Below are 115,343 nucleotides of genomic sequence, written 5' to 3'. Positions count from 1 at the left end.
CGCCGGTAGCAATGCGAGCGGTGAAACGCCGAAGGCTGCAGAGTGAAGCCGGCGAATTTCTTCTTGAGCACAACAGTGCGGTTGCAGTCCGCACGCGCGGTCATGCGTGCCGCGCCCCTTGTTGCACCTCTTGGTATTTCTCTCGCCGCACTGATCGTCGCCGGCGTACTGGGCGGATGCGCCGTTGGCCCGGACTACGTGCGGCCGACGGCCACTACAGCCGCGACCTACAAGGAACTCGAAGGCTCCGGCTGGCAACCCGCACAACCCGCCGACACCACCCTGCGCGGCGCATGGTGGGAGATCTACGGCGACCCCGCGCTGAACGCTCTCGAACAGCAAGCCGGCAGTGCGAACCAGAACGTACAGGCCGCGCAAGCGCGTTTTCGCGCAGCTCGCGCGGCGGTCGCGCAGTTCCGCTCGAACTTCTTTCCGGTCGTAGGCGCGGGCGGCGATTTTTCGCGCACGCGTACGTCGGACAACGTGATGTACAAATCGACGGCCGGTTACACGATCAACGATTACGTCGTGCAGGGCGACGCGTCGTGGGAGCCCGATCTGTGGGGCCGGGTGTCGCGCAGCGTCGAAGGTGCAAAGGCCAATGCGCAAGCCAGCGCCGCCGACGTGCAGTCCGCGCTGCTGTCGATGCAGGCCGAACTCGCCACCGATTACTTCGAACTGCGCGGCATCGACAGCGAACGTCGTTTGCTCGACGACACGATCAAGGCGTATCGCGAAGCGCTCGATCTGACGCAGCATCGTCTGGCAGGTGGCATCGCCACCGACGCCGACGTCGCGCAGGCGCAAACGCAACTGCAAACCACCGAAGCCCAGGCCATCGATCTCGACGTGCAGCGCGCGCAGCTCGAACACGCGATCGCGATCCTCACCGGCCAGTCGCCATCCACGTTTGCGCTGCCGGTCGCGCCGCTCGCGGCGGTGCCGGTCGTCGCGCCCACCGGCGTGCCGTCGGCGCTGCTCGAGCGGCGGCCCGACATTGCATCGGCGGAACGTCATATCGTCGATATGAATGCGCAGATCGGCGTGGCGACTGCTGCGTTCTTTCCGAACCTGATCCTCTCGGTGACCGGTGGCCTTGAGGCGACCAACTACAGCCAGTGGCTGATGGCGCCCGCGCGGTTCTGGTCGCTCGGTCCGTCGCTGGCCGGCACGCTGCTCGACTTCGGCGGGCGCGCCGCGGTGAAAGCGCAAGCCGAAGCGCACTACGACGAAAGCGTCGCGCAGTATCGACAAACGGTACTGACCGCATTCGGTCAGGTCGAAGACAATCTCGCCGCGCTGCGCGTGCTCGAGCAGGAAGCGCGCGCGCAGGACCAGGCCGTCGCCGCGGCCGAGCGGGCACTCGCGATCGTCTCGGACCGCTACAAGAACGGCGCGATCACCTATCTCGACGTCGTCGTCGCGCAAACCACCGCGCTCACGAACGAGCGGCAAGCCGTATCGATCGCGCGGCGGCGGATGGCTGCGAGCGTCGCGTTGATCAAGGCGCTTGGGGGCGGGTGGGACGCGTCGCAGTTGCCTACCGGCGATCAGCTCGTTCATCCTGCTGCGGCAAACGGCTGAGCGCATACGTGCAACTGTTGCGCACCACGGCATCCCATACTTCCCGATCGGCGTATCGTTGAGACCTTTGCACCGCTCATCGCGCTGCTCATCTTCACCGCTCGGGAGACCGCTTCTTGACTGCATCGCCGGACCGTTACCGGACTGCTTCCACTGCCACTCCTTCATCCACCCCGCGACACGACGAGCCCTACCTCGAACGCGGCACACCGGCCTACTGGCGCGCGAGTGTCGCGCTGCTGTTCGCGGGCTATGCGACGTTCTCGTTGCTCTACTGCGTGCAACCGTTGCTGCCCGCGTTTTCCGAGGCGTTCGGCGTAAGTCCCGCGCAAAGCAGTCTGTCGCTATCGCTCACGACGGCCGCACTCGCAGTCGCCGTGTTCGTCGCGGGCTTCGTGTCGGAGGGTTGGAGTCGTCATCGACTGATGACCGCGTCGCTGACGTTGTCCGCCGTGCTGACGCTCGCCGTCGCCTTCACACCGCACTGGCATCCGCTGCTCGTGTTGCGCACGCTCGAAGGGCTCGCGCTAGGCGGCGTGCCAGCCGTCGCGATGGCGTACCTCGCGGAAGAAGTGCATCCCGATGGCCTCGGTCTTGCGATGGGTCTCTACGTCGGCGGCACGGCGATCGGCGGGATGGCCGGACGCGTGATCACGGGCATCGTCGCGGACCTGTTCTCGTGGCGCGTCGCGATCGGCACGATCGGTGTGCTCGGTCTGCTGTCGATGCTCGCGTTCCGCGCACTGCTGCCGCCGTCGCGTCACTTCGTCCCGCGGCGCGGGCTGGGTTTCGCGCAGCGCGGTCGCGCACTCGCAAAGCACCTCCGGCATCCGGGTCTGTGCAGACTGTTCACGATGGGTTTCGTCCTGATGGGCAGCTTCGTCACGCTCTACAACTACATCGGCTACCGGCTGCTTGCGCCACCGTACCGGATGAATCAGGCGACCATCGGCGCGATCTTCGTCGTGTATCTGACCGGCGTGGTGGCGTCGCCGTGGTCCGGGAGGCTCGCCGATTCGTTTGGCCGCGGCCGCGTGCTGATCGCGAGCCTCGTGCTCATGCTCGCCGGGCTCGGACTCACGATGCTGAATCCAGTCGCCGCGATCGCCGCCGGCATCGCGTGCGTGACGTTTGGCTTCTTTGCGGGCCATGCGGTGGCGAGCGGCTGGATTGGGCGGCTGGCAAAAGAGGCGAAAGGACAGGCCGCCGCGCTCTATCTGCTTGCCTACTATCTCGGCTCGAGCATCGTCGGTTCGTATGGTGGGCGGTTCTGGACCGCGCATGGCTGGAACGGCGTCGCGGGGCTCGTGTGCGTGCTGCTTTTGCTTGGCATCGCCGACGCCTGGTCGCTGCGCACGCACGAACGCAATGGCGAAGCCTGAAGCGCAGAAATGCGGGTGCGATCGCTATTTAGCCTCGAATCCGCATAATCGGAAAGCGAGTTGTAAGTATCCGCTACACATTTCCGCGGCCCTCGAAAATCGTGCAAAACCGCGCCCCGTCTAGCTCTTATCGCGTACGAAGCGTCGCTCTAACAGCATCTTGACGCGTAACGGCCAGTAAACCGTCGCCTATACTCGAAACAAGCCCGACGCCCGCCATAGAAAAATCAGACGCGGCGTATGCAGCGAGGATCCTATAAGGAGACGAGCATGACGACCTACTTTACGATCAGCGATTTCATCCTGGTGATTCCGATGGCGTTGGCTGGCGCGCTATTTCTTGGCGCGTTGCCATGTGCGACGGAATTCAAGCACAACATCCTGCGCGTGCTCGGTGCACTACTCGGTGTCGCGTTTGCGGTGGTGCTCGTCGAAGGTCTACCGGCGCTGATGTGACGCTCGAACGCGTCACCTGCAACCTGTCCGTTCAACGCACCCTGCCGAACCGCCCGAACTGTTTGAGCGCGGTACGGAAGTAGGGAGCGTGTGCGGTGTCCGATGCGTTTGAAGCGGTCGCCGCAATGTTGTGCGCGAGCGCGGGGAGCGCTGTCCACGGCAAGGTCGGGTGTCGATGATGCAACTGGTGCAGATGATGATTCATCAGCACGGGCTGCCAGAAGGACGGCACGCGGAAATTGCGCGCCCGTCCGGGTTCGTCGAGCCGGACATCGTAATGCGGCAGGTTGTCCGCCAGCGACAGCCACACGCCGCGCAAATACATCGTGACGAGCAGCACCGGCCACCACGCGCCGTATAGATAGAACGTGATCGCATGCAACCCGAGCGACAGCAGCCAGTCGCGCCGGATGCGTGCGCGTCGTGCCGGATCGACGGTAAATCCGACGAACAGTCGCTGCACATCGGCCCCAACCGGCCCTTCGCTGCCAACCGCGTACGCCACCAGTCGACGCGCATATCGCTGCGGCACGAAAGCGAGTAGCGGCATAACGAGTTCCCCTGCATACAGACCACCGAGAAGCCGCGCGGAATAGCGAACTCGTGCGCGCAGGTGCTGCGTCGTCCCGTCGTGCACATCGGGACGATCGAACGGTTCGCGTGTGAAGCGATGGTGCATCAGATGGCCGAAGCGCACGGCATCGAAAGGCAGCATGAAAGCGATGGCCAGCATGCGCGCTACTAATTCATTCATGCGACGTTGCGGCAGCAGCTGCCCATGAATCGCCTCGTGTATCAAACCCCAGTGCATCGGTGCGAGTATCACGAGCGGGATGACGAGCCATAACGCTACCGGGCTTGTATGTCGCAGCAGCAGCGGTAGTCCGACCAATTGCAGCAACACGGCCGACACCACGACGGCGAGCAATGCGAGGTTTGCGCGCACGTCGATGGCAACACGGCGGCGCGTGGGCGCCTCGCGATCGGCGGGATCCGCGCCCGCTGCCGGCGATCCGTCCGGTTTCCCCGCAGCCGCCTGTGCGTCCATCTTCGCTCCGTCGACACGATGTCGCCGGAGAACTTAGCAATGCCACATGACAACTGGAAGAATCGGCGTCGCGCCGGTGACAACTGGTAAGCAACGCAACAGCAGCGCAGCAAAAAGCCGCCTTACGGCGGCCCTTCGATTGCGTACGAACGAAAGCTTTGCGACGTCAGATAGCCTGATCCGTCGACGGCTTCTCCCACAGATTAACGCCGCCCTCAGTTGCATAACGGTCGATCTCCGCGAGTTCTTCCGTCGAAAACGCGAGGTTCTTCAGCGCACCGACGTTCTCGCGCACCTGCTCCGGCTTGCTCGCGCCGATCAGCGCCGACGTCACACGCGCATCGCGCAGCGTCCATGCAAGCGCCATCTGCGCGAGGCTCTGGCCGCGACGCTGCGCAATATCGTTCAGCTTGCGCACGTGTTCGATGTTTTCGGCGCTCAGGTGGTCCTGCTTCAGCGAGCCGCCACCCGGCTTGTTGACGCGCGCATCCGCGGGCACGCCGTTCAGATACTTGCTCGTCAGCAGACCCTGCGCGAGCGGCGTGAACGCGATGCTGCCTGCACCGACGTCATCGAGTGCGCCGAGCAGTTCCCGCTCCATCCACCGGTTCAACAGGTTGTACGCGGGCTGATGGATCAGCAGCGGCACCTTGTACTCACCAAGCAGCTTCGCGATTTCGCGGGTCTTCGTCGCCGAGTACGACGAGATGCCGATATACAGTGCCTTGCCCTGCTGCACCGCGCTGGCCAGCGCACCGGCCGTTTCCTCGAGCGGCGTATCGGCATCGAAGCGATGCGAGTAGAAGATGTCGACGTAATCGAGACCCATGCGTTGCAGGCTCTGGTCGAGACTCGCGAGTATGTACTTGCGCGAGCCGCCGCCCTGGCCGTACGGCCCCGGCCACATGTCCCAACCGGCCTTCGACGAGATCAGTAGTTCGTCGCGGTACGGTTTGAAATCGTCCTTGAACAGCCGGCCGAAATTCGTTTCGGCGCTGCCGTACGGCGGCCCGTAGTTGTTCGCGAGATCGAAGTGGGTGATGCCGAGATCGAACGACGTGCGCAGGATGTCGCGTTGCGTCGACAGCGGTGTCGTGTCGCCGAAGTTGTGCCACAGGCCCAGCGACAGCGCAGGCAGTTTGAGACCCGATTTGCCGCAAACGCGGTACTGCATTTCCGAATAGCGTGCCGAAGCTGCTTCGTAGGCCATGGGTGAAGTCCTTGGTGAGAAAGAGACAGGCTGAGAAAGAATGCCCGCCAACGCCATGCGGCGATGTGCGGTCAGAGCGGGGATGCCGAACGCATTATGTTAGCGAATCGTGACGCGCCTTGCAGGCCGACATGCGACGAGCGGAAACGGGCCGTTGCGTGAGCAACGGGATGGACGTTGCAGCGTGCGTCTTCTACACTGCGGCCCACGATTTCATCGACGAGGCGTTTCATGGGTAAGGTAATTTCGCTCGCATTGCTGGCGGGCGGTGTGGTGCTGCTGTATTTCGGTGGGCAATCGTTCCACTCGTTCAGCAACGAGGTGTCGCGGGTGTTCACCGGTGCGCCGACTAACCGCACGATGTATCTGATCGTGGGCGGTGTGGTCGCGACGCTCGCTGGATTGACCGGGCTCGTCGTGTCGGGCAAACGCTAGCGCTTGCGTTTGCGCTAGCCCGGCTTCCGGTACGCCCTAGAACGCGACTTCCGGTATCGACGCGGAACGCGAGCCCGGCAGCGGCACGTTGCTCGCGCCGTGATACGTGAACACCAGCGAAAACTTCACGTCGTCGGACACGTTCTTGCCCGCCGAATGCAGCGTGTTGCAGTGGAAGAACACGACGTCGCCGGCTTTCAGTTCGGGGGAGAACGCGGTCTGGATCAGCGCCTGATTTTCCGGCAGATCCGAGCGGAAGAATTTCGCGTTGTCGAAGCGGTCCGACGTGAAGGTCCTGCTGTGCGAACCCGGCACGAACCAGAGCCCGCCGTTATCGACCGTTTCCGGACCTAGCGCGAGCCACACCGACACCAAGTCGTCCCGTTCGAACGACCAGTAGCGCACATCGCGATGCCAGCCGGTCAGGCTGCCGTAGGTCGGATGCTTGGTCATCATGCAGTTGTGATGCGCGCGCGACAAACGCGGTTCCTCGCCGAAGTACAACGCCATCCAGCCGCGGATCTCCGGCGCAGTCGACCATTCGCGAAAGCTCGCGTGACGCCCGTAGGCATCGAGCAGGCGTCGCACGGTATGGCCACCGGGCGCGTGTTTCGATTCCGGTGCGCCCGGATAACGCAGATCCGCCTCGAATTCGGCTGGCATCGCGGCTTCCTGCAATTGCTGCTGTGCAACCTGCTTCAGTTGCGCGCAGCGCTCGGGCGACACCAGCCCCGAGACGACGACGAAACCCTGCTCCCGCAGCGTCTGGATCTGCTCTTTCTTCGAATGGCCTGACATGGGGTGTTCCGCTTCTTTGGACTGACTGTAGGCTCGATTGTAAATCGTGCGGGATCGCGCTGCCTCGGGATTCCTGCGTCAATGGGGCGCACTGCACGACGCGAGGGCAAGCGTGCACGGGCATCGGTCCCAAAGGGCATGATTGGGCGGACCGCCGCGAGGGTAAAAACCGACTTTCGACAGTCATGAATCGCGTGTAGCCTGCGTTCATGTCGTCTGTAATTTCCGCCTTCCCACTGTGTGTGCGGCCCTCAGAGGCCCGTGCCACAAGCGCCGATATACCTCGATCGCCCTCCCGGCTTTCCCGACGCGCCCGCCATGTTGCGATTGATATCGCACGTGGCGTTCCGGTTGGCATGCTTGCTGCGTGTTGCAGCATCATCTCCTGACGCGCGCGCCGCCGCCCATTTTCGAAGCCATGCACAATTTTTTTAGCACCCGACTCACCCACGCCGCGCTCACTGCGGCGCGTCCGGCGCGGCGCCATGTCATGCGCGCGCTGCGTCATCACTCCGCCCGCACCCGCGCACTCGCCGAGCAATTGCGCGATGCACGGCCCGTCGACGGCATTCGTACCTGGTTCTATGCGTTCTTCTCGACGCTGCGGTCCCGGCGCGCGTCGCATCGACTGTCGCTGCGCACGCTGCTGCGCAAACCGGCGCCGCTGCGTGCGCCATCCACGCTGCGCATTCCCGCGCCGCACAGCACGAGCCGTCGGCCGCGAAGGCTCGGTGCGAGTAGCGCCGGCTGGTTTGCGTTCGCGTTCGCTACGCGTTAAATCCTGCCGCGTGGCGGCGTTGCCCTCAGGGTTGTCAAAACCGCCGCGCATGAAAAACCCCCGTAAGGCAATGCCGTACGGGGTTTGATCGATACAGCCGTAACCGATGCTTGCTTACACGAGCGCGGCAACCGGCTCCGTGCCAGCAGCTTCGGCGAGCAACAGCGCCTTATCGGTGGCTTCCCACGAGAATTCCGGCTCTTCGCGGCCAAAGTGACCATACGCCGCGGTCTTTTCGTAGATCGGACGCAGCAGGTCGAGCATCTGGATGATGCCCTTCGGACGCAGATCGAAATGTTCCTGCACGAGGCGCGTGATCGTCGCATCCGATACGCGGCCGGTACCGAACGTGTTGACCATCACCGAAGTGGGTTGCGCCACGCCGATCGCATACGACACCTGGATCAGGCAACGCGACGCGAGGCCCGCGGCCACGATGTTCTTCGCGACATAACGGCCTGCATAAGCGGCCGAGCGATCCACCTTCGACGGATCCTTGCCCGAGAACGCACCGCCGCCGTGCGGCGCTGCGCCGCCGTACGTATCGACGATGATCTTGCGACCCGTCAGACCGCAATCGCCTTGCGGACCGCCGATCACGAACCGGCCCGTCGGGTTCACGAGGAACTTGATGTCGCCCTTGATGAGCTCGGCCGGCAGCGTCGGCTTGATGATCTCTTCGATCACGGCTTCGCGCAGGACGGACAGTTCGATGTCCGGAGAATGTTGCGTGGACAGCACGACGGTGTCGATTGCATGCGGCTTGCCGTCGACGTAGCGCACGGTGACCTGCGACTTCGCATCGGGACGCAGCCAGGGCAGGCGACCGTCGCGGCGCAGATTCGCCTGACGCTCGACGAGGCGGTGCGACAGGTGGATCGGCAACGGCATCAGCTCAGGCGTTTCTTCGCATGCGTAGCCGAACATCAGGCCCTGGTCGCCGGCACCCTGATCGAGATTGTTGTCGTGCGCACGGTCGACGCCTTGCGCGATGTCCGGCGACTGCTTGTCGTAGGCGACGAGCACGGCGCAGCCGCGGTAGTCGATGCCGAACTCAGTGTTGTCGTAGCCAATGCGCTTGATCGTTTCGCGTGCGACCTGGATGTAGTCGACGTTGGCGGTCGTGGTGATTTCACCTGCGAGCACGACGAGACCGGTGTTGCACAGCGTTTCCGCTGCGACACGCGAGTATTTGTCCTGCGTCAGGATGGCATCGAGAATCGCGTCCGAAATCTGGTCCGCGACTTTGTCGGGATGGCCTTCGGAAACGGATTCGGAAGTGAAGAGATAATCGTTTGCCACGTTACAGACTCCTGATGTGTGGTTACGGTTGAGTTTCACGTAGCCAGCCTCGGTGTCTGAAGCGGCGACGCTTTAGCGGATTTCCAGACCGGCCTCGACGCGTAATGCATGCATCGTTGTACCGGCTTCGCCCCGCAAGTTGTCTATTAACTCGGCGAAGCCTTTATTATAGCGACTTCTTCAATTTGTCGCAGAGTACCCACGCGTGCTGTATATCCATTCGTCTGCCGCATTTAGCGGCACCGCACCGCACAATGTCGCGCCCGGAGCATTTTCATGCTGAGCCGGATTGGCGTGAAGCTGGCCGTTGGCCTGCTGAAACTGTTCGCGCTGCTGCCGTACGGCTTCGTCGCGCGCCTCGGCGACGGGCTCGGCTGGCTGCTCTATCAGATCCCGAGCCGGCGCAGGCGCATCGTCCACATCAACCTGAAGCTGTGCTTCCCCGAATGGAGCGACGAGCGTCGCGAAGAGGTCGCGCAGAAGCACTTCCGCCATGCGATCCGCAGCTACGTCGAGCGTAGCGTGCAGTGGTTTGGCTCGGCGAAGAAGCTCGAAAAGCTGATCGAGGTGGTTAGCGACGTCGATCTTCTCGACCCCGATATGCCACCCACGCTGCTACTCGGCTTTCATTTTGTCGGCATCGAGGCGGGCTCGGTCTTCATCAACTATTCGCTGCATCGGCCCTGCGGTTCTCTATACCAGCCGATGTCGAACCCCGAACTCGAAGCCGTCGCCAAGGCGGCGCGCGGCCGCTTCGACGCGGAGCTGGCAAGTCGCGCGGACAGCGCGCGCATCGTGCTGCGCTGGCTGCGCGAGCGCAAGCCGGTGATGCTCGGCGCGGACATGGACTACGGCATGCGCAATTCGACCTTCGTGCCGTTCTTCGGCGTGCAGGCGTGCACGCTGACCGCGGTCGGCCGGTTCGCGAAGGTGGGGCGCGCGCAGGTGTTGCCGTTCATCGGCGAGGTACTGCCGAACTACAAGGGCTATCGTCTGCGCGTATTCAAGCCGTGGGAAAACTATCCGACCGGCGACGACGAGGCGGATGCGCGCTACATGAACGCGTTCCTCGAAGAGCAGATTCTGCGCATGCCGGAGCAGTACTACTGGGTGCACAAGCGCTTCAAGACACGCCCGCCGGGCGAGCCCGGTTTTTACTGAAGCGTTGCGGCGCGGCGCGCGATGCGCGACTAGCGCCTCGCTGCACCCCGACAACAAACGCATAAACGCCCCCGCGCGTCCCTTACAATAGCGGGATGAAACTGAAATTCACCAAAATGCACGGCGCGGGCAACGACTTCGTCGTGCTCGACGGCATCACGCAGCCGCTCGATCTCACGGCCACGCAGGTGCGCGCGCTCGCGGACCGGCATTTCGGCATCGGCGCGGACCAGTTGCTGCTGGTCGAGAAGCCGACCATCGACGGTGTCGATTTCAGATATCGCATCTATAACTGCGACGGCGGCGAAGTCGAACATTGCGGCAACGGTGCGCGCTGCTTCGTGAAGTTCGTGCGCGACGCGGGCCTGACCGATAAAAGCAGCGTGCGCGTCCAGGTGCAGAACGGCATCATCACGTTGACGATACAGGCCAATGGCGAAGTTGTCGTCGATATGGGCAGCCCGATCTTCGAACCGGCACGCGTGCCGTTCGATGCGAGCGGTCTCGAAGGGCGCCACGAAGGCGACGATACGCTCTGGCCGCTCGATGTGAACGGCACGACGCGCTGGATCTCGACGGTATCGATGGGTAATCCGCATGCGGTGCAGGTCGTCGACGACACCGAAGCCTTTGCCGTCGCCACCGACGGTCCGATCATCGAACAACATCCGCGCTTTCCTCAACGCGTCAACGCAGGCTTCATGGAGATCGTCGGGCGCCGCGAGATCAACCTGCGTGTGTATGAGCGCGGCGCAGGCGAGACGCTTGCATGCGGCACCGGCGCATGTGCCGCGGTCGCGGCCGGCATCCGGCGCGGGTTGCTCGATTCGCCGGTCACGGTGCACACGCACGGCGGCACATTGACCATTTCGTGGGACCGTACGCAGAACGGTGCGCCGCTCCTGATGGCGGGTCCCGCCGTCACCGTCTTCGCAGGCGAGATCGAGCTGGCCGACTGATTTTTCTCATTTAACGCAGCGTCCGGCAACGGGCGCCCATCCGCCGAAACCATGAACGATCGCGAAGTCGCCGAATACCTGCTAGCCAACCCCGAATTCTTCGCCGAACACGCGGAGATGCTCGCGACCATCCGGCTTGCGAACCCGCACGGCAAGGCTGCCGTGTCGCTGCAGGAGCGGCAGATGGACATGCTGCGCGACAAGAACAAGCACCTCGAACGCCGTCTCGCCGAGCTCGTGCGCTACGGGCACGAGAACGACAGCATCGCGTCGAAGTTCAACCGCTGGACCGAGCGCGTGATCGCCGAGCGCGACCCGTATGCGCTGCCGCGCGTGATCGCGCACGGCCTACGCGAGGTCTTCGATGTGCCGCAAGCCGCGCTGCGCGTATGGGATGTCGCCGAGCAATATGCGCACGCCGATTTCACGCGGCAGGTCGGCGAAGAAGTGCGGATCTTCGCGAACAGCCTTGCTACGCCGTATTGCGGCGCGAACTCCGGCTTCGAAGCCGCGCAGTGGCTCGCGCCGTCCGTCGCCGCGGTACCGGACGACTCGACAGGCGACGCTGCGGCGCCTGACACGATCGAATCGATTGCGTTGCTCGCACTGCGCGATCCCGAGGGCAACGAAGATGCCACCGCCTTCGGCCTGCTGGTGATGGGCTCGCCCGATGCGCGACGCTTCCACGACGGCATGGCCACCGACTTCCTCACGCACATCGGCGCGCTCGCCAGCGCGGCGCTGAGCCGTCTGCTGCCGCGCTAACGCGCGCCGCCATCGTGACCCTCGCCGATCCCGTCGCCGACTACCTCTCAAACCTCGAACACGAGCGGCGGCTGTCGGTGCATACGTTGCGCGGCTACACACACGAACTCGACGAACTGAAGAAGCTCGCAAACGGCAGGGCGCTCGAAAGCCTCACTGCCATCGATATCCGCGGCGCTGTCTCGCGGGCGCATGCGGGCGGACTGTCGGCGCGCTCGATCGCCCACCGGCTGTCCGCGTGGCGCGCGTTTTATCGCTGGTTCGCGGGACGTATCGATCTGCCGGCCAACCCGGTCGCGACCGTGCGTGCGCCGAAGCGCCCGAAGACGCTGCCAAAGGCGCTCTCCGTCGACGACACACACCGTCTGATGGAAGCGCCCGCCGCCGAGGGCACCGAAGGTGTCCGCGACCACGCGATTCTCGAGCTGTTCTATTCGTCGGGACTGCGGCTTGCCGAACTCGTCGGGCTCGATGCGCAGTACGCGAGCGGCGGCGGCTATCAATCGGCGGGCTGGCTCAAGCTCGACTCCGCTGAAGTCGAAGTGCTCGGCAAAGGCAACCGGCGACGCGTCGTGCCGGTGGGCAGCAAGGCAATCGATGCATTGCGCGCGTGGCTCGCGGTGCGCGGCGAATTCGTCAAACACGATCCGCATCCGCTGTTTCTGTCGGTGCGCGGCAACCGGATGTCGCCGAACGTCGTGCGCGATCGCGTGAAGCGCGCGGCGCTCGTGGCGGGTATTCCGGCCAACGTGCATCCCCACGTGTTGCGTCACTCGTTCGCGACGCACGTGCTGCAGTCGAGCGGCGACCTGCGCGCCGTACAGGAACTGCTCGGCCACGCCAGCATCACCGCTACGCAGGTCTATACGGGCCTCGATTTCCAGCATCTCGCGCGCATTTACGACCAGGCGCACCCGCGCGCAAAGAAGCGCGGCTGAAGTCTTCCGCATGCGTGCTCACGTGCTCACAGCCGGCGCACCGCCGTGCTGAATCCCTCTACGAAATGAAGTCATGAATATCGTTACGCTAAAACCGTCGAAAGAAAAATCGCTGCAGCGGCGCCATCCGTGGGTCTACGCGAATGCGATCGATCGCGTCGAGGGCAAGCCGGCGCAGGGCGCGACCGTGCTGGTACGCGCACACGACGGCCGCTTTCTCGCGCGCGCCGCCTATAGCCCGCATTCGCAGATCCGTGCGCGGGTGTGGAGCTTCGACGAAGCCGAACCGATCGATCACGCGTTCTTCAAGCGCCGCGTACAACGCGCGCTCGCGCACCGGCAAACGATGGTGCGCAATACCGGCGCCGTCCGGCTGATCTTCGGCGAGGCCGATGGGCTGCCCGGTCTGATCGTCGACCACTACACCGCCGACGATGGCCGCGGCCAGCTCGTGTGTCAGTTCATGGCGGCCGGCGTCGAAGCATGGAAAGCCGCGATCGTCGATGCGCTGACCGGCGTAACGGATTGCCCGAATGTCTACGAGCGCTCGGACGTGTCGATCCGCGAGAAGGAAGGCCTCGAGCAGATCACCGGCGTGCTGGCCGGCGACGAACCGCCCGAGACGCTGATCGCCAGCGAAAACGGCGTGCGTTATCACGTCGATGTGCGCAACGGCCACAAGACCGGCTTCTACGTCGACCAGCGCGATAACCGCGCGCTCGTGCAGCAGTTCGCCCAGGACCGCGACGTACTGAACTGCTTCTGCTACACCGGCGGTTTTTCGCTGGCTGCGCTCAAAGGCGGCGCAAAACGGGTCGTCTCGATCGATTCGTCGGGCGAAGCGCTGGCGCTCGCGCAGCAGAACGTTGCGGCCAATGCCTTCGATGCGGCGCGCGCCGAGTGGCTCGATGCGGATGCGTTCAAGACGCTGCGGCGCCTCCATGACGACGGCGAGCGCTTCGATCTCGTCGTGCTCGATCCGCCGAAGTTCGCCCCTTCGCGCGAGCACGTGGACCGCGCGGCACGCGCCTACAAGGACATCAACCTGACCGGCTGCCGGCTGCTGCGCCCGGGCGGCCTGCTGTTTACCTACTCGTGCTCGGGTGCGATCGACGCCGAGCTGTTCCAGAAAATCGTCGCCGGCGCGGCGGCCGATGCCCGGGTCGACGCGCGCATCCTGAAGCGTCTTGGCGCGGGCGTCGATCATCCGCTGCTGACCGCATTCCCGGAAGGCGAGTATCTGAAGGGCCTGCTGTTGCAAATCGCCTGATCGCCCTCATTTGCGGCGGATCGCCCCGCGGGCGGCCGTCCTGTGTGGGCTAGCCGCCAAGCAGGGGCTTGACAGGTATGTTTCAATATCTGACCAGGCCGACGCGCATAAGCGCTTTGCGCCCCCGATTCACCGATTTACGTATCCAGACAGGCGACCACATGATTCCCGTCACCATCCTGACCGGCTTTCTGGGCAGCGGCAAAACGACGCTGCTCAAACGCATCCTGAACGAGAAACACGGCATGAAGATCGCCGTGATCGAGAACGAGTTCGGCGAAGAAAACATCGATAACGAGATCCTCGTGCAGGACACGAACGAGCAGATCATCCAGATGAGCAACGGCTGCATCTGTTGCACGATTCGTGGCGATCTGGCCCGTGTGCTCGCCGACCTCGCCGCGCAGAAGCGCGACGGCAAGCTCGATTTCGAGCGCATCGTGATCGAAACGACCGGCCTCGCGAATCCGGGCCCGGTCGCGCAGACGTTCTTCATGGATAACGACATCGCCGACGAATTCCTGCTCGACGCGATCATCACGCTGGTCGATGCCAAGCACGCGAACCACCAGCTCGACGAGCATGAAGTCGTGCAACGCCAGGTGGGCTTTGCCGACCGGCTGTTCATCACGAAGGCCGATCTCGTCGACGAAACCACGCTGGGCGACCTGCGCCACCGGCTACTGCACATGAACCCGAAGGCCGCGATCAAGCTCGTCAACTTCGGCGAAGCGGACATCAAGGAAATCTTCGATCTGCGCGGCTTCAACCTGAACGCGAAGCTCGAGATCGATCCGGATTTCCTCGCCGAAGACGATCACGACCATGATCACGGCCACGATCACGCGCATCACGATCACGATCATGATCATGACCATGGCCACGACCACGACCACGCGAACTGCGACCACGATCATGGCCAATGCGATCATGAAGGCCACGACCACGCGCACGGCCATCACCATCACGCGCACCACGACGACAAGATCAAGTCGTTCGTCTACCGCAGCGATCGCCCGTTCGACGCGAACAAGCTCGAAGATTTCCTCGGCGGCATCCTGCAGATCTACGGCGAGCGGCTGCTGCGCTACAAGGGCGTGCTGTATATGAAGGGCGTCGACCGCAAGGTCGTGTTCCAGGGCGTCCACCAGATGATGGGCAGCGATCTGGCCTCGAAATGGCAACCGGTCGAAAAGAAGACCAACAAGATGGTCTTCATCGGAATCGAGCTGCCACAGGATCTGATCACCGACGGTCTCGACGCCTGCCTCGCCTGAGCGACCGGGTTTCCGCCGCTGTATGCCGGGCCGATGGTCCGGCATACAGTCTGGTGCGTGACGCCCACGAAAACCCTGCAACCGGAAACCTCGCACGCCCATCGCTTTTTGATGGTTGGCGCGTTATATTTCGAGAAATCGGGGCAGGAGGCTCAGATTCCTCCTAGTTGCGGTGCCGCATTGTGATTCAGTTACAATACGTGCCCACTGGAGAATGACAACGAATTGCCCGGCCAGCGCGCATCTTGTGCCAGGCCCGAAAACGGCACCGGAAAATCTCGTCCGGAAAGTATGCCGACATGACCGGCTAGCCAGGCGGCCTGGTAAGCGCGCAACCGGTCAGCATCACCTCGGGAGGATCCGAATCGGTTTCCAGAGGGAGTTCGGCCCCGCATCGGCGCTTCGGCGTCACGACAGCCCACCGTCCGTGTTCGCCAGCGCTCCGTGAGCGTCATCGAAACGCCGTTGCGGGCTACACGAAAGTGCGGGCAATATGTATGAGTTTTGCCTCACATTGAAGAAGCAAGCCAGATGACGACGAAACGACTCTTGACCGAAGCCGAAATCCTGAAGATGAGCGACAAGGATTACATGAATGAGGCTCAGCTCGCTTTCTTCAAGGACCGGCTCGAACAGTTGCAGGCGGACATCCTCCGCAATGCCGGCCAGACGACCGAAAACCTGCGCGAAACCGTGATCGTGCCGGACCCGGCCGACCGCGCGACGATCGAGGAAGAGCATGCGCTCGAACTGCGCACGCGCGACCGCGAACGCAAGCTGCTGAAGAAGGTTCAGCAGTCGCTGGCGCGCATCGAATCGGGCGACTACGGCTGGTGCGAGGAAACCGGCGAACCGATCGGCGTGCCGCGTCTGCTCGCGCGCCCGACGGCGACGCTGTCGCTCGAGGCGCAGGAGCGCCGCGAACTGCGCCAGAAGCTGTTCGGCGACTGACCGCCACGGCGCGGTCGCTCCCGCGCCCCGCTACATTGCTTCGTCGAAAGGCGCACGGTGTTCCGTGCGCTTTTTTCTTTGGGCGCCGGATCGTCGCAGGTGCCAGCAGCAGGTTTTACCGGCTGCCCGCTCCGGTGCCCGTATGTACAAGGCCAGGCCTGGCATGCCGTGCTGCGCCACCGCTGCCTCCGCGGGCTTTTTCCGCCCGATCCGCATCGCCAGCCCTTGATATGGCGGCGCACGCCCTAAAATTGATTCGACATGCGTCGCACGTGCGCGCGCCCTGCGCCGCGCCGTCCGCTCTCCCGCATTTCGCGGTGGCGCAGTGCGCCACCCGTTTTCCCCGTTTTGCAAAAGGAACGCATATGGAGCAATTTCACGGCACGACGATCGTCTCCGTGCGCCGCGGCAACAAGGTCGCGCTCGGCGGCGATGGCCAGGTGACGCTCGGCAACATCGTCATGAAAGGCGGCGCGAAAAAGGTCCGGCGCATCTATAACGGCCAGGTGCTGGTCGGCTTTGCCGGCGGCACGGCGGATGCCTTCTCGCTGCTCGACCGTTTCGAAGGCAAGCTCGAAAAGCATCAGGGCAACCTCACGCGCGCCGCCGTCGAACTCGCCAAGGACTGGCGCACCGACCGCATGCTGCGCCGGCTCGAAGCGATGCTGATTGCCGCCGACGCGCAAACCACGCTCGTCATCACCGGCAACGGCGACGTGCTCGATCCCGAAGGCGGCATCTGCGCGATCGGTTCGGGCGGCGCTTACGCGCAGGCCGCGGCGCAGGCGCTCACCGACAACACCGCGCTCGATCCGCGCGAGATCGTCGAGAAATCGCTCGAGATCGCCGGCAACATGTGCATCTACACGAATCACAACCGCGTCATCGAGACGATCGAGTAAGGACCCACGATGAGCACCATGACCCCTGCCGAGATCGTCTCGGAACTCGACAAGCACATCATCGGCCAAGGCCGCGCGAAGAAGGCCGTGGCGGTGGCGCTGCGCAACCGCTGGCGCCGTCAGCAGGTCGGCGACCCGCTGCGTCAGGAAATCACGCCGAAGAACATTCTGATGATCGGACCGACCGGCGTCGGCAAGACCGAAATCGCCAGGCGGCTCGCACGGCTCGCCGATGCGCCGTTCATCAAGATCGAAGCGACGAAGTTCACCGAAGTCGGTTATGTGGGCCGCGATGTCGACAGTATCGTGCGCGACCTGATCGAGATCTCGGTGAAGCAGACCCGCGAAACCGAAATGCGCAAGGTCCGTACGAAAGCGCAGGATCAGGCTGAAGACCGCATCCTCGACATCCTGTTGCCGGGTGCGCGTCCGGTCGGTTTCGGCTCGGGTTCGCAGGAATCCGCCGGCAGCGAAGACAACGCCACACGCCAGACCTTCCGTAAACGCCTGCGCGAAGGCCAGCTCGACGACAAGGAAGTCGAACTCGACATCGAGATGCCGCAACCGGGCATGGACATCATGGGGCCGCCGGGCATGGAAGACATGACCGAGCAGATCCGCACGATGTTCGCGAATATCGGTGGTGGCAAGAAGGCACGTCGCAAGCTGAAGGTGAAGGAAGCGCTGAAGCTGCTTAGCGACGAAGAAGCGTCGAAGATGCTCAACGACGAGGAAGTGAAGACGAAGGCCGTGCAGAACGTCGAGCAGAACGGCATCGTGTTTCTCGACGAAATCGACAAGATCGCATCGCGCAACGAAGCGGGCGGTGGCGAAGTGTCGCGCCAGGGCGTGCAGCGCGATCTGCTGCCGCTCGTCGAAGGGACGACGATCAATACGAAGTACGGGATGGTGAAGACCGATCACATCCTGTTTATCGCGAGCGGTGCGTTTCATCTTGCGAAGCCCAGCGATCTGATTCCCGAGTTGCAGGGCCGCTTTCCGATTCGCGTCGAACTCGATTCGCTGTCGGTGGGCGATTTCGAATCGATCCTCGTGGCCACCGATGCGAGCCTCGTCAAGCAGTATCAGGCGCTGCTCGCCACCGAAGACGTTCACCTCGAATTCGCCGACGACGGCATCCGTCGTCTCGCGGAAATCGCGTTCTCGGTCAACGAGAAAACGGAAAACATCGGGGCGCGGCGGCTCTATACGGTGATCGAGAAGCTGCTCGAAGAAGTGTCGTTTTCGGCGGGCAATCATGCAGGCACGAGCGTCATGATCGATGCGGCTTATGTGGATCGTGCGCTGAACGAGGTTGCCGGAGACGAAGACCTGTCGCGTTACGTGCTTTAAGGCGCTGCGGTCGCGTTTGATTGCGCACGTAGGTCGCGCGTCGGGCGCATAAACAGAACGGGCGGTCCTGCGAAATTCGCGGGACCGCCCGTTTTTTATTCGGCGGCCTTATCGCAAAGCGGCCGCATCCACAACGTTCACTGCTTGACCGGCCGCTTCGCAAGCTTGCGCTGCAGCGTGCGCCGATGCATGTTCAGCGCACGCGCGGTCGCCGAAACATTGTTGCCGTTCTCAGCAAGCACCCGCTGAATGTGCTCCCACTCGAGCCGCGCCACCGACAGCGGCACCGGATTCTCAATCGCCTCTTCCGCCTGCAACGCACTCGCTTCGCTTTGCAGCGCCGCCAGAATCGTCTCGACATTGGCCGGCTTCGCGAGATAGTTGTCCGCGCCGTCCTTCACCGCCTGCACCGCGGTCGCGATGCTCGCGTAGCCGGTCAGCACCAGCATCCGCGCATCGGGCTGCAACTCGCGCAGCGGCGCGACCAGATTGAGACCGGAATCGTCGCCGAGATGCAGGTCGACGGTGATCTGGCCGAACTTCTGCTGGTTCGCGAGCCGGATCGCTTCGTCGGCGCTATGCGCTTCGGCAACGATGAAACCGCGCCGCGTCAACCCGCGCGCGAGGATGCCGGAAAACACCTCGTCGTCATCGATCACCAGGAAATTGTTGTCGCTCATACTTCTTTCTCCACAGGGGTCGGCGCAGAGCCCGTTCGGCTCGCGTCCAATGAATCGCGTGCCGCCACCGGCAGCCGCAGCACCGCGCGCGTGCCGCGCGGCTTCGTATCGCGGACGTCGGTCAACTCGATCGATCCGCCGAGCCGCACCGCCGCCGAAAACGCCAGATAAAGACCGACGCCATGTCCGCCTTGCGTGCTGTCGACCGGTATCGCACCAAGCGACCCACGCAGCGACGACGGAATGCCTGGTCCCTTGTCGCACACTTCGAATTCGACGAAATCGCCGCGCACCGTCGTCACCGCGGCCAGCGTCACGCTGTCGCGACTTGCGCGCGCTGCGTTGTCGAGCAGGATCGTCAGGATCTGGCCGACAGCGACAATGTCGCCTAGTGTGGCGTCGTCGGGCAGCGTGCCGAGCAGCTGAAACTTCACATGGGGATGGCGCAGCCGCCATTGCTCCGCGAACGAATCGAGCCATTCGGCGACGGTCTGCCGGCTGCCCGGCAACTCGCTGGTGGCCGCGCGGCTGCGCAGGCGCGCGAGCGCCGAGGTGCACAGCGTCAGTTGCTGCTCGAGCAGGTCGAGGTCGGTGGCGTAGGGCGCGAGACCGTCGTCGGTGCGTGCGGCGTCGCGCAGTTCTTCGGTGAGCATTGCAATCGTCGACAGCGGTGTGCCGATCTCGTGTGCGACGGTGGCGGCCTGCACACCGAGCGCCACTGCACGCTCGTCGCGCAACAGGCGCTGCTGCGCGTCGCCGAGCGCCGCTTCGCGCTGCCGCAGCGCACGCGACATGCGCGCGACGAACCACGCGATCAACCCGACGCTCACCATGAAGTTCACCCACATGCCGGCGCGGTAGTAATCGAACAGGTTGGCCGGATTGTCGAGATTCAACGGCACCGAGTCGAAGCCGAGCACCGCGTAACAGGCAGCGGCGAACACCGCGAGCCAGATCATCAGATGCCACGGCAGCACAGCCGCCGCGATCGCCAGCGACGGCAGATACAGCGACACGAATGGATTCGTCGTGCCGCCCGACAGGAACAGCAGCGCCGACAGCGCACCGAGGTCGACCCAGATCTGGCCGAACAGCTCGAGATTCGATTCGGGCCGCGCGCGCGCGACGCGCAGCCAGGTCAGCGCGTTGAAGGCCGCCTCGAGGCCGATGACGAGCAGCATCGCCGGCAACGGCAGATGCACGCCGATGAAGATCTGCACGAAGGCGATGGTGCCGAGCTGCCCGATGATGGCAAAGCAGCGCAGCCAGAAGAGGTGGCCGAGATTGACGCGGCCGGTGTTGGTGAAGCGATGCATGCAGTCAGTCTGTCTACGTAGTGGCGCCGCGCGGGCAGCCGTTCATTGCGCCTCGGGCGCCTCGGGCACCACCCGGGCGCGCGCGATTTCGTCGGCGAGACACTCGGGGCACAGGCAGGCGCGCCCGGCCTTGAGCCGGTTGGCCGGCAGCGCGGGCATCGAGCGGCACCAGCAGTCGGGTGCGCCGGCGGCCGGCTCGGCCCGCATGCCGCAATCGAATGCACGGCCGCAGCGCGGACAGCGGCCGCTGGCGGCACTGCGCGGACGATGGGCCGACGCATTCATAAGAAGTCGAAAATATGACACCGACGAGGGCGACCCGGACATGATGCCACGTCCGCCCGCCGCCCACATGCCCTCCGCCAGCGACAAAACAGCGCTCCGGCGCCGTCCGGCCCGGTAAAAGGGGCGACTGGCGGCAGCCGCAAACGCCGCGCGTGGCGCAGTGCGGAAAAAGACTGCAGCGCGCCGCCAACACCCGCGTGGAAAAGGCTGTTGCAGCGCGCCAGTCCTGTACAATTCGCGCTTGTTTCAACTGTTCCGTGCCTGAGCCAGCCGCCATGTCCGAACTTCCCGACCTTTCGCAGATCGCGCCCCGCCTGAAGGCTGAAATCCTCGCCGAGGCACTACCCTATATCCGCCAGTATCACGGCAAGACCGTGGTCATCAAATACGGCGGCAACGCCATGACCGAAGAGCGTCTCAAGCAGGGCTTCGCGCGCGACGTGATCCTGCTGAAACTCGTCGGCATCAATCCGGTCATCGTGCACGGCGGCGGTCCGCAGATCGACCAGGCGTTAAAGAAGATCGGCAAGCAGGGCACCTTCATCCAGGGCATGCGCGTCACGGACGAAGAGACGATGGAAGTCGTCGAATGGGTGCTCGGCGGCGAAGTGCAGCAGGACATCGTCACGCTGATCAACCACTTCGGCGGCCACGCGGTGGGGCTCACGGGCAAGGACGGCGGCCTGATTCACGCGCGCAAGCTGCTGATGCCGGATCGCGACAACCCCGGTCAGTACGTCGACATCGGCCAGGTCGGCGAAGTCGAGGCGATCAACCCAGCGGTGGTGAAAGCGCTGCAGGACGATGCATTCATTCCGGTCATCTCGCCGATCGGATTCGGCGAAGACGGCCTGTCGTACAACATCAACGCCGATCTGGTCGCGGGCAAGCTCGCGGTCGTGCTGAACGCCGAGAAGCTGGTCATGATGACCAACATCCCCGGCGTGATGGACAAGGAAGGCAACCTGCTCACCGACCTGTCGGCGCGCGAAATCGACGCGCTGTTTGCCGACGGCACGATTTCCGGCGGCATGCTGCCGAAAATCTCGTCGGCACTCGACGCCGCGAAGAGCGGCGTGCGCTCGGTGCACATCATCGACGGCCGCATCGAACACTCGGTGCTGCTCGAAATTCTCACCGAACAGCCGTTCGGCACGATGATCCGCTCGCATTGAGCCGGCAACTGAGCGACAAACTGGATCGGCCCCGGCAATCGATGCGCATTTCCCGCCCACGACGCCGGCGCCCCCGCATTGAATCGGGCAAGCCCGTCTGGCTGTTCGACCTCGACAACACACTGCATCACGCGTCGCACGCGATCTTCCCCGTTATCAATCAGGGAATGACGCAGTACATCATCGACACGCTGCAGGTCGACCTCGACGAAGCAAACCGTCTGCGCACCGGCTACACGAAGCGCTACGGCGCAACGTTGCTCGGTCTGACACGCCATCACCCAATCGACCCGCACGACTTCCTGAAGGTCGTGCACACGTTCCACGACCTGCCTTCGATGGTGCGCAGCGAGCGCGGCCTCGCGCGGCTCGTCGCCGCGCTGCCCGGCCGCAAGATCATCATCACGAACGCGCCCGAAGCGTATGCGCACGCGGTCTTGCAGGAGCTCGGCATCGAGCGGCTGTTCGAACGCGTGATCGCCATCGAACACATGCAGCACGGCGGTGTCTGGCGTGCCAAACCCGATGCTTCGATGCTGCGCCGTGCGATGCGCGACGCGCATGTGTCGCTTGCCGACGCGATCCTCGTCGAAGATACGCGCAGTCATCTGAAAAACTACCGGCACCTCGGTATCCGCACGATCTGGATCACCGGTCACCTGCCGAAGCAGTCGCGCCGCGACGGCGTAGCCGCGCCGCTACCGGGCACGGGCCGGCCGCACTATATCGACTGGCGCATCCGTTCGCTAAAATCGTTACGATGGGGCACCCGCCACGGGCGATTGAGGGGCGACACACATGCAACCGACTCACAAGCATGACGAAGCCGTAACCGAAGACCCGACAGGAACAACCGGAGCAACCGCCGCCGCGGCCGCGGCGGCCAGCGGCGGGCGCGCCGTGCGCCTGAAACCGGGCGAGCGGCGGGTCCACATCCTGCAGATGCTCGCCACGATGCTCGAGGCGCCGAAAAGCGAAAAAATCACCACGGCGGCGCTCGCCGCACGGCTCGGCGTATCGGAAGCGGCGTTGTACCGGCATTTCGCCAGCAAGGCGCAAATGTTCGAAGGACTGATCGAATTCATCGAGCAGACCATCTTCGGACTGATCAACCAGATCGTCGCGAAAGAGCAGAACGGTGTGTTGCAGGCCCGTTCGATCGCCCTGATGTTGCTCAATTTCTCCGCGAAGAACCCCGGCATGACCCGCGTGCTGACCGGCGAGGCGCTGGTCGGCGAACACGAACGGCTCACCGAACGCGTCAACCAGATGCTCGAGCGTGTCGAGGCGTCGCTCAAGCAATGTCTGCGGCTCGGACTGATGGACTCGAACGCGCGGGCCGACAGCGCTGCGGCCGTCCCGCTGCCCGCGGACTACGATCCTGCGGTACGGGCGAGCCTGCTCGTCAGCTATATCGTCGGGCGCTGGCATCGCTATGCGCGCAGCGGCTTCGTGCGGATGCCGGACGAACATGCCGATGCCCAGCTGCGGCTGATCCTGCAGTAGCCGGCGCTGTCGCGCGGATTTTTCCGCTATACTTTGCGCTCCTTTGCTGTTCGCCGGCCCTGTCGGTGTCATACAGCAGCGCGCCGATTTGCTGACTCGATTGCGGGCGCGCGAACCTCCCGGCCTGTGTTGCTTGCCTGGCCCTGCGGTTCACTATAAATGCGGCTAAAGAGGTCGTCAGCCGCGCATCCCGCTTCCTTCCCGCGCATCGCCGACGCCGTTTAGCCGCCCCTGTCAGAAGGCGGATTGAATGGAATCGATCGGAATCGTCGTTCCCCAGAAAATGCATTTCTCCGAGCCGCTGCTCATGCAGAACGGCAGCTCGCTAGCCGGCTTCGACCTGATGGTCGAAACCTACGGCACGCTCAACGCTGCGCGCAGCAATGCCGTGCTCGTCTGTCATGCGCTCAACGCGTCGCATCATGTGGCGGGGGTGTATGAGGGCGAGCCGAAGGAAGTCGGCTGGTGGGACAACATGGTCGGCCCCGGCAAGCCGCTCGACACCAACCGCTTCTTCGTCATCGGTGTGAACAACCTCGGTTCGTGCTTCGGCTCGACCGGTCCGATGAGTATCGATCCTGCAACCGGCGAGCCGTACGGCGCGCGCTTTCCGGTCGTCACCGTCGAAGACTGGGTCAACGCGCAGGCGCGCGTCGCCGACACGTTCGGCATCGAGCGCTTTGCCGCGGTGATGGGTGGCAGTCTGGGCGGCATGCAGGCGCTTGCGTGGAGCTTGATGTATCCGGAGCGCGTCGCGCACTGCGTCGTGGTCGCGTCGACGCCGAAGCTGTCCGCGCAGAACATCGCATTCAACGAAGTCGCGCGCTCGGCGATCCTGTCGGACCCCGACTTCCACGGCGGCAACTACTACGCGCATAACGTGAAGCCGAAGCGCGGCCTGCGCGTCGCGCGGATGATCGGCCACATCACCTATCTGTCCGACGACGACATGGCCGCCAAATTCGGCCGCGCGCTGCGTCGCGCAGAAGGCGCCGAAGACGCGTACAACTTCAACTTCGACGTCGAATTCGAAGTGGAATCGTATCTGCGCTATCAGGGCGACAAGTTCGCCGACTACTTCGACGCGAACACCTACCTGCTGATCACGCGCGCGCTCGATTACTTCGATCCGGCCAAAGCGTTCGACGGCGACCTGACCGCCGCGCTCGCGCACACCACCGCCAAGTATCTTATTGCGAGCTTCTCGACCGACTGGCGCTTCGCGCCCACACGCTCGCGCGAACTGGCCAAAGCGCTGCTCGATCACAAACGCCAGATCACCTATGCCGAGATCGACGCGCCGCACGGCCACGACGCGTTCCTGCTCGACGACGCCCGCTATCACAACCTGATGCGCGCCTACTACGAACGGATTGCCACCGAGGTGAACGCATGAACCAGCGCGCACTCGATTATCTTGCGACACGCCCCGACTTCCGCGCCATCGCCCGCTGGGTCGAACCGCGCTCGACGGTACTCGATCTCGGTTGCGGCGACGGCTCGCTGCTGTCGCTGCTCACCGAAGAGCTCGAAGTGTCCGGCTACGGCATCGAGATCAACGACGCCGGTGTGCTGGCGTCGACAAAGAACGGCGTGAACGTGATCCAGCAGAATCTCGAAGACGGACTACGTCTCTTCGAAGACGGCAGCTTCGATTTCGCGATCCTCTCGCAAACGCTGCAGACCATCCACCAGACCGCCGCGATCCTGCGCGAAACGGTGCGGGTCGGTCGCGAATGCATCGTGTCGTTTCCGAATTTCGGCTACTGGGCGCACCGCCTGTCGGTCTTGCGCGGCCGCATGCCGGTGTCGAAAACGCTGCCGTTCCAGTGGCACAACACGCCGAACGTGCGCGTGCTGACGATCCGCGATTTCGAGGCGCTGGCGCCCGAAGTCGGCATCGAAATTCTCGACCGGGCGGTGCTGCACGGCGGCCAGGCGGTACGTTGGGGGGTGAACTGGCGTGGTAGTCTTGCGGTCTATCGCGTCAAGAAAAGCTCACGCTGAACATTTTCATGTCGAACCCGCCGCACGAGGCGCGCGCACTTACCGCACACGAAGAACATCCTGGCTGGCGCGCGTTCCTGAACACGCGCATGCTGATTTGCGTCTTTCTCGGCTTCACGTCGGGATTGCCGCTCTTCACACTCGTCTATCTGGTGCAGGCCTGGTTGCGCTCCGAAGGCGTGAACCTGAAGGAAATCGGCCTCTTCGCGCTGATCCAGTTTCCGTACACCTGGAAGTTCGTCTGGGCGCCGCTGATGGACCGCTACCTGCCGCGGTTGCCCGGCTGGCGGCCAGGCCGGCGACGCGGCTGGATGCTCGTCACGCAGATTCTCGTGGCCGGCGCGATCGGCACGCTTGGGTTCGTCTCGCCACGCGAATCGATCTGGACCGTCGCCGCGCTGACCGCATTGGTCGCATTCTTCGGTGCAAGTCAGGACATCGCCGTCGATGCGTACCGGCGCGAACTGCTGAAGGACACGGAGCAGGGGCTCGGCAACGCCGTACACGTGAACGCTTACAAGATCGCGGCGCTCGTGCCCGGTTCGCTTGCACTCATCCTCTCCGATCACCTGCCGTGGACCACGGTGTTCGCCGTGACGGCCGCGTTCATGCTGCCGGGCATGATCATGACGCTCGTCGTGCGCGAACCCGAAGTGCATGGCGTGCCGCCGAAGAACCTGCGCGCGGCGATCGTCGAGCCGTTCCAGGAATTCGTGCGACGTGACGGCTGGCGCGGCGCGCTGTTCGTGCTGGGCTTCATCTTTCTGTACAAGCTCGGCGATACGATGGCGACCACGCTGTCGACGTCGTTCTTTCTCGACATCGGTTTCACGCGTACGCAGATCGGTGTGATCGCGAAGACGACCGCGTTCGGTGCGAGCCTCGCGGGTGGGATCATCGGCGGGATCTGGCTGATGCGCATCGGCATCGGTCGCGGGCTGTGGATTTTCGGCGTGCTGCAGATGGTGTCGACGCTCGGCTTTGCGTGGCTCGCGCATGTCGGACCGGCGTCGCCGGTGCTCGCTTCGCTCTATGGGTTTGCTTCGGCGGGCGGACAGGGGCTGACGAAGCTGCTGTCGTTCTTCGGTATCGGCTGGACCGTGCAGTTCGATCCGATGTCGGTTGCGCTCGCGCTCGTCTACGGCTTCGAAACCTTCTCGACCGGTCTTACGCTGGCAGCCTTCACCGCCTATATCGCCAGCACGACCGACCCGCGTTACACCGCTACCCAGTTCGCGCTCTTCACGAGCCTTGCTTCGGTGCCGCGCACGCTCGCTTCGGCGGCGAGCGGCTATGTGGTCGCGCAGATCGGCTGGTTCGACTATTTCATCGCGTGTACCGCGCTTGCACTGCCCGGCATGCTGCTGCTGTTTCGCATCGCTCCGTGGAGAGCGCGGTCGTGAGCGGGATCGTTTCGTTGCGCCGTCTGCTACCGCGTTTGCTGTGCATCGCGCTTGCGCTGAGCGGATTGGGGCTCGTCCCGGCCGCCGTTGCCTTCGCTGCGGACGCAGCATCTGCCACCGCCGCGACACCTCTTGCACGGGGCGTACCGAACGCTGCGACCACCGCAAGCGCCGCTCCCTCGTCTTCCGCGGCGACAAGCAGCAGCGCATCCGCGCCACAAGCCGCTTCGACGGTTCCGGCCGCATCGTCACCAGTCAGCGCCGCGAAGCCACCCACACCGACATCGAGTCCAACCGCCGCTGCCTCTCCGTCGTACCAGAGCAGCCCGCAGATCCGCTACGGCGACAGCGCCGTGTTTCGCAACCTGATTCCATCGCAGGTACTCGAGAACCAGGCCGCCGAAGAATTCGAGCAAATCGTCCACGGCGCCGATCACGCGAACCGTCTGTACCCGAACAACGATGTGCGCGTGCAGCGCGTGCGCGACATCGCAAACCGGCTGATTCCGTACTCGCTGAAATGGAACGAGCGCGCGAAGAACTGGAAATGGGAAGTGGCCGTCGTGCAGTCGCCCGATATCCGCATGTATTGCCTGCCCGGCGGCAAGATCGTCGTCTATAGCGGACTACTCGATCGCGTGCGGTTGAACAACAACGAACTCGGCATGCTGATCGGTCACGAGATCGCACACGCACTGCGCGAACATGCACGCGAGCGGCTCGGCGAGCAGCAGGCGGCGCAGTTCACGTCGGGTTCGATTCCGCAGCTGTTCGGTCTTGCGGATCTCGGTGCGGCGCCGCTCGGCATCGGCTCGCAGCTGCTGGAAATGAAATACGGACGCGCCGACGAAACCGAAGCCGACGTGATGGGCAGCGAAATCGCATCGCGCGCGGGCTACGATCCGCGCGCGGCCGTCACGCTGTGGGACAAGCTCGCGGCCGCGACGCACAGCAACCGCAATGGCGGCTACATCTATGTGCATCCGTATAGCGCCACGCGCCGCCAGGACATCATCAAGCGTTTGCCGGACATGTTGCCGCTGTACGCGAAGGCGCTCGGCAAGGACGTCGACGGGTCGCCCGGTTATGCGGCTACCGACCGCTCGCGGCAGGCCGCGGCGCGCAAATAGCAGCGGCGGGCGGCCCGTTTAGAGCCGCGCGCAGCATCAGTCAGCCTGCGAGCTTGTGTGCGTAATCGACGGTGACCGGCGCGTGATCGCTGAACTTGATATCGCGAAACACATCGCAGCGCTTCGCCTTGCCGGCAATTTCCGCCGTCGCGATCTGATAGTCGATCCGCCACCCGACGTTGTTCGCATACGCCTGCCCGCGGTTGCTCCACCACGTGTACTGCTCGGGCCGCTGGTCAAGCGTGCGGAACACGTCCACATAACCGACCTCGTCGAACAGCTGCGTGAGCCACGCCCGCTCTTCCGGCAGGCAACCCGAATTCTTCTGGTTGCCCTTCCAGTTCTTGATGTCGATTTCCTTGTGGACGATGTTCACGTCGCCGCACACGATCACTTCGCGCTTCTTGCTGAGCGCGGCGAGATGCGGCATGAACTCATCCATGAAGCGGAACTTGGCCTGCTGCCGTTCTTCACCGCTCGACCCCGACGGCACATACACCGAGATCACCGACAGCTTGCCGAAGCGCAGTTCGACGTAGCGCCCTTCGGGATCGAACTCCTCGCTGCCGAACCCGATGATGACCTTGTCCGGCTTATGACGCGTGTAGACGCCCGCGCCGCTGTAGCCCTTCTTGACCGCGTGCTGGAAGTAGCCGGTATAACCGTGCGGCGCGAGGAATTCGGGTGTCATATCGTCCTGCGAGCACTTGATTTCCTGCACGCAGATGACGTCGGCATCCTGCGTGCCGAACCATTCGAAGAAGCCCTTTTTGGCTGCGGAGCGGATGCCGTTCAGATTGGCGGTGATCACGCGCAACATGGTGTTCCTTTCTAGGCAATGGATGGGATAACGAAGCGCAACACGAGCAAACCGATGCTGCGTCAGTCCTCAGTCGACCTTCAAACCCTTCAGCGATGCTTTCGCCGGGGGATACTCGAGCTTCATGCCATCGAGCGCACGCAGCAGCAACTCGGCGATCATGACGTTGCGATGCGTCTTCGAATCGGCGGGAATCACGTACCACGGCGCGATCTCCGTCGAAGTCGCCGCGAGCGCATCGCGATACGCAGTCTGGTATTTGCCCCACAGCTTGCGCGCTTCGAGATCGGAGACGTCGAACTTCCAGTGTTTGTCCGGATCGTCGATGCGTGCCTGCAGACGCGCACGCTGCTCGTCCTTCGAAATGTGCAGCATGCATTTGACGATAGTCGTGCCGCTCTCCGCAAGCAACGCCTCGAACTGGCGAATGTGCCGGTAGCGCAGTTCGCGCGCGGCATCGTCGAGCGTGCCGAGCACGACCGGTACCAGTACGTCTTCGTAGTGGCTGCGATTGAAGACGGTCAGTTCGCCGGCCGCGGGTGCCTGCGCATGTACACGCCAGAGAAAATCGTGTGCGGCTTCGACGGGCGTCGGTGCCTTGAACGACACGATACGCAGGCCGAGCAGGTCGACTTCGTGAAAGACCGCGCGGACCGTACCGTCCTTGCCGCTCGTGTCCATACCCTGCAGCACGAGCAGCACACGTTGGCGGGTTTGCGTGTGCAGACGCTCCTGTAACGCGTCGAGCTGCGAGCCGATTTCGGCGAGGCGCGCGCGATCCGACTCCTTGCTGCCAGTCGAAAATGGCTTTACCGCCGGATCGAAACTGTCGAGCGCGAATTGTTCCGCCTTCTTGCCGTCGTTGAAGAACGGCACGCGGAAATCGTCCAGCTCGGGTTTCTTTGCCATGCAATGTCTCCTTTTTTGCCCAGCCTTCAACCCGGCAACGGCCCGTCATCGCAGCGACAGGCGCGAACCACGCGCCCGCTAACCCGTTCGCACCGCATCGTTCAGGACAGTTTCTTCTTCAGCAGTTCGTTGACCTGCTGCGGGTTGGCCTTACCTTTCGTCGCCTTCATCGCCTGTCCGATCAGCGCGTTGAATGCCTTTTCCTTGCCGGCGCGGAATTCTTCCACCGACTTCGCATTCGCGGCGAGCACCTCGTCGATGATCGCTTCGAGCTCGCCGCTATCCGAGATCTGCTTGAGGCCCTTCGCTTCGATGATGCGATCGGCGGCGGCTTCGTCGGTGGCTTTCTCTTCCCAGATCGCCTGGAAAATTTCCTTCGCGATCTTGTTCGAGATCGTGCCGTCGGCGATCCGCTGCAACACGAGCGCGAGTTGCGCGGCCGACACCGGGCATGCGCCGATGTCGAGGTCTTCGCGATTCAGTTGCGACGATACCTCACCCATCAGCCAGTTCGCGGCAACCTTCGCCTGCGCGGCGCCGGCTTTGTCGACCACCGCTTCGTAGTACGCGGCCATCGCCTTGCTCGACGTCAACACGCTGGCGTCGTAAGGCGTCAGGCCGTATTGCTCGACGAAACGCTTCTGCATGCCAGCGGGCAGCTCAGGCATCTCGCTGCGCACGCGCTCGACCCACGCCGCGTCGATCACGAGCGGCATCAGGTCGGGGTCGGGGAAATAGCGGTAATCGTGCGCGTCTTCCTTGCTGCGCATCGAGCGCGTTTCGCGCTTGTCCGGATCGTACAGACGCGTTTCCTGCACGACGGTACCGCCGTCCTCGATCAGCTCGATCTGGCGACGCACTTCGTACTGGATCGCTTCTTCAAGAAAGCGGAACGAGTTCAGGTTCTTGATCTCGGCGCGCGTGCCGAATTCCTTCTGCCCAACCGGCCGCACCGACACGTTCGCATCGCAACGGAACGAACCTTCCTGCATATTGCCGTCGCAGATGCCGAGCCACACGACGAGCGCATGCAGCGTCTTCGCGTACGCGACGGCTTCGGCCGCGCTGCGCATCTCCGGCTCGGTGACGATTTCGAGCAGTGGCGTGCCGGCACGATTCAGATCGATGCCGGTCATGCCTGCGAAGTCTTCGTGCAGCGATTTACCCGCGTCTTCTTCAAGATGCGCGCGCGTCAGGTTGACGGTCTTTTCGTAGGTGGTGCTGTTGCCGTCCTTGTCCTTGCCGGGCACCTGGATCGTGACCTGTCCGCCCTGCACGACCGGAATCTCGTACTGGCTGATCTGATAGCCCTTCGGCAGATCGGGGTAGAAATAATTCTTGCGCGCGAAGATGCTGCGCGGCGCGATCGTCGCGCCGATCGAGAGACCGAAGGTGATCGCGCGTTCGACGGCGCCGCGGTTCATCACCGGCAGCACGCCCGGCAACGCGAGATCGATCGGGCTTGCCTGAGTGTTCGGCGCCGCGCCGAACTGCGTCGCGGTGCCGGAGAAAATTTTCGATACCGTCGAGAGCTGTGTGTGCGTCTCGAGACCGATGACGACTTCCCATTGCATAGTCATGCCTCCCACCGGGCGGAGCCGGCCGGTGTCCTGCGATGCCAGTCGGTGGCGCGCTGGAACGCGTCCGCCACCTGCAACATCCTGGCTTCGTTAAAGTAGTTACCGATGATCTGCAGACCTACCGGGCGCTGCGCATTCGCGCCCGCGCCGAAGCCGCACGGCACGCTCATGCCGGGCAGACCGGCCAGGCTCACTGACAACGTGTAGATATCGGCGAGATACATCTGCACCGGATCGTCGCCCTTCGCACCGAGGTCCCATGCCACCGAAGGCGACACCGGTCCCATGATCACATCGCACTGATGGAACGCTTCCTGGAAATCCTGCGCGATGATGCGGCGGATTTTCTGCGCCTGCAGGTAGTACGCATCGTAGTAGCCATGCGAGAGCACATACGCCCCAACCAGAATGCGTCGCTTCACCTCGGGGCCGAAGCCTTCTGCGCGCGTTTTCTTGTACATGTCGAGCAGATCGCGATATTCGGCGGCGCGATGGCCGTAGCGCACGCCGTCGAAACGCGACAGGTTGGACGACGCCTCCGCGGGGGCGATCACGTAGTACACGGGGATCGATAGCTCGGTTTTCGGCAGCGAGACGTCGACGAGCGTTGCGCCGAGTGCTTCGTACTGCTTCAGCGCGGTATCGATGGCGGCGCGCACGTCGTCGGCGAGGCCCGCGCCGAAGTATTCCTTCGGCAGACCGATGCGCAGCCCGGCGAGCGGCTTCGCAGCGTCGCCGCCGCTTTGCCATGTCTCGCCCAGATGGCGCGTGTAGTCCTCGTCATCGCGCACGAGGCTCGTCGAATCGCGTTCGTCGAAGCCGGCCATGGCGTTGAGCAGCGTCGCGCAATCGGCGGCGTTCTGCGCGAACGGACCGGCCTGATCGAGCGACGATGCGAACGCGATCATCCCGTAGCGCGACACGCGGCCGTACGTCGGCTTGATACCCGTGACGCCGGTGAACGATGCGGGCTGGCGGATCGAGCCGCCGGTGTCGGTGCCGGTCGCGACCGGTGCGAGACGCGCGGCCACCGCTGCCGCCGAGCCACCCGACGACCCGCCCGGCACAGCCTTGCGATCCCACGGGTTCTGCACCGGGCCAAAGTGCGAGTTCTCATTCGACGAACCCATCGCGAACTCGTCCATATTCGTCTTGCCGACGCACACCATGCCCACCTGCGCCAGGCGCTCGACGACCGTTGCATCGAAGGGGCTCGTGTAGTGCTCGAGCATCTTCGAGCCGGCGGTTGCGCGCCAGTCGCGCGTGACGAACACGTCCTTGTGCGCGATCGGCAGGCCTGTCAGCGGGCCCGCATTGCCGGCGGCAAGCCGCGCATCGGCGGCTTTCGCCTGGGCGAGCGTGAGGTCGGCATCGACGTGCAGGAACGCGTTCAGGCCGCGTGCCTCGTCGATCCGCTTCAGGTACAGCTGCGCCAGTTCGACCGCGGAGCATTCCTTCGCGTCGAGCGCTGCGCGCAGTTCGGTCAAGCTCTTTTCATGCATTGCATTGTTTCCGGAGAACGCCGCGGCGTCGTGCGCCGTGGCGGATGTGTGTCCTGTTGCGTGGCTGGCCGGCAAACCGCGCAGCTCGCGCGGCCCGCACAGCTATACCCGATTCAAACGGCTATTCGAGCACTCTCGGCACCAGATACAGACCGTCCTGCACAGCCGGCGCGGACTGCTGGAAGTCGTCGCGGCGCACGGTTTCCGTCACTGCGTCGTTACGCAGACGCAGCGCGACGTCTTCGATCTGCTCGATCGGATGGGCGAGCGGCGCAATGCCGGTCGTGTCGACTGCCTGCATCTGCTCGACGAGACCGAAGAAGTCGTTGAGCTGGGCAAGCGTATGCCCAGCCTCGTCCTCGGCCAGTTCGAGCCGCGCGAGGTGGGCAATGCGTTTAACATCGGTCAGGGTCAGAGCCATGCAGTCACCGGAGAGGAAGGTGGACTGCCGCAGTGCGGAAAAACAATGCTGCGACAGCGGGTTACGTCACTGGAGGCGACCCTCGAAAGCGGGCCGTCAGAGGCAAAAAGTGCGCTCCGTTTCCTTCAAAACAAGCAAAATTATAAGGTATCATTACGCGTTCGACCCAAACCCGGACCGAGCTGGCAAGGCCCTGCTGGAACATTTTCCAGCTTGCACCCAGAAAACGCTGAGCGGCCCTGCCCCGGCCTCCGGTAGATTCCCCCCGCAGTTTCGTGCTCTCGTGGCCGCTCCCGCCAGCCTGAAACTGCTATTTTTTCCGCTGCCGCCCTACGCATACAGTGCGAGGCCCGGCCCCCAGCGAGACAGGATTTTGAATGTTCGGTTTTTTGCGCAGCTACTTCTCCAACGATCTGGCGATTGACCTCGGCACTGCCAACACGCTTATCTACATGCGTGGCAAAGGTATCGTCCTCGATGAACCGTCGGTGGTTTCCATCCGCCAGGAAGGCGGCCCGAACGGCAAGAAGACGATTCAGGCAGTCGGCAAGGAAGCAAAGCAGATGCTCGGCAAGGTGCCGGGCAACATCGAGGCGATCCGCCCGATGAAAGACGGCGTGATCGCCGACTTCACCGTCACCGAGCAGATGATCAAGCAGTTCATCAAGACCGCTCACGAATCCCGCATGTTCTCGCCGTCGCCGCGCATCATCATTTGCGTGCCGTGCGGCTCGACCCAGGTTGAGCGTCGCGCGATCAAGGAAGCCGCGCACGGCGCGGGCGCCTCGCAGGTCTATCTGATCGAAGAACCAATGGCAGCTGCAATCGGTGCCGGCCTGCCGGTATCGGAAGCGACGGGCTCGATGGTCGTCGATATCGGCGGCGGCACGACGGAAGTCGGCGTGATCTCGCTGGGCGGTATCGTGTACAAGGGTTCGGTGCGTGTCGGTGGCGACAAGTTCGACGAGGCAATCGTCAACTATATCCGCCGCAATTACGGCATGCTGATCGGCGAGCAAACTGCCGAAGCGATCAAGAAGGAAATCGGTTCCGCGTTCCCGGGTTCCGAAGTGAAGGAAATGGAAGTGAAGGGCCGCAACCTGTCGGAAGGCATTCCGCGCAGCTTCACAATCTCCAGCAACGAAATCCTCGAAGCCCTGACCGATCCGCTCAACCAGATCGTGTCCTCGGTCAAGATCGCACTCGAGCAAACCCCGCCGGAACTGGGCGCCGACATCGCCGAACGCGGCATGATGCTGACGGGCGGCGGTGCACTGCTGCGCGACCTCGACCGCCTGCTCGCGGAAGAAACCGGCCTGCCGGTGCTGGTCGCCGAAGACCCGCTCACGTGCGTCGTGCGCGGCTCGGGCATGGCGCTCGAGCGCATGGACAAGCTCGGTAGTATCTTCTCTTACGAGTAAGCGAGTCCTGCTCCATGACCGCAGCGCGGACGGCACGGCCAGCTCCCTCCGGGCTGGCGCGTTGCCCGGCGGCCCGTCCGGCCGCCGCGCGCTGAGCGCGATCGCCGCGCTGCATACCGCTTCATTCACCCGCTCACGCGCCCGGCGCCGACCATGGAATACAGTCCGCCGCCCCTATTCAAGCAAGGTCCATCGGCACTCGCCCGGCTGATCTTCTTCGTCGTGCTCGCGCTGGCGCTGCTCATTTCCGACGCGCGCTTCAAGACGCTCGAAATCGTCCGCGGGGTGCTCGGGGCGGGCCTGTATCCGCTGCAACGCGCGGCGCTCGTGCCGCGCGACCTGTTCATGGGCGCCGCCGATCTCGCCGTGACGAGCGCCACGCTGCGCGCTGAAAACACGAAGCTGCGCGAGCGCAATCTGCAACTATCGCAACAAGCCAATCAATCAGCACTGCTCGGCGCGGAGAACGCGCACTTGCGCAGCCTGCTGCAACTGTCGCAACGCGCGACCATCCAGTCGATTCCCGCCGAAATCCAGTACGACACGAGCGACCCCTTTACGCAGAAAGTCGTGATCGGCCGCGGTTCGCAGCAGGGCATCCAGAACGGTTCGCCGGTTGTCAACGAAGACGGCGTGATCGGCCAGATCACGCGCGTGTTCCCGCTGCAGGCCGAAGTCACCCTGCTCACCGACAAGGACCAGGCCGTGCCCGTGCAGATCGTGCGAACCGGGCTGCGCAGCGTGATCTATGGGACACCGAAGGGCGACTCGCTCGATCTGCGCTTCGTGCCGATCAGCGCCGATGTGCAGACCGGCGACGAACTCGTCACGAGCGGTCTCGACGGTGTCTATCCGCCGGGGCTGCCGGTAGCGAAGGTCGTGCGGGTCGACAAGCAGGCCGATACGGCGTTCGCACGCGTCGTCTGCGTGCCGGTCGCGCCGGTGCGCGGCGCGCGCCAGCTGCTCGTGCTGCACTATCAGAACGATGTGCCGCCGCGGCCGGAAGAGGCCGAGTCGGCAGCCGATTCCGCGAAAGCGGCAAAGGCGAAGAAGCCTGCGGCGGACAAGGCAGGCGCGAAGGGCGCGGACAAGGCTGCTGAAAAGGGTTCGGATAAAACCGCGGACAAGCCCGCGAGCAAACCCGCTGATAAGCCTGCGGCGAAACCCGCCGGCAAAGAGCCTGCTCATAGCACCCGGCCCACTGCGCCCGCCGCCCCCGTGAAACCCGCTACACCAGCCGCCGGCCAGGGGGCGAACCCATGAACCGCCCGCAATACATCCTGCAGCCGGTCAACCCATACTTCATCGCATTCAGCCTCGCCGCCGCGTTCCTGCTGAACCTGATGCCCTGGGGCCGTCTGATCGGCATACCCGACTTCGTCGCACTGGTGCTGCTGTTCTGGAACGTCCACCAGCCGCGCAAGGTCGGTATGGGCATCGCGTTCCTGCTCGGTCTGCTGATGGACGTACACAACGCAAGCCTGCTCGGCGAGCACGCGCTCGCGTATACGCTGCTGTCGTACGGCGCGATCACGATCCATCGGCGGGTGCTGTGGATGTCGCTCGGCGTGCAGGCGTTCGCCGTGATGCCGCTGTTCGTCATCGCGCAGATCGTTCCGTTCGTGATCCGGCTGCTGGCCGGCGCGGCGTTTCCGGGCTGGGGTTATCTGATCGACGGGTTCGTCGAAGCGGTGCTGTGGCCGCTCGCCAGCGTGATACTGCTGATGCCGCAACGCCGTCCGGCCGATCCGGACGACACGCGTCCTATCTAGTCCAGCGCTCACCGGGACCGCCCTTGAAACTCGTTGCATCCCGCCGGCCCGGTCCGCGCACGTTATCTCTTCCGGTTCGCGGCCTGCGGGTTCGCGCACCTCGTGACGGCCGCCAGACGGCCCTGTTTGCTATCGCATGACCGAATTCAAGGACACCCAGCAGCAGCTCTCGAAGTTCCGCCTGCGCGTCGCGGCGGCGGGTCTGTTCGTGTTCGTCTGCTTCGGGTTGATCACGTTCCGCTTCCTGTACCTGCAGGTGTGGCACTACAGCAAGTACTCGCTGCAGGCCGACGAAAACCGCATCTCGGTGGCGCCGATCGTGCCGAACCGCGGCATCATCACCGACCGCAACGGCGTCGTACTCGCGAAAAACTACTCGGCGTACACGCTCGAAATCACGCCGTCGAAGCTCAACGACACGCTCGATAATGTGATCGACAGTCTCGCCACCGTCATCTCGATCGATGCCCGCGACCGGCGCCGCTTCAAGAAGCTGCAGGAAGACTCGAAGAATTTCGAAAGCCTGCCGATCCGCACGCGCCTCACCGACGACGAAGTCGCGCGCTTCACGGCGCAGCGCTTCCGCTTTCCCGGCGTCGAAGTGCGCGCGCGCCTCTTCCGCCAGTACCCGCTCGGGCCGACCGCCGCGCACGTGATCGGCTACATCGGCCGGATCTCGCAGCGCGATCAGGATCGCATCGACGACGCCAGCGATCAGAACAACAGCGATCCCGAGCACTACGACGCACGCCTCGACGCGAACAACTACAAGGGCACCGACTACATCGGCAAGATCGGCGTCGAGCAGAGCTACGAAACCGAACTGCACGGGCAGACCGGTTTCGAGGAAGTCGAAGTGACCGCGGGTGGCCGACCGGTACGTACGCTGTCGCGCACTCAGGCCACGCCGGGTAACAATCTCGTGCTGTCGATCGACATCGGTTTGCAGCAGGTCGCCGAGCAGGCGTTCGCCGGCCGGCGCGGCGCACTCGTCGCAATCGAACCGGCCACCGGCGACGTGCTCGCGTTCGTCTCGGCGCCGAGCTTCGATCCGAACTCGTTTGTCGACGGAATCGACCAGCAGACCTGGGACGACCTCAACAACTCGCCCGACCACCCGCTGCTGAACCGGCCGCTGCACGGCACCTATCCGCCGGGTTCGACCTACAAGCCGTTCATGGCGCTCGCCGCGCTGGCGCTGCACAAGCGCACACCGGGCTGGGGCTTCCAGGACCCGGGCTACTACACGTTCGGCGGCCACACGTTCCGCAACGACGTGCGCTCGGGTCAGGGCTGGGTCGACATGAACCGCGCGATCGTCGTGTCGAACGACACGTACTTCTACATGCTCGCGCACGACCTCGGCGTCAACGCGATCGCCAATTTCATGAAGCCGTGGGGCTTCGGGCAGATCACCGGTATCGACATCGCCGGCGAAGCGCGCGGCATCCTGCCGTCGACCGAATGGAAGCGCAAGGCGTATCGCAAGCCGGAACAGCAACGCTGGTACGAAGGCGAAACGATCAGCCTCGGGATCGGCCAGGGCTACAACTCGTTCACGATCTTGCAGCTCGCTCATGCGGTCGCGACGCTCGCCAACAACGGCGTGCTGATGAAGCCTCACCTCGTGAAGGAAATCGAAAATCCGATCACCCGCGATACGCACCTGACCGTGCCCAAAGACGACGGTCGCATCAACGTGCCGCAATCGGACATCGATGTCGTCAAGCGCGCGCTGGTCGGTGTGGTGACCGGCGGTACGGCATCGAAGCTGTTTATCGGCGCACCGTATCAGGCGGCGGGCAAGACCGGCACGGCCCAGGTCTATTCGCTGCAGGGCGCGAACTACAAGGGCCATGCGATCCCCGAGCGGCTGCGCGACCACGCGCTCTTTACTGCATTCGCGCCGGCGGACAATCCGAAAATCGCAGTAGCCTTGATCGTCGAAAACGGCGGCTGGGGCGCCGAAGCGGCTGGACCGATCGCGCGCAAGGTGCTGGACTTTTATCTGGTCGACCGGCAGAAACCAGGCGCCGAAGCCGCGGCCGTCGCAGCAGCGGCCTCGGCAACCGAAGATGCTTCCGCGCCGGTCATAGGCGGCGCATCGACGCCCGTCAAAACCACGTTGCCGGTTCCTGTCGCGACGGGCTTTACCGCGTTGCCGGAGCCGGGTGCGGCCTCGGCGCCTGGCGCGGCATCGGCGGCGGTTGCCGCTTCGGCAGGGGACACGCCAGCCACGCCATTAAGCGCGCCTCCCGATGCCGCCGCAGAGCCGGCCAGCATTGCATCGGCGGCCATCGCTGCGGCGCCGCGCGCCAAAATTCTCGTGCCGCGCAAATCCGGCGGCCCTCACAGCCCCCGTCCTGCCGGCGGCGCAACGCCCGCAGTCGTCGCGCCCACGCGCAACGACGGGAAAGAGTCGCAGCCGGCCCAGCCGGCTAGCGGCGGCATCGACGAGTAAGGAGAAAGGCATGCAATTCGACAAGCGCGCCTGGCTCGACCGCATCAAGCGGATGTTCGCAGGCTTCGACCGCCCGCTCGCGCTCACCGTGTTCCTGCTGCTGTGCGTCGGCATCGTCACGCTGTATAGCGCGAGCCTCGATGTGCCCGGGCGCGTGGAAGACCAGTTGCGCAACATCATGCTGACGTTCGTGCTGATGTGGGCCCTCGCCAATGTGCCGCCCACCACGCTGATGCGCTTCGCGGTACCGCTTTACACGTTCGGTATTGCGATGCTCGTGGCGGTCGCGCTATTCGGGCTCACGCGCAAGGGCGCCAAACGCTGGATCAACGTCGGCGTCGTGATCCAGCCGTCGGAGATCCTGAAGATCGCTACGCCGTTGATGCTCGCCTGGTATTACCAAAGGCGCGAAGGCGTGGTGCGCTGGTGGGACTATCTGGTCGGCCTCGTGATCCTGCTGGTGCCGGTCGGACTGATCGCCAAGCAGCCCGATCTCGGTACCGCCGTGCTGGTGTTCGCCGCGGGCTTCTTCGTGATCTATTTCGCGGGCCTGAGCTTCAAGCTGATCGTGCCGGTGCTGATCGCCGCAACGATCGCGGTGGCATCGATCGCGGCATTCCAGGACCGGATCTGCCAGCCCGAAGTCACCTGGCCGCTGATGCACGATTATCAAAAGCACCGCATCTGTACGCTGCTCGATCCGACCTCCGATCCGCTCGGCAAAGGCTTCCACACCATTCAGGCCGTGATCGCGATCGGTTCCGGCGGCGAGCTCGGCAAGGGCTGGTTGAAGGGCACGCAGGCGCATCTGGAATTCATTCCGGAAAAGCACACCGACTTCATCTTCGCGGTGTTCTCGGAGGAATTCGGGCTGGCCGGCGGCATCGTGCTGCTGGTGCTGTACATGGCGTTGATCGCGCGCGGGCTGTATATCGCCGCGAACGGTGCGACGCTGTTCGGGCGGCTACTGGCCGGCGCGCTGACGATGGCGTTCTTCACCTACGCCTTCGTCAATATCGGCATGGTGAGCGGCATCCTGCCGGTGGTCGGCGTGCCGTTGCCGTTCATGAGTTACGGCGGCACGGCGCTCACCACACTCGGTGTCGCGATCGGTCTGATCATGAGTGTGGGGCGCCAGAAGCGTTTGATGCAGAGTTGAGTGTTGAACGCGCGGAGCACGACGCCCGCAGTTGCAGCGGGCGCCTGCGTTATGGTGACTACGGTGATTTCGACGATTTCGGTGCGGCGTTGAGCAACTGCGCGGACAGTTGCTGATACTTCAGACGCGCCGCCGGATCGCCCTGAGCCGCAGCCGCCGCGTAGTACGCGCGCGCCACGTTCAGGTTCTGTTTGACGCCGTCGCCGCCGCGCTCATAGAACGAGCCGGCCACATACTGCGCGGTCATGTCGCCACCCTCGGCGGCCTTCTCGTACCAGATGAACGCCTGCCGGTTGTCGCGCGGCGTGCCCCGTCCATCGAGGAACTGGTTCGCCAGCGCAAGTTCCGCCAGCACGTGTCCCTGCCGCGCAGCCTTCAGAAACCAGCGATGCGCCTCGGCGGGATCGCGGCCCACGAACTCCCCGTCGTCGTACATTTTTCCGTACACGTACTGCGCATGCGACATGTTGGCGTCCGCGGCCTTGCGCAGCCACTTCTTGCCTTCATCGACGTTGGCTTTGCCGCCTTCGCCATTGAGCAGCATCATCGCGTAGTTGAATTCGGCGAGGCGGCTGCCGTGTTCGGCGGCCTTGCGAAACTCGACGAGCGCAACGCTCAGGTTGCCGGCGTTGTAGTCGGCGACCGCCGTTTGCGTGGCGAGATCGGACGCTTTCGGTTTCTCGATCTGCGCATGCACCGGGCCGACCATGAACAGCACGGCGGACACTGCGCCGATCGCCGCGCGCGCCATCCCTCGACCTCGAATGCACCGCTTCATGACCGCGCCTCCTGCAGCGCCTGGCGCGTTGCGCGAAGCAGCCACATGACGTCGGCGGCAAGCGCGATAAAGCGAAACCCGTCCTCGCGATACTGCCGCGCACCTGCGACGTCGAGCGCGAAGATGCCAGTCGCGACGCCGGCGCGCCGCGCTGCATCCGAGATGTGCGCAATTGCTTGCTGCACCTCGGGGTGCTTCGGATCGCCGAGATGACCGAGGCTTGCCGCGAGATCGGCCGGTCCGATAAACAGGCAATCGACACCGGACGTCGCCGCAATCCGTTCGACTTCCTGCACTGCGCGTGCCGACTCGATCTGCACGATCGTCGCGATCTGCGCGTTGGCGTTCTGGATGTAGTCGCGCCGCATACCGTACGCAGCGGCCCGTACTGCGCCGGCTACACCGCGCAGGCCGTCGGGTGTATTGGTGTCGGGATAGCGCGTCAGACGCACCGCATGCGCAGCGTCATCCGCGGTTTCGATGTTCGGAAACATCAGCGTGCGCGCGCCGGCATCGAGCGCGCGTTTGACGAGCCAGCCTTCCTTCGCGGGTACACGCACCACCGGTTCGCTCGGCAGATGCGCAGCCGCGATGGCGCGCAACTGCGCGGTGACATCGTTGCTGTCGTTGGGCGAGTGCTCCATGTCGATCAGCAGCCAGTCGAAGCCGGCGTGCGCGAGCGCTTCTGCGGCTGCATCGCTGCCAAGTGACAGCCACAGCCCGATCAGCGGCTCAGATTCGTGCAGACGTTGCTTCAGGGGATTCGTGAACGTGCTCATCGCGGCGCTCCTCGCCGGCGCGAGGCAGCGCCTTCGCTGGAACGATGCGTGAGCAGAAAGGATGGACGTTCAGCCGGGCCAGGAACGGCCCTGGGCAGATGGCGTGCGCCGTGTAGCGTGGTAACCGGCATGTCTCGCTCCGTGTGGTTGTCGAGCGATCATACCGTGACAATAACGCGTTAGTCGCGGACCACGTCGGCCCAGCAGTTGGGGGTTTCGTACAGGCGCACGTGGTGCAGCCGCAGATTCACGCCGTAGTGCGCGTCGTAGACGTTGGCCAGAATATCGAACGCGACGGCTGCGAGGTTTTCGACGGTCGGGATGCGATCGAGTACGACCGTCTTGTGATCGGGCATCGATTCGAGAAAGCCGCGCACGCGCGTATCGCCTTCGAAGACGAGAAACGCGTGATCCCACTTGTCGACGAGATGTTCGATAGCCAGCGACTTCACATCGGCGAAATCCATCACCATGCCGCGATCGGGCGCGCCTTCGGTTTCGACGAGGTCGCCTTGCAGCGTGATTTCGAGCACGTAGCGATGCCCGTGCAGGTTACGGCACTGGCTGCGGTGATCGGGGATGCGGTGGCCCGCATCGAATTCGAGTTTTCGGGTAATGGTCAGCACGGCAAATCAGGGAATATTCAGGTACTTGTGAGTCTGCATCGACAGGCGCCACTGCGGATGGCGTTTGCACCAGTCGATCGCGAGCTTCGTATTGATGTCGCGCGACGGACCGTCCATGGGCTGGACGAGGAAATAATCGAACTCGAGCTTCGCGTAGTCGGCGAGGCGCTGGTTGTCCTGCGGCACGACGACCTTCAGCTCGTTGCCCTTCGTCACGACGAGCGGCGCATCGGCTTTCGGGCTCACGCAGATCCAGTCGATCGTCTCGAGCACCGGCAGCGAGCCGTTGGTCTCGATCGCGATCTCGAAGCCCGCTGCATGCAGTGCGTCGACGAAGGGCGGGTCCATCTGCAGCATCGGTTCGCCGCCCGTGCACACGACGAAGCGGTTGTCTTCGCCCTGCGGCCACTGCGCGGCGATCATCGCGACAAGCTCTTCGGCGCTGCGATACTTGCCGCCGTTCTCGCCGTCGGTGCCGACGAAATCCGTATCGCAGAAGCGGCACACAGCATCCGCGCGATCTTCCTCGCGGCCCGACCACAGATTGCAGCCGGCGAACCGGCAGAACACAGCCGGGCGCCCGGCGTTCGCGCCCTCGCCCTGCAACGTGTAGAAGATTTCCTTGACTGCGTACGTCATGCTGCTTTTCGCCTAAGACTCCAGATTACTCACCTGATTGGCTGGCATCTGCCATGCCGGTGTTGCGCGAGTGCGCACTGAACTTCAATATCCCAACCGCGCGCGTTATCGCGCTCCTACCGCATTTCATGCGGGCGCCGTCACCTTCTCGCCGACGAGATACGCCTCGTAACCACGCTTGCGCAGCCGGCACGCCGGACACTCGCCGCAACCGAATCCCCATGCATGCAACTCCGCCCGCTCGCCGACGTAGCAGGTATGCGTCTCGACCCGCACCAGCTCGACCAGTTCGTCGCCACCGAGTGTGTGCGCAAGACGCCACGTGTCGGCCTTGTCGAGCCACATCAACGGCGTTTCGAGCAGCAGGCGTGTAGCCATGCCGAGATTGAGCGTCACCTGCAGCGCCTTCATCGTGTCGTCGCGGCAGTCGGGATAGCCCGAGAAATCGGTCTCGCACATACCACCGACCAACACCTGCAAACCCCGCCGATACGCAATCGCCGCAGCGATCGTCATGAACATCAGATTGCGGCCCGGCACGAACGTGTTCGGCAAACCGTTGGCGGCGGTCTCGATCTGGATTTCGCGCGTCATCGCGGTATCGCTGATCGCGCCGAGCACCGACAGATCGATCGTGTGATCGTCGCCGAGTCGCGCGGCCCATGCGGGAAAGCGCTGCACGATGGCCTGCCGGAAACCTTCGCGGCATTCGAGTTCGACCCGGTGCCGCTGACCGTAATCGAAGCCCAGCGTCTCGACCGTTTCATATCGTTCGAGCGCCCAGGCAAGGCATGTGGCCGAATCCTGGCCGCCTGAAAACAGCACAAGCGCGCTGCTTTTAGCGTCTTTGCGGGTCACCGTGAAACTCCGTGAAGATGAGTGCCGCGCCGCTGCATTGCCGTGCCGTACACCGTCGGCAACGCAGCGTCGCGCGCCGGCACCGCGCCGGCTCAAGCAGTATAGGCCGCGCCTTCCGCACGCAGAGTCGCTGGGCACTTATACCGCTGATATACCGCTGATCGTTGGGCGGAGACGTCCGCGCGATATCGACACGATGTACGCTCTCGGCGCCCAGAAACGAAAAGGACTTGCGGCACGATTCAGGCAAGGCCGGCAAGTCCTTGAAAACGTGCGATTTTATCATCGGGGCCGAAGTGGTGCTTGCGGGCCACCGCTGTGGCTGGCAGCAGCCTCGCTGCATTTCGGACCAGCATATGAAAAGCCCCAGGAATCTTGCGATTTCCTGGGGCTGAATTCTGGTGGCCTGGGGCGGAATCGAACCACCGACACGCGGATTTTCAATCCGCTGCTCTACCAACTGAGCTACCGGGCCAACGAAGAAGCGAGAGTATAGCAAAGCACTCGACGCAGCTCAAGCCCCTTGATGATTTATCCCGCCAGACCCTACTCGCCCTTGTTCTTGCCGAGATCGACGCCGAGTTGCTTCAGCTTCCGGTACAGGTGAGTCCGCTCGAGCCCGGTCTTTTCCGCGACGCGCGTCATGCTGCCGTTTTCGCGCGCGAGGTGATACTCGAAGTACGCGCGTTCGAACGCATCGCGTGCATCGCGCAGTGGAATATCGAACGAGATCGCCGCGGTCTGGTTCGGCACGGTGCTACCGCCGATGCCGTCGCTCGCGAGCACAGGCAGCGCCGCCGCCGAGGCCACCGTCGCCCCACCGGCCGGCGCCGCGGGCTTCGCTGCTGCACCGCCGGCTGCCGGCACCGCATTGCCGCCGCGTGCGAGACCCTGTTCGACGGCCTTCAGCAGCTTCTGCAACGCAATCGGCTTCTCGAGAAAATTGAGTGCGCCGATCTTCGTCGCTTCGACTGCGGTGTCGATCGTGGCGTGACCGGACATCATGATGACCGGCATCGTGAGTTGCCCTTGCGCAGCCCACTCTTTCAGCAACGTCACGCCATCGGTATCGGGCATCCAGATATCGAGCAGCACCAGATCGGGTGCCTGACGTTGCCGCAGTTCGCGCGCTTCCTGCGCGTTCTCCGCCACTTCCACGACATGCCCTTCATCGCTCAGGATCTCCGAGAGCAATTCCCGGATGCCCATTTCGTCGTCTACCACCAGGATGGTTGCCATTTACGCTGCCCTTGTCTGCACTGTTGCTTTTGTCGTTCCCTGCAACGCTGCGCCGTGCGTCGTCTGCGGTCCTGCGTCGGGCGCTGCCGTATCGTCTGCGAGTTGCAGAAAGAGGATCGAGATCTGCGCGCCCTCGACCACATCGCCCGCCTTGAGCCGGTTGCGAATATCGATACGTGCGCCGTGTTCGTCGACAATCTTCTTGACCATCGCAAGACCAAGCCCTGTCCCTTTGGCCTTGGTCGTCACGTAAGGTTCGAATGCACGCGTCAGGATGCGCGCGGGGAACCCCGGGCCGTTGTCCGTCACAGTCAGCCGAACCGCGATGCGTACCTTTCCTTCCGCGTCGGGGTCTCCGTATTCTACTGTCCTCGTCTCGAGCAACACGCGAGGCTCCGCAATCTCGGCCACTGCGTCCTGCGCGTTCTGCAGCAGATTGTGGATCACCTGCCGCAATTGCGTCGCGTCGCCGCGAATGACCGGCAATTCCGCCAGCTCCACCGCAATCGCGCTCTTGCCTTCCTCGATCCCGTACAGCGTCATCACTTCGCTGACCAGCTCGTTGAGCTGCAAGTTCGCCAGTACCGCGGGCGGCGTGCGCGCGTAGTCGCGGAAATTGTCGACCATCTGCTTCATCGCCGCGACCTGGTTGACGATCGTGGTCGCGCCGCGCTTCAGCACATCGGCATCAGACGGACCGAGCTTGTCCGCGAGTTTCATCTGCAGCCGTTCCGCCGACAACTGGATCGGCGTGAGCGGATTCTTGATTTCATGCGCCAGACGTCGTGCCACTTCGCCCCATGCAATCGAACGCTGTGCCGAGATCACGTCGGAGATATCGTCAAAGACGACCACATAGCCCGCCGTTTGCACGTCGGCCACATCGCCTTCGGCGGCCGCGAAGAGCCGGGCGCCGCGCACGAGCAGCGTCAACGGATCGGTTTCGCCGGGCACTTCCACCGAAAATTGCTGCTGCCAGTGGCCGCGATCGTCGCCGTCGCGGCTCGCCGCTTCGCGGTCGGCGAACGCCTTGCGCACCATCGCGCCGAACTCGGCCAGCACGCCGATGCGATCGAGCGCCGAGCCGAGCACCGCCTGGAACTGCTGGCGGAAAATCCGCTCGGCGCCGCGGTTCGCGGTGGTCAAACGGAACTGCCGGTCGAACACGAACACACCGGCCGTGAGATTCGCGAGAATACTTTCCAGGTAGGCCTTCGAATGTTCGAGTGCGATACGGTTGTTCTCAACGGCGGCGCGCGCTTCGGAAAGCTGTCGGGTCATCGCGTTGAACGACTGGGTCAGGAAGCCGAGTTCATCGCGCGACTTGATTTCGCGCTTGGGCGTGTAGTCGCCCTCGGTCACTTCCTTCGTCCCCTGCGCGAGCAGGAACAGCGGCCGCGCGAGCTGATTGCCGAGCGCGAGCGCGATCATCATCGCGATGAAGGTCGCGAGAAACAGCGCAAGCGTGAGCGTGCCGATGTACATCTTGCGCAGACCCGTACGGCCAAGCGACTTCTCCTGGTACTCGCGATACGCGCGCTGTACCGCATCGGCATTGCGCGCAAGCGTCGGCGAGACCGGCTGTGTCAGCTGCAGGAAACGCTCTGCGGGCTGCAGCAACGAGGCGTTCGAATCCGGAATGAGCGTCACGACGCGCAGCCGCAGCGCGCCTTTCGGACCGTGCGCGGCGGGGTCGCCGTCCACTTCGCCTTCGATGGCCGCGTAGCCGCGGCCGCGTGCCTGATCGATCATCATCTGTGTCGGCACGTCGCTCGGCACCAGCGTCGAGTAATTGCTCGACGCCTGCGCGACAACGCGCATGCCTGGAGTCGCGCCCGACATACTGGGCGGCGCAGGCGCGACGATCGTCGCGTCCTGCACGCTGAACTGATCGCGCAACCGTAGCAACGTGAGCGTCGTGCCTGGAGCATCGGCGCTCGCGATCTGGTCGGCCATCAGCCGGGCCTTCGTCTGCAGATCGGACAGCGATGCGTCGAGCATGCCGCGCCCGAGGTTCAGCCCCGACGTCAGCGCGGTCTCGACGTTGACGTCGAACCACGACTCGATACTGCGCGACACGAACTGGTACGACACGACATAGATGATGCCGCCCGGCACCACACCGACGAGCGCAAAGAAGAACGCGAGCTTCGCGAGCAACCGCGTGCCGAACTTCCCTCTGCGCAACCGCATGATGATGATGCCGACCAGCACCGTCACGATCAGCATGAAGATCAGCGCGACCGCGATGTTGGCCGCGTAGAGCCAGCCGTAGTAGCGATCGAAGAATTCGGTGTTCGCGCTCGCGGCGGCCAGCAGCACGAGCAGCAGCACAGCCGTCACACCGACCGTCGAGACCAGCACGCGCGCGACGATGCTGCTCACACTGGTGACGCGGCGTACGCTATTTAGCACGTTCGGTCACCGTGAAGGTAAAGCGTTTCCAGTCGGAAACGAGATTCCAGTCGCGGTTGTTGACCGCGTCGATCTGGAACGGCTTGGGCATCAGTGCGACGTCGAGCTGCATGCGCACCGATGCGGTATAGGTTTCTCCGGGATGCACGTCATTACGTTCGATCACGTGCCACGACGTGATGTGCTTGATCACGGCGAGCGCGTCGCTGAGCGTCGGGAAGCCCTGCTGCAAGCCGCCGCTCGACACCCGGTATTCGCGCGTAAGCGGCTGGAACGACAGCCGGATGCTCTGCGACACGCTCACGGGCTGCTCGTCGAACCAGTACCAGCGTGGGCGGCTCAATTCGAAATCGGTGGTGAAGTACAGCGGGATGCCGCGATTGACCGCGTCTTCAAGGCTGCTGTTCAGCTCGAAGTCGAAGCGGGCATCGAGCGCCCAGCCGTTGCCGTCGGACTGCAGCGATGCGCGTTGCACGGCGATCGAATCGGCGCGCGCCTGGCCGGCTGCGGTCAGGCAAACGGCCAGCGCGAACCAGAGCACGGCCGCGAACCGAAGCGGGAAGAAGCGTTTGATGATCACCGTTTCTGAAAGCGCGCGTAGAAGAATCCGTCGTGGTCAGCGTGCTGGCCGATGGAATGCCCAGCCATGGAACCGGCCGATGCGCCGGCGGGCACGCGGGCAGCCGCGGGCAGTAGTTGCCCCGGCGCGTCCAATCGTACCGCATCCGGGTAGAGGTTTCCAAACCACTGTGCCTGCAGTTCGCCCTCTTCCGGGAAGATCGAACACGTGACGTAGAGCAGTTCTCCGCCTGTTTTCAGCAGCGGCCAGAGTGCCTGCAGGATACGGCGCTGTTCGGCGACGAGGGCGGGGATGTCGGATGCCCGTCGCAGCCAGCGGATGTCCGGATGCCGGCGCACGATGCCCGACGCCGAGCACGGCACGTCGGCGAGAATCCGGTCGTACGGTTTGCCGTCGTGCCACGCGGTGGGGTCGCCTGCGTCGCCGATGCGGATTTCCGCTTCGAGCTGCAAACGCTGCAGGTTTTCGCCGATGCGGCGCGCCCGCGACGCGTCGCTTTCGAGCGCGACGACTTCGACATCGGCAAGTTCGAGCAGATGTCCGGTCTTGCCGCCGGGCGCCGCGCAGGCGTCGAGGATGCGCATGCCGTCGCGCGCATCGAGTAGCGGTGCGGCGAGTTGCGCGCCGGCATCCTGCACGGACACCACACCGTCGGTGAAACCGGGAATGCGTTCGACCGAGGTCGGCACGGCGAGTCGCACCGCATACGCGCCCACATGGGTCGCGGCGATGCCCTGTTCGCTCAGCATCTGTAGATAGGCATCGACCGTGGAGTGGCGCGGATTGACCCGCAGCGTCAGAGGACCCTGTACGTTACCGGCCGCGAGCACATCCTGCCATGCATCGGGCCACGCGCGCCGGACTGCATCGAGCCACCACGACGGGTAATTCCAGCGCGCCACCTCGTCGGCCTGCAAGGCGTCGAGCAGCGCGGCCCGCTCGCGCAGGAAGCCGCGCAGCACCGCATTGACGAGCCCCTTTGCGAACGCGAACTCGCGTCGGCCCCCGATCGCATTCACCGCCTGATCGACCACCGTGAACGGCGCATAGGCCGCGGCGTCGCCTTCGTCGATGAGCAGCGCGAACGCACAGGCGAGCACGTTGGCCACGTGCGGCGGCGGCTCCTTGTGCAGCCGTTGTGCGATCAGCCAGTCGGCGCTCCCGAGACGGCGCATCGTCGTGTAGGCGATATCCTGTACCGCACCGCGCGCGATGGCCGCGTCGCTGTCTTTCCCGAACGCAAAAAGACCCTGCACGGCAGCTGGTAGCGCAGAGCCTGCGCGTACCGCGCCGATTGCCTGAGCGGCGCTGTCGAGTGCGAAGCCGAGAGAGTCGGGCGCAAGATGCAGTGCCGACAGGCGGGATTCGCGCTCACGCGGCGCCGGTTGGGAAGAGGAACGCTGGGAAGGCTTTCGGGTCATGGAGAATGCGCGGGCAGGCCGCGCAGTACGCGCGACACAAACGGGACATTGTAACTTGGCGGGCCTGGGCGGCCGGTGGATACCGTTAGCGTGCAAACGGCGGTAGACCGCGACAAACAATGTTGGGGAATGAAAAAGCGAACCCTGAGAAGGTTCGCTTTTTCTGATGGGGCACGCACGATGTATCGCGCCGCCCTTTGGCCCTCACCCTAGTCGAAGCGCCCGGTGCGCGCCATCTCCATGAGCCGGGCGACGCGTTCTTCGGTGGCCGGGTGCGTCGAAAACAGGTTCGCGATACCGCCACTTGCGAGCGGATTCATGATCATCATCTGCGCGGTGGCCGGGTGTGCTTCTGCGGTCGGGAATGGGACGCCGCTCGCGTAGCGATGGATTTTATCGAGCGCGCTAGCCAGCGCCTGCGGATCGCCCGAAATCTGCGCGCCGCCGCGGTCCGCTTCGAATTCGCGCGCACGCGAAATCGCCATCTGGATCAGCGCGCCGGCAATCGGCGCCAGCAGCGCAACAGCGATGCTCGCGATCGGGTTGGTCGCACGGCCGTTCTCGTCGCGACCGCCGAAAAACATCGCGAAGTTAGCCAGCGCGGAAATCGCGCCGGCCATGGTCGCGGAGATCGTCGAGATCAGGATGTCGCGATGCTTCACGTGCGCGAGTTCGTGTGCCATCACACCGCGCATTTCGCGCTCGGACAGCACACGCAGAATGCCGGTCGTGGCCGCCACCGCCGCATGCTCGGGGTTGCGGCCGGTCGCAAACGCGTTCGGTGCGTCTTCGTTGATCAGGTAGACACGCGGCATCGGCAGGTTGGCCCGCGTCGCGAGTTCGCGGACCATCCGGTAGAACTGTGGTGCGCTGGCCTCGTCGACTTCCTGCGCGTTGTACATGCGCAGGACCATCTTGTCCGAGAACCAGTAAGAGAAGAAATTCATGCCGAGTGCGATCAGCAACGCGAGCATCATGCCGCGCTGGCCGCCGATCATCCCGCCGATAACAACAAAAAGGGCCGTGATCGCGGCCATCAACACCGTGGTTTTGACCCAATTGAACATGTTCGTTACTCCTTGCCCGGTTGCAGGTTCATATCTCGTGCCGTCTTCCAGGCGATATGCTGGGGACGCCCGATTGTAAGCTTTCTGTTAGATATGGGCTTGCAAGGATAATTCAATCATCGTGTTGCAGTAGCGAGCTTAACGCCAAGACCGACGAACGCACTGCCGACGCCGCGGTCCAGCCAGCGCTTCACGCCCGGTTTGCCGGAAAAGCGCTGCGTGACGCTACCGGCGATCCACGCGACGAAGCTGTTCCACACCATGCTCATTGCCACGAACACGAGACCGAGCGTGAGAAAAGCCCATGCCTTGTGATCGCTGGTGGTCGCGACGAACTGCGGGAAGAACGAGACGAAGAACAGCACGACCTTCGGATTCAGCACGTTGGTCCAGAAGCCTTGCAGGAACAGCTGCCGCAGCGATTTCGGCGCGCCGGTGGCCTGCGCTGCGGTTCCCGCTTCCGGGTTCGAGTCCGCTTTGGTGAGGATCAGCCTCACACCGAGGTAGATCAGATACATCGCGCCGACGAACTTGATCACCGTGAACGCGGTCGCCGATGCCGCCAGCAGCGCGGTCAGCCCGAACGCGCAGGCAAGCGAATGCACGCAGCAGCCCGCCGATATACCGAGTGCCGAGATCAACCCGGCGCCGCGGCCCTGCGCCACGCTGCGCCCGACGATATAAGCCGTATCGGGGCCGGGCGTCACGTTCAGCAGGAAAACGGCGACGACGAAAAATCCGAAATGGGTGATGCCGAACATGAAAACCTCAGAGGCGGGCGCGCAGGCGCTTACTGTCCTGCTTATTGCTCGTCGGGAAGCTGGAAACGTTGTCCCGCGGCCAACGTGGAGCCGGCGAGAAATTCGCGTGCAGGCAGGCGCTTGCCGCCTGGCTTCTGTAGTTGCGTGAGCCGCAGCACACCTTCGCCGCAGGCTACCGCGACACCGTCCGGCGCAACCTCGACGATCGTGCCCGGTGTGGCGTCGGTACGCATCTCGACCGGTGCTGCGGCCCAGATCTTCAGCGCCGTGCCGTCGAGCGTCGCCACACCGCCGGGGAACGGATCGAAGGCGCGCACCTGGCGGGCCAGCGCCGCAGCGGGGCGACGCCAGTCGAGCGTCGCTTCGTGTTTGTCGATCTTCGCAGCGTAGGTGGCGCCGTCAGCAGGCTGCGGCACGTTGTGCAGCTTGCCGCTGCGCTCGAGTTCGACCAGCGCATCGACGATCAGCGTTGCGCCCGCCTGCGCGAGCCGGTCGTGCAGGGTCGCGGTCGTATCGTCGGGATGGATTGGCGTACGCGCCTCGGAGATCATCGCGCCGGTATCGAGACCGGCGTCCATCTGCATCAGCGTGATGCCAGTCTGCGCGTCGCCGGCTTCGATCGCGCGATGGATCGGCGCAGCGCCGCGCCAGCGCGGCAACAGCGACGCGTGAATATTGATGCAGCCGTGCGGTGCGATATCGAGCACTTCCTGCGGCAGCAGCAGGCCGTAGGCGGCGACCACCATGACATCGTGGGGCGTTGCCTTTAGCTGCTCGATGGCGGCAGTGGCTTCTGCGGGAAATTTACCGGTGCGTCGCAGCGACGGCGGTTGCGCAACCGCGAGCCCGTGTTCTTCGGCGAAACGCTTGACGGCGCTGGCCTGCAGTTTCATGCCGCGCCCCGCGGGCCGATCCGGCTGGGTCAGCACAAGCGGCACCGGGAAGCCCGCCGCGTGAATCCCAGCGAGCGCCGCTGCGGCAAATCCAGGGGTACCGGCAAAGACGACGCGCAGCGTATGACTCATGAGTGGAAGCAAAAGGCGGGGTAGGCGCGCATTACATCGCGTGAGCGAGTTTCTTCATCCGCGTCTTGATGCGGCTCTGCTTCAGCGGCGACAGATACTCGACGAACACGTGGCCCAGCAGGTGATCCATCTCGTGCTGGATGCACACCGCGAGCAAGCCCTCGCAGTCGATCTCGAAGCTCTCGCCCTTCTCGTTCAACGCGCGCACACGCACCTTCTCGGCGCGTTCGACGTCGTCGTAGATGCCCGGCACCGACAGACAGCCTTCTTCGGAGAGTTTCTTCTCGTCGCTCTTCCAGACGATTTCCGGGTTGATGAACACGCGCAGTTCATCGTGCGTCTCGGACACGTCGATCACGACGACACGCTCATGCACGTCGACCTGGGTTGCGGCGAGGCCGACGCCGGGCGCGGCGTACATCGTTTCGGCCATGTCGGCGACCAGCCGGCGGATGCGGTCGTTGACCGTCTCGACGGGCTTCGCGACCTTGTAGAGCCGCTTGTCCGGGTAATTGAGGATGTTGAGTAAAGCCATATTCGTGAAGTGAGTGATCCGGCCTGGCGGTGCGGTTCGACGCGGTTCAGTGGAGGAACTGCTGACCGTTCGGCCAGCTTGTGAGCCCATCGCGGTACGCAGAGGATATGCGGATGAACCAGTTCGGTTCAATGCACCGCATCATGCATGCACGCGCCGCCGCATGCAGTTTCGGAAATTCTTTGCCGGAGATTATTTCGGATGATGAAAATTTTAACATGGCCCTTCACCGACCGCCCGACGCACCCACGGGAGGGCCGCCCATGCACGCACTGCCGATGACCGGAGATGAGCTCGCCGGCTGGCTCCGGCTCGCCATGGCAAAGGGGTTGAGTCCCACCGCACTGCGCCTGTTGCTCGACACGTTTGGTCTGCCGGACGCGGTGCTGGGGCAGCAGTACGCGTCGCTTGCCGCGATAGCCGGCGAGGCCGCGGCCCGTGCCGCGCTTGCGGCACCCAGCGCGGATTTCCCTGGCTATGTCGACACCGTGCGTAAGTGGTGCGAGGGGCACGGCAACGCGGTCGTGACACTAGCCGATCCGGCCTACCCGCCGATGCTGCTAACCATGCCCGACCCGCCACCCCTGCTATATGTAAAAGGACGGATCGACCGGTTGCACGTGCCGGGTATTGCGGTGGTCGGCAGTCGTAGCGCCACGCCGCAGGGCATCGAAGACGCGGAGCGTTTCGCACGTGCGTTTTCCGACGTCGGCGTTGTCGTCGTGTCGGGGCTGGCGCTCGGTATCGACGGCGCGGCGCATCGCGGGGCGCTTGCCGGGTCTGCCGGCACTGTCGCCGTGATCGGTACCGGCGCCGACCTCGTGTATCCGGCGGCCCACCATGCGCTCGCACACCAGATCGCCCAGTCGGGCGCGATCATGACCGAATGGCCGCTCGGCACGCCCGCGCGCTCCGCTCACTTCCCGCAGCGCAACAGGCTGATCGCTGGGTTGGTCCGTGGTGTACTGATCGTCGAGGCCGCGATGCGCTCCGGCTCGCTGATCACTGCTCGGCTCGCGAACGAAATGGGTCGGGACGTATTTGCGCTGCCGGGCTCGATTCACGCACCGCTGTCGCGCGGCAGCCACCGGATGATCAAGCAAGGCGCAAAGCTCGTCGAAACGCCTGAGGAGGTGCTGGAGGAACTGGCGTTGAACGCGGCAACGGCAGTAACCGCGGTAACCGCCGATCAACCCGAGGGGTGGCCGCAAGGCGTGGCACCGGCCGGATCCAGCCTCGCACCAGACGCGCAACGGCTGCTCGATGCACTCGGCCACGCACCGGCAACACTTGAAATTCTGGCCGCCCGCACCGAAATGGATGACACGACGCTGCAGAGCATGCTGCTACAGCTCGAGCTGGCGGGGCATCTGACGGTTCTGCAGGGCGGCCGGTTCATCCGGGCTCATCACGGACAATGACCCGCCATGCTACATTCGCGCCAAAAGCTCCCGCCTCCAGCACCCAAGGAACCGACATGCCCGCGCTGAACCTCGACACCGACCAGGACCGGATCGCCGAGCACGTCAATCGCCCCGGCACGCTATTTGTGGCGTGTCTGTGCGCCGAGTGGTGCGGTACCTGCCGGGACTACCGGGCGGCCTTCGACGCACTGGCTGACCGGCATCCCGAAGTCTGTTTCGCGTGGATCGACATCGAAAACCATGCCGACCGCTTCGACGACCTCGATGTGGAGAATTTTCCGACCATCCTGATCGAAGACGCGGTGACGACACGGTTCTTCGGGACCGTATTGCCGCAGGCAGCCATCGTAGAACGGATGCTCGCCGATCTCACTGCATTACCTGGTGTGACCGGCGCGCCGAAGTTGCGACCGGCACTGGCCGTTGCCTGATCTGCTGGCTGAGCCGTTACCCGAACCGGTGCTCGCCGGCTGAAAGCGAGCCGGCACGGGCGTTGCGCGCCGGAAGCAGTAAAGGCTGCCGACACTTGCTCAATAAGTAGACACGCAATTATGATGGCTCGCTTTTTCCGGCCACAGAATCGCTGTTGCTTCAGCGTGTGCTATAAAGCGGTCGTTAATGGGTCGCCACTCCGGGTCGCCCCTGGTCTATAAGCCGGGGCGATAGACCGAAGGGTCAATACCCGAATCCACCAACTCACATCCAGTCATGTCCAAAGCACTGATCATCGCCGAAAAGCCTTCCGTCGCGAACGACATCGCGCGCGCTTTGGGCGGTTTTACCAAGCATGACGAGTACTTCGAGAGCGACGAATTCGTGCTCTCGTCGGCGGTCGGCCACCTGCTGGAGATCGCGGCACCGGAAGATTACGAAGTCAAGCGCGGGAAATGGAGTTTCGCCAATCTCCCCGTTATCCCCCGCATTTTGACCTCAACCCGATCGCAAAAAGCGAGTCGCGCCTGAAGGTGCTGATGAAGCTGATCAAGCGCAAGGACGTCGAGCGCCTGATCAATGCATGCGATGCGGGACGCGAAGGCGAACTGATTTTTCGCCTGATCGCGCAACACTCCAAGTCGAAGCAGCCGGTTCAGCGCCTGTGGCTGCAATCGATGACGCCCGCCGCGATTCGCGACGGCTTTGCGCATCTGCGCAGCGACGAGGACATGCAGCCGCTCGCCGATGCGGCGCGCTGCCGGTCGGAAGCGGACTGGCTGGTCGGTATCAACGGCACGCGTGCGATGACGGCGTTCAACAGCAAGGGCGGCGGCTTCTTCCTGACGACTGTCGGTCGGGTACAGACGCCAACGCTGTCGATCGTCGTCGAACGCGAAGAAAAGATTCGCCGTTTCGTGCCGCGCGATTACTGGGAAGTGAAGGCAGAATTCGTCTGCGCGGGCGGCTTTTACGAAGGCCGCTGGTTCGATACGAAGTTCAAGCGCGACGAGTTCGACCCCGAGAAGCGCGATTCGCGCCTGTGGAGCGTGCCGGCCGCCGAGACGATCGTCGCCGCCTGCCGCGGCCAGCTTGGCACCGTCACGGAAGAATCGAAGCCGTCCACGCAGCTTTCGCCGGCGCTGTTCGACCTGACGAGCCTGCAGCGCGAAGCAAACGGGCGCTTTGGTTTCTCCGCAAAGAACACGCTCGGCCTCGCCCAGGCGCTGTATGAACGGCACAAGGTACTGACCTACCCGCGTACCGATGCACGCGCGCTGCCGGAAGACTACATCGACACGGTGAAAGACACGCTCACCATGCTCAAGGAGAGCAACAACTACCTGCCGTTCGCCAAGCAGGTGCTCGACAAGGGCTGGGTGAAGCCGAACAAGCGCATCTTCGATAACTCGAAGATCAGCGATCACTTCGCTATCATCCCGACGCTGCAAGCGCCGAAAGCGCTGTCCGAGCCCGAGCAGAAGCTGTACGACCTCGTCGTCAAGCGCTTCCTGGCGGTGTTCTTCCCGGCCGCTGAATCCCGGGTGACGACGCGCATCACCGAAGTCGTCGGCCATCACTTCAAGACCGAAGGCAAGGTGCTGGTCGAGCCGGGCTGGCTGCAGATCTACGGACGCGAAACGAGCGGCGAAGACGCGAACCTCGTGCCCGTGCAGAAGGACGAGAAGGTCAAGACCGACAAGATCGCGGCCCAGGCGCTCGTCACGAAACCGCCGGCACGCTATAACGAAGCAACGCTGCTCTCGGCCATGGAAGGCGCAGGCAAGCTCGTCGAAGACGACGACCTGCGCGAAGCAATGGCCGCGAAGGGGCTCGGTACGCCGGCCACGCGGGCGGCGATCATCGAAGGGCTGCTTGGCGAAAAGTATCTGATTCGCGAAGGCCGCGACATGATTCCGACCGCCAAGGCGTTCCAGTTGATGACGCTGCTGCGCGGGCTCGACGTCAAGGAACTGACCGCGCCGGAGTTGACCGGCGAATGGGAATACAAGCTGTCGCAGATGGAGCGGGGCAATCTGCCGCGCGACGCGTTCATGCAGGAAATTGCCCGCATGACGCAAACCATCGTCAAGCGCGCGAAAGAGTACGACTCGGACACGATCCCCGGCGACTACGCGACGCTGCAAACACCGTGTCCGAACTGCGGTGGTCAGGTGAAAGAAAACTACCGGCGCTTCGCCTGTACGAAGTGCGAGTTCTCGATCTCGAAGATTCCGGGCAGCCGGCAATTCGAAATCGAGGAAGTCGAGGAGCTGCTGCAGAAGAAGGTGATTGGTCCGCTATCGGGCTTCCGCAGCAAGATGGGGCGGCCGTTCTCGGCGATCCTGAAGCTCTCGTTCGATGAAGACACGAAGAACTACAAGCTCGAATTCGATTTCGGCCAAGACTCGGGTGGCGAAGACGGCGAAGTGCCTGACTTCTCGGACCAGCAGCCCGTCGGTGCCTGTCCGAAATGCAAGGCGCGCATCTATGAGCACGGGATGAGCTATGTCTGCGAAAACTCGGTGGCCAATCCGAAGACTTGCGACTTCCGTTCGGGCAAGGTGATTCTCCAGCAGGAGATCACGCGCGAACAGATGGCGAAGCTGCTCGAAGAAGGTCGCACCGATCTGCTGACGAACTTCAAATCGTCGCGGACCGGCCGCAACTTCAAGGCGTTCCTCGTCAAGCAGAGCGACGGCAAGATCGGCTTCGAGTTCGAGAAGAAAGAACCGTCGGCAAAGACTGCGGCTAAAACTGCGGCGGCGAAATCGGCAGCAAAGGCGACGGCTGGCGGTGACGATGATGAAGACGAAAGCGCACCGGTGAAGGCGACGCCGGCCAGCAAGAAGGCCGCTGTCAAAACCACCGCGGCCAGGAAAGCACCGGCGAAGAAAACTGCCGCGCGCAAGACGGGTTCGTAGTCCGCTGTAGCTGCCCGGCTTTGACGGCCGGGCGGAAGCCAGCAAACGACAAAAAGAGCGCAGCCATTTGATGATGTGGCTGCGCTCTTTTCTTTGTACTGCGTTTGACCGCGCGTTACCGCGTTATGGCTTGCGCTCGCGGGCCATCAGGCGCCCGCTCAGAACCTCACAACGTCGACAACACCGTCGACCGCGTACGCGCAGGCGACGACTTCGACTGACTGGTGGGCGGCGAGATCTCATTGTCGAGCAGACTGGACAGCGGCTCGGCGCCGTCGAATGCCTCCGGTGCGAGCATGTGCGCCGAATCGTGAGCCGGGTTGCCGATGCCGTCCTTGATCCACTGCTCGCCGAGCAGACTATTCGGCGTCTGGCTGAAATGCTCGACCAGATGATCGATGAACGTGCGCACCTTGGCCGGCAGATGGCGCCGGCTCGGATAAGCAATGTTGATCTCGACCTGCGGCAACCGGTAATCGCGCAACAACCGGACAAGCCGACCGCGCGTGCTGTCGCGCCCGATCAGGTAGCTGGGCAGAATCGCGATGCCCATGCCGAGCAGCGAGAACTGCCGCAGCATTTCCGTGTTGTTCGCGACGATAACGTTAGTCGGGCGCACCCGGACTTCGCCTTCCGGCCCGGTGAAGACCCGCTCGTCGCCCCAGTATTCGGACGGCAGCGACAGGCACGGATGCTCGAGCAGATGCTCGGGGCGCGTCGGCGTGCCATGCTTTTCCAGGTAGGCGGGCGTCGCGCAAACGGTCATGCAACCGGTGGTCAGGCGCCGCGTCACGATGCTCGCACTGCGCATCTGCCGCGCAATCACGATACCGACGTCGAATCCTTCTTCGACCAGATCGACCTGCCGGTCGACCAGTGTCACATCCGGAACCACCTTCGGATAACGTTCCGCGTAGGTTTGCAGCACCGGCGCGAGATTGTGCAGCCCGAACACCACCGGTGCCACGATCCGCAGGGTACCGACCGGTTCATGATTACGCGCGACGACCATCTGCTCGACGTCTTCGAGCTCGTCGAGAATCTGGCGCGCACGCTCGAGGTACACCTGACCGGATTCGGTCAGCGAGAGGCTGCGGGTTGTACGATTGAGGAGACGCGTGCCAAGCCGGCTTTCGAGATCGGCGACGTGGCGAGTTGCTACTGCATTGGAAATATCCATCGCGCTGGCCGCGCGGGCGAAACTGCCGAGGTCCGACACGCGGACGAATACTCGCATCGACTGCAAATGATCCATGGGACAACTCCTGCCGTGTTACAGCTTCTTGAATAACTATGAAGCAATCTCGTAATTCTCCTACGACTCCCAAATTCCTGCAGAAGTTGCCTAAGTTGCAGCATTTTTGATTGAAATTCGTGCGACTGTATTCCCCAGCGTAGTGCATCGCACTCGATTATTCCCTAAATGGAAACAATCTGCTGCATCGCAGCTAGCATTACGTGCATTGCTAGAACAGCGGGAATGTCTGTCGCATAAAGGGAAAGGCCGAAGAAAGTGTCAAAACGACCTCCAGAAAACATAAAAGCCGCCCGAGGGCGGCCTTTATGCGAAGTGGATACTCACATGATCAGGCAGCGAGGCGACTCTCTAATGTCGTACGAGTCCGTTCCAGCGCCTCGGGCAAGCCTTGCTGCAGTGTGTCAAATAGTTCCGCATGCAACGCGAGCTCCTCGCGCCATGCTGCATCGTCGACGGAGATCACTTCGTCGAACTGCTGCTGCGTAAAGTCGAGGCCGCTCCAGTCGATGTCCTCATAGCGCGGCGACACGCCAAACGCATGTTCGTCGCCTCGCGCCGTACCCTCGATCCGGCCGACCATCCAGCGCAGCACCCGCATGTTCTCGCCAAAGCCCGGCCACGCGAACTTGCCGTCCGCGCCCTTGCGGAACCAGTTGACGCAGAAGATGCGCGGCAGCTTCGCGCCCAGTTGCTGCAGACGTTCGCCGGTGTTCAGCCAGTGATCGAAGTAGTCGCTCATGTTGTAGCCGCAGAACGGCAGCATCGCGAACGGATCTCGCCGCACGACGCCCTGCTTGCCCGCGGCGGCCGCTGTCGTCTCGGAGCCCATGGTCGCGGCCATGTAGACGCCTTCGGTCCAGTTGCGCGCTTCGGTGACGAGCGGCACCGTGGTCGAGCGGCGGCCACCGAAGATAAACGCATCGAGCGGAACGCCGGCCGGATTTTCCCAGTCCGCGTCGATCGACGGGCATTGGGCCGCGGGCGCGGTGAAGCGCGCATTCGGATGGGCGGCCTTGCGCCCGCTTTCTTTCGCGCTAGCGGGCGTCCAGTCTTGGCCCTGCCAGTCGATCAGGTGTGCGGGCGGCTCGTCGGTCATGCCCTCCCACCAGACGTCGCCGTCGTCGGTCAAGGCGACGTTGGTGAAGATCACGTTCTCCTTCAGCGTCGCCATCGCGTTGAAGTTGGTCTTCTCGCTGGTGCCCGGTGCGACGCCGAAGTAGCCCGCTTCCGGATTGATCGCATACAGACGGCCATCCTTGCCCGGCTTGATCCACGCGATATCGTCGCCGATCGTCGAGATCTGCCAGCCGTTCATGCCCTCGGGCGGGATCAGCATGGCGAAATTGGTCTTGCCGCAGGCCGACGGAAACGCCGCCGCCACGTGATGCTTGCGCCCTTCCGGCGACGTCACGCCGAGAATCAGCATGTGCTCGGCGAGCCAGCCTTCGTCGCGCCCCATGGTCGATGCGATGCGCAACGCGAAGCATTTCTTGCCGAGCAGTGCGTTGCCGCCATAGCCCGAGCCGTAGCTCCAGATCTCGCGGGTTTCGGGGAAGTGAACGATGTACTTCGTATCGTTGCACGGCCACGGCACGTCTTGCTGGCCGGTGGCGAGCGGCGCGCCCACCGAATGCACACAGGGCACGAACTCGCCGTCTTCGCCGAGCACGTCATACACCTTGCGGCCCATGCGCGTCATGATCCGCATGTTGGTCGCGACGTAAGGGCTGTCGGACAGTTCGACGCCGATATGGGCGATGGGGGAACCGAGCGGTCCCATCGAGAACGGCACGACGTACATGGTGCGGCCGCTCATCGAGCCTTCGAACAGGCCATTGAGCGTCGAGCGCATTTCGGCGGGCGCGATCCAGTTGTTGGTCGGCCCCGCGTCCTCGCGGCGCTGCGAGCAAATGAAGGTTCGATCCTCGACGCGCGCGACATCAGATGGATCGGAGCATGCCAGATAGGAATTCGGTCGCTTTGCGGGATTGAGTTTCTTCATCGTGCCGGCTTCGACCATCTGTGCGCAGAGCCGGTCGTATTCCTCCTGCGAGCCGTCGCACCAGACGACGCGCGCGGGCTTCGTCTGCGCCGCGACGCGCTGCACCCAGTCGATCAATTTTCGGTGTTTGACCCAGGCGGGCGCCTCAATGGCCGTGTTTCCTGCGAAAGCGGGATGATTCATCGAGCTGTCTCCGTTTTGTACAAGCTATTAGAAAAACGGTACAAGCCCAGCAGACACACTGCGTGCGAGAGGCATCCAGCCCGGCGGTGCCCAAACAATCCGGCCCGCCGCGGCCGTGGTATGTCGTGAAGGGCCGCTCAGCCTGTTGCCTCGTCTCGTGCCGCTCGCCCTGCGGTTTACCCTGACCGCTTTTGCTCACCGCGGTCTGCAACCTTCTGTAAAGCGGCTTGCGTCGACAAGCAACAAGCTGATAAAAACCTAGTGAATCTGTCTTGCTATCCGGCGCCGTCCATCGTGGCGGCGCCTTGTATGGTGAGGCATCCCATCCGTCCCGCGTGTGCCGTAAGTCACATGTTGGGACAGCCAGCATAACACCTCATTCCGCGCCTCCGTGGTGCGCCGCAAAACACTAATGCCCATGAAGATTGCCATCCTCGACGACTATCAGGACGCCGTCCGCAAGCTCGATTGCTTCCATTTGCTGGCCGACCACGAGGTCAAGGTCTTTAACAACAGCGTCCGCGGACTGGGCCAACTGGCCAGCCGGCTTTCCGAAATCGACGCACTGGTGCTGATCCGCGAGCGGACCCGCATCAACTCGCAGTTGCTCGACAAACTGCCGCACCTGCGGATGATCAGCCAGACCGGCAAGGTATCGAGCCATATCGATCTCGCGGCCTGCACCGAGCGCGGCATTGCGGTTCTCGAAGGTACGGGCTCACCGACCGCCCCGGCTGAACTGACCTGGGCGCTCATCATGGCGGCGCAGCGGCGCATCCCGCAGTACGTGGCGAATCTCAAGCAGGGCGCCTGGCAGCAGTCGGGACTGAAGACCTCGGCGTTGCCGCCGAATTTCGGGCTCGGCCAGGTGCTGCGGGGCCAGACGCTCGGTATCTGGGGATACGGCAAAATCGGCAGGCTCGTGGCCGGTTATGGCAAGGCGTTCGGCATGAACGTGCTGATCTGGGGGCGCGAGCATTCGCTCGACGCAGCGCGGGCCGACGGCTACGGGATCGCGGAAAGCCGTGAGGCGCTGTTCGAGCAAAGCGACGTGCTGTCGCTGCATCTGCGGTTACATGGCGACACGCGTGGCATCGTCAGGCAGGAAGATCTGCTGCGGATGAAGCCGACAGCCCTGCTCGTCAACACGAGCCGCGCGGAACTGCTCGAGGAAAATGCGCTCGTCAACGCGCTGTCGAAAAACCGGCCCGGCATGGTCGCCATCGATGTCTACGAAAGCGAGCCGATCCTGCAGGGCTACAGTCTGCTGCGCATGGAAAACGTGATCTGCACGCCGCACATCGGTTACGTCGAGCGCGAAAGCTACGAACTGTATTTCGGCGCGGCGTTCAGGAATATTCTTGCGTTCGACAGTGGCGACCTGTCGAGCGTCGCCAATCCGGATGCGTTGCAGGGTGGTCGGCGCCGCTGATCTGTGTGAGCGACGCCGCGACTCAGTCGCGTGCGCCGGCTGCCAGCAGATCCGGCACGCGTTGCAGGAACTGTTCGCCGTCGCCGCGTCCGAGGTTATAGGCGTGCACCATCTGCGACGGGCTCGTGTAGTCCCAGCTCGAAATCGGGACCTTGCGCGACGGCTGCACGTAGATGCGCTGCTGCGTACCGTGCGGGACGACGAACATCTGCGGCCGCGGATAGAGCCGCGTCACCATGACAAGGACGTTGCCCGGCGTGCTGTCGAGCGCGCCGACCGGAACGTTGTCCACCATCCCGCCATCCAGCACCGGCCGGCCGTTGCGGCGTAGAACCGGCGTGAACGGCGGCGTGCTCGACGATTGCAGGATCAGGTCGGCGAGATCCTCGACGGTCGCGCAATCCTGCGCGCGCACGAACTCCGGATGAAACCCGAGCGACTGACCGAGCGTCGGATGCAGCGTCTTGCGGACGTACTTCTCGATGTTGTAGGCGATCAGCCCAGCCGCGACTGCGCTGCGCGCGCCGAGCCAGCGCGGCAGATGTGAAACGCCAATGCGGATTTCCGGCGCATTAGCGAGCGCGCTGAATTTGTCGCTATAGATATCCAGCAGCGCCTGCCGGTAAATCCGGTAATGCGGAAACACCGACTGGCCGCGCAGCAAGTTGCCCCAATACGCGTTCTTGCGATTGTGGCGCAGCGCTTCTTCGTAATAGCGCATGACCCACTCGGCGTCGCGTGTGTACAGCATGCACGCCGTCGCGGCGCCCGCCGAAATACCGGTGATGACGCGCGGCCGGATATTCAGTTCGGGCTGTACGATGTCCCAGAAACCTGCCTGCCACCAGCAGCGGTTACCACCGCCTGCAAATACGACCTGATCGAACATCGATTGATTTTTCCTTGAAGGCTAACGCCCGTCGCACCGCGATGGCCGCGTTAGTCGAGCAGCGCGTAGGTCGTCGTCGCGTGGACAGCCATCTTGCCGTCCTCGTCGAACAATTCGACTTCGCCGAACACGAGATTGCGGCCCATCCGCAGGACGCGCGCGGTGATGAGCACATCGCCTTTACGCACCGCGCGCATGAAGCTGATGTTCAGCGACACGGTGGTCATCGGCTTGAAACCGCCCAGCGCGGCGGAAATCGCGACGATCATGACCGTATCGGCAGCGGCCATGAACACCTGGCCGCAGATCACGCCGCCCGAATGCCGCAGCTCGCCGGAAAACGGCAGGCGCATCGTGGCGCTCTGGTCGTCGACTGCCACGGACGTGAGCGAGAGGGTCTTGACCCACGGTGCGAGTACGCGATCAAGCAGTTCACGGATTGCGGTTTCGTCCATCGTATGCCCCCGTTCGGCCGCGCGACGCTTCGCGCAGCATGATGTCGCGACATGATACCGGGATGGTGCAAGAAGCGGGTTTATGGGCGGGGGTTGAAGAGGGTCACCTTGCCGCCCGGCGCGGGTTCAAGGCTGGTTTTCTCAAAAAATCTGCTTCAGGGGGCTAGGCAAGACGCTCGGGATACTGCATAATTTGCAGTCTGTTGGGGGCGTTAGCTCAGTTGGTAGAGCAGCGGACTCTTAATCCGTAGGTCGAGTGTTCGAGTCACTCACGCCCCACCAAAGAATTTGAAGCCCGGTTAGCGAAAGCTGACCGGGCTTTTTGCTTAGGCCGGGTCATTTCAGTCAATTGCCTAAACCGAACGTCCGGGGTCAGCCGGTATCCCAGCTCCTCGACTCTCGCATCGCTCCCGACCCAATCTTTCCACCCACCGTCCCCACCCCACTCTAACTGTCGCGCTTATCTGGTCACACCTCCTGTATATAAGCCTTCAACCCAGCCACAATCGCCGCAAACGTCACCGCACAACGCGCACTCTCGCGCAGATCCTCATGCATGGCGATCCAGGTATCCATGGCGTACGTAAATGCGTCCGGTAGGACCCGCACGAGCGACTTGTTGCGCGCCGCCAGCCCCGACTGGCATCCCCCAATGCCAACGCCTGCGCGAATGGCGGCCAGCTGGGCCAGATCGCTATCGGTGCGAAACCCCAGTGCGGCGCGCGTGAACATCGGATATTGATCCTCGAACTGACGGGTGAAAGCAGTCCCGCGGTCGTAACCGACGATGGCGTGACGATGCAGCTCATCCAGCGACTTCGGTATGCCGTGCGCGGCCAGATAGCGTTCGTGAGCAAACAAACCAAGTTCGATATTCCCGACGCGCGTCGCCACTAGCGCATCCTGGGTGGGCCGGAACCCGCGCACGGCGATATCCGCCTCGCGATGCAGTAAATCGTCGGCCTTGTTCGACAGCACCAGTTCGACGGTCAGTTCCGGGTGCTCGTCGCGCAGTGCCGCGACGATGGGCGGGAGCACCTCGACGCCGATCACCTCGCTGGCAGTCACGCGTACGCTACCGCGAACCCCGCTCCCGTAACTGCTGGCCACCCGCAGCAGCGCCGCCGAGGTCGCCGCCACGCCGGCCGCGTAGGGCTTCAGTTCGAGCGCCGCATCGGTGGGCGCGAAGCCGTCGAACGAACGTGTGAAGAGCTTGAGCGACAGTGCTTCTTCGAGGCTGTCGATGTGGCGGCCGACGGTCGGTTGGGTCAACCCCATGGACCTCCCGGCCGCCGACAGCGAACCCGTTTCCAGGACGCTCAGAAAGGTGCGGTACCACTCCCAGTTCGGCTCGCGCTTCATGAAGGTATGCATTTTTCTATAGAGACAATGCGATTCTAGGCAATTTTCGTTTGATAGTCTATTTGGCAATCTACGGTCTCCAGCAACGCAATCCACCGAAACGCACGGAGCCCGACATGAACCTCGCCACCCTCGCCGACCAGCCATCCCGGCAACGCGACTGCCCAGCAGGTGTATTGGCAGCAAAGGCTGGCGAAGTCGCGCTCGACACCGCTATCTCGGCGCTCGAGGCCTGGTTGCAGGCTCCGGTCCGGCCGATTCTCGACGGGTATCTGGGCGCGGTTCTCTCGCGCGTCTCGTCGGTTTCCGCTGCCACCTTTCGCCGTCGTCGCTCGATCTGAATACTCATCCCCAGGAGAATCGTCATGTCCAAAGTAGCTCTGTTCGGCGCCGCTGGCGCTATCGGTCAAAGCATCGCCACCGCCCTCAGCAACAAGGGGCGTCCCTATCGTGTCGTCGGTCGTACTGACGCGAGTCTGCGCAACACCTTCGGCACCGATCCGCTCGCCGAAATCGTCACCTGGAACCCGGACTCGCCCGCCTCCGTCATCGCCGCGGCCGAAGGCATCGAAACGCTGATCTATCTGGTCGGCGTGAACTACTGGCAGTTCGAACTGCATCCCGAGTTGATGCGCAAGACGATCGACGGCGCGGTCGCCGCCGGCGTCAAGAACATCATCCTGATCGGTACCGTGTACCCGTACGGCATGGCCAATACCAGTCGGGTGCGCGAAGACCATCCGCGCGAGCCGCACACCTTCAAGGGGCGTATGCGCAAGGCGCAGGAAGACTTGCTGATGCAGGCGCACAAGGACGGCCGCATCAATGCAACGGTGTTGCGCCTGCCGGACTTCTATGGCCCGGGCGTAACAGCAAGTCTGCTTCACGGCGCGGCGCACGCCGCGGTTAACGGCGGCACCGCCGACATGATCGGGCCGCTCGACCGCCCCCACGAATTCGTCTTCGTACCGGACGTGGGACCCGTCGTCGCGCGACTGGTCGATACGCCCGCGGCATTCGGGAGGATCTGGCACTTCGCCGGCGCGGGTGTCACGACGCAGCGCGAGATCGTGTCGGAAATGGAGCGTCAGACGGGCAGGCAGCTTAAGTTGCGGGTGGCCGGCAAGACGATGTTGCGTTTGATCGGGCTGTTCAAACCGCTGATCCGCGAGATGGTCGAGATGAATTACCTGATGACCAATCCGCTCATCATGGACGATTCAGCGCTGCAGAAACTGCTCGGGCCGATCCATAAAACGTCGTATGTGGAAGGTATCCGGCAGACGCTCGTTGCTGAGTCGAGCACCCGTCCACTGGCTGCTGCAGCGTGAGAATCGTCTTGAACAACCTCACTTTCCAGCACGGCCGCGCAGTTCAAACAGGTTAGCCAGGTAGCGACGCGGTGTCGGCGGAACCACCGGCTAGCGGATCTCACGATGCCGATCCGCGTGCCTGCATTCCAGGCCCAGCCGCACCGCACTGTACGTCTCCCCTTGCAAATCCCATCTCACTAGTCATAAAATAACTAGATATTAATCGACTAGGCATTTTTATGGTCCGTCATTCCCCGCTGGCCCTCGCCGTCCTGGCGATGCTCACCGAATCCCCCATGCACCCGTACCGGATGCAGCAGTTGATCAAGGCGCGCGGCAAGGACGAGGTCATCAACGTCGGTCAGCGCAACAGCCTGTACCAGACCATCGATCGCATGCTGCGCAACGATCTGATCGCGGTGTACGAAATCGAGCGCGATGGCGCGTTTCCCGAGCGCACCGTCTACGCAATCACCGACGCCGGCCGCGATACGGGACGGCTCTGGCTGCGCGAGCAACTCGCTCAACCAGCGCGTGAATTCCCGGCGTTTCCTGCCGCATTGTCGTTCTTGCCGCTGCTGGCACCCGACGACGTATGCCGGCAACTCGCGATCCGCGTCGGCGCGCTCGAGCGTGAACTGGAGCGTCTCGATGCTGGGACTGCAGAGGCGCAAGCCATCGATGTCCCGCGTCTCTTCCTGCTCGAAAGCGAGCTGATTCGTGCGCAACTCGTCGCCGAACTCGACTGGGTGCGCGGTGTCGTCGCGGACCTGCAAAGCGGTGTGATCACGTGGAGCGCCGCGTGGCTCGAAGAAATAGCGCAGCGCTTCACGCTCGCCGCCGACTCCACGACGTATCAGCCGAACAAACCCGCGAAATCCACGAAACCCGCGGCAAAAAAAGGAAGCAGGAAATGAACAGCAATCCGTTGAGCGTCATCATCATCGGCGCCGGTACCGGTGGTCTGTGTCTCGCGCACGGCTTGCGGCAGGCCGGCATCGATGTTGCTGTGTACGAACGCGACCGCACGCGCAGCGACGGTCTGCAGGGCTATCGGGTCGGCATCGACGCGCATGGCATCGCGTCGTTGAAGGCGTGTCTACCGCCCGATCTCTTCGCGACGTTCATCGCTACCTGTGCACGCACCCCGGGTCATTTCAACATTCTCACGGAGCACATGACCGAGTTGCTGTCCGTCACGCTCGCCGACGAATCGATGAGCGGCGGCAAGTCGGTCAGCCGCATGACGTTGCGACAGGTGCTGTTGAGCGGGCTCGAAGACTGCGTGCATTTCGACAAGACGTTCACCGCTTACGAGCAGAACGCGGACGGCAGCGTGACCGCGCATTTCGCCGACGGCGCGCACGCCACTGCGGATCTGCTGGTCGGTGCGGACGGGGCGCGCTCGAAGGTGCGACGTCAGTTGCTGCCCGATGCGAAGCTGGAGAACACCGGCATCGTCAGCATCGCCGCGAAGGTGCCGATGACCGAGGCTGCGCGTGCGTTGCTGTCGCCGAGGGTGCTCGACGGCATCACGCTCATCAACGCGCCGAAGGGCCTCGGCGCGATCATCCATGTGATGGAGTTTCCGTGGCGCGACGATGGGCTTAAGGAAGGTATCGGCAGCAGCGATGCGGAACTGCTCGCGCGCTGGCCGGGTCTGCTCTTCGACAACAGCAGCGACCATCTGATCTGGGCCGTGTGGGGTGCGCTGCGCAATGTACCGGCCAATCCGATGACACTCGGCCAGCCCGCACTGCTCGCGCTCGCCACGCAGATCACCGACGGCTGGCATCCGAACCTGCGCGCGCTGATCCGCGCATCGGACCCGTCCACTGCGTTCGCCGTCGACGTCCGCACCTCCGTGCCAGTCGACGCATGGCCGACCACCAACGTCACGGTGCTTGGCGATGCAATCCATCTGATGACGCCGGGCAGGGGTGTCGGCGCGAACACCGCACTGCGCGATGCAGCCCTGCTCACCGCACGACTCGCCGATGCCCATCGCGGTGCGATGTCCGGTCGCGATGCCGTGGCGGGCTACGAGGCGCAGATGCTTCGCTACGGCTTCGATGCGGTCGCGGCATCGCGCAAGCGGTTCGACGAGCACGATCCGATTCATCGGCCGGTGGTCGGGCGCATCGCGTTGGGTGCGATGCGCACGGGCTTGCGCGTGGTGAATAACGTCCCGCTGCTGAAGCGCCGGATGATCGACGCGGAAAACCAGTTTCGCGGCAGCGACGGCAGTAGCGACCGCACCGCGCAGACGCAGTAGCCGAAGCGCGCGGCTTACTTCGGCGACACGTCGATGCTGCCGAAGTACTTCTGTCCAAGCGTCTTCACGGTGCCGTCACTCTGGATCTTCACGATCGCCGCGTTCAATCGATCACGCAGCGCGCTGTCGCCCTTGCGGATGCCGAACGCCACACCGCCACCCAGAATCCGGTCATCGCGCACCGGCTGGCCAACGAACCCATAATCCTTGCCATCCGGTCGCGACAGAAACCCCGTCTGTCCGGCCGGCGCCAGCACGAGCGTCGCATCGAGGCGGCCCGCCACGAGGTCCGTATAGACCTGGTTCTGATCCTGATACGCGACGATGTTCACGCCGGCGTTCTCCCAATGCGCTTTCGCGAACGTTTCCTGAATCGACGCCTGCAGCACGCCTACACGTTTGCCCTTTAACGACTCGGGCGTCGGCAGCAAACCACTGCCGCTGCGCGCGATCAACTGGGTCGGTACACGGTAGATGATGTTCGTGAAGTCGATCGCCTGACGACGTTGTTCGGTCGCATTCATCGCCGAATTGATCGCGTCGAACTTGCGGCCCTGCAGCGCGGGAATCAGTCCATCGAACGACGTCTCGACCCACTTGCACGTGAGATGTGCGCTTGCGCAGACCGCGTTGCCGATGTCGATATCGAAGCCCTGCAGGTCACCATTGGCGGCTTTCGATTCGAACGGCGGGTACTGCGCTTCGAGGCCAAAGCGCAGCGTCGATACATCGGCCGCAAACGCGGACATCGTCGCTGCGGATACTGCCGCGAACCCACACGCCGCCACCAGCAAGCTTCTGACTATCTTCATGACCGATCCCCTTACCCTTTGATTTGAACTCATCGAAGCCGTCGGCTTCGTATCCCTCAGATCGAACACAGACGACGCGCGCCTTCGATCAGCGTCGCATCGTCCTTCGAAAAACTCAGCCGTATCAGCCCCGAATCGGTGCCGTCCGCATAGAACGCGGAAAGAGGGATCGTCGCAACCTGCGCATCGCGAATCAGGCGCAACACGAAGTCGCTGTCGCGTTCGTCGGAGAAACCGCGAAAACGCGCGAGCATGAAGAAGCTGCCTTCACTCGGCAACAGTTCGAAGCGCGATTCGCGCAGCGCATGGGCGAGCAGGTCGCGCTTCTTCTGATAGAACGCCGCGAGGCCGAGATAGCTTTCCGGTTGCGCGAGCGCTTCGACGAACGCGTACTGCATCGGCGTATCGGCGGAGAACACCATGAACTGGTGCACCTTGCGAATCTCGTTCATCAACGCGGCGGGTGCCAGGCAATAGCCGATACGCCAACCCGTCACGTGATACGACTTGCCGAACGACGACACGATCACGCTGCGCTCCGCCAGCTCGCGATAGCGCGCCATGCTTTGATGTTGCGCGCCGTCGAATACAACGTGCTCGTAGACCTCGTCGGCGAGGATCACGATATCGGTGTTGCGCGTCAGCGCTTTCAGGCGCTCGACGTCCGCCGCATCGAACACGGTCGCTGTCGGGTTGTGCGGCGTGTTGATGATGATCATCCGCGTTTTCGGCGTGATCTTCGCGGCGACTTCGTCCCAGTCCACCCGGAAATCATCCAGCGACAGTTTGATCGCCACCGGCGTTGCGCCCTGCAATCGCACGATCGGCGCATAGCTGTCGAACGAAGGTTCGAAGTAGATCACTTCGTCGCCGGGATGCACGAGCGCGCTGATCGTCGAATAGAGTCCTTCGCTCGCGCTCGCGATCACCGTGACTTCGTCGGCGGGGTCGTAGCGCGTGCCGTACAGCGTCTCCATCTTCTGTGCGAGCGCTTCGCGCAACGTATCGATGCCGGCCATCGGCGCGTACTGGTTGTGTCCGTCGCGCATCGCGCGCGCCACACCGTCGATAAGCTTCGGGTCCGGCGCAAAATTCGGCGCGCCCTGGGAGAGATTTAGTGCATCGTGTTCAGCCGCGAGCTGGCCGATTACGGTGAAGATCGTCGTGCCGACGTCGGGCAATTTCGAGCGGGCCTGCAACGCGCTCTGCATGAGTAGTCCTCCAACTGGCGGGTCTGCGGGCCGCCGTGTGCATGGCGGTCCCGTCCGGTCTGGCGATTAGGCATCAACCGGCGGGCGCTCACAATCGAAAGTTTGTCATGCGCGGCATGCGTTTATGTCATGCGGCTGCGGTGGTAGCGGCGCGCACCCGCACCAAACACCCTACTCGTCGCTTATTCGTCCATTAACCGGACCTTGACCTTCTTGCCCTTCACCTTGCCCGCATTGAGCTTGCGCAATGCGTCCTGAACGATGCTGCGTTCGACGGCCACGTAGGTCGAAAACTCGGTCACGTTGATCTTGCCGACCTGCGTACCGCTGAAACCCAGATCGCCAGTCAGCGCGCCGAGCACGTCGCCGGGACGGATCTTTTCCTTGCGACCACCGAGAATCTGCAGCGTTTCCATCGGCGGCAGCAGCGGCTCGCGGCTCGTCGCTTTCAGCTCGGCGAGCGGATGCCATTCCACTTCGCGCCCCTGCGCCTGCTCAAGGCTACCGACGCGTCCCATCTCGTTCATGCTCGCGAGACTGAGCGCCCAGCCTTCCTGATCCGCGCGGCCCGTGCGACCGATCCGATGCGTGTGCACCTCCGGGTCCGGCGTCACGTCGACGTTGATCACGGCTTCGAGCTGCGCGATGTCGAGGCCGCGCGCGGCGACATCGGTGGCAACGAGTACCGAGCAGCTGCGATTCGCGAAACGGATCAGCACCTGGTCGCGCTCGCGCTGATCGAGTTCGCCATGCAGCGCGAGCGCATGGAAGCCCTGTGCACGCAACACGTCGAGCAGATCGCGGCATTGCTGTTTGGTATTGCAGAACGCGAGCGTGCTGACGGGCCGGTAGTGTTCGAGCAGTTGCCCGACCGCATGCAGCCGCTCGTTCTCCGTCACCTCATAGAACCGTTGGCGGATCTTCGTATTGTCGTGCCGCTCTTCGAGTGTCACCTGCTTCGGGTTGCGCAGGAACTGCTGACTCAGCTTCGCGATGCCGTCGGGATAGGTCGCGGAGAACAGCAGCGTCTGCCGTTCTTTCGGGCATTGCCGCGCAACGGTCGCGATGTCGTCGAAGAAGCCCATGTCGAGCATGCGATCCGCTTCGTCGAGCACCAGCGTATTCAGCGACGGCAACGCGAGGCTGCCGCGTTCAAGGTGGTCCATGATCCGGCCCGGCGTACCGACAACGATATGCGCACCGTGCTCGAGGCTCGCCGTTTGCGGACGCATTGGCGTGCCGCCGCATAGCGTCAGCACCTTGATGTTTTCTTCGGCGCGCGCAAGACGGCGGATTTCCTGCGTGACCTGGTCGGCCAGTTCGCGGGTCGGGCACAGCACCATCGACTGAACGGCGAAGTTGCGCGTGTCGAGGCGCGCGAGCAGTGCCAGTGCAAACGCGGCTGTCTTGCCGCTGCCGGTCTTCGCCTGGGCGATCAGGTCGTGACCTGCCAGCGCGATCGGCAGGCTTGCGGCCTGGATCGGTGTCATCTCGACATAACCGAGGCGAGTGAGGTTCTCGAGCGTGGCGGGCGGCAGCGCGAGCTGGCTGAACGGGGCGGGGGCGGGTTTGTTCATGGCGGTGGGGTGCTGGCTCACAGGAACGGGCGACCGTCGAGCTGCTCGTAGACGACCGAGCCGTCTTCCGCTTCGATGCGGTCGACATAATTGCGCGCGCCGCACATCGGGCAGCGGAACAACAGGCCCTGGCCTTCGTTCTTGATGACGGCTTCCGACTGCTCCCACGATGCGCTGCAGGGTTGATTTCTACATGTGAACACGTTGATTCTCCAGCTCGATGCTGTGATGGATTACGCCTCGTACTGCGTGTGTCACGCGGTACGAGGCGCTGATTCGATGGACCCGCTCAGCCCAGATGCGTGTGCCGCGAGCGCGGCGCCGTCATCTGCATGTCGGTCAGCCCCTGAACGATTCCGCAATCTTCAACCGACTGCTCGACGCGGCATTGCTCGCGCAGCGTGATCAGTTGTGCCTTCAACTGCTTCAGTTCGTCGATCCGCGCTTCGACATGCGCGATGTGCTCGTCGACCAGCGAATTGACCGCGCCGCACTGGTCGGCCGGTGCATCGGTGAGCTGGAGCAGCGCGCGGATCTCGTCGTGGGTCATGTCGAGCGCGCGGCAATTGCGGATGAAACGCAGGCGCTCGACGTGCTGGGCGGTGTAGCTGCGGTAATTCGCCTCGGTCCGGTCGGCTTCGGGCAACAAGCCTTCCTTTTCGTAGAAACGGATGGTTTCCGTCGTGCAGTGAGCAATCTTCGCGAGTTCGCCGATCTTCATGGGGCCTCCGGATTGCAGGGCGAATGAAAGCCTTGACCTTGTAGTGGCTTCAAGGTGTTTACTAGACCACAAATCCTCCACGGAAGCCACCATCATGCGTCAAACCCACGCTGTACACCGCCAGGAAGCCGATGAAACGGGACTTCGCGCTGGCCATGCCACGCCACATGCGCACGATCACGATCATGTCGACGGACACGGGCACGACCGTGTCGACGCACACGAACACGGTGCATCGTGCGATCACAACCATGCGCGCGAACATAAGCACGACCGCGCCGGCGAACATGAACACGGCGCGTCGTGTGATCACGAACATGTCGGCGAACATCGCCACGGCGGTGCCGGCGAACATGAGCATGGCGCGTCGTGTGATCACGACCACATCCACGAACATGATCGCGATGGCGCGAGCGAACATGAACACGGCGCGTCGTGCGATCACGGCAACGGCGCGAAACCGCACGCGCACAGCCATGCTCACAGCTCCGACACCGCCTGCTGCACACCCGCACCCGCCATTACCGCGCCGCTCGCGCGCCCCGAAAAAATCGGCGACCGCGTACGCACACCGATCCGCATCCTGCAGATGGACTGCCCGACCGAAGAAGCGCTGATCCGCAAACGCCTCGGCGGCATGCCGTCGGTGTATGGCATGGACTTCAACCTGATGCAACGCACGCTGACCGTCGAGCACGCCGCCGATGCGCTGGGCCCGATCGTCGCCGCATTGCGCTCGCTCGATTTCTCGCCGGAACTGCCCGATGCGAACGGCGCGCCGGCCGCTCCAGTGCCGGAGCAGCACAAGCCGTGGTGGCCGCTCGCACTGGCTGGCGCGGCAGCGATCGGCTCGGAAGCGGCCAGCTGGCTCGGCGCACCGTCGTGGCTCGCCGCGGCACTTGCTATCGCGGCGGTGGTCGGTTGCGGGCTCGGCACCTACAAGAAAGGCTGGCTCGCGATCCGCCACGGCAATCTGAACATCAACGCGCTAATGAGCATCGCCGTAACCGGCGCGCTGATCCTCGGTCAGTGGCCCGAAGCGGCGATGGTCATGGTGCTGTTCACGATCGCCGAGCTGATCGAAGCGAAGTCGCTCGACCGCGCGCGCAATGCGATCAAGGGCTTGATGCAGCTCACGCCCGAGCAGGCCACCGTGCAGCAGAACGACGGCAGCTGGCTCGCGGTGCCGGTCGCCGGCGTGACGCCGGACAGCGTGGTGCGCGTGAAGCCGGGCGAGCGGATCGCGCTCGACGGAACGATCGTCGCCGGACGCTCCAGCGTGAATCAGGCGCCGATCACCGGCGAAAGCCTGCCCGTCGATAAAGCCGAAGGCGACCCTGTGTTCGCAGGCACCGTCAACGAATCGGGTTCATTCGACTATCGCGTGACGGCCGCAGCGAACAACACGACGCTCGCACGCATCATCCACGCAGTCGAAGAAGCGCAAGGCGCGAGGGCGCCCACGCAGCGCTTCGTCGACCAGTTCGCACGCGTCTACACGCCGATCGTCTTCGCGATTGCGGTTGCAGTCGCAGTGATTCCGCCGCTGCTGTTCGGCGGTGTGTGGCACGACTGGGTCTACAAGGCACTCGTCATGCTGGTGATTGCGTGCCCGTGCGCGCTGGTGATCTCGACACCGGTGACGATCGTCAGCGGTCTCGCAGCGGCGGCGCGGCGCGGCATCCTGATCAAGGGCGGTGCGTATCTCGAACTCGGCCGCAAGCTGAGCTGGCTCGCGCTCGACAAGACCGGCACGATCACGCACGGCAAGCCGGTGCAGACCGACTTCGAATCGTTTGCCGATGTGGACGCCGCGTATTGCCGCCGTCTTGCCGCGAGCCTTGCCGGGCGCTCGGATCATCCAGTGTCGCTGGCGGTTGCCGCCGCAGCGAACACGGACGGCCTCGCGCATCTGAGCGTCGACGGCTTCACGGCACTGCCGGGGCGCGGCGTGCGCGGCACGATCGATGGGGTCGTGTATTCGCTCGGCAATCACCGGCTGGTCGAAGAACTCGAACGCTGCTCGCCGGCCCTCGAAGCGCGGCTCGATGCGCTCGAGCGACAAGGCAAGACCGTCGTGATGCTGATCGACGAAGCACGCGTACTCGGACTCTTCGCCGTCGCCGATACCGTGAAGGACAGCAGCCGCGCGGCAATCATGGGGCTGCACGAACTCGGCGTGCAGACCGCGATGCTGACCGGCGACAACCCGCACACCGCCGAAGCAATCGCCCAGCAGGTCGGTATCGACGAAGCGCACGGCAACCAGTTGCCGCAAGACAAGCTCGATGCGATCGGCAGGCTTGCGGCGAACGGTTCGGTGGTCGGGATGGTCGGCGACGGCATCAACGATGCGCCCGCACTGGCGCGTGCGGACATCGGCTTCGCGATGGGTGCGATGGGCACCGGCACCGCAATCGAAACCGCGGATGTCGCGCTGATGGACGACGACCTGCGCAAGATTCCGCTGTTTATCCGGTTATCGAAGGCAACGCATTCGGTGCTCGTGCAGAACATCGCGCTCGCACTCGGTGTGAAGGCCGTGTTTCTTGCGCTGACCGTGATGGGGCTCGGCACGATGTGGATGGCCGTCTTCGCCGATGCAGGTGCGAGCCTGCTGGTCGTCGCGAACGGTTTGAGGCTGCTGCGCAAATAACGCTGGCGATCCAGCCGCCCGGGCGACGGCGTACTCGCCCACGCAACTGAGGAGCAACGAAATGGGAATCTGGGAAAGAATGCTCGGTGGACATCACGGCGGTCGAGGCGGCAGCCACGGACGCAGCCACGACGGCTGGGGCAGCCGCAACCATCACGATTCACGCGACGATGGCAGCCGTTATCGCAATCCGCCGGCCGCACCAGCCGCGAGCATTGCCTGCGCGGCATGCGGCACGCTCGGCGCACCTGGGGCGCGCTTCTGCCAGCAATGCGGCGGCGCGCTGACGCCCGCTGCATGCGACGGCTGCGGAACGGCGCGGCCAATTGGTGCGAAGTTCTGTGCGCAGTGTGGGAAAGCAGCTGCGTGAAACGGAAGGAGCTTGATCGGTACCAGCCCGCGTAAGCGGGGAGCTTGCTCAGTAGCGACGCGCGTAAGCGAAGGCGGCTTGCTTGCTACCGGCGCGCGTAAGCGAAGGAGCTTTCCCAGTACCAGTTCGCATCAATGCGCAATAGCGTGTTCGTCGTAGCTACTGAGCGCAGCCCTTAGCGTCTCCGACGGACGAATACCGAAGAGCTTCCGGTAATCGGTAGCGAACTGGCTCAGATGCCAGAAGCCCCACGCGGCCGCAACGTCCTGCACCGAACACCGGTTGCGGCCCGCTTCGCCGAGCTCGCGCCGTGCACCGTTCAGACGAATCGCGCGCAGATAGGCCGCCGGCGCCATGCCGAGCACATCCTGAAAGCAGTATTGCAGCGTGCGCCGGCTCACATGCAGACGCTCGCACAGCTCCGGCACATTGACCGGGCGCTCGCGGTTGGCGAGCACGTAGTCGCGTGCTTCGGCGACGATCCATTGCCGGCGCGGCCGGGACGGCATCGCCGCCGGCTCGGCGGGCCACGGGCCCACATCGAATAGCGACGCCAGCACCGACGCCTGCAGGTTGTTGCGTGCGAATGCAGACAACGGCGCGCGAGCGGGTGTCGTGCCATCGGCAGCGCTACCGTCGGTGCCGTGCGTACCGTCATCGAGAATCCGCCGCAGCGACGCACAGAGTCGAGCCTTGCGCATGCTGTCGATCGGCACGACCTCCGTGCGCGGCACATGATCGGCGAGACCGATCTGTTCGACATCCGCTGCGTAACGGCGCAGCACCGCACCCTTCACGACGATGCCGAGAATCTCGTAGCCGGCGGGCGTCAACAGTTCGAATTCCACGCCGCCTGGACGAAACGCCAGTGCGTCGCCGAAGATCGGCTGGGCATCGATCCGGCCCGTGCCGTCAGCCCTTACTGGAATGCCGAACCAGTACGCGTCCGCCTGCACTTCGCAGGTTTGACGCAGAGAATGACTCGTGGTCTCGCAGAAGACCTGCATGTGATCGAGCCGAAGTTCAGTCAACGTGCCGACGAAACGGCCCGCCGTGAGTTGATCGTAGGTCTGGCGCCAGCCGTGCAGGTTGCGCGCCTGCTCGTCGGCATCGTGCGCGACGCAGGTTTGCACGCTGAAACCGCGCGGCTCGCCCAGCGTCGCAGTATGCGCGACGCGCTCTGAAGGCGCCGCCATGCGGGAGGAATTGCTCGTCATACGGGATCGGCCAGAAAACGGTGAGTCCGGTGGAGCACGTCGCGCGCGCTGGAACAAAACATCGAAAAGACGCAAACCCGACGCAAGTCCCATGCCGAACGAATCGACGCATGGCAAACCCGCATGGCGCCAACCCGCCCTGTTCAAATCCTGAACAGCTTCTCACGCACTGCGCAGAAACGGCACGCTCGCGCTGAACAATATTGAACACATCCGCAAACGATGCCTCACCGCTGTGCCCCTTGCACCGTAGCGTGTCATCCGTGCCGCGTATTGGCACGCTTCTGGCGTATGCACCAGACGGCCTGCGAGACGTCAGCATCGCGCCGACAACAGATCATTCGACACATGTGAGGAGCACACAGATGAATCATGCGGAGATGCAATTCCTGACCACTGAATTCCCGTACAAAAAGCAGTATGCGAATTTCATCGGCGGCGAATGGGTCAAGCCGGTGGGCGGCGAGTATTTCGACAACGTATCGCCGATTACCGGCGAGCCGTTCACGTCGATTCCGCGCTCGCGTGAAGCCGACATCGAACTGGCGCTCGACGCCGCGCATCGTGCAAAAACAGCATGGGGCAAGACTGCGGCTGCCGAACGCGCGAATATCCTGAACCGCATCGCCGACCGGATGGAAGCGAACCTGCAGCGTCTCGCAGTCGCCGAAACCATCGACAACGGCAAGCCGTTGCGCGAAACGATGGCCGCCGACATCCCGCTCGCCATCGATCACTTCCGCTATTTCGCCGGATGCATCCGCGCCCAGGAAGGCTCGATCTCCGAGATCGACGACGACACGGTTGCATATCACTTTCACGAGCCGCTCGGTGTGGTGGGCCAGATCATTCCGTGGAATTTCCCGATCCTGATGGCGACGTGGAAGCTCGCGCCGGCGCTCGCGGCAGGCAACTGCGTCGTGCTGAAACCGGCCGAGCAGACGCCCGCGTCGATCCTCGTGCTGCTCGAACTGATTCACGATCTGCTGCCTGCGGGCGTAGTGAACGTCGTGAACGGCTTCGGCCTTGAAGCCGGCAAGCCGCTCGCCTCGAACAAGCGCATTGCGAAGATCGCGTTCACCGGCGAAACGACAACCGGTCGCCTGATCATGCAGTACGCGAGCCAGAACATCATCCCCGTCACGCTCGAACTGGGCGGCAAGAGCCCGAACATCTTCTTTGCCGACGTGATGGATGCCGACGACAGCTACTTCGACAAGGCGCTCGAAGGCTTCGCGATGTTCGCGCTGAATCAGGGCGAAGTGTGCACGTGCCCGTCGCGCGTGCTGATCGACGAGAAGATCTACGACCGCTTCATCGAACGCGCGATCAAGCGCGTCGGCGCGATCAAACAGGGACATCCGCTCGACACGTCGACGATGATCGGCGCACAGGCATCGCAGGAACAGCTCGAAAAGATTCTCTCGTATGTGGATCTCGGTAAGCAGGAAGGCGCGCAATGCCTGATCGGCGGCGAACGCAACACGCTAGCCGGCGAGTTGAGCAAAGGCTATTACGTGAAGCCGACCGTGTTCCGCGGACACAACAAGATGCGCATCTTCCAGGAAGAGATCTTCGGGCCGGTCGTATCGGTGACGACGTTCAAGAACGAAGACGAGGCGCTGGAGATCGCCAACGACACGCTGTATGGTCTCGGCGCCGGCGTCTGGACACGCGACGGCACGCGTGCCTATCGCTTCGGCCGGCAGATTCAGGCGGGCCGCGTGTGGACCAACTGCTATCACGCGTACCCGGCGCATGCGGCGTTCGGCGGCTACAAGCAATCGGGGATCGGCCGTGAGAATCACAAGATGATGCTCGATCACTATCAGCAGACGAAGAACCTGCTCGTCAGCTATGGGCAGAAACCGCTGGGCTTCTTCTGAGCCTGAGGTTTTTGCCGGCCGTGTTCCAGCTGTTCCAGTTGTTCCTGCCGGGCGGGTCGCAGTACGCGGCTCGTCCGCTTTTTCAGCGAGGCATGCTCATATGACAGAACCCGATGTAGCGCGCGTTATCGCGACGCCTGCGGCAGTGGCGTTGATCCAGCAGCTCGCGGCACAACACGGGCCGATGATCTTTCATCAATCGGGGGGATGCTGCGACGGCAGTGCGCCGATGTGTTTTCCGGCCGGCGAATTCATGGTGGGCGGCTCGGACGTGCGGCTCGGCACGATCGCGGAGGTGCCGTTCTATATGAGCGAATCGCAGTTCGAATACTGGCAGCACACGCAGCTCATCATCGATGCCGTGCCGGGAAACGGCGGCATGTTTTCGCTCGAGCGGCCGACGGGGTTGCGTTTCTTGACTCGGTCACGGCTCTTCGAGGATGCCGAGAATGTTTGGCTGGATGCGCATCCGGTGGAGCGAGCGGAATGAGGCTGCGCGTTTTTCGTACCGCGCCCACCGCTCGCTATTCCACCGCTAGCAGCACACTAGCGACAGGTGCCTCAAGTAATGCGTCGCTGTCATCCTTAAGGCCCACTCCAGTGAGCCCCAACCTTCGCGCATGCGTCAGCAGATAGTGCAGCTTGTGCGCGGCCGCCTCGTAGCCGAGCCCTTCCGGCCGCACATTCGAAATGCAGTTGCGCTGCGCGTCGCTACATCCGAGCTTCGGCGCATACGTCAGATAAACGCCGAGGCTATCCGGTGAACTGAGCCCCGGACGCTCGCCGATCAGCATCACGACGAGCTTCGTTCCGAGCAACTCGCCGATCTCGTCGCCGAGCGCGACACGTGCCTGTCGCGCCACGACCACCGGCCCGATCTGCCAGGCCGCCAGCCGCGGGCACACCGCCTGCAGCAAAGGCACGGCCTGCTTCGATGCGGCAAAAGCCGACAGGCCGTCGCCGATCACGAATACGACGTCGGGCGGTTCGATATCGACGCGCGCAAGCACGTCGCGACTATCGTCCGACAGCCGCCGCCCGAGGTCCGGTCGCCGCAGATAGTGCTCCCGATCCGGTGCTGCGCTATGCACATCGAGCGTCGTGTAGCCGTTTGCGTACAACTGCGCATGCAGCGCATCGGTATCGAGCGGCTGGTGCACGGCGTCGCGTGCCTGCGCGTGCGACAGGTTGAACGCGAGCAACGGTGCCGTCGGCAGGCTGTTGCCGGCGCGGCCAAGCGCGATCCGCGCGTCGGTGAACTGCCGCAGCGTGTGCCACGGGTTCTTCTCGATCGAATCGTTCTTCGTGTTCATGGCGCTCATGGGATACCCATCCATTCTCGTGCTCCTTCGAGCAACGGTTGCCGCGCCACCGATGCGCTAAGCAGCACACCGCGCGCGTCGGCGATCTGCATCGACTCCAGCCACTCTTCGAATTCCGGCGCACGCCGCAGGCCAAGCACGTCGCGCACATAGAGCGCGTCATGAAACGACGTGCTCTGGTAGTTCAGCATTACGTCGTCGGCACCGGGAACGCCCATGATGAAGTTGATCCCCGCGACACCGAGCAGCGTCAGCAGATTGTCCATGTCGTCCTGATCGGCTTCCGCATGATTCGTGTAGCAGATATCGCAGCCCATCGGCACACCGAGCAGCTTGCCGCAGAAGTGATCTTCGAGTCCCGCACGGGTGATCTGCTTGCCGTCGTACAGATACTCCGGGCCGATGAAGCCGACCACCGTATTCACGAGAAACGGATCGAAGCGACGTGCGACGGCATATGCGCGCACCTCGCAGGTCTGCTGGTCGACGCCGTGATGCGCGTTCGCGGATAGTGCGCTGCCCTGCCCGGTTTCGAAATACATCACGTTGTTGCCCACGGTGCCGCGCTTGAGCGACAACGCGGCCTCGTGTGCTTCCTGCAGCAGCGCGAGCGAGATGCCGAAGCCTGCGTTCGCCTGCTCCGTGCCGGCGATCGACTGGAACACGAGATCGACGGGGGCGCCTTTCTCGATCGCGGCGATCGTGTTCGTGACGTGTGTCAGAACACACGACTGCGTCGGCACCTGGTAGCGCTCGCGGAAGTCGTCGATCATCCGCAGCAGCAATGTGATGGCAGCGAGACTGTCGGTGGCCGGGTTGATGCCGATCATCGCGTCGCCACAGCCGTACATCAGACCGTCGAGCATCGATGCGGCGATGCCTTTGACGTCATCGGTGGGATGGTTCGGTTGCAGTCGCACCGACATGTGGCCCGGCAACCCGACCGTGTTGCGAAAACGCGTGACCACCGGACGCTTGCGTGCGACCGCGATCAGATCCTGATTGCGCATCAGCTTCGATACGGCCGCGACCATCTCCGGCGTCAGACCTGCGGCAATGCGCGTGAGCACAGTCGCATCGGTCGAACTGGCCAGCAGCCAGTTGCGAAAATCGCCCACCGTCAGATGCGCAATCTCCGCAAACGCTTCCGGCGAATGACCGTCGACGATCAGGCGCGTGACTTCGTCGCTTTCATAGGGAATCAACGCATCATTGAGAAACGCGCGCAGCGGTACCTGCGCGAGCGCCATTTTCGCGGCGACGCGCTCTTCCTCGCTCGCCGCGGCGACACCTGCAAGCTGATCGCCCGATCGCAGCGGGCTGGCTTTCGCCAGCAACGTCTTGAGGTCGACGAAGCGGTAGACGCGGTTGCCGATGGTTTCCGAGTAGCTCATGAGCGTGTTCTCGCTACTGTCGCGTCACTCTTCGAGCAACGCATCGGCAGGCGCGATCTCGCGCTGATGACGCGTCAACAGAAAGTAGACGTAACCGAGCGCAACGAAGATCGCGAACACGACTGCGACCAGGAAATTGAAGTAGACCATCGTCGCAAGCGAGATCACCGCGGCCACCAGTGCGAATGCTGGAAAGTACGGGAACAGCGGTGCGCGGAACGGTCGCTCCATCTGCGGCTCCGAGCGGCGCAGCTTGAACAGCGCCAGCATGCTGATGATGTACATCACGATCGCGCCGAATACCGACATCGTGACGATGTTCGCGGTCAGCGTCTGACCGCCGAACTGGATCAGCTCGTCGCTGTAGATCGCCGCGATGCCGATCACGCCGCCCGCGAGAATCGCGCGATGCGGCGTCTTGAAGCGCGGATGAACCTTGGCGAGCCATTCGGGCAGATAACCGGCGCGCGCCAGCGCGAAGATCTGCCGCGAATAGCCGAGGATGATGCCGTGAAACGATGCGACGAGACCGAACAGCCCGAGCCACACTAGCATGTGCATCCAGCCGCTGTTCTCGCCGACGATGTACTTCATCGCCTGCGGTAACGGATCGTTGATGTTGGCCAGCTTGGTCCAGTCGCCGGCGCCGCCCGCGAACACCATCACACCGACCGCGAGCGCGACCAGCGTCAGGATGCCGGTCACGTAGGCGATCGGAATCGAGCGTTTGGGGTTCTTGGCTTCTTCGGCGGCCATCGCAACGCCTTCGATCGCGAGGAAGAACCAGATCGCGAACGGAATCGCTGCGAACATGCCGTGGAACGAGCCGAAGCTGAAATGATCCGAACCGGACCAGCCGCCCTTCGTGAAGTGCGCCCACTCGAACCCCGGCGACACGACGCCCATGAACACCAGCAACTCGAAGATTGCCAGTACCGTCACGCAAAGCTCGAAGGTCGCCGCGACCTGCACACCGACGATGTTCAGCGCCATGAACACGAGATACGCGCCCATCGCCGCGTGTTTGGGCTCGAGGCCGGGAAACTGCACATGCAGATACGCGCCGATGGCGAGTGCGATGGCGGGCGGTGCGAACACGAACTCGACGAGCGTCGCCGCGCCGGCGATGAAGCCACCGGTCGGACCGAATGCGCGCCGCGCATAGGCGAACGGGCCGCCGGCCTGCGGGATCGAGGTCGTGAGTTCGGTGAAACTGAAAATGAACGTCGTGTACATCGCCGCGATGAAGATCGCGGTCGCGACGAAGCCGAGCGTGCCGGCGGTGGCCCAGCCGTAGCTCCAGCCGAAATACTCGCCGGAAATGACGAGACCTACCGCGATGCCCCATAACTGCCAGGTGCCGAGCGTCTGCTGCAACTCGTGGTGCGTCACCTTGCCGACATGCTGACCTTTCGACTCTGATTTCACCGGACTCTCCTGAGGTAGGCAGCGCATCGCGACCGCACGGCGGCGGCCAGCAGACAGGCTTTTACCGATGGTAGAGAGCCATAAATCGAGGTGTTATCGAAAATCGGCAATGTTTGTGGTGGGCCTGGTCGATCGCGACGGGTTATTTATCCCGCATGCCCTTGCTGGATGTGCGGTGCTAACCGATGAGCATCCGCTCGGCCCAGTTTGTCGCCTTCAATCCGGCATAGGCTCGATCGACGGTCTCCAGGTCGTGCGCGCGGCCGCTCGCGTGCATGCCTTGAAGCTCGGGGACATCGAGATCGAGGAACGTGCAGTGTCGATAGTCGCGAACGCGCATGTCCCCGGGGATCGTTGTGAAGAAAGCCGCGGTGGGGACATCGAATCCGGCCGCGATGTGGACGGCCGCGGTGTCGGATGTCACGAGGAAACGCGCATTTTTCACCCAGGCCAGGAAATGCGTCGTGTCGGGCGATAGCGATGTGATGTCGGTGTAGTGGTCGTGCCCGATCGCGCCGAAGCCGAGCACTGGGAGATGGAATCTTTCCCACAGACGGTCTACCACTTCGGAGCGGAACGAATCGGGAATGCTGCGTACCGGCGTGCTTGCCGTCGCGCATAACAGTACGTACTCTTGCGGCGCCCATGTGCTTTTTAGTGCGGGCACGGCGACCTGCTTGAGCCAGTCATTCGATTTGTCTTGTGCCTTGATATCGCCGGGCTCGATGCCGAGTGCCCACAAGAAGAAATCGATCATCGGCATCGACGCGAAATTCGTCCAGAACAGATGGTTGCCGATGTCGAGTTGTAGTTCGTCGTTGGGTAGCGATGCAAGAGGGACCGGAAGATCGACTACCGAACCGATGACTGGCGCTGCGAGTTCATATAGCTGCTTCACGTACGTCGGCGCCTGGTTGGGGCGATAGATCGTGAAGGACAGCGCGGGATGCTGCTTCTTGATGGCCGCGAGCGCGGTGAGCCCCATGATCGAATCGCCTAACGTGACACCCATCCCGTTGATGACGTGCACGTGCGTCACGTCCGAATAGTCGATGTTGAAGGGCGCGATGTTGGCGTTTCTGATTGCCGCGACGCTCGACAATGCGCGGTAGGTGTCTACGGGCGCGTCGGTGACTTCGAGATCGTAGGAGGCGACGATCTGGTTGTCGTGCGATAGCAGTGAGCCGGGGTTGGATAGTGCGGAGACGGGGTCCAGGAAGGGCATGGGGGGATCTGTCGGTTCTACAAAGCTCTACGCCGGCTGGGCAATTCGCGGTTCATAGTCCAGCTCAGGGTAGGTGTCGTGATCTATCTGCGTCCGGTCAAAAACAGGTGAGTCCGGCGCCCACTCCAGCCGACGGGTCACAGACTTTAGATCGGGGGCTCCGAATAAGTACCGTTCCTCATATCGCAGGTATAGCGCCTGGAAAAACTGCTCCAACCGCAGTGGACTATCGTGAGGCGGAAAATCGCGCAATACATTGCCGACATCGTTGCCGGATACTTCCACCATCGCTAGCGTCACCGCTTCGTATCGGCTGACGTCATCGCGAATTCCTCTGCGTCCAGTCAACTCTCGCAGCGCGGAATGAAAACGAAAAATAGACTCAACCGGTGCCCCTCCTTCTTGAACCGCTATGTCATTGGCCGCGAGTTGCCTTGCTGGTGTCGCTTCATCTGACGCCATACCCTCGGCCAGCGATACCGTCGCGCGGTTCGCGCGGATGACGAACATGTAACCGAACACCATCGCGGGATAAGTGATGTGCAGATTCGTGCACTCGCCGATCGTTTCTTCCATGCGGTTAGTCAGGTTCCGAAATGCTCCCGTCATCCCCTTGCACGAAACGGCCATCACGGGCCCGATACCATCCTTTGTCACTACAACGTCAACGTTTTTCGTCTTAAGCCCGCCAAGCACGGTCCGTTCTCCACCTGTTGCAGATCCCGGATCGAAATGCAAAAACGATCTTGAGCCACGAGTCACAACGGTGAATGGCGGGCGCGGCATGATGTCGTCAGGATGAAACCCTCCCTCGAGCACCAATCGACAGGCGACGTACCAGTGCAGTGGCTTAATGTGTTGCTGGCTTTGAGTGGCTCCCGCGTACGTCGCAAAGTGGTGTAACGCTTCTTCCTGGTTGATCCACTGGCACACGCGTGAATCACCGTCGACAGCATTATTTCGCAACGGCATAGTGCCTCCACTCACGCAGCGTAGTGAGGGCCTCTTCGATCACCGGGTTGCTTATGCCTTGAAGGACCGACTCGGCGGGAAGAACCACTTGAGTCGCTTCGCGCGGCTCAAGCTTCAGCATGCCGCCTCCCAGTGGATGCCCTTCCAACTCCGTGCTCAGTCTTACGAACGGCGACTCCCACTGGTCCAACAGGCCTCCGGCATCGACTCCCTCCCGCAGCCTGACGCTGTGGACGGAATTGGTGCAGGTGCAGCCAGCATCGTTGCGCACCAGGTTCGCTTCGAGACCGGACATGTACGACAAAAAGAAATCCGGAATCTGCACATCGGGAACGGAGTACCAGGGATCTCGAACCCGGCACTTGTACGCCTGGCGAGCGATGAAGCCGGCCTCCGAGTCAAGGTAACGCGAAACGGCGGCAGGAACGCGACCCGATTTCGGCATACGCAGCAGTAAAACCTGCTCGTCGTCTTGATGCCACTTGCCAACCGTTGAAGTCGTCAATCGTCGCTTCGGCAACGCACGTCCATTGCGCACCGTTGGATGCAGCAGTTGCTTCGGGATGCTGAGCCGGTTCGCGTCGGACGGACGCAGGTGGAAGAAATCGTTGGCTCCGCTCACGTAACCGATGCCGATATTGGCGAGTTGACCGAAGCGACGCGTATCCTTGTCCGCAATCACACCCCTATACAGACTTCTGGCTGCAAGGGGCATCAAAAACGGCCGTAGACGCCGTCCCCACTCCCGCCAATCCACCATCGAGACGCGGGTAAAACTTTTGGGCGGTGCGGACATCTTCCGGAAGGTATTCATCGCCGAAAAGCGGATTTCTTCCGTGTGTTTTCCGAAACCGTCTGCGTAAAGCAACCAGCAGTCTTCGGATAGATCGGGAAATAGCTTGTCGCGTACAGCGACGATGTGTACGACGGCGAAATGCGCGGACAGATATTCGATTAACGGTGCGGAATAGGGTGCGTGTCCAATCTCCGCCGGAACGACAAACGCGAGACGGCCGCCAGGCTGGAGCAGGCTGGCCGTGGCTACGAGAAACGGTGCCCACGAGGAACTGAGTCCGCTGAATTTTGCCCCGACGCGACTGCACAGGCTCATCGCGCGATCTCTTACTTCCCCTTTGAATGTCTGATAGCGGATGAAGGGCGGGTTGCCTGCTGCACACTCGAAACGCTCTGGCGTGTTGCTGGCCCATGCGAAGAAATCACCTTCATGGACGAGTGCCCACGGCGCCCGCGTCATTGCGAGCTCACTCGCCGCCAGGTCCTGTTCGATACCGACACTGTTACGATGGCCGGCGATGAAGCGTCCGTCACCACAAGACGGGTCGAGCATACGATCGCTTTCGCTGCGTAGCGCCCAGCTCAACAGACTCTCTGTAACGGCGTCCGGGGTGTAGTAGGCCCCCGCTTCTTTCTGGGAAAGCGGTGGTCTGGTGACCTTCTGTTCTCGTGCTACTGCCATTAATCTGCAACGCTCCTTTCAGCGGTATGCCGGGCGACTGCGCAACCGGGACTCTTTATCGTTAGCGATCTCTGTAAGGCCCCTGGGGCGGTATATCTCGGCCCCATTTCCTCGCTGATCAAGCTATAGCCCGATGCCCGTGAATCCGATACGGCACTTTACATTAACTAGGAGGAAGGGGCGCACGACCGGCCGAAAGGACTATCGCACGCTACCCGCAATCGATGCTGACCACGAGTACCGATAAAACACACTGACGAGCCGACCGTTCTGAACACGGAGAAACAGTCACTCCAGCAGTCCATTGCCGGTGCCCCGAATCTGCTCCCAATCCAGCCCAAACCGCGCCAGATACTTACGCAACCGATCCGCATCGTTGGGCTGCTTCTTCCCCTGCCTCGACACAGCAAACAGCGTACGCCCCGCATCCGACAAACTCGCGGATTCGCGACACACCTCAACCACTCGCTCGAGCTGCACCCGATCAAACAAATCAAGCCCGCTTACACGATCGCCAAGCAACACATCGAGGTAGTCGAAATCGCCATCATCCGGCGACCACGTACCACGCAAGCGCGTGACTTCCTGCTCGACGATCGCCTCGGTGATTCGCCCCGAGTCAGCCAGCGTAGCCATTCGCGTAATCGACGCCGACAGCTCGCGAAAATTACCGGCCCACGCAGCCTGCGCGGATGTCGCAAACGCGAGGTATCGACGCTTCGCCTCGACATTGAATCGCACCTGTTCGCCTTGCTCTTCGCCGAACCGCTCGAGCTCGAAGTCGAGGTTCGGCTCGATATCCTCGGATCGTTCGGCGAGACCCGGCAACGCGTAAGTCCAGAGGTTGATCCGGGCATACAGATCCTCGCGAAAGTCCCCCGCGGCCACCATCCGGCGCAGATCGCGATGTGTACCGGCGATCAGCTGGAAATCGCTCGTAGCCTCCACATCCGCGCCCACCGGCAGGAAACGTTTCTCTTCGACCGCCTTGAGCAACATCGCCTGCTCGTCGAGACCCAGCTCGCCGATTTCATCGAGGAACAACAAACCGCCGTCCGCCGAGCGCAACAACCCGGCACGCGCCTGCTGCGCGCCGGTGAAAGCTCCCTTCACGTGACCAAAAAGTGTGGACATCGCCGCATCGCCACGCAGCGTTGCGCAGTTGATTTCAATGAATGGCCCCGCCAGACGGTGGCGGCTGCGCTTCAGTTCATAGATGCGCTTCGCGAGAAACGACTTGCCTGCGCCCGTCGGTCCGAACAGCAGCATCGGCGCGCGCGAACGGACCGCCACGCGCTCGATCTGTTCGATCAGCGTGTTGAAACGATGATTGCGCGTAGCGATGCCCGACTTCAGAAACGACACGGTCTCATCACGTTCGCGGGTGAAGCGTTGGGCGATCAGGTTGTAGCGCGACAGATCGAGATCGATCACCGATGCCGTGCCGGCGCCGCTTGGCCCCTCGTCGGTCGGCCGCGGCGGTGCGGTCTGGACCAGCTTCGCCGGCAGATAGCGCGCTTCGGCGAGCAAAAACCAGCAGATCTGTGCGACGTGTGTGCCGGTCGTGATGTGAATCAGGTAGTCCTCGCGATCGAGGTCGAACGGATAGGCACGCGCGTAGTCGTGCAGCTTCGCATAGACCTCCTCGAAGTCCCACGGGTCGCGGATCGACAGCTCTGAAAGACGGACTTCCGTGTGCGGCGACAGGCGCGCGAGATCGTCCTTGACGCGCTCGGCCAGCCGCTCGAAGTTTACTGGATGCAGCAGCTCGAGCCGGTCGATCGGCAACTGCCGCTGCAGACAAAGGCTGACGGTAGGACGCCATTTTTGCAAACGGCGTGCCCTGCTACCCTGGTCGAGTACGGTGCCCAGAAACCCTATTGCGACGGTTTTACGCATCTTATATAGCGTTATAAATGTTTATCTGATGGTATCAAATATACGCTATCCGATGTGACGTCGAAATCGATAGACGATCCGTCCTCAACAAAAAATTCCCTTTCCGGTCAATAAGTTACGAACACCGCGATAAGCCGCCCGGAAACTGGCACGGTCCTCGCGTATATCTCTGCGCCGGATGTCCCGCTGGCCCGCGAGTCAAGGTTCGCAAAGCCTTGCTGGTGCGCTGCCGCCGAACCCTGTTCGTCGCGGTTGCGTATGTCGCTATGGACGTGTGAAGGCGATAAAGATGCACGGGTGTTTCGCCCGGGTTCGATTCCCGGGGCATCTGTTTTGTTCGGTAGCTCATCAGGAAGAGCAGTCGGCGTCAGCTGACCTGTGGCGGGTTCGAATCCCGTCCGAACACTGTCCGAAAGACAGTCTCGTAACAAACGCAGTACCCGCCGGCGCGGGCCGCAAGGTCCGCCGCGCGTCGGGCCGGTCCTGGTTCCGCGTGAACGACCGGGTAGTCGGATCTGACTTGCACGATGGCGTATCGCGGCACACGGCAGTACCTGTCGCGATGCCCACCACGTGCAGTCTTCCAGCGAACCCGCTCATTTGCGTCGCGCCGCGATTCGCTCGACGCGTGCTGCCGGTGGTCAATCAACAAGGAAGAAGAAAATGTGGAAGCGTTATGTAGTGAAGAAAAACGAACTCGCGCTGTTGATGAGCGAAGGTGATTTCGTCAAGGTGCTGGAGCCGGGCGTGTTCAAGGCGCTCGATCCGTTTAACCGTCTGTCGATGCAACCCGTACGTCTCGACGCGCCGCTTGCCGATGCCGCGTTGGCTGACTACCTGCGCGTTCAGGCGCCGGACATCGTCTCGCGCTACTTCGTGGCAATGGATCTCGGCGACGACGAGGCGGGTTTGCGCTACGAAGACGGGTTGCTGGTCGAGCTGTTGCCGCCGGGCACGCGTCGTTTGTACTGGCGCGGCCTGTTCGAGCATCGTCTCGAGCGCGTGAATCTCGCGGCAGGTAGCGAATTGCCGAAGGAACTCGCGATGCGGCTCGTGCAACCGACGTTGCGTGCGCGCGGCGTTGCGGGTCTGGTCGGTGTGCTGCTCGCTGCGGTGCCGGCGTACAACGTCGGCGTGTTGAAGATCGACGGTAAGGTCGAGCGGCTGCTCGAGCCAGGGCTGTCGGCTTTCTGGCGCTATAGCCGCGACGTGTCGGTGGAGCTGGTCGATCAGCGATTGCAGGCGCTCGAGGTAGGCGGCCAGGAAATCCTGACGCGCGACAAGGTCGCACTGCGTTTGAATCTTTCGGCGACCTGGTGCTACGCGGATGTGCTTCGCGCATTCGCGCAGTTGCAAAAGCCGGTCGATCATCTGTACCGCGAGCTGCAATTCGCACTGCGCGCAGCTGTCGGCACGCGAACACTCGATGAGCTGCTTGAAGACAAGCAGATGATCGACGAGGTCGTGACCGCTCAGGTACGTGCGCGGCTTGCGGACACAGGCGTCGATATCCGCGGCGTAGGTGTGAAGGACATCGTACTGCCGGGCGATATGAAGACGATTCTCACGCAGGTTGTCGAGGCGGAGAAATCCGCTCAGGCAAACGTGATCCGGCGTCGCGAGGAAACCGCAGCGACTCGATCACTGCTGAACACGGCCAAGGTGATGGAGGACAATCCGGTCGCACTGCGGCTCAAGGAACTGGAGACGCTCGAACGGATTGCGGAGCGTATCGACCGGATCTCGGTGTTCGGCGGGCTTGACCAGGTGTTGAACGGTCTCGTGAGCATCAAGTCGGCATAGTGAACATCAATGAGCATTAGTGATGCATGAAAGCGCTGGGGCGGTAAGCCGCCTCAGCGCCATTAAACGAAGCAGGGTAAAACCATGAACGAACAGGAATATCAAGTGATGGAACTGGCGCACGGCAAGCCAGTGAAAATGTGGACCAACGGTGTCGCCGTCGAGGACGAAGCGCGCGAACAGCTGCGCCGCACCGCGAGCATGCCGTTCATCTTCAAACACGTCGCGGTGATGCCGGATGTGCACCTCGGCAAGGGTTCGACTATCGGCAGCGTGATTCCGACGCAAGGTGCGATCATTCCCGCGGCCGTCGGCGTCGACATCGGCTGCGGAATGATGGCGGCCCGCACGTCACTCAAGGCGTCGGACCTGCCAGATTCGCTCGTCGCACTGCGACACGCGATCGAACGTGCTGTGCCACATGGTCGCGCGCCGGGACGGCGCGATCCGGGAGCGTGGGGCGAGCAGGCCCCTCAGCATGTCGACGAAATGTGGAAGGCACTTGCTCCGGGATTCAAACGCATCGTCGACAAGTACCCGAAGCTCCACAAGACGAACAACTACACGCATCTGGGCACGCTCGGCACGGGAAATCACTTCATCGAGGTGTGTCTCGACGAGTCCGACAGCGTCTGGTTCATGCTGCACAGCGGCTCGCGCGGGGTCGGCAACGCGATCGGCAGCCTGTTCATCGAACTCGCGCAGGCTGACATGCGACAGCACATCGCGACCCTGCCGGACCGCAATCTCGCCTACCTCAAGGAAGGCGCCGAACATTTCGACGATTACGTCGAGGCCGTTGATTGGGCCCAGGATTACGCGAGTCGAAACCGGCAGGTGATGATGGCTGCTGTAATCGGCGCGGCCTACGACGTGATAGGCAAACCGTTCACCGTCGACGAGCACGCCGTGAATTGTCACCACAACTATGTGCAGAAGGAACGTCACTTCGGTGTCGATGTGTTCGTGACGCGCAAGGGCGCGGTGTCGGCACAGAAGGGGCAACTCGGCATCATCCCAGGATCGATGGGGGCGAAGAGTTTTATTGTGCGGGGGCTCGGTAATCCGGAGAGCTTCTGTTCATGCAGTCACGGTGCCGGACGCGCGATGAGCCGGACCGAGGCGAAGCGGCGCTTCACGGTTCAGGATCAGGTGGCGTCGACTGCACATGTGGAGTGTCGAAAGGATGCGGATGTGGTTGATGAAATTCCGCTGGCCTACAAGGACATCGATGCGGTGATGGCTGCGCAGCACAGTCTCGTCGAGGTTGTGCATACGTTGCGGCAGGTGGTGTGCGTGAAGGGCTGACCAAAGATGTGACCGCCCGCTCTATGCGGGCGGATTCGAAGAAATCCTCAATCGAGTGGGTTGCCTCGAAGTATTTCGCATGTTAATAAATGTATTTCGTGCACGAAATACATTTATGTCGACGACTTCTCATCTCGTTCGCTGCTCCGATGGCTTTTTGCTGGACGTGACGACGCATCAGTCCGAACGGACCGCGAAGGCGGTAGTGCAGATCAATCCCGCCACCGCCGTCACTGAGCGCATGTATTTTGCGTTCGCCGAGCATCTGGTCGCCAGTGGGTTCGACGTCGTCACGTACAACTATCGCGGGGTGGGCAAGAAAGGACCACATCCGAAGTCGCTTGAGGCGGGGTTTATGACGTGGGCCGACCAGGATGTCGACGCGGTGACCCAGTGGACCTCGGAGCGATATCGGCCCGTTCCGCATCTGGTGGTTGGTCATAGTTTCGGTGGGCATGCGATCGGCCTGAGCGTGAGTAGTCAATTGCTCTCGGGGGCCGTGATGATCTGCTCGCATGCGGGTTGCCTGCGCTTCATTCGTCCGTGGAGCGAGCGTCTGCGAGTCGCGTTACTTCTCAAGGTATTAGGTCCGCTTTGCGCACGAACGCTCGGCTTTGCTCCGGGCCGCAAGCTCGGCATTGGGGAAGACCTTCCTGGGCAGATCATGCTCGACTGGTCGCGCTGGACCAGCTTGCCAAGATACTTCTTCGACGATCCGGCAACACACGCACTCGAACGCTTTCGTCGGCCCAGCCTGCCTATACTGTCGCTGGGCATGAATGACGACCGTTGGGCGCCTGCCGAAGCAATCGATCTCATCGCAGGGCAACTATCGAACTGCCAGGTGGAGCGCCGGCAATTCGGCCCGTCCGACAGCCGCAATCAACCGATCGGACATCTCGGCTTCTTCAAACGACATCACGCCGATACGTTATGGCCGATCGTGACGCAATGGCTGGAACAGCACACATTCGAGTGAAATGAATGGCACTGGATCGTAGATATGTGTTCCTTCTGAACACGGCCCAAAGAGCGCTGCAGCGTTATCTGGACCGGCAAGCCGCCGAGCAGACGGGAATCAGCGTCACGCATGCTGGCGCGTTGTTTGTTCTCCAGCGCGAGGACGGCGCACTCAGTGGAGAAGTCGCGGCAGCACTGGATATTGCGCCATCCGCGATGACGGGACTCGCTGACCGGATGGTGAAAGCCGGGTTGATCGAGCGACGTATGGACGAGTTCGACGGGCGAAGCAGTCGGCTATGGCTCACAAAATCTGGCCGCGCCGCGGCGACACAGGCAAAGAAGCAACTGGGTCCGTTAAACGAAGCGCTGACTGAGGGCTTTGACGACCATGAACTGGATGTTGTCTGCCGGTGGCTCGCCGCCGTGCGTGAGCGTTTTCCTAGCTAGGCTTTGATTCGCCCAGTATGTCGATCGCTTCACGAGAAAAATCCACCCAGAACTGTTCCTGCGCAATACCGGCCTTCAGCACCAGATGCTGAAGGCGCGCCGATCGCGACGTAGGGTTCTCCGGGAAATCGCGTGCTTCGATTTCCCGATACACATCGAGTTTCTCCTGATGCAGTGCGAGACGCCGCTCGATCTCCGCTTCCAGCCCGACAGGCCCCACCACCGCTTCTGCGCGCAGCCGCACCATCAATTCGTCGCGAAGCGGCGTCGGGTCGTCGCTTTCAGCAATCCAGCGGCGCAGTTCCTTTTTACCGGCTGGCAGGATCCGGTAGGCACGCTTGCGACCACGCCCCGATTCGGCGGGCAACGACTCGATCCAACCCGCGTCCTCCAGCCGCCCCAACTCGCGATAGATCTGCTGATGGGTTGCCTGCCAGAAATAGCCGATCGAACGGTCAAAGCGGTCCGCGAGTTCCGAACCGGAACCGGAACGTTCAGCCAGCGAGGTGAGGAGTGCGTGAGGCAGGGACATGTCGGATCGGATCAGCAAGGGCCACGGGAATACGCGCATCTTGCCATATTGGGGACACAGGATCGTCTCCGGAAAATTTAATGCAACTAGTTGCATTAAAGCAGGCTGCCCGCTAGTATTCGTGCAACTGGTTGCATAGACGGAGACCCTTTCGATGAACCCCTATCCGCATCTGACGATGCCGCTTGAACTCGGCTTCACGAGCCTCAGAAACCGCGTGTTGATGGGCTCGATGCACGTTGGCCTGGAGGAAGCGCCGAACGGTTTCGAGCGCATGGCCGCGTTCTATGCGGAGCGGGCGCGCGGTGAAGTCGGCCTGATCGTCACGGGCGGCATCGCGCCGAACGAACGCGGCCGGCCCGCGCCCGGCGGCGCGATGCTGACGACGGAAGCGGAGGCGGAGCGCCACCGCGTCGTGACACGCGCGGTGCATGCCGAAGGCGGCAAGATCGCCATGCAGATACTGCATTTCGGCCGCTACGCGTATCACCCCACGCTCGTTGCGCCGAGTGCGCTCAAGGCACCGATCAATCCGTTCACGCCGCACGCGCTGGACGGCGATGAAGTCGAGCAGACCATCGCTGACTTCGTTCGCTGTGCCGCGCTCGCACAGCATGCGGGCTACGACGGCGTCGAGATCATGGGTTCGGAAGGCTACCTGATCAACGAATTCATCGCGGCACGTAGCAATCATCGCGAGGACGTGTGGGGCGGTGCTTACGAGAACCGCATCCGCTTTGCCGTCGAGATCGTGCGGCGGGTGCGCGAGCGGGTCGGCGCGAACTTCATCGTGATCTACCGGCTGTCGATGCTCGATCTTGTCGAAGGCGGCTCGACGCTCGACGAAGTCATCCAGCTCGCGCAGGCGATCGAGGCGGCCGGCGCAACGATTCTCAACACCGGCATCGGCTGGCACGAAGCGCGTATTCCGACCATCGCCACCAAAGTGCCGCGCGCCGCGTATGCGTGGGTCACGCAACGGCTGATGGGCAAGGTCGGTATTCCGCTCATTGCGACCAACCGGATCAACACGCCCGAAGTCGCCGAGCAGTTGCTGGCCGATGGCGTGTGCGACATGGTGTCAATGGCGCGACCGTTTCTGGCCGATGCCGCGTTTGTGCTCAAGGCACGGCAAGGGCGCGCCGATGAAATCAACACCTGCATCGGTTGCAATCAGGCGTGTCTCGACCATACGTTCGGCGGCAAGATTACCTCGTGCCTCGTCAATCCGCGCGCGTGCCACGAGACCGAACTCGTCATCGAGCCTGCCACGGCGCGCAAACGGATCGCAGTTGTGGGTGCCGGGCCGGCGGGCCTCAGCTTCTCGATTACGGCCGCTGAACGCGGGCACGACGTGACCCTGTTCGAGGCCGGCGCGGAGATTGGCGGGCAGTTCAACATCGCCAGGAAAATCCCTGGCAAGGAAGAGTTCAATGAGACGCTGCGCTATTTCCGGCGTCAGCTCGAATTGCGTCGGGTCGACGTGCGGCTTGGTACGCGCGTTGATGTAGCGCAGCTGATCGACGGGCATTTTGACGAGATCGTGCTGGCGACTGGTGTAACGCCTCGTGTGCCGCAAATCGACGGAGTAGAGGGCGCCAACGTGCTCAGCTATCTCGACGTACTGCGCGATGAAAAACCGGTTGGTGCGAATGTTGCCGTGATCGGGGCCGGTGGGATTGGCTTCGATGTTGCCGAATACCTCACGCACGAAGGTGCGAGCGCGAGCGTCGAGCCGGCGAAGTTTTATGCCGAGTGGGGTATCGATACTAGCTATTCAGTGCGCGGCGGCGTTCAGGCGCCCAGCGTCGAAGCCTCGGCGCGCCGTGTGCATCTGCTGCAACGCAAAGCCACCAAAGTCGGCGAGCAACTCGGCAAGACTACCGGCTGGATCCACCGCACATCGCTGAAGGCGCGCCGCGTGGCGATGTCGTCGAACGTCACGTACGAGCGCATCGACGATGCGGGGCTGCATGTGTCTATCGACGGCGAGCCGCAAACCGTCGCGGCCGACCATATCGTGATCTGCGCGGGGCAGGAGCCGCTGCGCGAACTGTACGACGGCTTGCGTGCAGCGGGCTGTGCGGTGCACCTGATCGGCGGGGCCGACGTCGCCGCGGAACTCGACGCGAAGCGGGCGATCCTGCAGGGCACGACGCTCGCAGCGACGCTCTGAAGACCGCGCAGTTTCGCCTTATCCATTTCCCAGGCTGTCGAATCGACATTCCATCAGGAGAACATGTTGACTACTACACAGAACCACTCGTCCGCGCCCGTCGGTTTGCATCCTGCCGTGCTGTCGTCGCTCGCAACGTGGCACGCGATGATCGAGCGTCGCGATCTCGGCGGCCTTGGCGCGATCACGCATCCGGACGTCGTGTTCCGTTCACCGATGGCGTTCTCGCCGTATCACTCGGCGGCTGCGCTGCAACTGGCTTTGACGACCGTCCTTCAGGTGTTCGAAGACTTCACGTACCACCGCCAGCTCGCCTCGGATGACGGCCTGAATGTCGTTCTCGAGTTCAGCGCGAGGGTGGGCGACAAGAACCTCAAGGGGATCGATTTCATCCGCTTCGACGAGGCGGGGAAGATTGTCGAATTCGAGGTGATGGTGCGGCCGCTAAGCGGCTTGCAGGCGCTCGGCGAGCAGATGGGCGCGCGAATCGGACGACCGCTGACCGCGTACAAAGGGCAGGCTTAGGCCGCGTGGCGGTCGATTCAAAATAGCGCCGATTGCGCTGCCGGTACCAGGGGAACCACGTTGAGCTCGTCGAGGCGCACCCGCGCTTTCGCCAGGTCATAGAGCACCTGGCGCTGAAGCCACGTCTCCGCCCCGCCCCGAATACCTTGTCCAGACGCAGCGCCATTTCCGGCGATATGGCCGCCTTGCCGCCGAGCAGGTTGGTCAGCGCCTGACGGCTGACGCCCAACGCCTGCGCGCCTTCCGTGACCGAGAGATTGAAGCGTTCGAGACAGAGCTGGCGGACAGTCACGCCGGGGTGGTCGAGTTCGTCTGCTTTTGGCATGGGCGAGAGATGTTTTCTAAAAACTTCGGCTAGTCAGCGGGGACCTGTACCGCCCCGCACTTGAATACGTGACGCAAGTCTAGCCGATTAGCGCGCCAACGACAAGTGATGCTTGTCAATTGACTATCACGTCGTTCACGTCTATTGTCCGACCAGTCGTGCAGTGATCATGCCGTTACTGGTGGTGCAATCGGTGGTGCAATCGCCGCCCCCTCCTTCGTGAAGGAACGCTCCCTTGACTACCCCTATATTCAAAGCCCAACGGGACGTACTCATTCGTCCGCTGCAGGTGATTTGCGGCATTGTGGAAAAGCGCAATACGCTGCCGGTGTTATCGAATGTACTGATTTCGGCAGGGAGCGACGAGGTTCGTTTCAGGAGCACGGATCTCGAGCTTGAACTCATGGCGAGCGAAGCGATTCAGACCGGACAAGGAGCCACTGAGTTGCTTGTGAACGCGCGCAAGCTGCTCGATGTTGTGCGTGCGATGCCGGATGCCGAACTGACGCTTTCGACTAACGAAAAACATCTGTTCGTTCGCGCGGAGGGAAGTCGCATACAGCTGCATCTGGCCAATCCCGGCGACTATCCGCTCGCGGCGCGCAACGCAGAGGACTCAGAGCCGGTTTCGGTGAAAGCCGGCAAGTTGCGACGTTTGCTCCACAGCATCCACTTCGCCATGGGCGACAACGATCTGCGCTACTTTCTGAATGGTGCTCTTCTCATTACCGGGCCACGTCTGACTGCCGTTGCCATCGACGGGCATCGTCTTGCCACTGCGAGCATTGCTCTCGTAGGCGACGCGAAACACAGCGAGATCATCGTGCCTCGGAAAGCCGTCCTCGAATTGATCAGGCTGTTGCCCGACGATGAATCGCCGGTATCCGTCGAGACGTCGACGCGGTATGCGAAATTCGAATTCGCGAATGTTTCTTTTGCCTGCAAGCTTATCGAAGGAAGATACCCTGATTACACGCGTGTCATTCCGACTAGCTTCGAAGCGGAATTCTCTGTGGACAGGCAGCAACTCCTGGCATGCCTGCAACGCGCGGTGATTCTGACCAACGAGCGATTTCGCAGTATTCGCTGCGTTGCAGGCAGCGGCAAGCTGACTGTGTTCGCCAGCAACGCCGACAACGAAGAGTCCGTCGAGGCGATTGAGATCGACTACCCTGGGACGAATGTGGAGCTAAGCTTCAACATTCGATATCTGCTCGATGTGGCGAGTACGTTGAAGACGAACCGGTTGAATTTTCAGTTGAGCCCGGCGAATCTTAGTGCGTTGATCTCCGCGCAAGATATGGGGGATTTCAAATACGTTGTCATGGCGCTGCGGAATTGACGTGGTCGTACATTGGAATCTTTAACCACTTCGTGAGACCACAAGTGACAAATCGACGAGTCGTGTGGCTTCTCCTGTTCCTGCTTGCAGGCATTTTGACGCCAACCTCCCGTAGCTTTGCAGAACCGGCGAACCAATTGATCGATGACCGTTATCTGATTCAGAGTGACGGCGCCACGGTCAAGGACACGCAAACGGGACTGACGTGGATGCGTTGTAGCGTCGGCCAGAAATGGGACGGTGTGGATTGTCAGGGTCGGCCGGAGCGACTCACGCTATCTGATGCAACGACGCGCGCGGCGGAATTCAATAGTGGCAATGGCTATGCTGGAGACACGAAATGGCGCGTGCCGACCAGCGATGAACTGGGAAAACTGCTCATCTGCTTCCATGACGCGGAGGCTGTGGTGCAGGCGAACTGTCCCACGCAGACTCCTGGTACGGGAGTGGCAGGCGTGGCGTTTCCGGGCATCCCGGATCGGGCCTACTGGACTGCGTCCCATGCGTCCGATGGTAGTCCGGTGAGCATTCTGTTCGACACAACGCCTATGTATGGCTTTTCGGACGCTAACGAAGGCCTGTATTTGAGGCTCGTCAGGCAATGATGGCGATAAAGGGAGCACCTGATGCATTCGTTTCCGCGTTCTGAACGCGATGCGGGCGTAGGCAAGAATTCGAAATTAGCCTATAGCAGCAGATACCTAAGGTGTCGACGATCCCGCGGATCATTTCGACGTTGCCACCTTGCAGTTGCTTTGTTGTTCGAACAGCACGGCAAGCAATGCAACCCGCAGAGCAGCGGCATCACCTGAAGGAACCTCAGTGACGCCGCGCACACGGCTCAATCCGCACGCAGGTGTAGCGATCACCGGCACACCCGCGGCAAGCGCACGCAACGCAGCGCGCGGTGCATGCTCGACGTAGGCGGGCAACACCGCGACGCGCGCGTGCTGCGCCCAGTCGCTGCGGTAGCCGGAGTACTCGACATCGATGCCGTGCCATAGCGTTGCATCGTCGGACGGTGTACCGAGGATGCGCAAGCGGCACGGCAAACCGCGCAGCGCGTCGGCCAGTTCATAGGCACCCTTACGCGCCAGCGCACTGGCGACAAAGACGACTAGCAGCCGACTACCGACTTCGCGATGAACATCGTGTGGCGACGGCTGTATCGCCGGCAGATGCCAGTCGAGTTCGACGACTTCTGGCGCCTCCATCGCACGCATGAACGATGCAACGTCTGCATGCGGTGTGACGATCCGGCGCGCGTGACGCAATGCTTCGAGTTCGGCCCGCGCAACGAGCGGATCGACGCGAAAATCGCGCAAGCTTTCCGCGCCGCTCGAAACATTCGATGTAGTCGCGCGATCAAGACGCCGTTCGATTTCCGCCATCGGTAGCGCCGGCATCAGTACGTCGTACATGCGGCCGCCCAACACACCCGCGAGCTGCAGATGCGGCAGCAATGCCTGGTCGATCAGCAGTTCCGCGTGTTCGGCGCGCAGTTGCTGTGCATACGCTTGTGCGAGCCACCGCTGTCCGGCGATCAGGCTCGCTTGACGACGCCCCTGGCGTCGCGCGCACAGACGCTGCCAGATCGTGCGTCGCACGCTTGCTGCGTAGAGGCGAAGTAGACGCAGATCTTCAGGCGGCGGCCCCCAATCCGGAGCTGCCGGTTTGCGCCAGAAGCGGGCCGGCACCGGCGAATAGCGATCGGCCGTTGAGTGATGCCCGGCGACGTATTGCGCGAACTCCGGCGTCCACGCATCCAGCAGCAACGCACATCGCCCCTGCACGTTACGCAGGACCGGCCGATGGCGAAAGCACGCGGTTTCGTCGCACGTGAGGCAGTTGCGAGCGGCCGCTGGAGCCGGTTCGATTCTCTGCCACGCGCGGGGCGACGGTGGAGCAGCCCGAGCATGCGCGTCCGCTTCACCGCGAAGACGCAGCACGAACTCGCGATCGGTCAACTCGATCTCGATACGCCACGCAGCGGGACTGCGTACCCGCAGATCGACGTAGTTCCAGAATACGGTCGCGTCGATATCCGCATGACCTGTGGCATCCGCGCGATGCAGACGAACGGAGTGGCCGTGCCGCTCGACGAGTTCAAGACCGGCACGCTGCGCGCAAGTGGCAAGCGCGTTGGTGATCTGGCAGAGGCCTCCGCCGATTGTCGGCACAACGCAACCCGCTCGCACTTCGCGACCCACCACATAGCCGCGTGAAGCGAGCGGTCGTCCGACTTGCTGCCAGAAGCTGAGACAGCCACCGGCAGGCACGACGACGGAATCGAACGCGGCGCGTGCGACCCGCAGGTTCTGCACTTTTCCCGCGATCAGGGCGAAGTCTTGGTCATGTCCGTTGCTCCACAGTGGCTCGCGCACTTCCGCTAGCAGCGCGGCATCGGCGAGTGTGTCGCTAGCAGGCCAACGACGCAGCGACGGATCGCGCAGGTTGCGCCAGATCCGCCGCAGACGCAGTCCCCACGCGCGTACCCAGAACGCCGCCGCGTCGCGACGGGTCGGCGTTTGCCACGATGCGGGCGTGAGCGGAGGGGGTGATTTCATTCAAGGTGCGGCGCAGCGAACGTCTCGGGATTCAGGTCGTGCCCAGGAGTGTGCTGGCGAAACGTCGGTACACCCAAGCAGAACACGCGGCACCTAACGCGATTGCGAAAAGTACCCATAGGGCTTCTACGACTGACAGACAAACCAGGATTGAATCTCCTATCCCGTAGCCGAGCAGAATCGCGATAGATACTCCCTTGAATACGGCATATACGATCAAGATCACGAACATCGGTAGGCCAGTCAGCAGATAAGTCAGTGCGATCTTCCAGACATGACCTCTGGTATCGCGCCATGCGGCGCGCCACAACACTCGCCCTCCGGTGGCCACATGACACAACAGCACGCTGAGCCTGATCGAGACCAACAGGCCGATAACGAACAGTGGCAGCAAGACTGCGGACCAGGCGAGATCGGTGCCGTGGTCCGCGAGGAAACCTTGATCCGTAGATCTACCGAGCGACAGCATGAGCACCAACGCGTTAAAGCCAGCGCCCGTAGCAACCACGAAGAGAAGCCAGAGCAGCAGACTCAAGCCGATGAATTTCCAGAACGGCTTGTTGAAGAAAACCGCAGACCTGGCGGCATCGGCGCCGAGAACGGTATATCGCTGGACCTGCATCGATAAACCGGCGAAAGCGCAAAGCTGGGTGAGGGAAAGTATTCCGGTCAGCAGGTAAATGGTCCATGTTCCATAGGCGGCTATGGCCATCACCTCTGGTGACGAGACAAAAAGCGTCAACGCGTTTTGCACGTAGCTAGCCATCAACAGAAGAATAAATATGATGAAGACGACCAGAGGCCTGCAGCGAAGCGCTGATGCTGCGTCTTTCCAGGCACCTGTGAAGCATCGTCCGATCGTTATTGATTCCATCGTGGTCCCCAATTTGTGGCGCTGGTTGGTGCCGGGTGGTGCTCTTTGTGTGTTTGTTGTCTGTTATCGGTGTCGGTGTCGGCCAATGTGTGTGTGCCGGCGCACCGGTCATCGCCTTGACGGTGATGAGTGGATTGGGATTTGACGTTGTTCGTTTGTTCGTTCGATCGATCGTTTAAATCGACGAGAATACGACCGTCGGGATTTCGTCGATGTGTGTGAAGCTGCGAAAGAACCTGTATGTTCTGCCGCCGATTTCAATCAGGTTCGGTCCCGCCTGCGTCGCGTCGAGGATTTCGGTTGCGAGCGTTGCTGAAATCGTTCCGCGTCGCTTTAAATCTTCTCGTGGGCCTGATGGGTCGCCTATGTAGAGCGTGGCGGTGTCGGGGGCGTGACGCATTACCGCGAGGCTCGCGCCTGCGTCGAGTGATAGCTCGAGATACTCCGCTAATGTTCGCAGCGCCTCAGACACGGGGGTCTGCTGGTTGGTGTTCGCCCCGGATGCGTTTGTCATGTTTTCCTCCGTCGCGTTGAGTAGCGGCTGACGGACAGTCTATCCGACTGTCGGCGGCGGTAGTTGAACTTGCGTTGATAGTGCGGGTCGGGAAATCGTGATTTGGGACCTCCGCATCGTCTTTACTGCATCGAGTCTCCCGGACGATTCGTCTCGCAGAGTCGGCGTTCACTGTTTCACTGTTACTGCTCTCCGGCGTGCCACTACGCGGTAGTGGCCGCCGGAGGACACATGGGATGCGGCATAGTCAGCGCCGGTTGATCCGGGCGAGCTGTGTCATTGGGATGCTGTCGCTGTCGTCGGCTACCATCACGCGAATGGGCCTGTCAGGAATTTCGTGTTTAAGGCATAACTTGCTCCCAAGGAGAGACTATGCTTCGCAAACCGAAAATCAAACCGGTGGATCTCCCGGCAATTCCGGCTGATCTGCTTGAACCATAAAACAGATACCCCTAATGAGATACCATGGGCGTAATATGAATACCGTTTGTTAGTCCACGCTGCTATTGGCTATTAAATTGCCACAGATTTTTGGGCATCCAGAAAATTGTATGGACGACCTGCTTCTCCAATACTACGAAAAAGAACTGGGACTGTTGCGACGCTCGACGCGAACCTTCGCAACTGGACATCCTAAAATTGCTGCGCGGCTGGCAATGTCGGGGGACCACTCTGACGATCCTCACGTCGAAAGGTTACTTCAATCGGCTGCCTTGCTCGCAGCTCATCTCGACGTAAAACTCGAAAACGAATACCCCGAGTTCACCGAGCCGTTGCTGGAAGTGCTCTATCCGGAGTATTTGCGCCCCATCCCATCCTGTTCGATTGCCTTCTTTCAAGGCGATTCGGTATTCGATGAGCTGACTCAACCCATCACCGTCGAGAGGGGAACCCAATTACTCGCCCAAACGGGAAATTGTCGCTTCCAAACCGTATACGACGTCACGTTATCTCCGCTGCGAATCGCGAAGGCACGTTATGCGGCCACCGTATTGGCTCCTGCTGACGTTTTACTACCGATGGATACGAACGGTATCTTATCGATCACATTCGCAGCGGGTTCAGACGCAGCTTTTCCTGACATGTCAGTACCTCGAAATCTACGAATTTATCTGGATGGACAACCGGAAGTCGTCGCGGCACTGACGGATGCGCTGTTCCTCAATGTCGCGTCAGCCTTTGTCGAAGCGGATCATCACGGTCGGTGGAAACCCCTCTCACGCGTTCCAGTCAGGCCCGTTGGTATCGATGAAGACCCGATCATTCCAAATGGCTCGCCGACCGCATTTTCATTGCTGACGGAATACCTTACGTTCCCGGGCAAATTCAACTTCATCGACGTCGATTTCTCGATGATTGCGCGCAAAGCCGAACCGTCCAGGCAACTGACCTTGCATCTGGCCATTCGCGATACGCGGGGGGCGGCCTTCTCGCCGGCGCTGAATGAAATCGGCGAGGCAAACTTCAAGCTGCACTGCACGCCGATCGTCAACCTTTTTAGACAGAAGGCAGTACCGATCAAGATAGACGGCCGCTCCACGCCATATCCCGTTCTACCGAGAACCAGGAATCAATCCGCCGTCGAGGTGTATGCAATAGACAAAGTACATGCGGTTGGCGGGGCTTTGAACGAAGCCGTCATTCTCCCGTACTACGAGTTGACGCACAGTAGTGCGCCTCGACTACATATTCCGCATTGGATCATGAGCCAGAGTGAATCCAGCATCGATCAAGGCGAGGGTTACGAAGCCGGGCTCTCGATAGTCAGGTCTGACGGCAACCCCACTATCCCCGATACGGATCAGCTGACACTTGATGTGATCTGCACCGATCGCAATCTACCGAGCGCAATGCCGTTCGGGGCATCGAGCGGCGACCTCTTGAATGAGACGGGATCGTTGCCCTGCAAAATTTCCTTGCTCTCTCGTCCGACGGAACGAGTCCGACTGCCACGTCGCGATGGGTCGTTATGGCGTTTGATCGAATTTTTGACGCCACACCCACTTCAACTCAGCGACACCGGGCTCGACGAATTGAAGCGCCTGTTTCGCCAGTTCACAACTGGTTCGTCTGCGCGCGCGGTGTACTTTGACGGCTTGATCGCGCTGACGCAGCGCGCCAGCGCAAGATGGGTTCCGATGAAACCAAGTCCAAGGTTCGTACGCGGTATCGAACTTATATTGACGGTTGACGAGCAGATGTTCGTCTCCAATAGTCTCGGTATATTCATTGCTGTGATGGACCGGTTTTTTGCACGTTATGCTCCTGCCAACAGTTTTGTGCAACTGGTCGTTGTTGCAAAAGACACGAAACACGAAATTCAGCGTTGCCCGTTGCGACAGGGCACGACTGCGCTGCTTTGAATTCGAATTCCCGATCGGATAACCCAATGACGAAGCCAACACTGCGCTCTATCGGTTCATCGATTTGCTCAACGCGAGTGACAATCCTGCTGATTCTGGTCAATATCGCCGTCTTTGCCGTTGCCGCGATACTCGATCCAAATGCATTCGATCATCTCGACCAGGAGACATTTCTACTCGACTGGGGTGCCAACCTTCCACCACTCACACTTTCCGGTGAGTACTGGCGCCTTGGCAGCGCGATGTTCCTGCACATTGGTTTTGTACATCTGGCAGTCAACATGATCGCGCTGTGGACTATCGGACGAGATCTTGAACGGATGATGTGGTGGCCCGCCTTTCTTGCGCTTTATCTGATCTCGGGCCTGGCGGGTGGTCTTACGAGTACGCTGTGGCATCGCCATGACCTCATGCTGAGTTGCGGCGCGTCCGGCGCGATTCTTGGGCTTGTTGGTGCGGCTCTCGCATACAGGCTACTCGGCGCGAAGACTCTCCCGGTCAAGGATCTGCTGATAAGTCTTGCGCTGACGATCTGTGCCGGTGTGGTATTCAACGTGGACAACGTGGCCCACGCCGGCGGCATCGTGACCGGCTTCGTCCTTGGCCTGATCGTCCGGCTAGCCATGCGAGAAGGCTATACCTTGTTCTCGGCAGCTCTTATCTCCGGCGTTTTTGCCGGATCCGCATTGATGATTGGCGTAGTCTGTTCGAAGAGCTACGACGCCGACATGTCGATCCAGTTGAAATCAGCCGAGCTGTCGACGGTACTTGATGACCTTGGCATAGGCGACGTCACCCACGCGTACTATGGTGCAATATCGATGAATGGCTGCACTGCAGACGCATTGAAGGCTTCAACCTCACCCGAAAAAATCACCAGCCTGAAAGGCTGCAGCTACCCCGTAACCGATGAGGTTAAGTGGCTTTCACGTTACCTGCGCCCGCGCTATGCACGCTGCGCGGTTCTCGCTTCCGACCTGAAAACTACGTTTACCGCGCCTTCGGACTTACAGGCGTTGAATATTGTCGAACGCTTTTGCAACCGCGAGCTTCAGCTCTATAACGTGGTGTTCGACGGATCTACCAGTGCGTTCGATCCAGACCGCACGGCGCAAGCCTCAGCCGATATGCGGACTTTGTATCACAACGCCTTTTTGCTTAAGCCCGAGTACAACGATACAGACCCCGAACCTCTGACCCCCGACTCGCCTGTGATACCCCTTGCCACCTCGACTGCTTTTCGTGCAATTCAGGACAGGGCGGGCGAGCAAAGTCAGGCGATCATTCATGCATCTCCGTGCCCGTACTGGACGTGTGATCGAATGTAATTCGGCATGCAAATATCATGGGGTAGTGACCTGCTACGAGGCCTTTTCCGCTAACGCGTAGCGACATCGGATCTCCGCAGTAGTTTCGTATGCGCGGGGAGAATCGCCGCGTAGTGGCAACGAAGATTGCGGAATGCGTTCGGAGGGGGTGATGCGAGCGAAACGCAGCGCCGATGCCGCGACGTTTCGGAGCAATGGCACCGAGCCGTCTCCGCACCAGAAGCCCCGGAACTCACATCACTATTCACTCACCTTCAAATCTGAAATCTCGACCAAATAGGACGGACTGGTCATTGAATCTCGCTCCGTCAAGCTAATCTCACTCGGATCGTCTGTGCCCATGTTGGCGGCAAATTTCCCTGAAAATCTAACTTTGGAGCCAACCGATAAATGTGACAGTTCTTTTGAGAGCGCTGTACTGGAGGTGATATTATTTTCTGAATATTTTGTTCCACTATCACTCGTAATTACAATATCTGCATTCGGGTAATCATCAGTCGTATTTATTTCGGTGATACGACCTGCCCACTCGTTTATTTCGATTCCGTGATCTTTCCAAAATTTCTTCGTTTTCTCATCAGCTTGCTTATATATGACTGTTTTTTCCGATTGATGCTGTGCAGATGTATAGCTGCTTGTTAACGACAACCTAGTTTGTTCAAACGTTGCCTGAAGTGCCTGTGATACAGCGACTTCAGTTGATTTATTCGTCGTCTCACTAGTGGTCGTATCATTGTCATGCTGCGAGCAACCTAGAAGGAAAACAAACCCCAGAAGAAGCAGTTTCGCCGAAGTTTTCATTAAGTTTCCTTCCCTTTTTCATGCATTTGTTGATTTCCAAAAAACAGTGCATATCAAACGAGGCTCGATATTAGATGGCAGCCACATGTAGCGCAGTGGCCATGACGAGCGATCGGAATGCCATTATCGGTCAACGATTCGTCGCCCTCGGTGATGAGGTTCGGTTTGACGTCAGGATGCTTGGGACACGATACTTCGTCACCTTTCCGAGCCACAAAGCGACCATCAAAACGCATAACTGATGACCCCGTGATCACCTTACCCTCGTGGTCAGTGTCATCGCCGACGCGAATCAGATCTATCATGATCGAGAGCTATTCAATTGAGCAAGACATGAAATTAGTAGCGGAAATACAATACACCCAAAGGACCTGGATCATCTGATTTTTTGCTCTTCTTTGTGATCGCTGGCAAATCAATGTTCCGGACATCCTTCCAACCAAAACCATTGAAAATTCCCTCGGCAAGACGAACAAAGCCCATGAATTTTCTGGAGATACGAATTCCAATAAAACCGAAAATCACTGCAGTCACACCTCCTGCAATCAGACACCCAAACATCAGATTCTCTAGCGGCATGCTGTTTTTTACAACAGCAATAATCCCCATAATTAAATAAGATAACCCTAGAAATGGCAGAAAAATCTTCATCCACCATCTCAACGACGCGCGATAGTGCGCATACCTTCCCCTACTGCAATGTGGATGAAGCGCGACAATTTTGTCACTGGTACGACGTATCCCATATCCTTGCCATGTATTGCCCCATTGTTCTGCAACAACCTCCACCTCATCATCCTCGCTGAACACGGACAACCAGACCCAAGCCTTGATACGTTGACCATCCAGATCGAACTCGAGCAGATCTGCCTCCTCGGTTGTATCCATGGCCATGCCAGCCAAGCCGGTAGCAATACCACCGAGTCCGGCCAGCCCCGCCGCAATCGCGGTCGCGCCCATCCTCGCCCGATCCTCATCTGTAAAGAAAAAGTCCTGGCTTCTGCGCGTCTTGCGCAAATTGTTGATCCGTCCACGTAATAGTTGTGCAGTCGGCACTGACGGAATCTCAATAGTCACTCGGAGCCCTCACTTGCCTGGAGACCCACCGCCGCTAAGGCTTTCTCGAACTCTTCGTGTTGCTTACCTGCTTCGCCCGGTGGATATTTTGAAGATTTGCCAAAGGCACACTTTTCAAGCCAAGTCTGCAAATCGTTATCCGAAAAATACCAGATCAGTAGCTGAATTACCGTAAGGACTACGGCAACTTCCCATCCTGCGAGGTAAAGCATACATCTACCAAGAAGCAGCAATGCAGCACGTTCACCGACCACCGCACCTACCTCTTCTGCACCGACACCGACCGCCAATCGGCCTGCCACACCTGCAGCAGCTTCCCGGTCGGCTACAGACAGCGCCGTCTTCGCCAGCACTTCCGATCTCTCCGCTGCCCCTACGATAGCTCCTCTAACGTTACCCAACCAGGCAACCCCACGCCCGCCAGTCATACGTGCAATTAGAGGAGCGGCTGACGATAGCGCGGTAAGTAAATTTGCCGCCGCGGATAACAACCCCAAGAATCCCTTAACGAAATAGGCAGACATCAACGCGTATCTATCGTCAGCACCAGCGTCATAAGATTTCGAAAAATCTATAACCGATCCAATCCCAGAGGCGATACCACTAAAGACGCCTGTAACTGCCTTAAGATTGGCGAGGGTCCCCGCTGCTTCCTTGGCCATCGCCGCCATGGCTTTCGCTGCCGGTTGCAGACATGCCGAAGCTGATGAGAATCCACTGGCGACAAGCATCGCGTAGTCTTCGCGGGTTTTGTCGGCCTTCATCAGAGCGGCTCCGAAACAGAACAGCTCGATGATCATGAGCGTACTGCCGATACGAATACCAGTCGCCGCTTCCGCCCCCTCACCAGTCAATCTGACAGCGTTCCATTTTGCCCTTACCGCTTTCCCTTTATCGTTTTCGGCTAAGGACTCCAATGTCTGCGCGTAGGCCTCTGCTGCCTTAACTCCTTTGCTACGCAATGCGCGATACCCATTCTCCAGCTCAAGGCGCAGCGCAGGATCCGCCTTCGCTGACTCTTTGATCAAGCCGATCGTATCCGCTTGTGGGATCCCCACTCGTATCAGCAACGCGCCCTGGATCAGGCGTGCTCCAACACGGTCAGCGAATTTACCGTATCCCGTCCATTTGAACAGACCTTCTGTGATGGAGATAACGAACCGATCTACCTGTATCTTCTTCAGTGCTTCTTCGGTAGCCGAGATAGCAAATGTATGCTCCTTGACCTCGCCCATCTTTTCGCGGAATTCAACAAAGGTCTTTAATTTCTCAAGCTGCTTGGCGACCTTTTCTGCCACCTCCGACGCCTCTTCCCAAACAGTCGCCTTGTACGAAGTCGCGGCCGTCAAGAGCTCCTTTATCTCAGCCTTTGGCTCACTCTGGTTATAGGCAAACGCACGCCAAACCAGAGAACCAGCCGCCGTTGCATCCATGTTGTTGACCAGATCCTCCACCACCTTTGCGCCGGTTTCCTCTGAAGGCAGACCTGTGATAGCTTCCGCAATCACCGCCTCGAAAGCGATACCGTCCGGCAAATTGTCTTCGCGATAGTCATGCAGCGTCGCCAGAAACAACGGTGCCTTTAGCCAGACCTCAACATCAGAGGCACGTCTAGCCTGCAGCTGTTTTACCGCCGTGCGAAGAGATTTGAACCATATCTTGAAGTTGTTGTATTTGGGCTGATCTAGTTTTTTCAGATATTTTGGCCAAGCCTCCTCACCAATCTTCTTCGCCTCCTGCGGACTAATCTCACCCGCTTCCGCAATACGTTTGTCAGATGCGGCCTGCTGTTCGGGGCTCACAAACGTCATCACGCCATATCCAGCTCCCGGCTGGTTAGCCATGTTCTCAAAGCCCGCCTGAAGCGCCGAGCGCCACCAACTCTTGGATGCAACAGCCCCGTTGCGTACCGCAATGTCTGCTGCCTCAATCGATTGCATGGCGTCGAGCTGTGTGGCTCGCTCTCGCACATAAACACCCAGCATGCTCGCCGCATCGTTGCGAAAGCCATTCAGCTCATGAACATTGCCAACGCTATCCCACAGTGCCAGCAGCATTGGCGGATAGTGTTTGTTTTTCCCAATCTCGCCGACATTGTTCATCAACGTGACCAGTTCGACGCTCGCCGATGCAGGTGTCGCCTGACGGATATGCAGCGGATAACGCGTAGCTTCGCGCCTTACGTGCGTCGGGTCATATTCACCGGTGACCTTGGACATCGGGTCATTTTTTGAGTCATTGACCGGTTGCAGCACCTTTGGATAAAAACCGGGCATGTACTCGATGACGGCGTCGATCGTCTGTTCGGTCGCGACAGTGGCATGTCCTTCTTTGCACTGGCCGCTCGCGATCCACTTCGACGGTTCGATCCATTGCATCCGCTGGATGCGTAGAGCTTCTTTCTGGGCATACAGCTTGAACGTGTCCTTATGCCAGGCATACTCAGAAAATGCAATATAGACACGGTCGGTGCATTTCTCCGGCTTCTCGATCGCAATGATGTCCATCGGCACGGCGATACTTTTCTGCGCGCACGCCGGATCTGTTTTTGGAACCAGCGGCAGCGGCAGCGTCTGTTTCCATAAACGGCCATCCTCGGTGATCTTGTAGGCTTCCCAATAGTTGCTGCCGCGCGGCCCGACAACATAAAAGAGATAGAGCCAGCCCTCACGCACCGTACGTAGCCCGTAGCGATGCTCCTTGATCTCGACGTCCGTTACCCCCTTCCCGTGGATACCACCAGGCAGGATCGGCGCACCAAGTGTCGGCAAGACGGTATAGCGTACAGGCAGTATCGGCAGACCAGTTTTCTTGCAGTTCTCACATGATTTTTCGACGGTCGCCATACATTCTCTTCTTATCTGAATAGTGGACTGAATTGCAGAACCAGATCACCGGTCTGGAGAGACGGTTTTTTCATCGAGCCATGATCCGCTCTGGATCTCTGCGATCTCTTCGAGAGACAGCGCACTGATAGCTCCCGTATAGAAATCATCTTCCGACAATTGCCGCAACATCTGATTCACCTTGGGATATCGATCGAACTGCGGATGCCAGGTCAATGCATGACCGATGAAGGCAACCTTGTCATCGGGATCCACAAGCCACACATCCGCGCGCGCAGCACTGGCAACAGCGGTTTCCACTTCCTGCGGCAACGGCTGACGCTCCATCGCTTCCATGTGAAGCCCTAACGCCCTGTTCACGAATCCGTGGCGGTGAATGGATTGCCATTGTTCACGCGTGAGCGCCAAGTCACTTTGTAGTGCCCGGTGAGCCGTATAGACACACGGTCTTGCAGACGCATCGAGCGCATGCCACGCAATCACCGGCCCCAGCAAAACCTGTTGCTGCCCGGAGGACAGGATCGGCCAGATCAAACTGAGTGCGCGTGCGTCGTAGAACCGGAGAACGCATTTCCGGTCGAGATCATCTGTCTGCAACACGTGCTGCGCCCAGTAGGCTGCTAGCGCCTGCGCCGATACGGTGCTGGCCAGCCACGCGCCGATGCGCTGACCTTGCCCTTGAGCGACACGTTCGGGATCCCGATCATCGAATGCCAGACGGACGCTCTCCGACAACAGGGTCACCCCCACCTTCGTCGACAGATCGAGTTCCATCAGATACGGACGATGTTCCACTGGAAACGCGTCGTGGTCGATTTTGATTGCAGCGACGGGCTGCTCACTAAAAAGCACACCTGCTTGCGGGCGATCGCGTAGTGCCCGTTGGCCCGGGTCGACTGCCAGCAGACAATGTGTCTCAGGATGCGCGGCGAAATACGCACGCAACACGTTGACCATCCGGTCCACACGTACGGACAGGTCTTCGTCTAAACCACTTTCGTTGGATGGAAGAGCCATGTTTTTCAACCCAGAACAACACTGGACGCACTGTTAGCCGAAGCCGAGGCATTACGCCACGAGCACCCCTTGTCAACGCTGGAGATCGGCGCAGGCACCCGCATCGTCGATGCGCCTGGCTTGTCCCACGACGCGCACTTCTCGAGGATATGACCGTCTGTACCGTTCTCGATCAAGCCCGGGCCGATCTTGATATAGGAGCCGCCCGCGCCAATCCACACTTCTTTTTCAGCGGTCAGAATCAGTTTGCCGTTCGAACTCGCGATAGTGAGATCCTTTAGCGAAGTCAGTTTCATTTCGTCGCTTTGCGCCTGAATCTCGACCGCACCCTTCGCAGCAAACAACTTCATCCCGGCGTTCTGCACGAACAGGCTAATCTTCTCAGTGACGCTCGCGATCAGCGACTTTCCCGCCGTGATATGCGTACTTTGCCCACTGACCACGCTGACGTGCTGGTTTGCCGTCAATTGGGCCGAATCTTGTGTCGATAAACCGAGGCCTGCGGGGCTCGCTGCCAACATGATCGGAGTCGAGAACCCGTTTGCGTTTCCAGTACCGCCACCTGCTGTGCGGCCCCCGCCGGACCCGCTGGCACCTGACACGCTGTACTGCGTAGCTTCGGAAAATTTCTTCAGCGCGTTCTGGCTGTCTTCCAGACTCTCCGCCTTGTTCGCGGTACTCGCCTCAGACATCCGCTCCACCAGCATTTCCGCGCTGACAAGTTGATCCCGTGCCTGCCTCACATCCAGCGGCTGATCCGCAGACGTGGGATGCGACGAAACATACAGTCCCTGCGCCGCCCGAATCGCACCATATGCCGACGACTTCAGATCGAAGCCGCTACCCAGATAGGCCCCTCGAGTGTTATCGGTGTGCTGAATCAGATAACCCAGATGCAAATGCGACTGTGAGCTCGTCGTATAAAGCTGAACGCGATTTTGTCCCGTGGCATCGTCCATCACGAGCTGGTTGTAGCCGGTGCCGCCGTATTCTTTAGACCGGTGCCCCGACAACAGACCGTTAGCGTTCCAGATTGGCTTGGTCGTGCCCCCGTGCATCCTCGACAGAATCACGGGACGGTCACAATCGCCCGACATGAAGCCCACGATGACCTCGTCGCCCTTACGAAGGGGATATGTACCGCCGCGCTGTGATCCAGCGTCCGGGAAAGCCGAGCGCACCCAAACCGATGCCGCCTCATCGCCATCGTTGCGGCGATTCCAAGGAAACAGCACCTTCACCCGGTTCAACTCGTCCGTATAAATTTCTTCCGATCCCGCGATCACGGCGGGGTGCAGATGCATGACCGGCTTCTTGTGCTCGAACGCAAGCCGGAATGGCACACGCCGGCGCTGGAACTCAAGCTCGACCTGAAAGAATCCTTCATTGCCGTCAGGATGTCGCACCACCGAGCCGGCTTTACCTTCGGACACCTGCTTGACTTCAGCCTGAAGACTCTTCGGAAAATCGTTTGCTGCGCCAACACCCGGTACGTTGTTTCGGATCGTCCAGGTCGTTGCCAGAATCGCCAGTTCCCGATCTTCCTGCGAACCTGCGTCGAGAACCGGATGCCCAGAGATCGAACACCAACGGCCCGGCATCGCGCAACGCAATCCACCCACGCCGTAAATACGTTTGGCTCGAGATGCCCATCCCTCCGTCCAGGCCATCGCAGCATCATCGCCCTGATCTCTGCCCGACCAGGAATATGCCCCCGTGAATTGGTACACCTCGCCTTGACCCGGTAACTCATCCAGGTTGTGCGCCGAGCCATTGACGCGTTTTTGCAGATCCATCCGCTTGTAATCTGCCGAGCTCGTCGCGAGGCTCGCACTCTGGATGCGCTGCTCTTCGCGCAGATGCGTGAGGCCGTTCACCTCGTCATCGGTTCCAGCGCGACTGAACTGCACAGTCTGCTGGTCCAGCGGCGGCGCAAAATACAGGTCATCCATCACCACCAGCCTGTGCGACTTGCCGTCCTTCGCATATTCAAAGCGACCAAACACACCGGCCTCTTCCATACTTCTTTGGACGAAGTTCCAGTCATACTCCCACTGGACGCGGTTCGAATATGACCGCATCGGCTGGCGCAGGTCGAAGCGAAAAGCGCCTTGCGCCTGAGGATGTTGATTAAAGACATCCGACAGAATGTCGTCACCGCTTTTTTCCTGCCAGTCACGCATGTCTCGGCGCAGGCGCAGGAACACCATCCACGATGACAATCGCAACTGATAATAAGTTAGCGGCCCATCCGATCCCAGACGGTCAAACTTGTGTACGTAGCCGTGGAACGGCAGATAACTGCCATCATGCTGCTGTATCCATAACGTAACCGGCTGTGCGATCAACGATTTGAGCGTGATCGAGCTGCCCCGTGCAGACACCACATCGACAACAAACTCCGTATCGCGACCCAGCTGGCCATGACCTTTTGCCTGCAGCGGCAATAGCCAGTCAACGCCGAGCGGCGTATCGAGCTTGATCAGTCGGTTGTATTGCGGGCTGCCGCTGCGCAGCGTGTTGTATAGCGTCTGTGCGGCCATGCTGTCTGTCCCCGGTGCAGTATTCGTAAATCTATGATTCTTTCGTCGAAGGATTATAGATAATTTTTGGATGGACTGGTGATAATCGATAACGGATTATCCGATGGTACGGTCTAGTTGAATATATTTAACATTATTGAAATGTTGCCCCATTTCGAATATCGGTATCTATTTCCGCATCTGGCCGGATGGCCGCCATTTTTACCGTCTTGATGGTTGATCGACTTCAAATGCCTTTAAAGCGGTTGCTAGCACGACCGGCTTCAATGATGTCCGCGTCCAGTTTCTCTTTCACTAAAATTGGCTTTGGTACCGGTTATTTTGTTCTAGATTTCGTGCATATGCCGTCAATCCTTGCGTGCTCGACAATCCGTTGATGTCGCGTACGGTATCGACGAGATCTTCGGGAGACGTTAAAGGGTACGCTCCGAGGTGATGAACCCATGTTAAAACGGTCGACCTCGATTGACCGAATGTCTTGCCCGTCGCAGTGCAGAAGAAAGCCAGACGCTCGTTCGAGTCGTGTCCGTCTTTTGGATGACTTTGGCAGGCAATATCGTTGAATGTAGTCGAGCGGACCGGATGCCAAAGGGGACGCTATGCGTGGTGAGAAGGACTGTAAAACTACCGTTACGAACAAACATCTACGAGCGATCGATACAGCCGTTGATTGAAGGCGCTTCAACACTGGATTCCGGCTTGGTTTCGTTGAATATTGTTCCCGACTCCATATGGTCGCGGGCCAAACAGGGTTTTGGCTGTCTTGGTCTTAGGAATTTTTCTTTCCAGGGGAATCTGTCCGCGATTTTGTGTGTGAGTGGCTACCGCCTGCTGTGGCGGTAGCCACTGGGCCTATATGTGGCTTTACGAGTAGGGCATACCATGATTTCTATCCTTTATGACATGTTCCATCCAAAAAATTACGGATAAATCCATTAAAGCCGACCGAATCCGCGGCCGTTAAACCAACGACACACTGCGATCGAAGCCGGGAATCGGATGCAAACCCGAGTCGATGGTGCATCACGACCAGTTCA

At 61.8% G+C, this 115,343-nt stretch carries 102 protein-coding genes, 3 tRNA genes and 2 pseudogenes (1 of these 107 only partly in view); 51 read left to right on the top strand and 56 right to left on the bottom strand.

The window, feature by feature from the left end; all coding sequences use genetic code 11:
* The 4 genes from FNZ07_RS14115 to FNZ07_RS14100 all read left to right on the top strand — a co-directional run.
* Positions 1-46, top strand: the 3' portion of a protein-coding gene (locus tag FNZ07_RS14115) for an efflux RND transporter periplasmic adaptor subunit (RefSeq protein ID WP_091019467.1). Its footprint begins 1,193 nt before the window's first position; only the last 46 of its 1,239 coding nucleotides appear in the window; its start codon lies beyond the left edge, outside the window; the stop codon is at positions 44-46.
* A gap of 56 nt (positions 47-102) precedes the next feature.
* Positions 103-1,584: an efflux transporter outer membrane subunit gene (locus tag FNZ07_RS14110; protein ID WP_091019565.1), complete on the top strand. Its 1,482-nt coding sequence runs from the start codon at positions 103-105 to the stop codon at positions 1,582-1,584.
* Positions 1,585-1,700: 116 nt separating this feature from the next.
* On the top strand, positions 1,701-2,966 hold the full coding sequence (locus FNZ07_RS14105; RefSeq protein WP_091019464.1) for an MFS transporter: 1,266 nt from the start codon (positions 1,701-1,703) through the stop codon (positions 2,964-2,966).
* A 270-nt stretch (positions 2,967-3,236) separates the two neighbouring features.
* The gene (locus FNZ07_RS14100; protein ID WP_091019462.1) at positions 3,237-3,422 is read left to right on the top strand and encodes a hypothetical protein; all 186 of its coding nucleotides are present in this window, start codon (positions 3,237-3,239) and stop codon (positions 3,420-3,422) included.
* A gap of 31 nt (positions 3,423-3,453) precedes the next feature.
* On the opposite strand, the gene FNZ07_RS14095 is transcribed toward FNZ07_RS14100, so the two are convergent.
* Both FNZ07_RS14095 and mgrA read right to left on the bottom strand, forming a co-directional pair.
* Complete coding sequence (locus FNZ07_RS14095) at positions 3,454-4,470, bottom strand: fatty acid desaturase (RefSeq protein WP_091019459.1); 1,017 nt, start codon at positions 4,468-4,470, stop codon at positions 3,454-3,456.
* A gap of 166 nt (positions 4,471-4,636) precedes the next feature.
* Positions 4,637-5,680, bottom strand: a complete 1,044-nt coding sequence (mgrA, locus tag FNZ07_RS14090) for an L-glyceraldehyde 3-phosphate reductase (protein WP_091019456.1) — start codon at positions 5,678-5,680, stop codon at positions 4,637-4,639.
* A gap of 231 nt (positions 5,681-5,911) precedes the next feature.
* Between mgrA and FNZ07_RS14085 the strand changes: the two genes are divergently transcribed.
* Positions 5,912-6,115: a DUF3185 family protein gene (locus FNZ07_RS14085; protein ID WP_091019454.1), complete on the top strand. Its 204-nt coding sequence runs from the start codon at positions 5,912-5,914 to the stop codon at positions 6,113-6,115.
* 36 nt (positions 6,116-6,151) lie between these two features.
* On the opposite strand, the gene FNZ07_RS14080 is transcribed toward FNZ07_RS14085, so the two are convergent.
* Positions 6,152-6,913, bottom strand: a complete 762-nt coding sequence (locus FNZ07_RS14080) for a phytanoyl-CoA dioxygenase family protein (protein ID WP_091019452.1) — start codon at positions 6,911-6,913, stop codon at positions 6,152-6,154.
* Between the two features lie 418 nt (positions 6,914-7,331).
* Between FNZ07_RS14080 and FNZ07_RS14075 the strand changes: the two genes are divergently transcribed.
* Positions 7,332-7,691 carry a hypothetical protein gene (locus FNZ07_RS14075; protein WP_091019563.1) on the top strand — a complete coding sequence of 120 codons (360 nt, stop codon included), beginning with the start codon at positions 7,332-7,334 and terminating at the stop codon, positions 7,689-7,691.
* A 114-nt stretch (positions 7,692-7,805) separates the two neighbouring features.
* On the opposite strand, the gene metK is transcribed toward FNZ07_RS14075, so the two are convergent.
* Positions 7,806-8,993, bottom strand: coding sequence for a methionine adenosyltransferase (gene metK / locus FNZ07_RS14070; protein ID WP_091019449.1), 1,188 nt, complete (start codon positions 8,991-8,993; stop codon positions 7,806-7,808).
* 276 nt (positions 8,994-9,269) lie between these two features.
* Here metK and FNZ07_RS14065 point away from each other — a divergent pair, with 276 nt between their 5' ends.
* The 9 genes from FNZ07_RS14065 (at position 9,270) to hslU (ending at position 18,569) form a co-directional block, all read left to right on the top strand.
* The gene (locus FNZ07_RS14065; protein ID WP_091019447.1) at positions 9,270-10,154 is read left to right on the top strand and encodes a lipid A biosynthesis lauroyl acyltransferase; all 885 of its coding nucleotides are present in this window, start codon (positions 9,270-9,272) and stop codon (positions 10,152-10,154) included.
* A gap of 95 nt (positions 10,155-10,249) precedes the next feature.
* On the top strand, positions 10,250-11,113 hold the full coding sequence (gene dapF, locus FNZ07_RS14060; protein ID WP_091019445.1) for a diaminopimelate epimerase: 864 nt from the start codon (positions 10,250-10,252) through the stop codon (positions 11,111-11,113).
* Between the two features lie 51 nt (positions 11,114-11,164).
* Positions 11,165-11,878, top strand: coding sequence for a DUF484 family protein (locus FNZ07_RS14055; RefSeq protein ID WP_091019443.1), 714 nt, complete (start codon positions 11,165-11,167; stop codon positions 11,876-11,878).
* Positions 11,879-11,892: 14 nt separating this feature from the next.
* A complete protein-coding gene (xerC, locus tag FNZ07_RS14050; protein WP_091019441.1) occupies positions 11,893-12,816 on the top strand; it encodes a tyrosine recombinase XerC in 924 nt (307 codons plus the stop codon).
* Positions 12,817-12,889: 73 nt separating this feature from the next.
* On the top strand, positions 12,890-14,086 hold the full coding sequence (locus FNZ07_RS14045) for a class I SAM-dependent rRNA methyltransferase (protein ID WP_091019439.1): 1,197 nt from the start codon (positions 12,890-12,892) through the stop codon (positions 14,084-14,086).
* 161 nt (positions 14,087-14,247) lie between these two features.
* Complete coding sequence (locus FNZ07_RS14040; RefSeq protein WP_091019437.1) at positions 14,248-15,363, top strand: CobW family GTP-binding protein; 1,116 nt, start codon at positions 14,248-14,250, stop codon at positions 15,361-15,363.
* Positions 15,364-15,894: 531 nt separating this feature from the next.
* Positions 15,895-16,314, top strand: coding sequence for an RNA polymerase-binding protein DksA (gene dksA / locus FNZ07_RS14035; protein WP_091019435.1), 420 nt, complete (start codon positions 15,895-15,897; stop codon positions 16,312-16,314).
* A gap of 365 nt (positions 16,315-16,679) precedes the next feature.
* Positions 16,680-17,216: an ATP-dependent protease subunit HslV gene (hslV, locus tag FNZ07_RS14030; RefSeq protein ID WP_091019433.1), complete on the top strand. Its 537-nt coding sequence runs from the start codon at positions 16,680-16,682 to the stop codon at positions 17,214-17,216.
* A gap of 9 nt (positions 17,217-17,225) precedes the next feature.
* A complete protein-coding gene (gene hslU, locus FNZ07_RS14025) occupies positions 17,226-18,569 on the top strand; it encodes an ATP-dependent protease ATPase subunit HslU (protein ID WP_091019430.1) in 1,344 nt (447 codons plus the stop codon).
* Positions 18,570-18,706: 137 nt separating this feature from the next.
* Here the strand turns inward: hslU and FNZ07_RS14020 are convergent, their stop codons facing one another.
* The 3 genes from FNZ07_RS14020 to FNZ07_RS14010 are packed head-to-tail and all read right to left on the bottom strand — an operon-like array spanning position 18,707 to position 20,850.
* Positions 18,707-19,249 (bottom strand): response regulator transcription factor, encoded by a 543-nt coding sequence (locus tag FNZ07_RS14020; RefSeq protein WP_091019427.1) that lies wholly within the window; start codon positions 19,247-19,249, stop codon positions 18,707-18,709.
* Complete coding sequence (locus tag FNZ07_RS14015) at positions 19,246-20,565, bottom strand: ATP-binding protein (RefSeq protein WP_091019425.1); 1,320 nt, start codon at positions 20,563-20,565, stop codon at positions 19,246-19,248. The genes FNZ07_RS14020 and FNZ07_RS14015 overlap by 4 nt, the downstream gene beginning before the upstream one ends.
* Positions 20,566-20,607: 42 nt before the next feature.
* Entirely contained in the window at positions 20,608-20,850 is a 243-nt protein-coding gene (locus FNZ07_RS14010) for a cysteine-rich CWC family protein (RefSeq protein WP_091019560.1), read from the bottom strand.
* Between the two features lie 275 nt (positions 20,851-21,125).
* Between FNZ07_RS14010 and argB the strand changes: the two genes are divergently transcribed.
* The 7 genes from argB (at position 21,126) to FNZ07_RS13975 (ending at position 28,071) form a co-directional block, all read left to right on the top strand.
* Positions 21,126-22,025 (top strand): acetylglutamate kinase, encoded by a 900-nt coding sequence (gene argB, locus FNZ07_RS14005; RefSeq protein WP_091019422.1) that lies wholly within the window; start codon positions 21,126-21,128, stop codon positions 22,023-22,025.
* A 41-nt stretch (positions 22,026-22,066) separates the two neighbouring features.
* Positions 22,067-22,846, top strand: a complete 780-nt coding sequence (locus FNZ07_RS14000; RefSeq protein ID WP_091019420.1) for a pyrimidine 5'-nucleotidase — start codon at positions 22,067-22,069, stop codon at positions 22,844-22,846.
* Positions 22,824-23,531: a nucleoid occlusion factor SlmA gene (gene slmA, locus FNZ07_RS13995; RefSeq protein ID WP_091019418.1), complete on the top strand. Its 708-nt coding sequence runs from the start codon at positions 22,824-22,826 to the stop codon at positions 23,529-23,531. Before FNZ07_RS14000 ends, slmA begins: the two co-directional genes overlap by 23 nt.
* Positions 23,532-23,781: 250 nt before the next feature.
* Positions 23,782-24,927, top strand: coding sequence for a homoserine O-succinyltransferase MetX (gene metX, locus FNZ07_RS13990; protein ID WP_091019416.1), 1,146 nt, complete (start codon positions 23,782-23,784; stop codon positions 24,925-24,927).
* Complete coding sequence (gene metW / locus FNZ07_RS13985) at positions 24,924-25,538, top strand: methionine biosynthesis protein MetW (protein WP_091019414.1); 615 nt, start codon at positions 24,924-24,926, stop codon at positions 25,536-25,538. The genes metX and metW overlap by 4 nt, the downstream gene beginning before the upstream one ends.
* Positions 25,539-25,546: 8 nt before the next feature.
* A complete protein-coding gene (locus FNZ07_RS13980) occupies positions 25,547-26,941 on the top strand; it encodes an AmpG family muropeptide MFS transporter (protein WP_091019411.1) in 1,395 nt (464 codons plus the stop codon).
* The gene (locus FNZ07_RS13975; RefSeq protein WP_407670716.1) at positions 26,938-28,071 is read left to right on the top strand and encodes a M48 family metallopeptidase; all 1,134 of its coding nucleotides are present in this window, start codon (positions 26,938-26,940) and stop codon (positions 28,069-28,071) included. The genes FNZ07_RS13980 and FNZ07_RS13975 overlap by 4 nt, the downstream gene beginning before the upstream one ends.
* 40 nt (positions 28,072-28,111) lie before the next feature.
* Here the strand turns inward: FNZ07_RS13975 and FNZ07_RS13970 are convergent, their stop codons facing one another.
* From FNZ07_RS13970 to gatC, 5 genes are all read right to left on the bottom strand, one after another.
* A complete protein-coding gene (locus tag FNZ07_RS13970) occupies positions 28,112-28,891 on the bottom strand; it encodes an exodeoxyribonuclease III (protein ID WP_091019407.1) in 780 nt (259 codons plus the stop codon).
* Positions 28,892-28,960: 69 nt separating this feature from the next.
* Positions 28,961-29,800: a PPK2 family polyphosphate kinase gene (locus FNZ07_RS13965; RefSeq protein WP_091019405.1), complete on the bottom strand. Its 840-nt coding sequence runs from the start codon at positions 29,798-29,800 to the stop codon at positions 28,961-28,963.
* 101 nt (positions 29,801-29,901) lie between these two features.
* Positions 29,902-31,380: an Asp-tRNA(Asn)/Glu-tRNA(Gln) amidotransferase subunit GatB gene (gatB, locus tag FNZ07_RS13960; protein ID WP_091019403.1), complete on the bottom strand. Its 1,479-nt coding sequence runs from the start codon at positions 31,378-31,380 to the stop codon at positions 29,902-29,904.
* Entirely contained in the window at positions 31,377-32,882 is a 1,506-nt protein-coding gene (gene gatA / locus FNZ07_RS13955; RefSeq protein WP_091019400.1) for an Asp-tRNA(Asn)/Glu-tRNA(Gln) amidotransferase subunit GatA, read from the bottom strand. Before gatA ends, gatB begins: the two co-directional genes overlap by 4 nt.
* A 121-nt stretch (positions 32,883-33,003) precedes the next feature.
* Entirely contained in the window at positions 33,004-33,303 is a 300-nt protein-coding gene (gene gatC / locus FNZ07_RS13950; protein ID WP_091019398.1) for an Asp-tRNA(Asn)/Glu-tRNA(Gln) amidotransferase subunit GatC, read from the bottom strand.
* Positions 33,304-33,680: 377 nt separating this feature from the next.
* On the opposite strand from gatC, the gene FNZ07_RS13945 reads away from it, so the two are divergent.
* From FNZ07_RS13945 to rodA, 5 genes are all read left to right on the top strand, one after another.
* Positions 33,681-34,724: a rod shape-determining protein gene (locus FNZ07_RS13945; RefSeq protein WP_004189550.1), complete on the top strand. Its 1,044-nt coding sequence runs from the start codon at positions 33,681-33,683 to the stop codon at positions 34,722-34,724.
* 153 nt (positions 34,725-34,877) lie between these two features.
* A complete protein-coding gene (gene mreC, locus FNZ07_RS13940) occupies positions 34,878-35,987 on the top strand; it encodes a rod shape-determining protein MreC (RefSeq protein WP_091019396.1) in 1,110 nt (369 codons plus the stop codon).
* Positions 35,984-36,496: a rod shape-determining protein MreD gene (gene mreD / locus FNZ07_RS13935; RefSeq protein ID WP_091019395.1), complete on the top strand. Its 513-nt coding sequence runs from the start codon at positions 35,984-35,986 to the stop codon at positions 36,494-36,496. The genes mreC and mreD overlap by 4 nt, the downstream gene beginning before the upstream one ends.
* Positions 36,497-36,632: 136 nt before the next feature.
* Positions 36,633-38,957, top strand: a complete 2,325-nt coding sequence (gene mrdA / locus FNZ07_RS13930) for a penicillin-binding protein 2 (RefSeq protein ID WP_091019392.1) — start codon at positions 36,633-36,635, stop codon at positions 38,955-38,957.
* A gap of 10 nt (positions 38,958-38,967) precedes the next feature.
* On the top strand, positions 38,968-40,116 hold the full coding sequence (gene rodA, locus FNZ07_RS13925) for a rod shape-determining protein RodA (RefSeq protein WP_091019390.1): 1,149 nt from the start codon (positions 38,968-38,970) through the stop codon (positions 40,114-40,116).
* 58 nt (positions 40,117-40,174) lie between these two features.
* On the opposite strand, the gene FNZ07_RS13920 is transcribed toward rodA, so the two are convergent.
* The 14 genes from FNZ07_RS13920 to def form a co-directional block, all read right to left on the bottom strand.
* On the bottom strand, positions 40,175-40,825 hold the full coding sequence (locus FNZ07_RS13920) for a tetratricopeptide repeat protein (RefSeq protein WP_245811738.1): 651 nt from the start codon (positions 40,823-40,825) through the stop codon (positions 40,175-40,177).
* A 65-nt stretch (positions 40,826-40,890) separates the two neighbouring features.
* A complete protein-coding gene (locus tag FNZ07_RS13915; protein ID WP_091019386.1) occupies positions 40,891-41,673 on the bottom strand; it encodes an HpcH/HpaI aldolase family protein in 783 nt (260 codons plus the stop codon).
* Between the two features lie 179 nt (positions 41,674-41,852).
* A complete protein-coding gene (queD, locus tag FNZ07_RS13910; protein ID WP_091019557.1) occupies positions 41,853-42,296 on the bottom strand; it encodes a 6-carboxytetrahydropterin synthase QueD in 444 nt (147 codons plus the stop codon).
* Positions 42,297-42,305: 9 nt separating this feature from the next.
* A complete protein-coding gene (gene queE / locus FNZ07_RS13905) occupies positions 42,306-42,938 on the bottom strand; it encodes a 7-carboxy-7-deazaguanine synthase (RefSeq protein WP_091019385.1) in 633 nt (210 codons plus the stop codon).
* 126 nt (positions 42,939-43,064) lie between these two features.
* Complete coding sequence (queC, locus tag FNZ07_RS13900; RefSeq protein WP_091019382.1) at positions 43,065-43,796, bottom strand: 7-cyano-7-deazaguanine synthase QueC; 732 nt, start codon at positions 43,794-43,796, stop codon at positions 43,065-43,067.
* Between the two features lie 399 nt (positions 43,797-44,195).
* A tRNA-Phe gene (locus FNZ07_RS13895) sits at positions 44,196-44,271 on the bottom strand.
* 71 nt (positions 44,272-44,342) lie between these two features.
* Positions 44,343-45,035, bottom strand: a complete 693-nt coding sequence (esaR, locus tag FNZ07_RS13890; protein WP_091019380.1) for a response regulator transcription factor EsaR — start codon at positions 45,033-45,035, stop codon at positions 44,343-44,345.
* The gene (locus FNZ07_RS13885) at positions 45,036-47,450 is read right to left on the bottom strand and encodes a sensor histidine kinase (RefSeq protein ID WP_091019378.1); all 2,415 of its coding nucleotides are present in this window, start codon (positions 47,448-47,450) and stop codon (positions 45,036-45,038) included. It lies immediately after the preceding gene.
* A complete protein-coding gene (locus tag FNZ07_RS13880) occupies positions 47,440-48,030 on the bottom strand; it encodes a DUF4390 domain-containing protein (RefSeq protein ID WP_091019376.1) in 591 nt (196 codons plus the stop codon). The genes FNZ07_RS13885 and FNZ07_RS13880 overlap by 11 nt, the downstream gene beginning before the upstream one ends.
* Positions 48,027-49,451 carry a 16S rRNA (cytosine(967)-C(5))-methyltransferase RsmB gene (gene rsmB, locus FNZ07_RS13875; RefSeq protein WP_091019374.1) on the bottom strand — a complete coding sequence of 475 codons (1,425 nt, stop codon included), beginning with the start codon at positions 49,449-49,451 and terminating at the stop codon, positions 48,027-48,029. The genes FNZ07_RS13880 and rsmB overlap by 4 nt, the downstream gene beginning before the upstream one ends.
* Positions 49,452-49,660: 209 nt before the next feature.
* A complete protein-coding gene (gene htpX / locus FNZ07_RS13870; protein ID WP_091019371.1) occupies positions 49,661-50,518 on the bottom strand; it encodes a zinc metalloprotease HtpX in 858 nt (285 codons plus the stop codon).
* 116 nt (positions 50,519-50,634) lie between these two features.
* Positions 50,635-51,279, bottom strand: a complete 645-nt coding sequence (locus tag FNZ07_RS13865; RefSeq protein ID WP_091019370.1) for a LysE family translocator — start codon at positions 51,277-51,279, stop codon at positions 50,635-50,637.
* A 41-nt stretch (positions 51,280-51,320) separates the two neighbouring features.
* Complete coding sequence (fmt, locus tag FNZ07_RS13860; protein WP_091019368.1) at positions 51,321-52,304, bottom strand: methionyl-tRNA formyltransferase; 984 nt, start codon at positions 52,302-52,304, stop codon at positions 51,321-51,323.
* A 31-nt stretch (positions 52,305-52,335) separates the two neighbouring features.
* Positions 52,336-52,839, bottom strand: a complete 504-nt coding sequence (gene def, locus FNZ07_RS13855; RefSeq protein ID WP_091019366.1) for a peptide deformylase — start codon at positions 52,837-52,839, stop codon at positions 52,336-52,338.
* Positions 52,840-53,102: 263 nt separating this feature from the next.
* Between def and dprA the strand changes: the two genes are divergently transcribed.
* The 3 genes and pseudogenes from dprA (at position 53,103) to FNZ07_RS13840 (ending at position 57,619) form a co-directional block, all read left to right on the top strand.
* Entirely contained in the window at positions 53,103-54,260 is a 1,158-nt protein-coding gene (gene dprA / locus FNZ07_RS13850) for a DNA-processing protein DprA (protein ID WP_091019364.1), read from the top strand.
* Positions 54,261-54,316: 56 nt separating this feature from the next.
* Entirely contained in the window at positions 54,317-54,694 is a 378-nt protein-coding gene (locus FNZ07_RS13845) for a thioredoxin family protein (protein ID WP_091019362.1), read from the top strand.
* Between the two features lie 277 nt (positions 54,695-54,971).
* A pseudogene (locus FNZ07_RS13840) lies at positions 54,972-57,619 on the top strand (DNA topoisomerase III).
* A 166-nt stretch (positions 57,620-57,785) separates the two neighbouring features.
* On the opposite strand, the gene FNZ07_RS13835 reads toward FNZ07_RS13840, so the two are convergent.
* Both FNZ07_RS13835 and FNZ07_RS13830 read right to left on the bottom strand, forming a co-directional pair.
* Positions 57,786-58,874 carry a LysR family transcriptional regulator gene (locus FNZ07_RS13835; protein WP_091019358.1) on the bottom strand — a complete coding sequence of 363 codons (1,089 nt, stop codon included), beginning with the start codon at positions 58,872-58,874 and terminating at the stop codon, positions 57,786-57,788.
* Positions 58,875-59,205: 331 nt separating this feature from the next.
* Positions 59,206-61,062, bottom strand: coding sequence for a phosphoenolpyruvate carboxykinase (GTP) (locus FNZ07_RS13830; protein WP_091019356.1), 1,857 nt, complete (start codon positions 61,060-61,062; stop codon positions 59,206-59,208).
* Between the two features lie 418 nt (positions 61,063-61,480).
* On the opposite strand from FNZ07_RS13830, the gene FNZ07_RS13825 reads away from it, so the two are divergent.
* Positions 61,481-62,494 (top strand): D-2-hydroxyacid dehydrogenase family protein, encoded by a 1,014-nt coding sequence (locus FNZ07_RS13825; protein WP_091019555.1) that lies wholly within the window; start codon positions 61,481-61,483, stop codon positions 62,492-62,494.
* A 22-nt stretch (positions 62,495-62,516) separates the two neighbouring features.
* On the opposite strand, the gene FNZ07_RS13820 is transcribed toward FNZ07_RS13825, so the two are convergent.
* The gene (locus FNZ07_RS13820) at positions 62,517-63,383 is read right to left on the bottom strand and encodes a patatin-like phospholipase family protein (RefSeq protein WP_091019354.1); all 867 of its coding nucleotides are present in this window, start codon (positions 63,381-63,383) and stop codon (positions 62,517-62,519) included.
* Positions 63,384-63,433: 50 nt separating this feature from the next.
* Positions 63,434-63,838, bottom strand: a complete 405-nt coding sequence (locus tag FNZ07_RS13815; protein ID WP_091019352.1) for a PaaI family thioesterase — start codon at positions 63,836-63,838, stop codon at positions 63,434-63,436.
* 206 nt (positions 63,839-64,044) lie between these two features.
* Between FNZ07_RS13815 and FNZ07_RS13810 the strand changes: the two genes are divergently transcribed.
* Positions 64,045-64,120 (top strand) — tRNA-Lys (locus FNZ07_RS13810).
* 186 nt (positions 64,121-64,306) lie between these two features.
* Here FNZ07_RS13810 and FNZ07_RS13805 read toward each other — a convergent pair.
* Complete coding sequence (locus tag FNZ07_RS13805) at positions 64,307-65,212, bottom strand: LysR family transcriptional regulator (RefSeq protein ID WP_091019350.1); 906 nt, start codon at positions 65,210-65,212, stop codon at positions 64,307-64,309.
* Positions 65,213-65,316: 104 nt separating this feature from the next.
* Here FNZ07_RS13805 and FNZ07_RS13800 point away from each other — a divergent pair, with 104 nt between their 5' ends.
* From FNZ07_RS13800 to FNZ07_RS13785, 4 genes are all read left to right on the top strand, one after another.
* The gene (locus FNZ07_RS13800) at positions 65,317-65,541 is read left to right on the top strand and encodes a hypothetical protein (RefSeq protein ID WP_091019348.1); all 225 of its coding nucleotides are present in this window, start codon (positions 65,317-65,319) and stop codon (positions 65,539-65,541) included.
* A 24-nt stretch (positions 65,542-65,565) separates the two neighbouring features.
* Complete coding sequence (locus FNZ07_RS13795; protein WP_091019346.1) at positions 65,566-66,531, top strand: NAD-dependent epimerase/dehydratase family protein; 966 nt, start codon at positions 65,566-65,568, stop codon at positions 66,529-66,531.
* A 221-nt stretch (positions 66,532-66,752) separates the two neighbouring features.
* Positions 66,753-67,430 carry a PadR family transcriptional regulator gene (locus FNZ07_RS13790; RefSeq protein ID WP_091019344.1) on the top strand — a complete coding sequence of 226 codons (678 nt, stop codon included), beginning with the start codon at positions 66,753-66,755 and terminating at the stop codon, positions 67,428-67,430.
* Complete coding sequence (locus FNZ07_RS13785) at positions 67,427-68,788, top strand: FAD-dependent oxidoreductase (RefSeq protein ID WP_091019341.1); 1,362 nt, start codon at positions 67,427-67,429, stop codon at positions 68,786-68,788. Before FNZ07_RS13790 ends, FNZ07_RS13785 begins: the two co-directional genes overlap by 4 nt.
* A gap of 14 nt (positions 68,789-68,802) precedes the next feature.
* On the opposite strand, the gene FNZ07_RS13780 is transcribed toward FNZ07_RS13785, so the two are convergent.
* From FNZ07_RS13780 to FNZ07_RS34510, 6 genes are all read right to left on the bottom strand, one after another.
* Entirely contained in the window at positions 68,803-69,600 is a 798-nt protein-coding gene (locus FNZ07_RS13780; RefSeq protein ID WP_091019337.1) for an ABC transporter substrate-binding protein, read from the bottom strand.
* Positions 69,601-69,656: 56 nt separating this feature from the next.
* Positions 69,657-70,811, bottom strand: coding sequence for a pyridoxal phosphate-dependent aminotransferase (locus FNZ07_RS13775; RefSeq protein ID WP_091019335.1), 1,155 nt, complete (start codon positions 70,809-70,811; stop codon positions 69,657-69,659).
* 182 nt (positions 70,812-70,993) lie between these two features.
* On the bottom strand, positions 70,994-72,388 hold the full coding sequence (gene dbpA, locus FNZ07_RS13770; RefSeq protein ID WP_091019332.1) for an ATP-dependent RNA helicase DbpA: 1,395 nt from the start codon (positions 72,386-72,388) through the stop codon (positions 70,994-70,996).
* A 17-nt stretch (positions 72,389-72,405) separates the two neighbouring features.
* On the bottom strand, positions 72,406-72,591 hold the full coding sequence (locus tag FNZ07_RS13765; protein WP_091019330.1) for a hypothetical protein: 186 nt from the start codon (positions 72,589-72,591) through the stop codon (positions 72,406-72,408).
* An 86-nt stretch (positions 72,592-72,677) separates the two neighbouring features.
* Positions 72,678-73,109: a Cd(II)/Pb(II)-responsive transcriptional regulator gene (cadR, locus tag FNZ07_RS13760; RefSeq protein WP_091019328.1), complete on the bottom strand. Its 432-nt coding sequence runs from the start codon at positions 73,107-73,109 to the stop codon at positions 72,678-72,680.
* A 61-nt stretch (positions 73,110-73,170) separates the two neighbouring features.
* Positions 73,171-73,587, bottom strand: coding sequence for a hypothetical protein (locus tag FNZ07_RS34510; protein ID WP_245811733.1), 417 nt, complete (start codon positions 73,585-73,587; stop codon positions 73,171-73,173).
* A 111-nt stretch (positions 73,588-73,698) separates the two neighbouring features.
* Between FNZ07_RS34510 and FNZ07_RS13755 the strand changes: the two genes are divergently transcribed.
* Both FNZ07_RS13755 and FNZ07_RS13750 read left to right on the top strand, forming a co-directional pair.
* Entirely contained in the window at positions 73,699-75,765 is a 2,067-nt protein-coding gene (locus tag FNZ07_RS13755; protein ID WP_245811732.1) for a heavy metal translocating P-type ATPase, read from the top strand.
* Positions 75,766-75,826: 61 nt separating this feature from the next.
* Positions 75,827-76,135: a zinc ribbon domain-containing protein gene (locus FNZ07_RS13750; RefSeq protein WP_091019323.1), complete on the top strand. Its 309-nt coding sequence runs from the start codon at positions 75,827-75,829 to the stop codon at positions 76,133-76,135.
* A gap of 131 nt (positions 76,136-76,266) precedes the next feature.
* Here FNZ07_RS13750 and FNZ07_RS13745 read toward each other — a convergent pair whose 3' ends face one another.
* On the bottom strand, positions 76,267-77,352 hold the full coding sequence (locus tag FNZ07_RS13745) for a helix-turn-helix domain-containing protein (protein ID WP_091019321.1): 1,086 nt from the start codon (positions 77,350-77,352) through the stop codon (positions 76,267-76,269).
* A 365-nt stretch (positions 77,353-77,717) separates the two neighbouring features.
* On the opposite strand from FNZ07_RS13745, the gene adh reads away from it, so the two are divergent.
* On the top strand, positions 77,718-79,238 hold the full coding sequence (adh, locus tag FNZ07_RS13740; RefSeq protein WP_091019319.1) for an aldehyde dehydrogenase: 1,521 nt from the start codon (positions 77,718-77,720) through the stop codon (positions 79,236-79,238).
* A 100-nt stretch (positions 79,239-79,338) separates the two neighbouring features.
* Positions 79,339-79,728: a DUF779 domain-containing protein gene (locus tag FNZ07_RS13735; protein WP_091019317.1), complete on the top strand. Its 390-nt coding sequence runs from the start codon at positions 79,339-79,341 to the stop codon at positions 79,726-79,728.
* 34 nt (positions 79,729-79,762) lie between these two features.
* Here FNZ07_RS13735 and eutC read toward each other — a convergent pair whose 3' ends face one another.
* From eutC to rtcR, 7 genes are all read right to left on the bottom strand, one after another.
* Positions 79,763-80,560, bottom strand: coding sequence for an ethanolamine ammonia-lyase subunit EutC (gene eutC, locus FNZ07_RS13730; RefSeq protein ID WP_245811731.1), 798 nt, complete (start codon positions 80,558-80,560; stop codon positions 79,763-79,765).
* Positions 80,557-81,954, bottom strand: a complete 1,398-nt coding sequence (locus tag FNZ07_RS13725; protein WP_091019315.1) for an ethanolamine ammonia-lyase subunit EutB — start codon at positions 81,952-81,954, stop codon at positions 80,557-80,559. Before FNZ07_RS13725 ends, eutC begins: the two co-directional genes overlap by 4 nt.
* 24 nt (positions 81,955-81,978) lie before the next feature.
* Positions 81,979-83,382: an ethanolamine permease gene (gene eat / locus FNZ07_RS13720; protein WP_091019313.1), complete on the bottom strand. Its 1,404-nt coding sequence runs from the start codon at positions 83,380-83,382 to the stop codon at positions 81,979-81,981.
* A 178-nt stretch (positions 83,383-83,560) separates the two neighbouring features.
* Entirely contained in the window at positions 83,561-84,607 is a 1,047-nt protein-coding gene (locus FNZ07_RS13715; RefSeq protein WP_091019311.1) for a glycosyltransferase family 9 protein, read from the bottom strand.
* A gap of 27 nt (positions 84,608-84,634) precedes the next feature.
* Complete coding sequence (locus FNZ07_RS13710) at positions 84,635-85,579, bottom strand: hypothetical protein (RefSeq protein ID WP_211367950.1); 945 nt, start codon at positions 85,577-85,579, stop codon at positions 84,635-84,637.
* Entirely contained in the window at positions 85,563-87,056 is a 1,494-nt protein-coding gene (locus tag FNZ07_RS13705; RefSeq protein ID WP_091019308.1) for an Eco57I restriction-modification methylase domain-containing protein, read from the bottom strand. Before FNZ07_RS13705 ends, FNZ07_RS13710 begins: the two co-directional genes overlap by 17 nt.
* Before the next feature lie 288 nt (positions 87,057-87,344).
* Entirely contained in the window at positions 87,345-88,955 is a 1,611-nt protein-coding gene (gene rtcR, locus FNZ07_RS13700; protein WP_091019306.1) for an RNA repair transcriptional activator RtcR, read from the bottom strand.
* Positions 88,956-89,289: 334 nt separating this feature from the next.
* Here rtcR and FNZ07_RS13695 point away from each other — a divergent pair.
* From FNZ07_RS13695 to FNZ07_RS13675, 5 genes are all read left to right on the top strand, one after another.
* Positions 89,290-89,361, top strand: a tRNA-OTHER gene (locus FNZ07_RS13695).
* Positions 89,362-89,618: 257 nt separating this feature from the next.
* A complete protein-coding gene (locus tag FNZ07_RS13690; RefSeq protein WP_091019304.1) occupies positions 89,619-90,758 on the top strand; it encodes a slipin family protein in 1,140 nt (379 codons plus the stop codon).
* 84 nt (positions 90,759-90,842) lie between these two features.
* A complete protein-coding gene (locus FNZ07_RS13685) occupies positions 90,843-92,066 on the top strand; it encodes an RtcB family protein (protein ID WP_177228338.1) in 1,224 nt (407 codons plus the stop codon).
* Between the two features lie 115 nt (positions 92,067-92,181).
* A complete protein-coding gene (locus FNZ07_RS13680; RefSeq protein WP_091019302.1) occupies positions 92,182-93,045 on the top strand; it encodes an alpha/beta hydrolase family protein in 864 nt (287 codons plus the stop codon).
* A 5-nt stretch (positions 93,046-93,050) separates the two neighbouring features.
* Positions 93,051-93,476 (top strand): MarR family winged helix-turn-helix transcriptional regulator, encoded by a 426-nt coding sequence (locus FNZ07_RS13675; protein WP_091019300.1) that lies wholly within the window; start codon positions 93,051-93,053, stop codon positions 93,474-93,476.
* On the opposite strand, the gene FNZ07_RS13670 is transcribed toward FNZ07_RS13675, so the two are convergent.
* Positions 93,469-94,008: a PadR family transcriptional regulator gene (locus FNZ07_RS13670; RefSeq protein WP_091019546.1), complete on the bottom strand. Its 540-nt coding sequence runs from the start codon at positions 94,006-94,008 to the stop codon at positions 93,469-93,471. The two genes, FNZ07_RS13675 and FNZ07_RS13670, sit on opposite strands and share 8 nt — an antisense overlap.
* Before the next feature lie 154 nt (positions 94,009-94,162).
* On the opposite strand from FNZ07_RS13670, the gene FNZ07_RS13665 reads away from it, so the two are divergent.
* Both FNZ07_RS13665 and FNZ07_RS13660 read left to right on the top strand, forming a co-directional pair.
* Positions 94,163-96,184 carry an oxidoreductase gene (locus FNZ07_RS13665; RefSeq protein WP_091019298.1) on the top strand — a complete coding sequence of 674 codons (2,022 nt, stop codon included), beginning with the start codon at positions 94,163-94,165 and terminating at the stop codon, positions 96,182-96,184.
* A gap of 63 nt (positions 96,185-96,247) precedes the next feature.
* Positions 96,248-96,709 carry a nuclear transport factor 2 family protein gene (locus tag FNZ07_RS13660; protein ID WP_091019296.1) on the top strand — a complete coding sequence of 154 codons (462 nt, stop codon included), beginning with the start codon at positions 96,248-96,250 and terminating at the stop codon, positions 96,707-96,709.
* 187 nt (positions 96,710-96,896) lie between these two features.
* On the opposite strand, the pseudogene FNZ07_RS34385 reads toward FNZ07_RS13660, so the two are convergent.
* A pseudogene (locus tag FNZ07_RS34385) lies at positions 96,897-97,034 on the bottom strand (helix-turn-helix transcriptional regulator); the annotation flags it as partial.
* Positions 97,035-97,323: 289 nt separating this feature from the next.
* On the opposite strand from FNZ07_RS34385, the gene dnaN reads away from it, so the two are divergent.
* Entirely contained in the window at positions 97,324-98,376 is a 1,053-nt protein-coding gene (dnaN, locus tag FNZ07_RS13650) for a DNA polymerase III subunit beta (RefSeq protein ID WP_322789498.1), read from the top strand.
* Between the two features lie 62 nt (positions 98,377-98,438).
* On the top strand, positions 98,439-98,981 hold the full coding sequence (locus tag FNZ07_RS13645) for an Lcl C-terminal domain-containing protein (RefSeq protein WP_091019290.1): 543 nt from the start codon (positions 98,439-98,441) through the stop codon (positions 98,979-98,981).
* A 120-nt stretch (positions 98,982-99,101) separates the two neighbouring features.
* Here FNZ07_RS13645 and FNZ07_RS13640 read toward each other — a convergent pair whose 3' ends face one another.
* The 3 genes from FNZ07_RS13640 to FNZ07_RS13630 form a co-directional block, all read right to left on the bottom strand.
* Positions 99,102-100,943 (bottom strand): VanW family protein, encoded by a 1,842-nt coding sequence (locus tag FNZ07_RS13640; protein ID WP_091019288.1) that lies wholly within the window; start codon positions 100,941-100,943, stop codon positions 99,102-99,104.
* A 31-nt stretch (positions 100,944-100,974) separates the two neighbouring features.
* The gene (locus tag FNZ07_RS13635) at positions 100,975-101,817 is read right to left on the bottom strand and encodes a hypothetical protein (RefSeq protein WP_091019286.1); all 843 of its coding nucleotides are present in this window, start codon (positions 101,815-101,817) and stop codon (positions 100,975-100,977) included.
* Between the two features lie 175 nt (positions 101,818-101,992).
* Positions 101,993-102,331 carry a hypothetical protein gene (locus FNZ07_RS13630; protein WP_091019284.1) on the bottom strand — a complete coding sequence of 113 codons (339 nt, stop codon included), beginning with the start codon at positions 102,329-102,331 and terminating at the stop codon, positions 101,993-101,995.
* 551 nt (positions 102,332-102,882) lie between these two features.
* Between FNZ07_RS13630 and tssF the strand changes: the two genes are divergently transcribed.
* Both tssF and FNZ07_RS13620 read left to right on the top strand, forming a co-directional pair.
* Positions 102,883-104,694, top strand: a complete 1,812-nt coding sequence (gene tssF / locus FNZ07_RS13625) for a type VI secretion system baseplate subunit TssF (RefSeq protein ID WP_091019282.1) — start codon at positions 102,883-102,885, stop codon at positions 104,692-104,694.
* Positions 104,695-104,720: 26 nt separating this feature from the next.
* A complete protein-coding gene (locus FNZ07_RS13620; protein WP_091019280.1) occupies positions 104,721-106,022 on the top strand; it encodes a rhomboid family intramembrane serine protease in 1,302 nt (433 codons plus the stop codon).
* 240 nt (positions 106,023-106,262) lie between these two features.
* Here FNZ07_RS13620 and FNZ07_RS13615 read toward each other — a convergent pair whose 3' ends face one another.
* From FNZ07_RS13615 to FNZ07_RS13590, 6 genes are read right to left on the bottom strand one after another with little or no spacing between them, the layout of a single operon-like run.
* A complete protein-coding gene (locus tag FNZ07_RS13615; RefSeq protein ID WP_143098172.1) occupies positions 106,263-106,823 on the bottom strand; it encodes a hypothetical protein in 561 nt (186 codons plus the stop codon).
* Between the two features lie 53 nt (positions 106,824-106,876).
* Positions 106,877-107,128 carry a PAAR domain-containing protein gene (locus FNZ07_RS13610; RefSeq protein WP_091019277.1) on the bottom strand — a complete coding sequence of 84 codons (252 nt, stop codon included), beginning with the start codon at positions 107,126-107,128 and terminating at the stop codon, positions 106,877-106,879.
* A gap of 34 nt (positions 107,129-107,162) precedes the next feature.
* On the bottom strand, positions 107,163-107,900 hold the full coding sequence (locus tag FNZ07_RS13605; RefSeq protein ID WP_091019274.1) for a putative type VI secretion system effector: 738 nt from the start codon (positions 107,898-107,900) through the stop codon (positions 107,163-107,165).
* Positions 107,897-110,746 carry a T6SS effector BTH_I2691 family protein gene (locus FNZ07_RS13600; protein ID WP_091019271.1) on the bottom strand — a complete coding sequence of 950 codons (2,850 nt, stop codon included), beginning with the start codon at positions 110,744-110,746 and terminating at the stop codon, positions 107,897-107,899. Before FNZ07_RS13600 ends, FNZ07_RS13605 begins: the two co-directional genes overlap by 4 nt.
* Positions 110,747-110,791: 45 nt before the next feature.
* A complete protein-coding gene (locus FNZ07_RS13595) occupies positions 110,792-111,763 on the bottom strand; it encodes a DUF4123 domain-containing protein (RefSeq protein WP_091019269.1) in 972 nt (323 codons plus the stop codon).
* Positions 111,764-111,768: 5 nt separating this feature from the next.
* The gene (locus FNZ07_RS13590) at positions 111,769-114,306 is read right to left on the bottom strand and encodes a type VI secretion system Vgr family protein (RefSeq protein ID WP_091019267.1); all 2,538 of its coding nucleotides are present in this window, start codon (positions 114,304-114,306) and stop codon (positions 111,769-111,771) included.
* Between the last annotated feature and the right edge of the window lie 1,037 nt (positions 114,307-115,343).

Source organism: Paraburkholderia megapolitana, from assembly GCF_007556815.1.
In the GTDB taxonomy this organism is placed as follows: domain Bacteria; phylum Pseudomonadota; class Gammaproteobacteria; order Burkholderiales; family Burkholderiaceae; genus Paraburkholderia; species Paraburkholderia megapolitana.
This window is presented reverse-complemented; position numbering and strand designations above follow the sequence as displayed.

Bases quoted from the DNA above. Each gene is read 5' to 3' on its own strand.
- FNZ07_RS14110 (WP_091019565.1), top strand. From the start codon at position 103: ATGCGTGCCGCGCCCCTTGTTGCACCTCTTGGTATTTCTCTCGCCGCA.
- FNZ07_RS14100 (WP_091019462.1), top strand. From the start codon at position 3,237: ATGACGACCTACTTTACGATCAGCGATTTCATCCTGGTGATTCCGATG.
- FNZ07_RS14095 (WP_091019459.1), bottom strand. From the start codon at position 4,470: ATGGACGCACAGGCGGCTGCGGGGAAACCGGACGGATCGCCGGCAGCG.
- mgrA (WP_091019456.1), bottom strand. From the start codon at position 5,680: ATGGCCTACGAAGCAGCTTCGGCACGCTATTCGGAAATGCAGTACCGC.
- FNZ07_RS14085 (WP_091019454.1), top strand. From the start codon at position 5,912: ATGGGTAAGGTAATTTCGCTCGCATTGCTGGCGGGCGGTGTGGTGCTG.
- FNZ07_RS14080 (WP_091019452.1), bottom strand. From the start codon at position 6,913: ATGTCAGGCCATTCGAAGAAAGAGCAGATCCAGACGCTGCGGGAGCAG.
- FNZ07_RS14075 (WP_091019563.1), top strand. From the start codon at position 7,332: ATGCACAATTTTTTTAGCACCCGACTCACCCACGCCGCGCTCACTGCG.
- FNZ07_RS14065 (WP_091019447.1), top strand. From the start codon at position 9,270: ATGCTGAGCCGGATTGGCGTGAAGCTGGCCGTTGGCCTGCTGAAACTG.
- dapF (WP_091019445.1), top strand. From the start codon at position 10,250: ATGAAACTGAAATTCACCAAAATGCACGGCGCGGGCAACGACTTCGTC.
- FNZ07_RS14055 (WP_091019443.1), top strand. From the start codon at position 11,165: ATGAACGATCGCGAAGTCGCCGAATACCTGCTAGCCAACCCCGAATTC.
- FNZ07_RS14045 (WP_091019439.1), top strand. From the start codon at position 12,890: ATGAATATCGTTACGCTAAAACCGTCGAAAGAAAAATCGCTGCAGCGG.
- FNZ07_RS14040 (WP_091019437.1), top strand. From the start codon at position 14,248: ATGATTCCCGTCACCATCCTGACCGGCTTTCTGGGCAGCGGCAAAACG.
- dksA (WP_091019435.1), top strand. From the start codon at position 15,895: ATGACGACGAAACGACTCTTGACCGAAGCCGAAATCCTGAAGATGAGC.
- hslV (WP_091019433.1), top strand. From the start codon at position 16,680: ATGGAGCAATTTCACGGCACGACGATCGTCTCCGTGCGCCGCGGCAAC.
- hslU (WP_091019430.1), top strand. From the start codon at position 17,226: ATGAGCACCATGACCCCTGCCGAGATCGTCTCGGAACTCGACAAGCAC.
- FNZ07_RS14020 (WP_091019427.1), bottom strand. From the start codon at position 19,249: ATGAGCGACAACAATTTCCTGGTGATCGATGACGACGAGGTGTTTTCC.
- FNZ07_RS14015 (WP_091019425.1), bottom strand. From the start codon at position 20,565: ATGCATCGCTTCACCAACACCGGCCGCGTCAATCTCGGCCACCTCTTC.
- FNZ07_RS14010 (WP_091019560.1), bottom strand. From the start codon at position 20,850: ATGAATGCGTCGGCCCATCGTCCGCGCAGTGCCGCCAGCGGCCGCTGT.
- argB (WP_091019422.1), top strand. From the start codon at position 21,126: ATGTCCGAACTTCCCGACCTTTCGCAGATCGCGCCCCGCCTGAAGGCT.
- FNZ07_RS14000 (WP_091019420.1), top strand. From the start codon at position 22,067: ATGCGCATTTCCCGCCCACGACGCCGGCGCCCCCGCATTGAATCGGGC.
- slmA (WP_091019418.1), top strand. From the start codon at position 22,824: ATGCAACCGACTCACAAGCATGACGAAGCCGTAACCGAAGACCCGACA.
- metX (WP_091019416.1), top strand. From the start codon at position 23,782: ATGGAATCGATCGGAATCGTCGTTCCCCAGAAAATGCATTTCTCCGAG.
- metW (WP_091019414.1), top strand. From the start codon at position 24,924: ATGAACCAGCGCGCACTCGATTATCTTGCGACACGCCCCGACTTCCGC.
- FNZ07_RS13980 (WP_091019411.1), top strand. From the start codon at position 25,547: ATGTCGAACCCGCCGCACGAGGCGCGCGCACTTACCGCACACGAAGAA.
- FNZ07_RS13970 (WP_091019407.1), bottom strand. From the start codon at position 28,891: ATGTTGCGCGTGATCACCGCCAATCTGAACGGCATCCGCTCCGCAGCC.
- FNZ07_RS13965 (WP_091019405.1), bottom strand. From the start codon at position 29,800: ATGGCAAAGAAACCCGAGCTGGACGATTTCCGCGTGCCGTTCTTCAAC.
- gatB (WP_091019403.1), bottom strand. From the start codon at position 31,380: ATGACTATGCAATGGGAAGTCGTCATCGGTCTCGAGACGCACACACAG.
- gatA (WP_091019400.1), bottom strand. From the start codon at position 32,882: ATGCATGAAAAGAGCTTGACCGAACTGCGCGCAGCGCTCGACGCGAAG.
- gatC (WP_091019398.1), bottom strand. From the start codon at position 33,303: ATGGCTCTGACCCTGACCGATGTTAAACGCATTGCCCACCTCGCGCGG.
- FNZ07_RS13945 (WP_004189550.1), top strand. From the start codon at position 33,681: ATGTTCGGTTTTTTGCGCAGCTACTTCTCCAACGATCTGGCGATTGAC.
- mreC (WP_091019396.1), top strand. From the start codon at position 34,878: ATGGAATACAGTCCGCCGCCCCTATTCAAGCAAGGTCCATCGGCACTC.
- mreD (WP_091019395.1), top strand. From the start codon at position 35,984: ATGAACCGCCCGCAATACATCCTGCAGCCGGTCAACCCATACTTCATC.
- mrdA (WP_091019392.1), top strand. From the start codon at position 36,633: ATGACCGAATTCAAGGACACCCAGCAGCAGCTCTCGAAGTTCCGCCTG.
- rodA (WP_091019390.1), top strand. From the start codon at position 38,968: ATGCAATTCGACAAGCGCGCCTGGCTCGACCGCATCAAGCGGATGTTC.
- FNZ07_RS13920 (WP_245811738.1), bottom strand. From the start codon at position 40,825: ATGGTCGGCCCGGTGCATGCGCAGATCGAGAAACCGAAAGCGTCCGAT.
- FNZ07_RS13915 (WP_091019386.1), bottom strand. From the start codon at position 41,673: ATGAGCACGTTCACGAATCCCCTGAAGCAACGTCTGCACGAATCTGAG.
- queE (WP_091019385.1), bottom strand. From the start codon at position 42,938: ATGACGTACGCAGTCAAGGAAATCTTCTACACGTTGCAGGGCGAGGGC.
- esaR (WP_091019380.1), bottom strand. From the start codon at position 45,035: ATGGCAACCATCCTGGTGGTAGACGACGAAATGGGCATCCGGGAATTG.
- rsmB (WP_091019374.1), bottom strand. From the start codon at position 49,451: ATGACCCGAAAGCCTTCCCAGCGTTCCTCTTCCCAACCGGCGCCGCGT.
- htpX (WP_091019371.1), bottom strand. From the start codon at position 50,518: ATGTTCAATTGGGTCAAAACCACGGTGTTGATGGCCGCGATCACGGCC.
- FNZ07_RS13865 (WP_091019370.1), bottom strand. From the start codon at position 51,279: ATGTTCGGCATCACCCATTTCGGATTTTTCGTCGTCGCCGTTTTCCTG.
- fmt (WP_091019368.1), bottom strand. From the start codon at position 52,304: ATGAGTCATACGCTGCGCGTCGTCTTTGCCGGTACCCCTGGATTTGCC.
- def (WP_091019366.1), bottom strand. From the start codon at position 52,839: ATGGCTTTACTCAACATCCTCAATTACCCGGACAAGCGGCTCTACAAG.
- dprA (WP_091019364.1), top strand. From the start codon at position 53,103: ATGCACGCACTGCCGATGACCGGAGATGAGCTCGCCGGCTGGCTCCGG.
- FNZ07_RS13845 (WP_091019362.1), top strand. From the start codon at position 54,317: ATGCCCGCGCTGAACCTCGACACCGACCAGGACCGGATCGCCGAGCAC.
- FNZ07_RS13835 (WP_091019358.1), bottom strand. From the start codon at position 58,874: ATGGATCATTTGCAGTCGATGCGAGTATTCGTCCGCGTGTCGGACCTC.
- FNZ07_RS13830 (WP_091019356.1), bottom strand. From the start codon at position 61,062: ATGAATCATCCCGCTTTCGCAGGAAACACGGCCATTGAGGCGCCCGCC.
- FNZ07_RS13825 (WP_091019555.1), top strand. From the start codon at position 61,481: ATGAAGATTGCCATCCTCGACGACTATCAGGACGCCGTCCGCAAGCTC.
- FNZ07_RS13820 (WP_091019354.1), bottom strand. From the start codon at position 63,383: ATGTTCGATCAGGTCGTATTTGCAGGCGGTGGTAACCGCTGCTGGTGG.
- FNZ07_RS13815 (WP_091019352.1), bottom strand. From the start codon at position 63,838: ATGGACGAAACCGCAATCCGTGAACTGCTTGATCGCGTACTCGCACCG.
- FNZ07_RS13805 (WP_091019350.1), bottom strand. From the start codon at position 65,212: ATGCATACCTTCATGAAGCGCGAGCCGAACTGGGAGTGGTACCGCACC.
- FNZ07_RS13800 (WP_091019348.1), top strand. From the start codon at position 65,317: ATGAACCTCGCCACCCTCGCCGACCAGCCATCCCGGCAACGCGACTGC.
- FNZ07_RS13795 (WP_091019346.1), top strand. From the start codon at position 65,566: ATGTCCAAAGTAGCTCTGTTCGGCGCCGCTGGCGCTATCGGTCAAAGC.
- FNZ07_RS13790 (WP_091019344.1), top strand. From the start codon at position 66,753: ATGGTCCGTCATTCCCCGCTGGCCCTCGCCGTCCTGGCGATGCTCACC.
- FNZ07_RS13785 (WP_091019341.1), top strand. From the start codon at position 67,427: ATGAACAGCAATCCGTTGAGCGTCATCATCATCGGCGCCGGTACCGGT.
- FNZ07_RS13780 (WP_091019337.1), bottom strand. From the start codon at position 69,600: ATGAAGATAGTCAGAAGCTTGCTGGTGGCGGCGTGTGGGTTCGCGGCA.
- FNZ07_RS13775 (WP_091019335.1), bottom strand. From the start codon at position 70,811: ATGCAGAGCGCGTTGCAGGCCCGCTCGAAATTGCCCGACGTCGGCACG.
- dbpA (WP_091019332.1), bottom strand. From the start codon at position 72,388: ATGAACAAACCCGCCCCCGCCCCGTTCAGCCAGCTCGCGCTGCCGCCC.
- cadR (WP_091019328.1), bottom strand. From the start codon at position 73,109: ATGAAGATCGGCGAACTCGCGAAGATTGCTCACTGCACGACGGAAACC.
- FNZ07_RS34510 (WP_245811733.1), bottom strand. From the start codon at position 73,587: ATGGCTGTGCGCGTGCGGTTTCGCGCCGTTGCCGTGATCGCACGACGC.
- FNZ07_RS13755 (WP_245811732.1), top strand. From the start codon at position 73,699: ATGGACTGCCCGACCGAAGAAGCGCTGATCCGCAAACGCCTCGGCGGC.
- FNZ07_RS13750 (WP_091019323.1), top strand. From the start codon at position 75,827: ATGGGAATCTGGGAAAGAATGCTCGGTGGACATCACGGCGGTCGAGGC.
- FNZ07_RS13745 (WP_091019321.1), bottom strand. From the start codon at position 77,352: ATGACGAGCAATTCCTCCCGCATGGCGGCGCCTTCAGAGCGCGTCGCG.
- adh (WP_091019319.1), top strand. From the start codon at position 77,718: ATGAATCATGCGGAGATGCAATTCCTGACCACTGAATTCCCGTACAAA.
- FNZ07_RS13735 (WP_091019317.1), top strand. From the start codon at position 79,339: ATGACAGAACCCGATGTAGCGCGCGTTATCGCGACGCCTGCGGCAGTG.
- eutC (WP_245811731.1), bottom strand. From the start codon at position 80,560: ATGAGCGCCATGAACACGAAGAACGATTCGATCGAGAAGAACCCGTGG.
- FNZ07_RS13725 (WP_091019315.1), bottom strand. From the start codon at position 81,954: ATGAGCTACTCGGAAACCATCGGCAACCGCGTCTACCGCTTCGTCGAC.
- FNZ07_RS13715 (WP_091019311.1), bottom strand. From the start codon at position 84,607: ATGCCCTTCCTGGACCCCGTCTCCGCACTATCCAACCCCGGCTCACTG.
- FNZ07_RS13710 (WP_211367950.1), bottom strand. From the start codon at position 85,579: ATGCCGTTGCGAAATAATGCTGTCGACGGTGATTCACGCGTGTGCCAG.
- FNZ07_RS13705 (WP_091019308.1), bottom strand. From the start codon at position 87,056: ATGGCAGTAGCACGAGAACAGAAGGTCACCAGACCACCGCTTTCCCAG.
- rtcR (WP_091019306.1), bottom strand. From the start codon at position 88,955: ATGCGTAAAACCGTCGCAATAGGGTTTCTGGGCACCGTACTCGACCAG.
- FNZ07_RS13690 (WP_091019304.1), top strand. From the start codon at position 89,619: ATGTGGAAGCGTTATGTAGTGAAGAAAAACGAACTCGCGCTGTTGATG.
- FNZ07_RS13685 (WP_177228338.1), top strand. From the start codon at position 90,843: ATGAACGAACAGGAATATCAAGTGATGGAACTGGCGCACGGCAAGCCA.
- FNZ07_RS13680 (WP_091019302.1), top strand. From the start codon at position 92,182: ATGTCGACGACTTCTCATCTCGTTCGCTGCTCCGATGGCTTTTTGCTG.
- FNZ07_RS13675 (WP_091019300.1), top strand. From the start codon at position 93,051: ATGGCACTGGATCGTAGATATGTGTTCCTTCTGAACACGGCCCAAAGA.
- FNZ07_RS13670 (WP_091019546.1), bottom strand. From the start codon at position 94,008: ATGTCCCTGCCTCACGCACTCCTCACCTCGCTGGCTGAACGTTCCGGT.
- FNZ07_RS13665 (WP_091019298.1), top strand. From the start codon at position 94,163: ATGAACCCCTATCCGCATCTGACGATGCCGCTTGAACTCGGCTTCACG.
- FNZ07_RS13660 (WP_091019296.1), top strand. From the start codon at position 96,248: ATGTTGACTACTACACAGAACCACTCGTCCGCGCCCGTCGGTTTGCAT.
- FNZ07_RS13640 (WP_091019288.1), bottom strand. From the start codon at position 100,943: ATGAAATCACCCCCTCCGCTCACGCCCGCATCGTGGCAAACGCCGACC.
- FNZ07_RS13635 (WP_091019286.1), bottom strand. From the start codon at position 101,817: ATGGAATCAATAACGATCGGACGATGCTTCACAGGTGCCTGGAAAGAC.
- FNZ07_RS13630 (WP_091019284.1), bottom strand. From the start codon at position 102,331: ATGACAAACGCATCCGGGGCGAACACCAACCAGCAGACCCCCGTGTCT.
- tssF (WP_091019282.1), top strand. From the start codon at position 102,883: ATGGACGACCTGCTTCTCCAATACTACGAAAAAGAACTGGGACTGTTG.
- FNZ07_RS13620 (WP_091019280.1), top strand. From the start codon at position 104,721: ATGACGAAGCCAACACTGCGCTCTATCGGTTCATCGATTTGCTCAACG.
- FNZ07_RS13615 (WP_143098172.1), bottom strand. From the start codon at position 106,823: ATGAAAACTTCGGCGAAACTGCTTCTTCTGGGGTTTGTTTTCCTTCTA.
- FNZ07_RS13610 (WP_091019277.1), bottom strand. From the start codon at position 107,128: ATGATAGATCTGATTCGCGTCGGCGATGACACTGACCACGAGGGTAAG.
- FNZ07_RS13600 (WP_091019271.1), bottom strand. From the start codon at position 110,746: ATGGCGACCGTCGAAAAATCATGTGAGAACTGCAAGAAAACTGGTCTG.
- FNZ07_RS13595 (WP_091019269.1), bottom strand. From the start codon at position 111,763: ATGGCTCTTCCATCCAACGAAAGTGGTTTAGACGAAGACCTGTCCGTA.
- FNZ07_RS13590 (WP_091019267.1), bottom strand. From the start codon at position 114,306: ATGGCCGCACAGACGCTATACAACACGCTGCGCAGCGGCAGCCCGCAA.